The organism is Wolbachia endosymbiont of Ctenocephalides felis wCfeJ (assembly GCF_012277315.1).
Classification (GTDB): Bacteria; Pseudomonadota; Alphaproteobacteria; order Rickettsiales; family Anaplasmataceae; genus Wolbachia.
Genome location: NZ_CP051157.1, coordinates 691,543 through 806,885, shown reverse-complemented (window position 1 = coordinate 806,885; position 115,343 = coordinate 691,543). Strand labels below are relative to the sequence as shown.

Genomic DNA, 115,343 nt, shown 5'->3' with positions numbered 1-115,343 from the left:
AAAGTGTAAAAATATCTATGGAAGATGACCTTTACTCTCCTCTCCTTATGGGAGCCCAATGGTTGAAGAACAAGAAATAAATTTAAAAAATTTGCAAAGCTAAATCATATAACCTGACTTTTTCTTCTATGTCATGCATTATGCCTTTTGCATAACCTGCTTTCCGATTTTGCGTCAAAACTTGCTTGCACTTTTCCAAAGTATTCTGCAGATGTATTTCTTCTAAAATTCCTTACCAAAAATTGGTTACGCAGAAGGTCTTTTATTAAATCTTTCAATAATATTCCTAATTTCTGCAGCTTTTTCGAACTCTAGGTTTTCAGCACACTTTAACATCTGCTCATTCAACCTTTTTAAATCAGCGTTACTAATATTGACATCCTCCTCAGTCACTACTTTATCTTGTAAAGCATTTGATACAGGCTTTATTATAGTTTTCGGTGTAATGTTATGCAGCGTATTATATTCTTGTTGTTTCTTTCTTCTTCTTTCAGTTTCTTTCAACGCACGGTCCAAAGAACCGGTCATTTTATCCGCATATAAAATTACCCTACCCTCAGCATTACGTGCAGCACGACCTATCGTCTGAATGAGTGAAGTCTCCGATCGTAAAAATCCTTCCTTATCAGCGTCTAAAATTGCAACCAATCCACACTCTGGAATATCAAGACCCTCTCTCAGTAAGTTAACGCCAACTAACACATCAATTTCCTTTGACCTTAACTTACATATAATGTCAATTCTCTCAAGCGCGCCAATGTCTGAATGCAAATAACTTACTTTTATATTTGACTCACTCATATGCTCAGCTAGCTTTTCAGCCATTTTTTTTGTCAATGTGGTAATTAGAACACAAAATCCCTTCTTTATTGTCAGTTGCGTTTCATGAATTACATCATCAACCTGATTTTCTGTTGGTTTTATAATACAAATTGGGTCTATCAACCCTGTTGGGCGAATAACTTGTTCTATAAATACGTTACTGGTTTTTTCCAACTCATACTTTCCGGGAGTGGCAGAAATGAAAATAGTTTGTGGCCGCACTGCTTCCCACTCTTCAAATTTTAATGGACGGTTATCAAAAGCAGAAGGTAACCTGAAACCGTAATCAATCAATTTTTTTTTACGTGCCTCATTACCGCTATACATTGCACCAATCTGAGGAACAGTGACATGGCTTTCATCGACAAATAAAATTACATCCTTAGGTAAATACTCAAACAAAGTAGGTGGTGGATCTCCGGCTTCCATTTCGTAGAGATAACGCGAATAATTTTCAATGCCTTTACACATCCCTGTTGCTAACATCATTTCAATATCAAAGTTGGTACGCTGCTCAAGGCGTTTTGCCTCAACAATCTTGTTCTGTGAATAGTAATAATCCAAACGTTCATGCAATTCCTTTTTGATTTGTTGTACTGTTTGTAGCAGAGTCTCACGTGATGTAATGTGGTAGCTGTTTGGAAAAATGGTAATTTTATCTATGCGCTTGATAACATTGCCGGTCATGGCATTAATCTCAGAAATTCCTTCTATCTCATCGCCAAACAGCGATAGACGCCAAGCTTTGTTTTCATAATAGGCAGGAAATATATCAATAATATCGCCACGTACTCTGAAATATCCCCGCTCAAATTTGATATCAGAGCGTTTGTATTGGAGATCAGCTAAATTACTTAGGAAATCATTAATACGAATTTTATCTCCAACGTTTAAGGATATAGTCACATTAATGTAGCTTTCGGGTGAACCAAGACCATATATACAAGAAACACTGGCAACTACAATTGTATCCCTGCGCTCCAAAAGGGAGCAGACAGCAGAATAACGCAGCATATCAATTCTTTCGTTGATTAAAGAGTCTTTTTCAATATAAGTATCAGTTTGTGGTGAGTACGCTTCAGGCTGGTAATAATCATAATAAGAAATGAAGTATCCGACAGCATTATAGGGAAAAAATCCTCTCATCTCCTCATAAAGCTGTGCTGCTAGAGTTTTATTATGTGCCATAATTAATGCTGGTCTGTTCGTTCTTGCAATAACATTTGCCATAGTGAAAGTTTTTCCAGAGCCAGTAACTCCAAGTAAAACCTGATCTCTTTTGTTGCTATTTAGTCCTGCAACTAAACTCTCAATCGCCTGTGGCTGATCTCCAGATGGTTTAAAATGTGTGACAATTTGAAACTCCATAGTTCTTACACTTTCATAATATATTTATTATTGTATAATATATTCATTAGCGTAAATAAGATATGAAAATGAGTGTCAAAGAAAATCTATTTTTTATCTTTGTAAAGCCTGCTCCAAACTTTGTTATTAGTGAATACAAAAAACACTGTTAAAATGATAAAGTATGTCACTACTTTTAACCCAAGTTTATGCCTACGCTCTAGTTCTGGCTCTGCTGCCCATTGTAAAAAATTTACCACATCATATGCCATGTTTTCAACTGTAGCTTGCCTTACACCGTCATATTCCACCATTCCTTCAGAAAGTGGAGGCGCCATAGCTAACCTACCTGTTGGAAAGTACGAATTAAAATATAAGTCATTCTCATCATGCTCGCCATTTTGATAGCCAGTAAGAAGTGAATATACATAATTTGCACCATCGTGCCTTGCTTTGATAATTAATGACAAGTCTGGTGGAACTGCGCCATTATTACTTGCTGAAGCTGCTTCTTTTGTGTCAAAAGGTGCAATAAAATAATCTGAAGGTATTCCGGGTCTATCGAACATTTCACCCAGGTCGTTTGGACCATCTTTAACTTGATAAGAGGCTGCGATCTGTTTTACATCTTCTTCAGAAAAACCGATATCTTGCAAGTTACGAAATGCCACCCTATTCATTGAATGGCAAGCAGCACAAACTTCCTTATACACTTTATAGCCACGCTGAATTGATTCTCTATCGAAAGATCCAGTAATTCCATTAAAACTCCAGTCTATTTTCTTATTTGGCAATGGTTTGAATTCTTCCGCATGCACATAACTTGCAAGAAACAATGTGCAAAACACAGTCAATATATTTTTTATCAGCATCACTTCATCTCCGACACAGAATCACTTATGGTTTTTGGCGGTTCTTCTGGCTTCTCATACTTACTAAGTAGTGGCAAAATTATTACAAAGTATGCAAAGTAATAAAGAGTGGAGAGCCTACTTAGAGTAACGTAAGGTTCTTTAACTTCCTGTCCCCCAAGCCAAGCAAGAAATGCAAAATTTGCTGCAAAGACCCAAAAAAATTTCTTAAATAATGGACGATAAGCACCACTTTTAGTTTTTGATTGATCGAGCCAAGGCAATAAAAACCATACTAAAATAGATCCAAACATGGTCAGTACACCAATAAGTTTATTTGGAATTGAGCGCAACATTGCATAAAAAGGTAAAAAATACCACTCTGGTACTATATGTACTGGAGTTACCATAGAATCAGCCTCTATGTAATTATCCGGATGCCCAAGATAGTTAGGAGCATAGAAAACAAACACAAATAAAACTATAAAAAACAAACCAAAAGTTATGCAATCCTTGACTATATAATAAGGATAGAGAGGAATAGTATCTTTGTCCGATTTCACTTCTACTCCACTTGGGTTACCAGAACCAAATCTATGTAGAGCAATGACATGTAACATAGCTAAGGCAATAATAACAAAAGGCAGAAGATAATGCAGAGCAAAAAAACGATTGAGTGTTGGATTATCAACGGAGAAACCACCCCATAACCATATAACTATTTTATTGCCGATTAAAGGTATAGCTGAGAATAAGTTAGTTATGACCGTTGCGCCCCAAAAACTCATTTGCCCCCAGGGAAGAACATATCCCATAAAGGCAGTTGCCATCATTGCAAAAAATATAAATATGCCGATGAACCACACCATCTCTCGCGGTCTTTTATAAGAACCATAATACAATCCACGCATAATATGAACATAAACCACCATAAAGAAGAGCGAAGCTCCAACAGCGTGGGTATATCGTATTAGCCATCCATAATTTACGTCACGCATTATACGCTCTACGCTATTAAAAGCATGATCAACATGTGGAGTGTAGTGCATAGCAAGAAAGATGCCCGTTATTATCTGTAAGATTAGCGCTATACCAGCCAAAGAACCAAAATTCCAAGCATAATTTAAGTTTTTTGGCACTTGATAAGAAGCAGTATGCCTTAGAAAAGAAAATATAGGCAACCTATACTCTATCCAACCCAATATGCCTTTTTCTTCTGTTACTTTTTTATCATCTTGCATAAGCTTTCTCTACCTTTAACTTGCCTATTGTAGCAGCTGATCCTCTATAAACAATAAAAACTTCAATAAGATTGAATCTCAGAAATTTCTTGACAACCCCCAAAAGTCCACTTATAATAGGGTTGAAGCTATTATTTATCTTCAGTCTGTGCAGATTAAATGAGAAAAAAACTTAGCATATTTGGCGTCTCATGTTTAATTTTTCGCACTATGTGCACTGTATGTCTTTTTAAAACTTCTGTTTTTTTACCTATACAAGCTCAAACGCGCTTATAAGTCGTTTAAGACATCAAAAACGCCAATATCATAAGATAGATAGTGAATAACTAGCTACTCGGGGTTTCTTTTGCTTTTTTTCTGCTTAGTGAGTTTCTTAAACGTTTATGGCTAAGGTTAAGCTGCATTAAAAAGCAGCTAAGTCGCACTTATTAAACGTTTAGGATAAAAAAACGCCAACATTTCGACACAAAAGTAAATAACTAGCCACCACGGGGCTTCTTTTGCTTTTTTTCTCATTTAGTAAATTTATTAACATTTATAGCTAGTGTAATTTATGAACTGGATAGGAAGGTGTAATTCTGTCCATCCTTTATCACGCAACCTCACCAAGAACGTTTTTAGCATAAGATTAGCTACTTTCTATGATCACCGAATCAGTTTGCTTGTGAACAAGCAAATTTTCCTGGATCCCAGTGTCGGGGCACTGGGATGACAAGAAGAGGAGCTACTTGGACGACAGAAAAGAAAGTACTTGGATGACAAGAAAAGGCTACTTGGATAACAGGAGGCTAATATGGAAAACATAAACTTTCTCAAATTCATTGAGCTGTGCTTTAAAACAGTGATGCCGGGATGTGAGTATAATCATTATCGGTACATAAAAGTCATAGCAGACAGGCTGGAAGCGGCAAGTGCCAGTGAAGTGAGGCGCATAATATTCAATATGCCGCCGCGCTCGATGAAATCCATGTGTGTGAGCGTTGCATGGCCCGCATGGATACTGGGCAATCAGCCAACCGCGAGAATAATAGTTGCAAGCTATTCTCAGCGGCTTAGTGAAAAACACTCGCTCGACACAAGGTGTATAATGCAGTCTGGTTGGTATAGAGAGCTATTTCCAGAAGTAGAACTATCCCAAGAACAAAACACCAAATACAAATTCCAAACAGTGCAGAGAGGATACAGAATTGCAACATCTGTTGGTGGAACATTAACCGGAGAAGGTGGTGATTTCATTATTGCGGATGATCCACTGAGCTCCACTCAAGCTTTGAGTGAAACGCTTAGAAAGCGTGCTACAAACTGGTTCGACCAGACTTTAGTAAGCAGGCTCAACAATAGAAAAAAAGGAGTAATCGTTCTTGTGATGCACAGACTCCACCTGGAAGATTTGACCGGCCACCTTCTTTCCAAACCGAAAATCATATGGCACCATATTCGTTTACCAATGATATCTGAAAATAAGGAGGTTATCTATTCAGTTAAAAAGACAGCACCTACTTTTTTTGTTCCGGTTATCCAAGTAACTAAAAATGGACACACCAGCAATAAACGCTGGATTCCAGGGTCAGCTACTTACATAACACCACCTGCAAGGATATATTCAAGAGAAGAAGGTCAGTTGCTATACCCCCTAGATGGAGGAAAAGAAGAAGTTGAGATGATAAAGGTTGAACTTGGGAGTTACGCTTTTGCTGCGCAATATCAACAAAACCCTCTACCGCTTTCAAGTGGTATAATCAAACGAGAGTGGCTGAAGCGCTATAGAAATTTTCCTGATGATCTCTCACACGTAACCCAAAGTTGGGACACTGCAGTTTCAATGAGCAACGCTAGCAACTTCAGCGTCTGCACCACCTGGGCAAAAGTGGGCAATAAGTTTTATTTACTCGATGTATATCGTGCAAAACTCGAGTACCCAAAACTTAAAGAGCAAGTTTTGTCCTTAGCAGCAAGATGGGCGCCACACGCAATTTTAATCGAAGCAAAAACAAGTGGTCAGCAATTAGTACAAGAACTAAAAGCAAGCAGTGATTTACCCGTTATTGAAATAATACCACACGATGACAAACTCGCCAGATTCCACCAGATTGTTCCGATTATAGAGTCTGGAAAAGTTTTTTTGCCACACCAAGCAGTATGGCTCAGTGATTTTGAGTGCGAGATTTTAATGTTTCCAGAAACCCGCTACGACGACCAAGTCGACAGCACCGTGCAATATCTGCAGTGGATGAGAGAAAGCACCTCTCGGGTCGCAGCTATACGCGCTTTGTGATTTAAGACCAGGCAGGGTTCATTCCAGCGCGTAGTGCTGGTCCACTTTCTGACGGTGTCACCCAAGTAGCGGACACTGGAATCCACAACTCTGTCATTCCGGCGCGTGATGCTGATTCACTTTCTGAAGGTGTCATTCCAGCGCGTGACACTGGAATCCAGTAAAAAAAAGAAAGGATCCCAGTGTTAGCTACTAAGCCTTATTTTCATTTTACGCAAAATCGAAAATAAGAGATTGCTTATGTTCATCGAAGGGTGTCATTCCAGCGCGTGACGCTGGAATCCAGTGAAAAAAAAGAATGGATCCCAGTGTCGGAGCACTGGGATGGCAAAAAAAGGGCTACTAGGATGACATCCACAACCCTGTCATTCCAGCGCGTGACGTTGGTTTACTTTCTGAAGGTGTCATTCCAGCGCGTGACGCTGAAATCCAGGAAAAAAGAGTGGATCCCAGTGTCCGCTACTCGGATGACAAGAAGAGGGCACTGGGATGACATTATTAGGCTACTCGAGTGACATCATTATACTACTTGGATGACACCATCATAGAGCAGAATAACACCACTTTTACTTTAACATTTGCACACCAGCTATATTCCTTAACAGATAAATTATTCAAGCCTGAATAATTTTTACTTAGATTCAACAAAACAGGATTTGAAATTCTGTGTGATGCTATTGATTAGAGCTAAATATGCGTCTTTTCCAGGTTCTATGTCTGACCCAATCGGATCAAGAATTACCATTTTTGCGTCATTAGAAAGAGCTTTGGGTTTTATACTATCTTCTAATGAAGAAGAAATTATACATCTAATGTTTTCTTCCTTCATCATCTTTTTTAGTTTCATTAAACTCCTCATACCTATATAAGCATCTTCTTCTATAGATAGAATGGCGCTTGGGTGACTTAAGCCAAAATATCTTTCAAAATATTGATAGGCATCGTGAGTAACTATGTATTTCTGACTTTTAAAATCATTCAGTTCCTTTGCGATTTTCTCTACTTCCTGATCTATCCTTTCTACGGCTTTCTTCGCATTGTAATTGTACCGAGAGGCATTCTCCTTATCTATATTAGATAGTGTTGCACTTATAGAGAATATCATACTCCTTGCGTTTTTTGGACTAAGCCAAATGTGCAAGTCTTTTTCGCCTTGAGTGTGAATGATTTGTCTGGAAAATGAATGTGGTCGAGCAGGAAGTAGATCGACTGTTTTTGACAACTGTATAAGTTCTTTATTGTTTTTAGCAAAGATTTTAACAAATGTTTCTAGGTTATCATCAACGTAAAATATGACATCACTCAACTCTAGACTACTTGCATCAGAGGGTTTTAATATATAATCGTGCGCAGATGTTGTATAGTCTAACAAATTTGGCTCTAAGATTCCATCTGCAACAGAGGCTACAAGTGAGTGTATAGGCTTTATTGTAGTTACAACTTTTAAATTGGATGAGAAGGCAGTACTGTGGTATAGTGTAAACAGAAATGATAGAAAAGAAATCAGTAAATGTCTCATGAAAATGTTGAGAAAGAATTAAATTTTGCCAAAGAGTTAAATAATGTCAATAGCAGTGTCCTAAAAATAGAAAACCTTGCTCTAACATATGACAATAAGAAAGTCCTTGATAGTATTAATATATCAATAGAAAAAGGAGATGTAGTTACTATACTTGGTCCAAATGGTGGAGGTAAAACCTCTCTAGTGAAGGTAGTTGCTGGTATAAATCAGAACTATACCGGTAGTATCATATTTTCTGACGATATAAAAATTAGCTATATGCCACAAAATTTTAGCATTAGTAACTTAATGCCGATAACAGTTGAATATTTTCTTTCAAATAGCTTCTCAAAAAAATTTAAGAAAAATCAATCGATTATTACAAAAGTGGTAGAATTAGTTGGTATTAGCAACATTTTGAAGAATCAGGTGTTGGAAATTTCTGCGGGGCAGACACAATTATTGCTGCTTGCACGTTGTTTAATCGCAGAACCTGACTTGATTATCCTGGACGAACCAGTGAGCGCAATGGACATTAATGCCCGAGCTAAATTTTATGACATTATAGGTGAAATAGCCAAAAAAAGATCGATTTCGATTCTTATGACATCTCATGATTTAAGCTCCGTAGTACCGTGTTCAGATTACATAATTTGCATAAATCATACTATATACTGCCAAGGTAAGCCTGACGAGATCATGAAGAACAAGACTTTAAGCGAGATATTTAGCAGTTGCATAGCAAGATGATTCAAAATATTCTGCGTCTTCTGTATATAACTGCAGTGCTCACTCGTTACAGCATATCACCTCATTTACTTGCTCCATCGAGGAAGTCAATAAATAAAATACGGGGCTATAAAATAAAGTGTGCTCTTGAAAAGTTAGGTCCAGTGTTTATTAAATTTGGGCAGTCCATCTCATCACGCACTGACATTTTAAATGAGGATATAACAAATAACTTACTGCTTATATGTGATAGACTGCCATCTTTTTCATACAAGATAGTAGTTAGAACCATAGAAAGCGAATTTAATTGCAAACTAAACGACATTTTTTCAAGCTTTTCTGAAGAGCCAATAGCAGCAGCATCAATTTCTCAAGTTCATAAAGCAGTTACAACAGAAGGTAAAGAAGTTGCCGTAAAGGTTCTAAGACCAAACATTGAGAAAACATTTTCAAAAGATATAAAAATGCTTTTTTGGCTTGCAGGGATTGTAGAAAAATTTAGCGAGCAATCAAAGAGATTAAAACCGATTGAATTAGTTAAAACCTTTGCTGAAATTTGTCGATTAGAGCTGGATCTACGTTTTGAAGCTGCTCATTCTTCGGAACTGAGGGAAAATACAAAAAATGATAGAGGTTTTTATGTACCTGAAGTGGATTGGAGCAGGACTTCAAAGAAGGTTTTAACATTAGAGTGGATAGATGCAACACCTATATACGAAGTCGAGAAACTGAATAACCATAAGCAAATAGCTATCAATCTTATCGAGTCATTTTGCAATCAAGTATACAGGGATTGTTTCTTTCATGCGGATATGCACCCTGGAAATCTAATGATCGATAGTAACAACAATATTATCGCCCTCGACTGTGGAATTATGGGCCGAATAGACCGTGAGACGTGCTACTATGTAATAGAAATACTGAAAGGCTTTTTAAATCGGAATTATGACTATGTTGCAAAAGTGCACTTTAGAGCCGGTTATGTTTCACCACGGCATAAAAATTTTGTTGCAGCATGCAGAGCAATAGGCGAGCCAATCATAGGGCAGCCTATACAAAAAATTTCTTTTGCTAGTTTGCTTGCCCAATTATTCAAAATAACTGGTGATTTTGATATGAAAGTTCAGACACAATTGTTACTGCTGCAAAAAACTATGATTTTGCTAGAGGGAACATGCAGAAAAATCTACCCAGAAATCAATATGTGGAAAGTAGTTGAAGCATGGACGAAGAATCAACACAAAAATAAGATGAGTTATAGGGAAAAAATAAAAAGTTCTTACCCTATAAAAACAATTCAAGAAATACTTAGCTTTGTAGAAAAACTAAACCTAATAGCCGACCAAAAACTAGAAAACATCAGAATTAGGTCAAATGGAAAAATTTATTTTTTATTGTGGTCTATAATTGCAATGCTAATCACTAAGCTTTTAATTTGTTAAAGCACACAAATACCAAATAAAAATGTGTCAAAATTTGACAATGTGCAGCTAAATGATTTTAGCACCTATATTCTGTGCATTGTTTTGACCTAACTTTTCCTCTTGCACACGTCCAACAAAAGTACTGGAAGGCGTTCCATTACCGTCGTGTTTAATAGAGTCTATATACTCTACACCACTAATCAATTTTGAATGCTGTTTAATAAACTTTTCGACATCACTGCTAAGTAGATTCGCTCTAAATTTTTGTTGTAATACTTCGATTGAAAAGTATGCTTCGTTTACATTCTGATGCAACTGATTAGTAAGGATGCATAGGGTACCTAACGACGATACATTACCTTTATCCCACTCTGGACCTTTCGAGCGTTCTTTAACTTCACAAATAAGTTGCCTTAATTCCCCTAATTTTCTGCGAATATCTTTTGATTCATCGTAACGACTATCTATCTCCTGATTAATTCTTATTAAATTTTCCACCCATGCAATTTGAGATTTTAAGTCGCCTGCAAGACAGACATTTTCGTTTATTACATATTTTGCCCTCTTTACTTTTTTCTCAAGATTTGCTAGTTCAATATTTAATTCCCTAAGCTTTTTTCTGATAGCCACAAGATCCTTGCTTGGATCACTTGCAGTACTACTTTCGGTACTGGGAGAGCACTCTTTATTCTCTACCTTTGGTACTGGTGTAATCTCTTCTTTATTCAGCACTTTTTCATGCTCTGAATTTTGCTGCAGCCCTAAGAACTTCTTCACAGCCTCCCCCAAGGACTGGTGTTTAATGTATAATTCCTTATTTTGTTCTATTAACTTCAAATTCTGTTCTACTAACTTTAAAAATCCTTCTGATGATGAATTCAATCTGTTGTCATTAACAGCAAATTCCACTATTTTAGTTATGCCATTACTGTCTATGTGCATAACCATTTTACAGTTACAACACTTTCCATTCCCGTCTTTTGCAGGCCATATACTTGTCATTTTATAATTTGCACCTTCTACAAAATCATAATTTCTTGCTTGACCTTCTCGATAAACTTCTACCTCACGTTTTGTATTGCAATATATACTTAGCTGTTGAATATTTTTATCATGCTTTAAAATATCACTAGTTCTTATTGGCTCAGCTCCGTGGTAATTAATAAAATTCGCGTGTAAAATACTACTACCATTCTTAGTTTCACAGTACGCTTGGGTACGTACTTCTTTATCTTTAAAATACTGATCTATAACTTTTTTCCCTAGCCGTATTGTTTCCATGTACTGATCCATATCTTTTTTGAATCTACTACTAAAAGGATCACTTTCTTCATTTATTGCCTCTATACGCTTCTGTTTAAAATTTTCATTGGTCGTCAAATCATACAAATCCCACTCATCAAATTCACCTACTATAGTAGCAAAGTGTTTTTTCTCCTTCACAAGTGCTAAAAAATATACTTTATTCCCTAGATCCAGTAGCTTAAATTCTTTCACAAACTCAAATAATTGAGAACACAATCCTTTATTACTGGTAGAATCAAATTTACCATCGAAACTTTTGATGCAGTTGTTTAAATTCTTTAACTTCTGTTGTAAGCTCTTATTTTCTATAATTAAGCGGAGAAACTGTACAATAGTAGAGTTCTCTTTAGGAAGGTCTCTTTCTGTTAGTTCAACGATATGTTTCTCAAGACCTGCGAGGAGTTGTATATAGCTTTCAATAGAATTCGAGCTAATCTTTGATAAAAAGCACATTCTGTTCGCAACCTTTTTTGCTATTTCCCAAACCGATTTTCTAGAACCATCAGGCTGATTGCTTAGTTTTGTCACTCCCACTGTGTTAGGTTGTTCTACTCCATTTAGTAACATGATATACCTCCTTCAAAAAACATATACTTTTAAAGCTCTACTTTCTCTAACGTTTAACTTTGATGTAAGAATAACCACAAGCGTTAAACTTGGGTTTTTGTCCCCTGTTATATATTGAATTTACTCTCACCATATGTTTGTAATGTAAAGCTATTTTACGTAATAAACTCATATTTAGAACTATGCAAGTGTTTTTTTCGCTAAATAAGCGTTTTTTACTAAATGGCAGTTTTATTATTGAAAGACAAATAGAAGAATTCTTCCGAATTTTCACTTTCTTACCGGCTCATAATGGTAAAATTAGCAGCGTACACGTGGATAAGAAAAATACCAAATCAGGGCTTCAATCCTAACTCTGATAGAGTGATAGTGAATTAGATTCAATTAACAATCCTATATGACGTTACTTAGGTAAAACTATAACCTTGATATTATTAGCTCTGATTCGAGCTCTGGATCGCCTTTAATACGATTACTATAAAGTTTAATAACTTCGATATTTTCTATTTTTGAAAATGGCTTATCTTGAGTAAATTCCTTAATCGATTCCTGATCTTGGTAACTGCATATTTTGCAAACTTTTCTTAACACTATACGTTTTTGTAGACCAGAGTCACAAAGTGAATCGGCAATGGGAACTTTATTATCTACAGGTATAAGTGTCTCCAATGGATCATTGCTACCTATAGAAAATTCCTTTTGTTCGCCTATCTTGTCAATATCTTCACCAAAGCTGCCATCATTCGCTAAGCGCTTGACCAGTGTATCACTTAGAGAGTGTGAATAATCAGGTGCTATTATACTGATTGGAAGTGAAGGCCTTCTATTATTATTTCTGCATGTACTAATAAAAGGATAGGTATCAAAGGTTTTGTCTTTAGGAAGCTTTTCCGATAGACCGTTACTATCTTGATACTTAGATTCCAAAGAACGATATCCCTCATCCTCAATATCATAACCCGATGTACTAGGGCTTTTATTACTGCCACTAGAATTTGAACGAATAAAAGTAGGTGGTGTTAGACGACCACCTACACAATCCCACTCACTTCCACTATCTACTGCAGAGCCAAATTGCTCATTTGTGTTGTCCGAGACTGTAACCTGGGAAAACCTGGTTTGGTGGCCTGGGAAGCTCTGAACTATCAGGGGATTTAAGGGATGAGCTTGGTAAATCTCCATTACACTCTGCATTAGATACTCCACCCGGTGACCGCACAGGCGACATTGCCTGAAAAGGAAGCTCAGGGTCAATCGACAATTCATGGTCTTTGTTGATTACAGAGTTTTCGATGATTTTGGTCATTACACACTGAGAAATATGTGAATTAGAAAAGTTTATAGCATATACCCCTTCTGCACCTAGTAATAATTCTGCCTGAGTACTGTTATAAAGATCATTAAGTACAGCACCGTCAAATGCATAATTTATTTTAAAAGCTTCTTCATTTGTTAATAACTTAGGCTTTCCACTATCTAACACAATAGGTATAAGAACTGAAGCATCCTTTCTACCTAAAGGCGAAGCACACATAAAGTGTTCTATTTCTACTCCTGTTGATTGATAGATAGACCTTATTATAAGATTCTTAAATAACCTTACCTTGGAATTATTGTTACTGTTAACCTCCAGATGCATGCCTAAAAGCAATGTAATATATCGTGTTACACTATCAATAAAACGAACATCGTCAACAGCATTCCTTATATACACATCATTACCTTTAACCTTTAAAAGTTCCTTGGGAACATTTTCATATCTTTTTTTCAGCCTTGATAAAAACTCACCTTCAAATTGCTTACGTAATTTTGTATTAGGAAACTTAGCATGGCATAAATACCTTTCCTTATCAAATGGCATGGTTTTGCTGCTAACCTGCATATCTTCCAGTACATCCTTTTTCAGTGAGGAAGCTAAGTGGGATTTCAAATTAAAAATTACACCCTCATCTATGGGTGATACAAACTCAATCCTCCCTTGCTCACCCATAGACCACTTCCCCTTACTCATATCAAATGGAAAAGACTTAACATCAAAAATTAGATTAGCTGTATTTAATACTACTTCATCTGTATCCTCTTCTTGAATACCATAGAACTCACTTACTATTTTCCTCTTTATATCACTCAGATATCTTGTACACTGATAATGATCCATATCTTTATCAAACGAGACTACGATATAGTCTTTTCCGTTCCTACTTTGCACTGTAAAATTAGTTTCAACTGTATTACGAGCATAATTATGTACATTGAAAGCTCTAATTAATGCTTTTACTGTTTCTTTTGTATTAGACATACCACCTCCTATACTTTTACTTTAAATAACTATTTTTTAACTTCGCCTCATAGAGCTGCCAGATTGCTCGGACTGATTTCTCTTCTCCCGTACGTCTTTTAGTGCCTCACTATGATTATCAATCCTTGCTCCTTTAACTTTTAACAATGCCCCACCACCTGGGTTTGTATTTTCACGCTTCCACTGTTCAGCTTGTTCCCTAAAACCTTTGCCACCATTACTACTATACATACTGCCTCCTAGTAAAAATATTATGCAATTAGTGTACTCAAAATGAATTTCAGTGCAAACACTTTTTTATATTTTTTTCAAAAATTTTTATTCACCATCATTTATACTTCTAGATCTCAGCGCCATGTGCTGGAATGACATTGTCCATTATCATATTCAATAAAGACCTAGCCTCCTTTCTCTATCATTTTAATCTAGTCACTCGGCCCTTTTCCTACTGATTGACCCTCTACATATTTATCAACTTTTATGTTAGTCACTCCTGATAAAACTTTTCCTTCAACATTCTTGACGGAACTTTGCTTAGGTCCATTCTCAAGATCACGAGAAAAGCCAGATGTAAAATCATATTCACAGTCAGCAACAGAGCTGTGAGCAGGCAGTCCTGAACCTTTTCCATATGTAACATTATTATCTTCATTCTTCACTTCTGTCCAATCACCTCTGCATTTATAAATATCATCATCTCGCACCTCTGGCTTCTTCTCTTTAGGCTGCTCTGCAGGTTTCGGTTCTGCTTGTTTATTCTCTTGTTTTACTTCACTTTGCTTTGGTGCCTCACGATTCTCTATCTTCATATCATCTTTGAAGATAGGAGGCAATCCTTTCCTCAGAAAATCTGGTAAAAGATCGCGCTCTGCTGGAGTCAAAGAAATTGGCCTTGCAACTCCAGATGAACGATCAAGTATGGAAGCAGGAACGATAATCTTAGGCATTTCTTTTTCAGTTACTTCTATCTTAGCTTCTACTTTTCCATAGGCCTCTTTAGTTGTTTCTTTTTCTTTTGATGGGATTTTTTCTTCTTTTTTATCTTCATCCACTTCTATTTCTACTGAAGCTTTGAGTTCAACTGACAACAGCTCTGAGAGCATGACAATAACCCAACCAACTGCGAACATTTGCAAACGCAACTTCAAATTTTCAAGAGTCTGCAATCTTTCCAATATTGCTGCTTCCTCTTCTTCAGATAGATCACCGCTTTTTATTTTTTCCCACAATTCCTTTATTTCTTTTTCCACTCTCTCTTTAAAACTCAAATCCTTCGCGAGAATTTTTCTAATTAGTTCTATCGCTTTATCCCTAATAAGCTTCATGATTGCAGCAATTAGGTTTTGTTTCTTTTCCTCCATAGCCATGACATAAGCCTGTGAATCGGCATCGAACCCAATCTCACTATCCATAAAGTTAAAAAACTTAAAAAGTTTCATAAGGAAATCAACTACGCTATCTGTAAAGTATCCTTGGTCCTCTTCTTCCTCTTCCTCAGGATAAAACTCTGAATCAAATGCTCTACTACTATGACTCCGCCTAAAGTTTAGATCTACATCTGATAATAAACTTTCAACACATCTGTACGCTTCGTTTTCTATCTCCTCACGCTTTTTATTCGCATGGTTCTTAATTTCTTCTGCGGCTTCCTTGAGCTTCCTAATTTTTTCTTGCTTTTCAAATTCCTCTGCTGCAAGCTTCGCTTTATTGATTGAGCTATCGTTTAAATTATTATTATCGTTAGTAAACTCATCTGTCATATTTGCTCCTCAAATTATTAAATCGCATAATTAATTTTATAGTACAAAACATTGAAGAATTATTAATCCTAAAGTTATCAACAAAATATTCTAAACTTTTATAGTATAACATATATTTTATATCTTTTCAATAATGCTTTTATTATTTTTTTCAAATTTTAGATTTTCCATATACTTTTACTTCTGCTCCCTAAAACTGATTGGCTAATAAAAAAGTCTTTCTTCATTTACCACTATAAAAGCTTTTACCATGAGGCTTATTATAGCGATCGATATTTTATTGTGCAATATATAATTCTTTAATTTCTTTGAAATTTTTAGCCACATTTAGGATGTTAGAGTGTATTCAATTGGCTTACCACCACTTATCAGGACCAAAATCCCGAATTCTTGGAATGCTGATGTTGATTTCCCTCACCCACTGCAGGTATTGCACGGTACTGTCGACTTGATCATCATGGCGAGCTTCTGGAAACATTAAAATTTCACACTCAAAATCATTGAGCCATACTGCTTGCTGCGGCAAAAAAACCCTCCCAGACTCTATAATTGGAACAATCTGGTGGAATCGAGTGAGCTTATCACCGTGTGGCATTATCTCAATAATTGGTAAATCACTACTTACCTTGAGTTCTTGCACCAGTTGCTGACCACTTGCTTTTGTTTCAATCAAAATTGCATGCGGCGCCCATCTTGCTGCTAAGAGCAGAACTTGCTCCTTAAGCTTTGGGTACTCAAGCTTTGCGCGATATACATCAAGTAAATAAAACTGATTGCTTACTCTCGTCCAAGTGGTACAGACACTAAAGTTGCTGGTATTATTTGTTGAAACTGCAGTGTCCCAACTTTGGGTTATATGCAAGAGATCATCAGGAAAGTTTCTATAGTGCTTCAGCCACTCTGTTTTAATTATACCACTTGAAAGCGGTATAGGATTTTGCTGATATTGAGCCGCAAAGGCATAACTTCCAAGTTCAGCTTTTATCATTTCAACTTCTTCTTTTCCTTCATCTAGAGGATATAGCAACTGACCTTCTTCTCTTGAGTATAAAGGTGGTGTCATTCCAGCACATGATACTGGAGCCCAGTCTTTATTATGTAACTGTTTGGTGTATTCATTTGTGGCTAAATTTTCTGGACCACAGTCTCTGAGCACTGGGGCAACTGGAGGTATTGAAATGACATCAGTATAATTATGCATTGAATAAATAATCTCATTATTTTCAGAAATCATCGGTAAACATACATGATGCCATATGTTTTTTGGCTTAGAGAGAAGGTGCTCAGTTAAATCCTCCTGATGTAGCCTATGCATTACAAGGACGATTACTCCTTTTTTTCTATCATTGAGCCTTGTTACTAACGTTTGATCGAACCAATTTGTGGCACGCTTTCTAAGCGTCGCGCTCAAAGCTTGAGCAGGACTTAGCGGATCATCCACGATGATGAAATCACCACCTTCGCCAGTTAACGTTCCTCCAACAGACGTTGCGATTCTGTATCCTCTCTGCACTGTTTGAAACTTATATTTAGTATTTTGCTCTTTAGATAGTTCTACCTCCGGAAATAACTCTTGATACCAATCCGATTGCATTATACACCTGGTATCAAGCGAGTGTTTTTCGCTGAGCAATTGAGAATAACTCGCAACTATTATTCTTGCAGTTGGCTGATTTCCCAGTATCCATGCGGGCCATGCGACACTGATGCACATAGACTTCATCGAACGTGGAGGCATATTGAATATTATTCGCCTCACTTTGCCAGCGATTGCTGCTTCCAGGCTGTCTGCTATAACTTTTATATACTGATAATCATTATATGTACATCCTGGCACTACCGTTTGAAAGCACAGTTCAATGAATTTTAGGAAGCTAACTTTATTCATGACCTTTGTATATATTTTAATGAGTAAGATATAGATCTTGATCTGTTTGTGAAGAAGCTGGAGTGCTACAGCAGCGTGTTCATGACGCTGCTGTCTTGTAGATTTAGTAAATGACTTACTTTTTTAACTTTACTGAAGTAAAAAACTGATTTCCATTGCGGTAAATAAGCAACATTATTGCTCTTTCACTACCTTTCTCTTTTGCTAAATTTATTTGATTTTGAAAACTTTCAACGTTTTCTACATCAACCCCATTCATCTGCATAATAATATCTCCTTTTTTAAGGTCACGTAATGTAGGATTCCTATGAATATCTACATTAGTAATTATTATGCCCTTTGTAGGAGCATCACTTTTGCCTTCCTTTGACTCTTTTGGCAGATCTGAAATGGTTAAGCCAGCTATATAATCAGATGTCGACGCATTTTCTTCTTGATTGTTGTCTTGGTTATCACTTGCAGACTCTCCAATAACAACCTTAATGTTAACTTCTTTGCCTTTTCTCAATAACTTAATTGGCACTTTCCTTTCAGGCTCAGTTCTTGAAACCATATAAGGTAATTGTGTCATTCTCTCAACTTTTTTGCCGTCAAATTCTAGTAATATATCACCTACTTTAATTCCTCCTTTTTCTGCGGGACTATCTTTTACTATATTTGCAACTAACGCACCTTTTGTCTCTTTTAAACCCAAGGATTCTGCAAATTCTTTTGTGATAGGCTGAACTTGTACACCAAGCCAACCATGTTTTATCTTTTTGCCACTTTTTAATATGTCAATAATTGATGTAGCTAAGTTAGAGGGTATAGCAAAGCCTATACCTACGTTGCCGCCAGACTCAGATGGAGAATAAATAGCGGTATTAATACCTATAACCTTTCCTTTTAAATCAAACAATGGCCCTCCTGAGTTGCCTCTATTGATTGCAGCATCAGTTTGAATAAACTCATTCGTGGTACCAATGCTAATATCTCTAGACCTTGCGGATATAATTCCTGTGCTGACAGAACTACCTAGACCAAATGGATTACCTATTGCCATAACCATATCACCAACCCTTGCTTTGTCAGAATCACCAAACGTCACAAAAGAGAGATCTTTGTCAGCCTTGATCTTAAGCACAGCAAGATCAGTTTTTGCGTCATAGCCCAAGACTTCTGCTTTGAAATAAGTGTTATCATTCATAGTGACTGTAATATCTTGAGCATTTTTAATAACGTGATAATTAGTTACGATAGTTCCACTTTTGTCTATAATAAATCCAGACCCAAGGAGCACCACCTCTCTGTTAATATTAGGACTCCTATCCATAAAAAACTGGTCAAATTGCTCAAAGAATTCTCTAAAACCATCAAAAAAATCATTTCTTGGTATAGAAGGAACTCTAACTCTGTTACTATTTTCCTGCTTGATAATCTGTTCGCTTGAAATATTTACAACTGCAGGAATAAGTTCTTCTACTAGATCAGCAAGTCCTTGATTACAATTGCATACAGAAACATTGGTGTCTGCAGCTTTTTTTGTACCCCAATCGAACATATCGGCATACAAAGAAAATGAGATCAAGAAACATACAAATATAGATAAAATCTTACTTCTCATAAATTATTTCCATCCCTTGTTCAAAATATCTAAGAAACTATTATTTGGTGAAAGTATAAATTTAGTGTTATTTCCAGCGAATGATTTATTGTAAGCGCTCATAGAGCGGTAAAAATTAAAAAACTCTTCATCAACCTTAAACGCCTCATTATAAATTCTGGTTGCTTCAGCATAACCACGCCCCCTTATTTCATGGGCTTCTTTTATTGCACTAGCAATAATTTCCCTCTTTTGTTTATCAGCTTTTGATTTAACTTCCTGCCCAGCTTGCTCACCTTCTGCTCTGATTTCTTTTGCTTCTTTCGCCCTTTCAGTTTGCATACGAAGGAATATTGCAGAACTATTTTCTTCTGGTAAATCTGCTCTCTTAATTCTTACATCTATTATTTCTATACCAAATTTTCTAGCTTCAGAATAAACTCCGCGCTGGATTAATTGCATAACTTCTGATCTCTTTTCATTTAACAAACTAATTAATGAAAATTTTACTATGTTTTCCCTTATGTGAGCTTCTATGATTGGATATAGCCTTCTGACTAAACCTGATTCGCTTCTCACAGCTTGGTAAAAAGTGATAGGATCCACTATTTTATATTTTGCATAGGCATCTACTATGATCCGTTTTTGGTCTGCAGTTATCACTTCTCTTGGAGTTTTATCAGGGCTTAAATCTAAAACTCTCTTATCAAGAAATTCTACGTTATTTATAAATGGCAGCTTAAAATATAAACCGCTTTCCTTAATATCTCTTACCACTTTACCCAATTGTATAACTATTGCTTGCTGCGTTTCTTGCACCACAAACATTGAATTGGATAAAGCGATCAACAGAATGACGAATACAGAAATAAAAGAAATTTTAATATTACTGCGCATAACTATTTTCCCAAATTTGCAAGAGGTAAATAAGAAAACATACCTTTCAGATCATCGGTTACAACAAATTTATCTACTTTACTGAAAATGTTTTCCATAGTTTCAAGATAGAGACGATTTTTAACCAAAGAAGGATTTCGCTTATACTCTTCATAGAGAGACAAAAAGCGATTTGCATTACCTTTTGCTTCATTTATTATTTCATTCTCGTATGCTTCTGCATCCAGTTTTATCTTTATTGCTTCACCTTTTGCTCGCGGTATAATATCATTACTATAAGCATACGCCTCGTTTATAGTACGCTCCTTATCCGCACGAGCACTTTGCACATCTCTAAATGAGCTAATTACTTTTTCTGGCGGGTCAATTTTTTTCATTTGGACAGATAAAATTTCTATGCCCATTTGGTATCCATCAAGAATCTGTTGCAATAAAGTTCTAGTGTCTATAGGAATTTCTTGTCTGCCTTGACCAAGTGCAAAAGAGATCGTATTTTTACCTATTATCTCTCTCATAGCACTCTCTGCAGCATTTTTAACACTAAAACCAGGTGTATAATCTCGCACTTTGAATAAATAATCCTTAGCATCTCTAACGCGCCACTGGACCTCAAAGTTGACGTTGACTATGTTCTCATCTCCGGTAAGCATCACACCTTCACCGCGGTCTGTGTCTCGTCCATAAGAGTTGCTGACTCCTATTTCTTCACGATTTACTTCCTTGACATTCACTTTAAAGACCTTGCCAATAGGGTAAGGGAAGTGATAGCGCAAGCCAGGTGTTTCTGTGTTAGAATATTTGCCAAAAGTAAGTTCTATGCCTTCTTCACTTGGATGAACAATATAGAAGCCAGTGCAAGCATAGAAGAACAAAATAACAAAAATAATTAAATAAGGCTTTTTGCCGCTGTTTCTTGTTAGGACATTAAAAAAGTACCTTATCTCGGATATAATTTTACTTAAAATATCTTCATTATTAGGAGTTTTATTCCTTATAGGTTTCTTACCCAGATTCCAAGGATTATTCTCATCAAACATAATGATTGATTCCATAACTAATACGCTAATACTACTTCTTTAGTAGGAAAATGCAAGACTATTTTATTTACGAATTAATTATCAGATTGGAGAACATGATCATACACTTCCTTTTCTCTATGCGATATTGTTGATTCTACAGAACTTTTTGGCTTTATTTTAAATTCGTTGTTGTTATTTTTGAGGTGCACCACGTCTTCATGATGGTTGTTATAGTAATAAAATGATAAAACTATTGTTGTTAAAACTGTAATAACAAAAAGTATAAATGTTTTTCTTGTGTACCTCATAAATACTTTAGCTCAAAGAGCCCTCACCTCTATTTTTCATGCTATCAATAAAGTATGTCAAGCATAACTATTCGCAAATAAATGAACCTGACAGTCACGTTAACACTAATTTAAGAATTTAGGGTGTACAATATTAATATATTTAATTAATAGTGAGGTTTAAAATGTCAAAGAATCAAGCAAATGAATTTACTAATGACAATAATCAAGGTCCTGTTGTAGCTCAAACTGCACATTCTTCTTTAGAGGATTCGTTAAAACAAGAAATACGATCATTAAAGAAAGAAGTGAAGTCATTAAAAGCGCAAAGCCGATGGAACAGTGGTATTATCGGGCTGTGAGTAATTGGCTTGATAGGTTACGCTATTGCAACTAACTGGTCAGCTTTTGCAGCTGCAGGAACAGCTACAGCCGCTGTATTGCCAGTAATTGGAATTGCAGTTGCAACAATAGTAGCAGCTACTGTTTTAGTTGGTGCTTCTTACTTAGCATGGAGACATAGGGCAGAAATAAAAGCAGGCTTCAAATATGCTGCAGAAAAAACAGTTGAAGGGGCAAGGTATACTGCTGGCAAAATTAAAGCTGGTACTATGCCGCTAAGGACTCGGTAAAAGAAGCTGCAAGTTCTCTGAAACAGGCAGCAAGAGAAGGAACTAGTTCTGCGTTGGAAAAAATAGGGGAAGGCGTTCAAAATTTGGGAAGGAAGATAAGTGATAGAGGTGCAAGCATATCTGATTTAGAGAGAATTCCGTATCCGAAACAAGAATCGCAAGGTGTTGTTTTATTAGGAAAGCGGGAACTTGATCCTGATCTCATTGATAGTAATAAAGATTTTCAGAAGGATTCTTCGCAATCTAACAGCTTATCAAGAAGCAGTTCAATGAGTTCACTGAATTCTAACAGTACTAATGGTAGCACAGCAGTATTGCCCAATCCTAAGGAGCATAAGGCAGTGAAAGTGCCTACTTCACTTTTGAACAAAATACCATCATGGTTTAAGGGTGACAAGAAATCAGGACAAACTGAAGTTAAGTATCAAGTTTTTCCTGAAGGCAGAAGCGCAGAAAATAGCACTTTTTATATTGATAATCCAATTTATAGTGCTGGTACAACTGCAACAGCAGCTTCTGGTGAGCAGTCTACTTTACCTGAAAGTGCTGATAAGACTGCAACAGTAGGAAAACAACCTTCTGGTAAGCAGCCTATTCAGGCGCCTGAAAATTCAGCTCGCAGTGATTCCCCTGATAGTGGAAGAGGTTTATCTGGTTCTTCTACACCAACCAGAAGTTCTTCCCTAGAAGACATAACTAAAGCTCATGCAAATTTGAAGAAAACAGGTCTTCGGAACAAACTGATGGAACAATCGCCTTCTTCACAAGTAGTAGATGTTAATAAGGACGTTGAACAGCAGAATAACCAACCACATGTGAAATAGTAAGAGAACAACTCCTGCTTTTTCCCAAAGGACGCTACTCGTTGAGTAACGTCCTTTTTTGTTTTTTTGACTAAACGTTTAGCCATAAGGCATTTCAGCATCATACGTTGAAATAACAGAATTTTAAAAGAAGCCCTTTCTATTTTCTCTTGATGAATAAATTTAAGTAAAGTATAGTAGCAATGCGTTTATGTAGATTATAAGTGAATAATTTAGTTTTAGTTTATACAACTTTTTCAAATGCCAAGGAGGCTAAGACGGTTTCTGAAGAATTGTTAAACGAGAAGTTAATTGTATGCGTGAACATATTTCCCGAGGTAAATTCTCTATATCTATGGGAAGGTAAAATTAACAATAGTTGTGAAGCAATAGCAATCATGAAGAGTAGAAGTAATCAAATTGATAAGATTGTGGAAAAAATCGAGGCAATGCATTCCTATGATCAGCCAGCTATTGTAATAATACCTATAGAAAAGACAAATAAATCTTTTACTAATTGGGTTAATAATGTTATTGATGTAAGCAGTATTGGGGTGTAGCCAAGTGGTAAGGCAGCGGTTTTTGATACCGCCATGCGAAGGTTCGAATCCTTCCACCCCAGCCACATTGAAGAGGGTGTAAAGTGATATCACTTTTCTACAGATTAAGGTTATTAAGTTATATACTGGGCAACTTAAAGGACATAGTTGTCAAGCTATTCCTCCTTATAATATATCTTTATGCCTCCAGCATTACGCTTATGTTTCTAAGCAATGGCTTTTGGTACGCTGTAGAATTTGGCTCTTTTAAAAATGCATTTTACCATTTGTTTCAATACTGTAAGTGGTATTATGACAACAGAGATGACTTGGGTTACGGGATTTTTTTTAGAATATTAGTAGCTTTTCTTGTTCCACACTTTCTTTATAAATTATTTCTCAGCACAGGATGGAAATCTTTTTTAAAGAAAAAGATAATACAGCTACTTAGGTTCATTATCAAAGGCAAAAGGAGCAGTAAATTAAATTATAGTAGTAAAGCAAATGGTAGTAGTTATAGCCATAGCAATGGTTATAGCAGTGAAAGTCACTATGATTATAAAGATGCTCAAGAAAAACGAGAGAAGGTAATGATGATAAAGCAGCTATTAGTACAAGATATAGAGGAAACTATAGATAAAAGACTAAACGATATCTTTTTTGGTGGAAGGAGCAAACCTCATTAAGTATATACATAGACTTTACCTGTTTTTTAGTTACGCTTTTTAGGATTAGCTGTATTTTGTTTTTTACATATGTCAGGTCGTAGCTAGCCAATATACACGTGTATATGTAACCTCGACCAAAGTCTGATAAGCCAAGAAATAGCTTTGTATTTTGCTACCAAGCTTTTTTTAAGTATCAGGTACTATTTCAGCGCTCCTTTTTTATCGTCTCATTTTCTTGATATTCTCGATATACATCTGCATGTCACGTGCTGGAGTGATAACTTACTAATTACTTCCTAAAGGCACTATTTTTCATACCATTCATTTATAAGTTTACTAACATCAGAATCTATAAAATCCCTTAGTGGTTGCCTGACTTTTATTTCGGCATTTTTGGGAATGCACCTATCTTTACATATTGCGTAATTTATATGGAAGGTAAGGTCAATGTATCCCTGATCCGACAGCACACTCATCTTGAAGGGAAATAATACCATATCCTTATATACGTTACTGACAAATATCACTCTCCCTACTTTATCTGTATGTTCTTTTGGAGTAGGCCAGTGAATATATATGTTTAGTTTGTTACCCTTGCAATCGAAAGAAGTGGGAAGACCGAAATCTCCAGGATCCTTATAGTATATATGCCACCCCGGCTTTATTGTAACCCTTATTGCACCTTCAAGAGTAAGGTTTGCTTCATTTACCTTACCAACAAGCAGATCAAATTTTGCAACTTCTTCGTCAGCATACAGTTGAGTATAAGTAAAAAGCAAAAATAATATTGAATATATATATTTTTTCATAAAGACAACCCTACCCTTCAGTATACGAAGGGAACAATTTAGATTTTACCTATTATAATAAACAACATTATATAAATTATTTATTAATATAATGCATGCTAATATAGGCATAACAACTCTAGAGTTTGCTAATTTTTGTGCTACCTTCCTGTCATTAGATAGCCAAGATATAAAGGGGATAAGCTACCATAGAAAATAAAACGACAGCACCTCTTTTATACAAAACCATTACAAATATTATCTTTGGAAAAGCAAAAATGAGATTTTTCAGAACTTGATGGGTGCCGTGGAGCAAGTTGCTCCACGGGGCTCTACTTACCTAGAATCCATTCATTCCACCCATGCCGCCTGCACCCATAGGAGATGAAGCGTTTTCATCCTTATTTGGTACATCAACTATCATAGATTCAGTAGTAATCAGTACGCTTGCAACAGATATCGCTGTTTCAAAAGCAATACGAACCACCTTCGCCGGGTCAATAACACCTGCAGTAAATGCGTTAGCATAATTCATAGCCTCAACGTTGTATATAAGCTCTTTATCATTCTGTTTAATCAAATGATCAATTATAACAGCAGACTCAAGACCAGCATTTTTGACTAATCTCTTGATAGGAGCACTGAGAACTTTCTTAATAATATTTATACCTATCTGTTCTTCATCACTCCCACCTTTCAGCTTATCAAGAACAAATGAAGTGTAAAGAAGTGCAACTCCACCACCTGGAACTATACCTTCTTCGATTGCAGCTCTTGTCGCATGCAATGCATCCTCAACCCTATCTCTACGTTCCTTTACTTCCACTTCAGTTGCTCCACCAACTTTTAGTACAGCAACACCACCTGACAACTTTGCTAAACGCTCCCTTAGCTTTTCTTTATCATAAGAAGTTGAAGTTTCAATTTGCGATTTTATCTGCTCAATTCTGGATTTTACTCTGTCAGAATTGCTGTTCTCGCTGACAACTGTAGTATTATCCTTAGTGATTTTAACATTTTTAGCAACACCAAGATCTTCAAGAGTCAGATCTTCCATCTTGATTCCAAGCTCGTCTTTTATGACATACTTAGCACCGGTTAAAGCTGCTATATCTTCAAGCATCTCTTTTCTTCTATCGCCAAAACCTGGAGCTTTGACTGCAGCAACTTTTAGACCACCACGCAATTTGTTGATAACTAAAGTACTTAATGCTTCACCTTCAATATCCTCCGCAATAATGAGTAAAGGTCTACCAGACTTAACAACAGCTTCAAGAACAGGAAGTAGAGGTTGGATAATATTAAGTTTTTTTTCGGTAATTAAGATATATGGATCATCAAGCTCCACAATCATTTTTTCATTGTTTGTAATAAAGTACGGAGAAAGATAGCCACGGTCAAACTGCATACCGGTAGTAAGCTCAACTTCCAATTCTTTTGAGCCCTTACTTTCTTCAACAGTGATCACACCTTCTTTTCCAACCTTTTTAACGGCATCAGCAATGCTACTGCCAATATCTCTATCACCATTTGCAGAAATGATAGCAACTTGCGCTACTTCATCTATTTTCTCCAAAGAAATTGTGCGGGACATCGATGCAATTTCCTTTAATACTACATCTTTTGCCTTCTGCATTCCGTTTTTGATACCAACACGATCGTTTCCGGCAGCAATTGATTTTGAAGCCTCCAATATCATGTTACTAGTTAGTATTGAGCACGTTGTTGTACCATCACCAACTTTATCGTTACATTGAGAACAGCTTTGAGCAAAGATGCTTGTTATTGCAGCATTTAATGGTTTTTCAGGCTTGATACCCTTCATTACCTTATAACCGTCTTTTGTAATTTCTGGTGCTCCATAGGGCTTATTAATCCCTACTGTTTTTCCTCTAGGCCCTGCAGTTACTGCTACTGTTGAGTCTACTACTGCTGCAACTTCACGAAAAGCTTCTTGCAACCGCTCGCCTGACACTACTATATTAGTCATTTTTATCACCTCTTGTTAATAAAAAATTCAGAAAACTATAATAAAATTATTTACAATGCACTATATTGTGTTTTGTTTAATTTAGTAAAAATAAAGGCCGCTACTTAACGACAGCAAGTATATCAGACTCTTTCATTACGATAAATTTTTCATCACCGTGCTCTATTTCCGTACCAGCCCATTGACGATAAAAGACTTTATCACCAGCTTTTACAGTCAAAGCCATGCGCCCACCACTTGAATTGCGTGAACCCTCACCAGTTGCTACCACTTCACCTTTAGTAGGCTTCTTTTCAGCACTTGATGGAAGTACAATTCCACCTTGCTTTTCTTCACTGATAGGTTTAATTAGAACACTATCATCCAATACACTTAAATTTATACTTGACATTTGTCTTTCCTCATCAACAAATTAACCTATAACTTTATATATGTACTTGTAAGCTCGATTTCAAGGGCTGAAACTTTTAAAATATAAGAAGACGAAACGTACCTAATATTATATAGTAAAATTTAGGTTTATTAACAGAAATTGCATGAGTTATATACCATTGCAAAGCCGTGGTGTAATAGTTTTATACGGACCAGACACGAGAGATTTTCTTCAGGGTATTATAACAAACGACATTAATAAATTAGATAGCCAAAAGGCTATTTACTCTTTATTGCTTAGCCCCCAGGGAAAGTATCTATACGACTTTTTCCTTATCAAACATGGTAAACATATCCTATTGGAATGTGAAAACACGTACTTACAGCAAATAATTGAGAAACTAGATTTGCTTAAAACTTACCTGAGAGTAAAGATTAAAGATGTTAGTGCACTCTATAAGGTTGGAGTTTTGTTTAATACAGAGCATCCCTCTGTCATCGAAGTAGCGGACACTGGAATCCAGCCAGCGTCACATACTGGAATAACACCAAGTCTACCGAATTCCAGCGTCACGCGCTGGAATGACATCGCTTTTCAAGATCCAAGGCACAAGTCTTTGGGAATGAGGGTCATACATAAAGATGAAATAAAGGAGCCAGTTGGAGATTTTGCTCAGTATGAGAAAGTGAGAATCCAAAATCTAGTCCCAGATGGAGCAAAAGACATGGTACAAAATTCGTCGTTTCCGCTGCAATATTTAATCGATAAGGTCAACGGAATAAGCTTCAATAAGGGATGTTATATAGGCCAGGAAGTTGTAAATCGAATGAGCAGACAAGAAACGTTTAGAAGAAAACTCTACCTTGTTGAGGGAAATAGCGTACTTCCAACCATTGGCACTAAAGTAATGAATGAAAACAATGAGGAAGTAGGAGAACTGCGCTCTAGTGTAGACAATATCGGACTTGCATTGCTTAATACTGGAAAAAGCCACTCAAGTTTATATGCTGATGGAGTTAAAATATCTGCATGTTAAGACATTGAGATCTATAGTTAAAGTCTTAAGGTAGTATACAACCTGACCAAAAAACAGAATTAAAAACCACTTGACAACCCCATAAATCCACTTATTATACAATTGAAGCTATTTATTTAGCTTCAATCTGTGCAGATTAAACGATGAAAGTATCACGGTTGGCGTCTTATGTTTAATTTTTTGCACTATGTGCACCTCATGTCTTTATTAATTTCACCTAGACTTCTAGGTTTTTCCCTATACAAGCTGAAACGCGCTTATAAGTCGTTCAAGACAGTATAGTACGCCAATTTGCAGGATTAGAGAGTGAGCAACTTCTACCACGGGATTTCTTTTGTCTTTTTCTCTGCTTAGTAAATTTCTTAACGTTTAAGTCAAGGTTAGTTGCAGTTTAAAAGCAGCTAGATTGCAGCGTTTAAGGCTAAAAAGATGCCAATGTTTTTGAGCAGATATTGACCAGGGTTTCTTTTGCCTTTTTTCTTGCTTGGTAAATTTCTTAACACCTACAGCTAAAGCAACTCAGGAGCACGTAGCATTGCAAGAAACGCCAGTTTAAATCAACTTTTTTTACTTGAGTTAGATCATGCAAGAAGTTCATCTACAGTAAGTAAAAATTAAATGTTAAGTTTTACACTTTTATCATGTAGCATTAGTGTTGAGGTAATATCATGGGTACAGCCAAAATTAGTAAATATCTATTTAATAGAAATAATAGAGCAAAAAAACAGTATGACGAACTGGTAGTTGAAAAAAATCTCTATACTATTTTAGGATTTAAAAGTGGAGAAGATTTTGAACATAAGACGAATAAATTTGTTAGTAAAAAAATTTGGCAATTATTCATTGATTGTTTTGCAAAAGAAATAGATTATGTCGGAACCAAGCAGGTTGTAGAAAACATTGTTTGTGACATTGCAAAGAGTGGTCGTGGCAATGCTTTCACCAAAACTAAGCATCTAATATTGAATGAAAAACAAGACAGTGAAAAGAGAAGGAAAGCAATAAAAGAAGCTATCGGCATTTTGAGGAAAGTCAGCCCGGAAAAAGCCTTTCATGAACTCTCAGCGATAAAAAAACAAGCTGAAGATTTTTTAAAAAATGCACAAGAAACCCAAGAGGAGGATCAAAAGAAAAGAGCAGAGCTAAAAAAGAAGTTCGTTGATAATACACAATCAACAAACATACTACCAACAACGGAAACAATTGGGAATTTCCGAAGAAGTCAAGAGGAACTTCTGCGTCAGTTTGGACTAGCTGGTCCTCAACTTTTTGTAGAAATCCTGAGATATATAAAAACACTAGAGAAATTGTCTGAAGTAAAAAAAGAAGAATTAATTAAGGACTTTTTATTAAGCCATATTAGTTCGTTCGATAAAACATGCCCAAAATCACACGGCAAAAGAGAAGATGCTATAGCAATACTGTCAAATAATGAGTTAAGAAGTGTTTATGATAAAGGTGTAGAAGAAGGAGTGCTATATCCAATAGCATCTTATAAAGAGTGCAAAAACCTGTTCGATAAAATGAACCAGGCGAAGGACGAATATGTAATTAAAAGAGAAGAGCTGGAAGTAAATCTAAGGGAAACAGGTAAGTCAATAGCCAGTATAATTAGTGAGATAATAAAACATAGGGAAGGAATTTTTAACTGTAAAGATTTGCAAAATTCTTATATACAGGAAAAGAAAGAACACCCATTTAGAGGTAGTGCATGTCAGAAAATGATTGATATATATCAAGAAAGAATTGCTGGATATCAGGAGAAAATTTGTCAGAATTTGACTCAAATAAGAGAAATACTCCAAGGCATACCGCAAGACATAAGAGGCGCGTATGATTTGAAAAATTTTGAGGAATTAATGGATAATATACATGAAGCAAAACAGGTTGATGAAAATTTTGATTCAGCTTTATCAAATATACAGAACAAATTAAATACTCCATTGGAAAAAATGAAAAATCCTTCAACAGAGCTAAAAGAAACCTCACATATTAATGGTAAAACTGAGGTAACACGGTTATAATTTATTTGACACTGAAGGCTGATGTAGTTATTCTAAGCCTAGTATACTGATACATGCCCATAGGGTGTCGTGCTACTTGGATAGTAGGAAAAAAGTAATCCTTTTTCAGTGAATTCAAATTACACACTCACATACGATTAAAAAGACTGGATTTTTAGAGTAATGAAAACTATCAGCACCTTAATTCAAGAGGGATTAAAACTATTGTCATCACATAAAGTCGAATCACCATACTTAGACTGTGAAATCATTATGCAGCATGTTTTTGGCATGGACAGATCATCCATAATTATGAGACACGCTGACCAGGTACCAATAGAGAAAGAACGGCTATTTTGGAAATTGACAAAAAAAAGAGTGGCAAGATATCCAATATCACAAATAGTGGGCAGTCGTGAATTCTGGAGTAAAAATTTCATAGTTAATCAGCATGTTTTAGATCCAAGACCGGACAGTGAAACACTAATCTCAACAGTGTTAAAATATTACCCCAATAAAAAGCAGAAACTAAAAATTGCGGATTTTGGCACGGGCACAGGTTGCTTACTGATATCTGTGCTTGGTGAATATGAATATGCAGTTGGTGTTGGTTTTGAGAAGAGTTTAAAAGCATATAAAGTTGCCTGCCAAAACGTAGAAAAACATAATCTACTTGACAGAGCTAGAATACTTCCAATCTCATGGACAGAGTGCATAGGCCCATTTGATCTTATAATCAGCAATCCTCCATATATCAAAAGAAGTAAGTTAAAAGACCTGCAGGCTGAAGTGCAAAAAGAACCGAGAATGGCCCTTGATGGTGGTATTGATGGCTTAAGCTGTTATTTGAGTATCTTTCCAATATTGAAGAGGTGCCTTAAAGAAAATGGGTTTGCGATATTAGAAATAGGTGAAGATCAAAACGATATTGATAAAATAATCTCCTCATATGGATTATCTTTTCAGGAATACATATACGATTTGGCAGGAATGAAAAGATGCATTGTTATGAAGCAGTATTATGGCTAGCTGTCTGGTACAGATAAATCTTGCGTCCATCAGTCATCAATATTGTACACATTCTTTTCTTTTTCTAATCTCTCCTGCTCTTCAATACAGTATATAGCAAGCGGATTGGCTTTAAGTCTTTCGACTCCTATTTCTTCTCCTGTTCCTTCACAATAGCCATAGATACCCAATTTTATTTTTTCTAATGCTTCCTTAATCTTTTCCTTTCTTTCTTTCCTGCGCTTAATCAATTTTTCGCTTCCACTATCTTCATCAGAATAGTATGAACTATCTTCTAATTCTCGTCTCTCCAGCTCGGCAAGCATTGATTGCAACTTTAAACTAAAGTACTCTAGCTGCTTCACGTTCATATATTCTTCGTTTTCTGAAGGAGTGTAATCTTCTGGTAATTTTATTTCTGGGAACTCTTCCATAACTGCATTAAATAATAAAACCTATATAATTCATGAGTAAGAAATTATACTATCTCAAAGTAAACACTATAATTTATAATAAACATTTAAAAGCCTAGTATGATCGGCTCAATAAAAAAATTAGTAATAAGTAATAATAACTTTACCTATATAATATGCACTTTTATCGTAATGTTAAGCTTATCTTCATTTACGCTTGGAAATAATAGTGAACAAGAAGTTATGTTAACATTAATATGGATATGTACTACATTTGTTCTACAAATCTCCACAAATAATTTATTTGCTTCTGATTATCGTGATGGAATATTAGAGCAAATCTTCATACAACCACTTTCCTCTAGGTTTATAATTGCTTATGAAATTTTTGTCCACTGGTTATTGTTTGGGTTACCGATTTCAGTAATTTCCTCCATATTTAGCTTCGTAGTTCTTGGTAACAATATTGAATACTCAATCGCAGTTGGCTTATCTTTGTTACTTAATACGTTAATAGTAATTAATATTTCAGCTACTGGAAATGCATTAATGATTGGTCGAAATAACTTAGCATCATGCATATCACAAGTGCTTGTTCTGCCGATTATAATGCCAACCTTTGTGTACTTTAAATTACTAGTTCAGTTCAAAAGTTTATCTTTGAATACTCATGCATTGCTTATGACTGCTTTGATTTTTGCTGTTCTGATAGTTAATAGTACTATAGCTGCCCATATGGCACTGAAATTTGCTGTAGAGCAGGATTAGCAAGTTTTGCCATTACTCTGCAGAAGATCTGCTACCGATAAAGTCCAAACTTACTAAATACATTTCCGTAGATTCAGATCTACTTGATTTTGGCTTAAAATATTTTACTGTTTTGAATATTTTTTTTAACTCATTGCAAAAATCCTTATCAGACTCTCCTTGAAAGATTTTTACTACAAACTTACCACCATCATTTAGGAAATGCTTTGCAGTGTCCAATGCTGCTTCACATAGAAGCATAATTCTGATATGGTCCAACGATTTTACACCACAAGACTCTGGCGCCATATCAGATAAAATTATGTCAAACTTTTGGTCTTGAAATCTTTCCTTTAAAATTTCAAGCCCATTTATAATATCGCATTGTATATGCTCTACCCCATTAATCGCGTTTATTGGCTTTATATCAATGGCAACTACACTTGCTCCTTTTTTGGATGCAACTTGTGACCACCCACCAGGGTAAGCGCCAAGATCAATGATTTTTTGCCCTCTCTGAAGTAGTTTAAATTTATTATCTATTTCTATCAACTTATACGCCGAGCGCGACCTGTAGCCGTCCTTATTAGTTTTTTGTACATATTTATCATTTAAATGACGATGTAACCACCTGGTTGAAGATAATTTTCGGCCTTTAGCTGTTTTTACTCTAGTTTTTATTGTTAATACCTATAAAAATCACTTACTATTGATTATATCTTTTAGTTCTTTCTCAACTGCTTCTTTCACTAGTGTATGCAAGTACTTATTCAACCACTCCGACAACTGAGGTTTTAAAAGAGAGGTAACTAATTCTTCAACAGTAAGACTTACCTTTTTTTGCTGCTTGTACTGTAATTCGTTCTGCATCTTTTCAAGCAGTTCTTTGATTTCTTTCATATTTTCTTTTAAAACTAAATGATCGTTATTTTGCGCTTGTGAATCACTGTTATCCGCTTTGTTATTACTAGTTGGGGTATTGTATTGCAGACGAACACCTTTTTCTTCCTCCTCTAAATAGTTGTCATCACTGCTGACTCTGTTATCATCGAAGACCATTTCCTCGCCATGGTCATCATCGCTGATATCTTGTTTTTCATTATCCTCCCCTCCACTATCTTCTTCTAAGTCTTCCAAATATTTCTCTTCAAGGTACAACACGTCGTCATCTTCTTTCTCATCTGCTTTCACTTTGTCATCATTTGCATTTTTGCCAGATATAGCTTTTTTTATGTCTTCCAGAATATCTTTTACAGACTGGTTGTTTTGTTCATCATTCATAACGCTAATACCATTAAACTTAGAAATTTATACTGTTTATCGTAAAAAGCAACTCATAAACACTGGTTATATAATTACTTTTCGCTTCAACTAAATCTGAACGTGCCTTAAATAATGCATCCTCAGTGTCCAAAAGTTCAGTTGTGCTCTTTAAATTTAAGTTGACTTCCTGCTCAACTCCTTCTAAAGCTAGAGCTGCTGCTTTTTCAGCTTCTTGACTTGCTTTAATGATGGCTTTTGCTGTTAACACATTATTCCAAGCGTTCACAACCTCTTTTTCTATATTTTTCACTGCTTCATAATAATCATAAGTAGATTTTTTTGCATCCATTTTAGCTTTACTGATACCAAAAGCATTGATTCCGTTTTTAAAAATTGGAATGTCAAAAATAAAAATAATATGGGTATTATCTAAAAGCGTGTTTAAACTAACGTTTTCACCTAAACTTTTGCTTGCCCTGAGATTCAAAGAAGGCAGCCACTTGGAAGCTTCAGAGATTATTGCCATATTATCTGCTCTTTTTTGATAAACTGCTGCTTTTAGAGACAAATTGCTGGTTTTTGCCAACTGTAAACATTCGTTTAATTCTGGCACGGCAGGTAATTTATCATTAACTTCAGAGAGTTCATCAGGGTCTTCACCAATTAAGTGAAAATAAGCGATATTTGCCAATTTTAATTTGCCCTCAGCATCAACCCTTTCTGACACTGAAGATGAAAATTTTGCTTTTGCCAGTAAAACTTCAGCGTTGGTTACCTCTCCAAGGGAAAGACGTTTTTTCATTGCTGATAAGTGCTCCAAGGAGACACGTTCTTTGTGCTCCCTCAATTTTAATATTTCTGTCCTCCTAAGAACATTAACATATACTTTTACGGCATTGAGCGCAATCTCTTGTTTCGATTGTTGAAACCGCATTTTTTCTGCCTTGAGAAGATGACTTGATTGGTTGAATGTAGCAAAAGTACCACCTCCATCCAGTAGCCTTTGATTTAATATTAGGTCCTTTTTAAGTCCAACACCTGCATTACCCCTAAAACTAAACCTTTCATTAAATTCATACCGCAAATTGATATCCGGCAAAAACCCAGCTAATCCAAAAGATTTTAAGCGTTTTTCTGCACTTTTATATTGGTAGAATTGAGATTTTAGTTTTGAACTATTTTTTATGGCTTTATTTATAGCTTCTTCAAGATCGATTGCATAGCAACTTATAGTGCTAAAAATAACCGCAAGCGTAATAATCAACCGAAACATTCTACTCCTATGTATATTGGGTTGTGCAGCTAAATCATTAGCACAAATTGCTTTGATAATCAATAGCTAATATTGTTGACACTATTTAGAAACTGAGTGTATCATAAGTTACTGTTGTGTAATTAAAATGATGAAAACTTTTTTTTTAAAAGAAAAACAAATCAATAAAAAGTGGTTTGTTATAGATGCAGAAGGATTAGTGGTAGGAAGGCTTGCAGCGTTTGTAGCAACATTACTACGTGGAAAACATAAACCTGAATATACACCGCATATGGATTGTGGTGATAATGTAATTATTATCAACGCAGAGAAGGTGTGTTTTACTGGAAAGAAACTTAAAGAGAAAATTTATTATAAGCATACAGGCTACCCTGGTGGTTTAAAAAAAACTACTCCAGACAATATTCTGAATGGCAAATTTCCTGAGCGTGTAATAGAAATGGCAGTAAAAAGGATGCTTGATGATGGCCCTATGGCACGCAAACGTTTTGGAAATTTATATGTCTATTCTGGTCCAGAGCATAAGCATCAGGGACAGCAACCTGAAAAGATAAATTTTTCTTCTTTGAATCGTAAAAATAAAAAATAATGGAGTGAAGATGGAAGGTTATATAATAGATCAATCGGAGAAAGTAGTTAAGCCGATAATTGATTCACTAGGTCGCTTATATGCTACAGGACGAAGAAAGGAATCCGTAGCAAGAGTATGGATAAAACCGGGAAGTGGAAAATTTAGCGTTAATCAGAAAGACGAGCTACTCTCTTATTTTAAGAGAGAGTCAGTATGCCAAACAGTAAAAATGCCATTTATTGTAACATCCATGCTAGATAAGTATGATATATTCGCGACTGTAAAAGGTGGAGGGTTATCTGGTCAAGCAGGTGCTTTAGCTCATGGGATAAGCAGGGCTTTAAGTAAAATAAGCCAGGACTTACATTCCATATTACGTAAAAAGGGCTTCTTAACGCGAGATTCGCGTGTTGTTGAACGTAAAAAGTATGGTCAACACAAAGCTCGTAAAAAATGCCAATTTTCCAAAAGGTAGTTGTTTTTTGGTGGTGATTTTTGTAAGTATTATACAAATATTAAAAAAAATGTATGATATATCCTATTTTCGCGATAAATTTAGTTGACTATCAGTACGAACTGAATATGCTGTTTGAGTAATTTTTTCAATATTTAAGGTAATTTATGAGTAAAGAAGATATAGTAAAACAATTAAAAGAAGATTGTTCTATTCAGAGCATAGATATAACCAAGTCTGATTTGGGCAAGATTCATGATGCATTTATGAAAATAATAAAAGGTGAGCTAAATAGCAGAGGTGAAATACGTCTGCACGGAGTAGGCACACTATCTACTGCTATAAGCCAGGAGAAGCAGTGCCGCAACCCTCAAAATGGTGAGATTATGACTGTGCCTAAAAAGACAAGAGTGAGATTTAAAGCGAGTCAAACTCTTTTAAGTATTTTAAATGAGAAGGAAAAAGCAGTAGCTAGCTAGATACTGTCATTTTCATCGTTTTTACTACGCTGTGCAAGCCGTAAAATATAGCCTCGCTAACTAAAGAGTGACCTATATTAAGAGCTGAAATGTGAGGTATTTCTTTTATCCTTTTAGCATGTGTGCAAGTTATGCCATGTCCTGCGTGGCATTCCATTTTTAGCTTATTTATATATTCTGCAGCATTAGTAATTAATTTAAATTTTTCTTCTGATGGATTATCGCAGTAGCCCCCTGTATGAATTTCTATTATGTCAGGTTTTCGCTTTAACTTCTCAAGATGTTTTAGCTGATCGATATTCGGGTTGATAAACAGTGAGACCTTTATACCAACGTCGTACATTTCTTCTATTATATTAGCAAGTGTGTTGCACATGTTAGTTATATCTAGGCCACCTTCTGTTGTTAATTCTTCTCTTTTTTCTGGTACTATACAAATCGAGTAGGGTTTTACCTTTTTTGCTATTTCAAGCATCTCTTCCGTAGCTGCAATTTCAAGGTTCAGCTCAGTCTTGATGTTTTTTTTCAGGTTAAACACGTCTTCATCTCTAATATGTCTTCTATCCTCTCGCAAGTGTACAGTGATGAAATCTGCTCCAGCGTCAATAGCTATTTCTGCCGCTTTTAATGGATCTGGATAAGAAGTTTTGCGTGCATTACGGAGGGTTGCAACATGGTCAATGTTAACGCCTAGCTTCATAAGCTACCTCAAAAATTATTTATAGATTATATATTCTATTAAATTTTTTGCATAGTTATTATTTGACTAGCCAACTGTGCAAACATAGGCTTATGGGAACTAAAGTAACCAATTGGCATAAAATTCACTTAACAACCCCAGCCATCCCCATTATTAGACGTACACAACAATGTCACAAAAATAATATCATAGAATTCAATAGGATCATTCCTAGAGAATTACTCATCTACAAAAGACTAAATTGTGCAAATGCTGTTTTAACTGGATGCAAAAGATAGGACTTAATTCAACAAGTAATACCAATTCTCACTAGTAACAGAACAAATGAAAAAGAGTTCTTTTGCCTACAAATGGAAGTTCTGAGTGAGTTTGCTACGTATTTTATTTACTTTTCCAATAACAAATATTGGTATAAGTTATAATAATTTCTATAAATCACACAGCTTCTGAATTATTGGGATTAAATCTTTACCGTAACACTCTGTAAACACACACTAATATTAAAGCACACTATTTGATATTTTAATGCTGCTTCTAAAAAAGAATTTTTTATATCATAAATTTTTTGCTCCAGTACCTTAATTCTCTATAAATTTGTGATTGCTAGCTTTTACTCCTGCATTACTATTAAGTGCAGTAAAAATTAATGAAGTTAATAGTAAACATATAGCCAAAATAAAAATGGTTAAATCATAAGAAGTATGTCCAATGAGTGGATTATTACGTTTTGTTATTTTTAATAGAACAACTGTAAATGCAACACCAAAACTCATTGACAGTTGCTGAATGGCACTGCCTATACTTGTTCCCTTACTAACTAATTCCTCTTTTAAATCACTATAAGTAAGAATATTTAAACAACTATATTGAATAGATGTAAAAAACCCATGTAAGAAAACCAAAGAGCTAATTATAAAATAATTAGTATTATCTATAAGCAAGATTAATCCGATAATACTTACACCTAGCAAAGCAGTATTTAAAATTAAAGAACTTCTAAAACCTATTTTTCTTAAAATTTCTTTTACAAAAAATTTAGCAACTACCATAGCTGCAGCATAGGATATAATACAAAAACCAGATGTTATAGGTGAAAAACCATTATTAATTTGTAATAAAATAGGTATCAAAAAGGGAATGCCACCAATTCCAAGCCTAGAAAAAAAACTTCCTGTAATAGTAATTGTAAAGGTTCTTGATTCAAATAATTTTTTACCAATAAATGGTTCAGCTACTTTTTTCTCAAAGTAAAAATATAAAACCATTAAAACAAAAGCTATACTAACTAAAAACATTCCGTGCAATAGATCCAAAAATGATTCAGTGAATGCTTCAATTGTAAAAATAGTTATAGATAAAGCTGAACCGAAAAGAATAAACCCAATAATATCAAATTTTCTTACATTGCTTTCTTTAGAATTATCGGCATAACAAAAAACTAAATATAATAAGATGAAACAAAAAGGAATATTAACAAAAAATATCCATCTCCAAGACAACCAAGTTACGATAATTCCACCTATAGTCGGTCCTAATGCTGGCCCTAAAAGTGATGGAATAGTGGAATAATTAGTAACACTAATTAACTGGGATGGTGGATAGGATTTAATCAATATCAACCTACATACTGGCATCATTAAAGCTCCTCCTGCACCCTGTATTATTCTTGATATTACTAATTGTTTTAACGAAAGTGAGATACCACACAAAAACGAACCTAAACCAAATACAGCCACACCAAATATTAATACTTTTTTTGTACCATATTTATCTGATAACCATCCACTGATTGGAATTAAAATTCCTAGACTTACAAGATAACTTGTTAGAGCAACTTTAAGATTTAAAGGATATTGATTTAAGTTTCTAGCTATTACAGGAATAGCACTATTTAAAATAGTAACATCTAAAGTTTCCATAAATAATGCAAATGCAACTATCCAAGGAACTATTCTTTTATATACAGAATATTCTAAATTTTGTTCTGTCGACATATTGTTTCTATAAGACTACTTAACTTTTGTGCAACTATACTCATTTCTCTAATTGCTAAACTAATAGGATTTATGACTAAATGTCCTAACTCAGCAAAATATTGCATGAATATTCTCGGTTTAGTATCATTTTAGATAACTGCTTTTAATTTATTTTATCATTAATAGCAGATAATGCTATTACCGGAACATTATAGTTAACCCGATTATGAATCAATAAAACAAATGAGGGTTTATAAATTTTGTTGGCGCTCTCGTAGTGAATTACAAAATGCCTTTGATGTAAGCAAAATAAACTATGTATTTTATTTAATAAATTGACTATGCTAAAAGCATGCAAAAACGTCATGTAACAGTTTGTCTTATACTACTTGTTATAGTTGGCACATTATTCTTAGTGCGCCCAATGATTTTTCCATGTTTGATGTCTATAATTGTTGCATACTTATTTAATCCACTGGTAGTAAATTTTGAAAAGCATAAAATACCGCGCCTATACTCTGTAATTTTTATAATACTTGCGCTGCTGATGGTTTTTGTATTGGCTATTACATTTATTTTACCTGTAATATATGTTCAAATTACTTCGATATTGAATTTTTTAGTCAGTAAAGCACCTTCATTAAACCTTAAGATTATTCCATCTGTACTGGAGTTTTTTAATATAAAAACAGGAGATGGTTTGTTTGACCACTTATCTAAAAACCTAGCAGAAAACTACAGCGATTACATATCTTATTTCATAAATGCTTTTGATATTACTGGTGACTTTATAATTCAGGTGCTGAGCTCGAGCTTTAGCTTAATTCATACAGTATCATTAGTGGTAATCACTCCAGTAATATTTTTCTACGTATTGCGTGATTGGCCTCTGATTATAGCAAAAGTTAGTGAGTTAATTCCTGTTCCATATAGAGAAAAGGTTACAGATTATTTTTCAAAAGTAGATTTCGTCGTATCTAATTATCTAAAAGGGCAGGTAAATGTATGCGTTGTTATGATGATCTTTTACTCTGTAGGCCTTGGTATAATTGGATTGAAACATTCTGTTGCTATCGGAATTTTATCAGGAATGTTAACGTTTATACCTTATATAGGACCATTAATATATACTACCATTGGGTTTTTAAGCGCTATTGCTCAATTTAGCGGGTGGTTTGAAAGCGCTGCTGTTTTACTATTGTTTGGTGCTGGGCAGTTAATAGATGCAAACATACTGGTTCCTTTGTTAATAGGAAAGAAGGTTCATATACATCCGGCTGTAATTATTCTTGGAATGGCTACATGTGCTTCATATTTTGGATTAACAGGTGTACTGCTTTTTATTCCAATAATAGCAGTTTTTAATGTATCAGTAAGATATGCAGTCGATGCATATCTTCAGAGTGAGTTTTATAAGAGGGGCTAGTAAGTTTTTTTGTATAACTAGTTATGAAGGGTAGACCACAAAGTACCTCGCGAAGAACAGGTAATTTTTAACATAAAAATCACTGTCAGGGATGCAAACGTGCAGTTGAACTTATTTAACAATAATCAGATTGATTATTGTCAGCAAAATTTTATTGTTTTAGATGAAAATAAGCATGTATACAACTCAGTAATTGGTGATCCGTTTTGGAAATGTTTGATTCTTTTTGGACCCAAAGGTTCTGGTAAAACTCATCTTACTCACATTTGGCAATCGGTAAACAACGCTATTTTTATCAATGTGAACAATTTTGTAAGTGAGATGAGATATAGCGACGCTTTTATTCTAGAAGACATACAAAATATTCAAGACGAAGCAATGTTATTACATTGTTACAACTACATGAGAGAAAATGACAAGAGATTGCTAATTACTTCTTCAACTTCACCAAAAAGGCTTAATTTTAGGTTAAAAGATTTAAGTTCTCGCATATTATCAACTACCAACGTAAAGATCCCACCTGCAAGTGAAGAATTATTACGAATTATGTTGATAAAACGATTTTCAGATAAACAGTTACGGGTTAATTTAAGAGTGATTGATTATATCTTGGCAAGAATAGAACGTTCTTTTTGCAGTGTTAATAAAATTATAGAGAAAATAGATAATGAATCTATGGGATCGAATATCACCATTCCTTTTATCAACACTTTGTTAAGAAAAGATACCACGTGATTCCCTCTTTTACAAAAGCGATTGTGTAGATGTTAAGAATTTCTTAACATCTGTGATACTAATACATGAGTTACCTCTTGGTTGTGTTAGTTCTATAGAAAACCATTATATTATAATAGATATAATTAGATACGACTAAGAAGTAGGATATTATAGTAGTTTGTAGAGGACTTTCTGTGAATTTAATGTTATAATTTAACCATGGTAAAAGTAAGGTCAAATCTAAAGAAAAAATTAAGACGAAAATTTATTGTACTTATTATAATATTGGTAAGTATTTTATTTATCTCATATTTTTTCATAAGAAGCACAAGTAATATTCCCAACCAAACTGTAGTCAAAGAAATAAATATAGGAGTTAATAATGAAAAGTAATCAGTTACAGAACAAAAAAGAAAACCTTTATATAACATATTATATAGATACCTTGGTGTCAGAAAGGTCTGCTACGCAAAATACTTTAGAAAGTTACCGTTCGGATTTATATCAACTTGAAGATTTTTTATTGAAAAGTGGTGTTACTTTAGTTAGTGCGAGCAAAACTAATATTAAAGATTATGTGAAATTTTTAAATGCACAAAAGAAATATAAAAGTAGTTCTGTATCAAGAAAAATATCTGCTGTGAAAAATTTTTATAAGTGCCTCTTTAATGATGGAATAATAGATTTCAATCCTGCTCCATCTAATGATGATGAATTAAAAAATCCAAAAGTTTCTCGTCCTCTACCAAAATATTTGAGTGCTGAAGAAATGCTTTTGTTAATAGAGACAGTCAGAAAATTAGCAAGCGAATCAAACAAAGAAATAAACAATAGAAGACTATGCGCCATTTTAGACATCCTTTACTCTTCTGGTATGCGTATTTCTGAACTGATTAATATGAAGTTATGTGAGGTGTTGCATTTAGTAAACAGTAATGACAAAGGATGTTATATAATCATAAGGGGAAAAAGTGGTAAAGAAAGGCAAATCCTTTTTAATGAGCAAGCACTACAAAGTCTTAAAAATTATTTATCAGTTCGTGGCAACCTAATTCCTGAAGGGAAAGAGTCCGATTGGTTATTCCCAGGTAATAGGCCTGATAAGCCAATCACAAGGCAAAGAATTGGTCAATTAATTAAGGAATTGGCAAGAAAATGTAATATCGATGAAGGCAAAATCTCTCCACATGTAATTAGACATTCTTTTGCTACTCATCTACTAGATAGTGGAGCAAGTATTGTCCTGATACAGAGAGTTCTTGGTCATACTAACCTTTCTACGACGCAAATATATACTCACATTGCTAATAAGAAATTGAAGGACAAATTAGTTGATTCGCACCCTATTACTCAAGTAATCAATAGTTAAACTTATTGTTTTTAATTTGTAACAGAGTTAAACTCAAATAAATTCATCTGAGTTTGTGGTTTAGGTTTGTTATTTAATTTCTTTTTTATATTGTGGGAAGTACTTTATACCTTAGTTACTCTTCCTATACTCTTCTTTCCCGCACATATAGTAACTATTTTCCTTGCCTCCTCAGTAAAGGTTGTATTACTTATGCTTCGTTTATTATGCGGTGTTGAATATGAAATTAGAGGAACGGAAAACATTCCAAAGCAACCCTTTATAATAGCCTCTAAACACCAATCTCCTTTTGAAACATTTATTTTTGTACTTTTATTTAGAAATGCAGTTTTTATTTTAAAACGTGAACTGAAGTGGATTCCATTTATTGGTTTGCACCTCATGGCACTTAGGATGATTTTTATTAACCGCTTGGATGGTGTTAGCTCTATACGCTATATTGTTAAGCTAGCTAAGATACGTATAAAAGAAAACAGGAATATAATCATATTTCCTGAAGGTACTAGAACAGTCGCAGGACAAAAAACGAAATACCAACCAGGTGTTGCTGCTTTATATAGCGTATTATCTGTTCCTGTATTACCAGTTGCTTTAAATACAGGTTTATTTTGGCCAAAGAGCATGCTTTCCATGAGGAAAAATTCTGGAAAGGCAATAATAGAAATACTACCTCCAATATATCCTGGGTTGAGCAAGGATGAATTCTTAAAGAATTTAGAGAAAACTATCGAAGAAAAAAGTAGTAAATTAGCAATGGAAAAAACTGGTATTGCAAATGAGTGAAAAAATTCTATAATGGGGAAATGGTACAGTGTTTTAGGTATTGATGTATGGCAAATCATAAGAGTGCTAAAAAAATGATAAAGGTAATAGCAAAACGAACTTTGATAAATAAAATGCGCAAAAGTAAAACTCGCACTGCTATTAGGAAATTGGTTGATATGATTAAGTCTGGTGATAAAGAAAATGTTGTTCTAGCATTTCGAAATGCCGAATCTAATTTACACAAGTGTGTAAGTAAAGGTGTTATTCACAAAAATACTGCTGCACGAAAAATAAGTCGCTTAAATGCACAAGTAAAAGCATTGATGACTGCTTAGATGGTTAGTCTAAAGTTAACAGGGCTTTTCCAAGTTTGTATGCTTTGTATGAATTTAAGTAGCTTACATGATTGATAACAAAGCGTTACTAGAATTAAGTGATGGATTAAAGGTTGAGCTACCCATATTAAATGGAACAATGGGTCCTGATGTGTTAAATATTAAGGACTTGTACAAAGAGACAGGGTTATTTACTTATGATCCTGGGTTTGTTTCCACAGCTTCATGGTCTTCTGCAATCACATTTATTGATGGAGATGAGGGAATCCTTAAGTATAGGGGACATGACATAGCTGATTTAGCGGAGGGTAATAATTTTAATGATGTAATTTATCTATTACTCTATGGTGAATTGCCTAATTCAGAGCAACAAAGAAACTTTTTTTTCAAAATAGGGGAATTATCCAAAGTATCGGAACAGGTTGTAAACGTAATTAAAGCATTTCCAAAAACTGCTCATCCTATGTCAATTTTGATTGCATGCTTCGCAAGCTTGTCGGCATTATACCATGAGAAACATGGCAATAATATCAATAGTGAAGATCTGAATTTTGGGATTTCTGCAATAGCACAAGTTCCTGCAATTATTGCAATGATATATAGACATGTAAACAATCAGGAATTCACACGTACTGACAATAAATTGAGCTATAGTGAAAATTTCTTAAGGATGATGTTTGGCAATGCTTTTGATAGCAATAAGAGCACTCTTTTCGCAAGAGCTTTGGATAAAATATTTACTCTTCATGCTGACCATGAGCAAAATGCTTCTACAACAGCCGTCAGATTAGTAGGGTCAGCCGGTTCTAACTTGTTAGCAAGCTTATCTGCAGGAGTTGCTACACTCTGGGGACCAGCACACGGTGGAGCTAACGAGGCAGTTATAAATATGTTAAATGAGATAAAACAAAGTGGAGATGTAGATAAATTCATTGAAAAAGCTAAGGATGATAAAGATCCTTTTAAATTGATGGGATTTGGACATCGTGTTTACAAAAATTATGATCCACGTGCACGCATATTGAAAGACATCTGTGATAAAGTTTTAGATAAACTAGAACAGAGCAATGAGCTGCTAAAGATTGCAAAAAAACTTGAAAAAATAGCTTTAAAGGATGAATATTTCATTGTACGTAAGTTATATCCAAACGTTGATTTTTACTCAGGCATAATAATGAACGCCATTGGCATTCCTTCGAATATGTTTACACCTATTTTTGCACTTGCAAGAACTACCGGCTGGGTTGCTCAGTGGTATGAAATGATGAACGATAAAGAAACTAAAATTTGTAGGCCAAGACAACTCTATATTGGTAAATGAATTTTCACTTCTAGTCTTTAATGTAAATTATTTTCAGTTTATGGTAACTTCTAAAATAAACGATAGATATCTGTTGCAGTATATATAAACTACTTGTATCTTTCACCACGTAAGACATTAGAGCTCAAGACTAAGATACTAAAATTTTCACACTAGACCTTATATAAAAATAGACAAATTTTTTTTCTAATTTATAGAAAAAATTACTTCCATTTTTTTAAACTTGATTATAATTAGAGATATTTTTAGAGCTCAAAATTTACCTTTTTCTGCAGGCTTTTCATCAAAGAAAATTCAGTAAAAAGTGTGTTTATACCAGCAAAGGGCTTGTAGGTGCACATACATCCCTGCACTTTTTCTGAATTCTTTGTTTAAAGGAGGACATTACGTCCAGCACTATTAGCTAAGCTTTTCATAGGCTTAAGCGTTAATACATATAAAAAAACCAAAAGGCACCTATGGTTTTTAACATTAGATAACAAACTTTACGCACTAACACAGGATTCTTTTGCCTTTTTCCATTTAGCAAATTTCTGTGTGCTTCTACTAATGCATTCCTACATTATCTACTGCTTTTAAATATACCATCGGTAAACATATAAAGTAAGAATTTTTTCTGGAAAGGTAAGCTTATTAATAGGAATTGCAATCTTAAATGATACAACCTACAACTTTTAGTTAGTAACACCACAACGGATGTTCATCATTCGTTTTAGAAATTACTACAGTGTACAACCTAAACAGAAAATCTATAGCCCATTTAAATATTTCTTGATCTCGGTTGCAATCTTATCGGATTGACTTTCATCCGAATTTAGATCGGCTGCAAAGTGTGTAATGTATTTTCCTCCAGGGCCAATAAGATATATTATTGAAGAGTGATTAATTTCCTCTTCTCCACCGACTTTGCTTGCATATACTTTATAATTTGCAATTACTTCATCAATTTTCTCTCTTTCACCAGTTAACATTTGTATTCTATGGTCAAATTGCTGCTGAAATTCTTTGAGTTTTTCCGTGCTATCGCGTTCAGGATCAACCGTTATGAAAAATGTTTGTAGCCTCTCACTGGTTTTTTCATCTAGCTTTGCAAGTGTTTCTGAAATTATACCAAGATTCATAGGACAAATCTTTTTGCATGAAGAAAACCCAAAGAAAATCATCATATACTTATCTTTAAAATCATTACTGTGTATGATCTGATTATCTTGGTTAGTCAGAACAAAATCTCCTCCTATTTTAACCTCCGCATTGTGAACTACTGCTGGAGCAAATATGCCTTTTTTACTAAAATAACAATACCCAAGAAAAATTGCTGCTAATGTTATTATTACACTAGACAATAACCTTACAAACTTCAGCATTTTAGAGAGCACCTAGTAAAATTAAATTTTATCTTCATTTGTTAACCCATTCAATCAATTTCTTCCAAAGTGGATTATTAATTTTATCCAGGAGTTTTCTATGCTCATTAACCTCTTCATTGCTTGGTGAGTGTCCCCTACAGGCTAAGTTACGTACTTTGTACTGAATAAATGCGGAGTTATTATCCTGTTCACACTGATTATCAAACAGGAAAGTTTGTAATCCTCCTGTGAGCTCAACATAAACTTTTGCAAGTAACTGCGCATCAACTAGCGCTCCGTGCAGTTCTCTACCCTCTAGCGATATATCAAAACGCTTACATAATGCACTTAAAGATGCAGGCGACCCCGCAAACTTTTTTCTCGCAAGTGGTAATGTGTCCAACACTCTGTCTGAAGAGATTAACCCAGCACCCAATTTGCCCAATTCCATATTAAGAAACTTAACATCAAATTCAGCATTATGAATTATCAAAATATCGTTAGATATAAAGTCAAGAAATTCAAGAGCAACGTCTGAAAATAATGGTTTATCTTCTAAAAATTCTTCACTAATGCCGTGAATCTTAAATGAGTGATAAGGTATACCCCTTTCTGGATTGAGGTACCGATGAAACACTTTGCCTGTTGGAATGCGGTTAATCAATTCCACACACCCTATTTCAATAATCCGGTGACCAGATCCGACATCGAGACCAGTAGTTTCAGTATCAAGTGCTATTTCGCGTAATTTATTTTCCATATTAAACAGAGCTATTCATATTTTACGCTCATTTTGCCATCATCTACCTTTTTATAGTTTATAGAAGTAAGCAACCAGCTTGGATTTGATGAGGTAATATTTTTTTTGAATTGCCACATGTCCTCAACTTTATTGATTGTGGATGTGCTGCCTGATATAATATCTCCCTTATCGTTTTTAACAAAGTTAATTTGCTCTGAAAGGAAATATACTGCAATAAACACTACATTTTTCACTAGTTTTATTTCTAAAATCTTTTGTGAAACAATAGAAACAATTATAGATTCATGTACCTCCTTACGGTGCCTTATTTTCTCTACAAAGTTGTTATACAAGTCTTTATCCAAGAGAGGTTTTAACTGTGACAGATTTCCTTGGTTAAAGTACTTTATTATTAACTCGAAAGCTATACTTGAGCCTTCCATGAAATGGGAAATGGAGAAATCTTTATTTTTTTGTAATATTTGCTCGTAAGTAGCTTTTATTGAATTTTTGTCGTTGCCATCGATGTAATCCTCAATGTTTTCTACTACATCTTCATTGCTTTGGCTTGTATCAAGTACACTGGTCAGTTTTCTTAAATTTAGGTTCGGTGATCTTCCTAAAGAATTGTATAACCGTGAGAAAACGAATGCCGCCAATAAAGCGTATATCACAAGCTCTATCATAGTAACTCAACTCCTTAGCATATAAAGTATCTGAACATTATTAATTATTAATGAAAATGGCCTATCCTATACCAATCTATAATTTAGGTTTGCTATTCATTTATAAGTAGTTATATTGTAAAAGAAAGTGTTAAATACTTCAACTTAATTATGGAGACGTACCAAATGTCACAGCAAAAAATGAAAATCCATGGTCAATATGTTAAAGACCTATCGTTCGAAAATCCGAATTCACCATTTCTTTCTTCAAAAGAAGCTCCCAGTATTAATGTAATGGTTAATATTAACTCAGTAAAACTGGAAGGAACCGAAGATAAAGAAGACAATGATGAAGGAAAATCTTTCCATGAAATTACTTTGCATATAGAAGCCAAAGCAACGGTAAAAGATGAGAACATAAAAGATGGCATTGCTTTCATTTGCGAAACGAAATATTGTGGTATTTTTTCAATAGAAAACTCTGCAGAGCTAAATGCAGAAGAGATAAGGCAGGCTTTATTTATTGGTGGACCTACTTTTCTTTTCCCTTTTGCAAGAGAAATAATTGCAAGAGTTACAAGCAGTGGTGGTTTTCCTCCGCTCATGCTGGATCCTATAGATTTTGAAGCTATGTATAAGCAACAAAGTCATCAAGAAAAAAGTACTGTTAGCAATGAAAATTTCAACTGATACAGTGCTATTATCCAGAGCGTGAAGTGGCTTTATCACATAGCAAATTGAAAGATTTTGGTACTTTGAACAGCCAAAGTTTAGCATTTCAGTCATATTGTAACTTAGCGCTTGAGTTTATAAAATAATTGACAATGTTAATTTTCTAATTTATAAGTAGATTTTTGAGATAATTACCGAAGGAGGTATAGAGTTTGATTGAAGTATCGGTTCATTATGGTGATGTAGATAGAGCTTTTCCAGTATTGAAAAAAACAATTCAAAAAGAAGGAAGAGGGGTAAAAATGAAAAAGCAGTACCATGAAAAGAAATCAGAAAAAAGGGCTAAAAAGAAAGCTGAAGCTAAAAAAAAGAAGCGCCAGCAAGAGAGTAGAAGACAGCGTTATGGTTGGTAATTTTTAATATTGGTTGTTTTATGAATATTCACGAATATCAAGCAAAAGAGATTTTACACAAATTCAATGTTCCAGTACCAAGAGGTTTTGTTACTACATCTGCAGAAGGAGTAGAAACTCAAATAAATCAACTGAAGTCTGATGTATTTGTGGTTAAAGCTCAGATTCATGCAGGCGGAAGAGGCAAAGCTGGTGGTGTAAAGCTGGCAAAGTCAACTGAAGAAGCTCAGCAACTTGCAAAGAATATGCTAGGTATGACTTTAGTAACTCACCAAACAGGACCAAGTGGGCAGCAAGTAAGAAGAGTATACATTGAAGAGGGTTCAAATATTAAGAAAGAGTATTATTTAAGTTTAGTAGTTGATCCCAAGCTCAGCAGGCCAACATTCATATTTTCTTCAGAAGGTGGAATGGATATTGAGGAAGTTGCAAAAAATTTTCCTGCAAAAATTGTAAAGCTCAGTGTTGATCCTGATGCTGGTTTTACCAGTTTTGATAGCAGCAAGTTAAGCAACAGTTTTAATTTGAGCCCAGAACAAATAGAAAAAATAGTAAATGTTGCAAAGAATATATATGATGCATTTATTGCAACGGATGCAAGTCAAATTGAGATTAACCCACTGGTTGAAACAAATTCTGGAGATTTTATTGCGCTTGATGCTAAAATTAATTTTGACGACAACGCTCTATACCGTCATCCGGAAATTGTAGAACTCCGCGATTATGACGAAGAAGTAAAGGAAGAAATAGAAGCCTCAAAGCATGGGCTCAGTTATATAAAAATGGATGGTAGCATTGGTTGCATGGTAAACGGTGCGGGTCTTGCTATGGCAACAATGGATATAATAAAATACTACGGAGCAGAACCTGCTAACTTTTTGGATGTTGGCGGTGGAGCAAGTAAAGAGACTGTTACTGAAGCGTTTAAGATTATATTGTCTGATCGTAACGTAAAGGGGATTTTAGTTAACATATTTGGTGGTATAATGCGCTGCGATATCATTGCAAGTGGTATCGTTGAGGCTGCAAAAGAAATGAGTATAAAAGTCCCTTTAGTAGTTAGGTTATCAGGTACTAATTTTGAGGAAGGAAAGAGAATCTTAGAAGAGTCAGGATTAAATATTATTGCTGCAGATGAACTTGATGAAGCTGCACAGAAAATAGTAAAAGAGGTAAAATAAAGCATGTCCATTTTAGTAAGCAAAGATACAAGATTAATATGCCAGGGTCTTACTGGCGCGCAGGGTACATTCCACTCAGAGCAAGCAATTAGCTACGGAACAAAAATGGTTGGTGGTGTAACTCCTGGCAAGGGCGGAAGCTCTCACCTTAATTTACCGGTCTTTAATACTGTAGCAGAAGCTAAAGAAAAAACTGATGCGAATGCCACGGTGATATATGTACCTGCTAAGTTTGCTGCTGATGCAATACTCGAAGCAATAGACGCAAAAATAGAGTTGATAGTTTGTATTACAGAGGGCATTCCTATACTTGATATGGTGAAAGTTAAACGTGCACTCATAGGTTCAAAAAGTCGATTAATTGGTCCAAACTGTCCGGGAGTTATCACACCTGAAGAATGTAAAATAGGAATTATGCCAGGGCATATTCACAAGCGCGGACATATAGGAATTATGTCACGTTCTGGAACTTTGACTTATGAAGCAGTAGCACAAACAACTGCTGTTGGCCTTGGTCAATCAACGTGCATAGGAATTGGAGGAGATCCCGTTCATGGCATGACGTTTGTTGACTGTATGGAACTGTTTTTAAAAGATGATGATACTCATGGTATTGTAGTCATTGGTGAAATAGGTGGAAACGAAGAAGAGGATGTATCACATTTTGTGAAGACAGAAAAAACTAAAAAACCAATTGTGGGATTTGTAGCTGGTCAAACAGCACCTCCAGGAAGACGTATGGGACATGCCGGAGCGATCATTTCTTCCAGCGGTGGCAGTGCTGGTGCAAAACTAGAAGTTATGCAGAGCGCCGGAATTGTAATTGCTGAAACCCCTGCGGTAATTGGTAAAAAAGTATTGGAAGTAATGCATCAGTGCCTGGCCTAGAGTTATAAAAATCCTACCTCACCAGTCATAAATATATTATCCGACCACTCGATTAACAACTTACCTCCTGGCAAGTTCACCAAAGCTTGTTGGGTAGCCAAATACTTACGAAGTACGGACGCAACAAATGCTGCGCAAGCTGCGCTACCACATGAAGCAGTAATACCTGTACCTCTTTCCCAAACTCTTAAAGCTATTTCTCTAGATTTTTCAATTTGTGCAATGCTAACATTCACTCTCTTGGGAAACAATATGTGATTTTCCAATCTTGGTCCTAAGTTTTGCAACGGTATCTCGCTTATGTTATCAACAAAAAAGACTATGTGAGGATTGCCAATATTTACTGCAACTGGATCTTTTAGCATTCCAACCTCTATAGGTAAGCAAAGAGTGTTACATTCAATGGATAGAGGAATTTCATGCCATCTAAACAGTGGTTTGCCCATATTGACCTTTATGGACCTATCATCCATCTTGAAGCACTCTAAAATGCGCTCGTTTATTAACTCGATAGTTGCATACTCAGTGCTTTTTTCTGACATTATCAAATATCCAACGCAACGTGCTGCATTTCCGCACATTTCAGCTTGGCTACCGTTAGCATTGTAGATGTGCATGAAACAGTCCGCAACATCAGACCTTGTCATAATTATCACCTGATCGCAGCCGTTTTGATCAGCAATTTGTCTATAGTTCCAGTCTAAATCGTTTGTTAAACGTGAGTCTATGATAACAAAGTTGTTACCAGTGCCATGCATTTTTCTCAGGGCTTCGGCCATTCGTCATAAAAAAATATTTCTTCTATTGGCCTTCTTTTCTTTTCCTTAACTTCAGCACCCTCTTCTTCGTAACCAACTGCTACCACTGACATTACATTAAAATCATCAGGTATGTTGAATTTTTCTATTATTTTATCCTTATCAAATCCACCCATTTGATGTGCCATTAAGTTCATAGATGCAGCCTGCAACATAAGCGCATAATTTGCTGCGCCAGTATCATGCTTAGCCCAGAAATTTTTTCCTTTATCCAGCTTTCGAAAATTTTTAGCACTTAATGATATAATTAGAACTTGTGCATTTTTTGCCCATTTTTGGTTAGACTCATCAAGACAACTCAGTAATCTTTCCCATGAACTTTGGTTATTTTGCTTGTTACATATAACATACCTCCAAGGTTCGTCACCAAAACATGAAGGAGAAAACCTTGCTGCTTCTATCAGCATATTGATTTCTGCCTGATTTATTACTTTATTCGGATCGTATAAACGCCCGCTATGTCTTGCTTTCATTAATGCCAATAGATCTTGTTTATTTATCATTTTTATTTAGGTATATAAATTAATTTATTGTAGCACAGTAAATTTAAATTGCGAAATTCCATAAATATAATACTATAAATATATTTTATTTTGGAGTGGTATGTTTACAGCACGATCTATCAACAAGTCAACATTAGTTGAAATTCTCTCTTGCGTCTTACTCTTGTTTCTAACGGCTCAAATAAGTATACCGCTGCAGCCTGTGCCTATTACACTACAAAGTTTGGGAGTGATGCTTATTGGGCTTAAATTTAACCGCGGGACAGCATTTTACTCTGTGCTTACATATTTATTACTTGGTGCAGCAGGACTCCCCATTTTTGCGGATTTTCTTGGTGGCTATAACGTTTTTATCAGGCCAGTAGGTGGATATTTAATCGGCTTTTTAGCTGCTGTGATAGTGATGGGCAAAGTAAATGAATCGTTAAGCTCTAAGTGTGTATCACTTATGCGCAATTCTTTAAGTTGCTTGGCTGGTACAGCTACGATTTTTATATGTGGTGTCAGTTGGCTTGCTATCCATGTGGGTTTGAAACAGGCAATAGTAGCTGGTGTTCTACCATTTATTCTACCTGGTTTGGTGAAGATTTTCCTACTCGTAGCGGCTTTACAATACTTGAAAAAATGATAAGGTTCCGCCCTCATCATTTCATGTGCACTCTCGCTTTTCGGGGGTATGGGTATTCTCAGAGCTTTATAAAAAACTATAGAAAGGTAGTAAGTAAAGTAATTACTGATCCCAATACTCAAATTAAGGTAGTTGGTGATCTTGATAGTATCTGCAGCGCTTGCCCAAATCAGACCAGGCAAGGTGAATGTACCACACAAGCTAAGGTTTTAGAGCTAGATAGAAGGCATATGGTAGTTTTAGGGATAAAAATCGGAGAGACTTTGACCTGGAACGAAGCGATAGAAAGAATTAGAGAGAAAATGTCTTTAGAGAAATTTGACTACGCATGTGAGAAATGCAACTGGAAGCCATATGGAATGTGCAAAAATGCCCTTCTGGATTGCCATCTCGACATAATGCGTTAGTGAAGATATAAAGAAGGGTATCATCCAAGTAGTCGACACTAGTTCCTTGTGTCATCTAAGTTAGCCTTCTCTTTTCATCCTAGTGCCCTCTTCTTGTCATCCCAGTGCCCCGACACTGGGATCCAGCCTTTCCATAATCATCAAAACGTTGTGTTTTAAATTAAGATTAGCTACTTTCTATATTCACAAAATTAGTTTGCTTATTTACAAGCAAACTCTCCTGGATTCCAGCGTCACGCGCTGGAATGACAGAAAAGCGGGACTATTGCTTTTTCACTTAGTACATGTTGTCTAAAATCACCTAAGTTTACACCTATAGTATCTCTTCTGTTGGTGAGTAGTATGGCATATTTCCCTCAATTTCTTTGATTTTATCCATTATTTCCTTTGTTTCCGCACCTATACTATCTATAGTTGCTGATAGTGGATTTATTACGCCATTTTCAATACTAGAACTTATACTGTTGTTGTATTCGTTGATGTTGTTTATTAAACTATCATAAAAAGCTTTAAATCTAACAACATTTACCATCGTCCTTTCATCGATCTCTGCAGTGTTGACATCACCGGTGATATCAATTTCTCTATTCGCTTTTTTATCAAAAAATAGCGGAGTGATTGTCGGTTTTGTAAACACAGGTTTGACAAATGTAGGTTTTTGAAGTTGTTGCGTTTCTTTAGTCATACGACCTCCTATGGAAAATTAAAAAGTAAAAATTTCAATTATACAAGTATTGACGAATCATAAGGATATGTATCACCATCTTCTGCTGTGAAATTTTGATTATGTGCAAAGTATGGCATGTCCTCCTTGATTTGCTTGAGCATCTCAATAACCTCTTTGTTTTGTTTGAACTGATCTTCAAGCTTCTCCTCCAATATTCTAACAATAGAATCAAGTTGACCTTTATTACCCGATTGATCAGCCACAGATATAACCTTCTCATAAGGCAGTTTATGAATAATATCCTTTAGATCTTTTGGACTTAGCTCATTCAAAAGTTTTGCAAATTGTTCATCAGACATATTGCGAGCAAGAATCTGAAGTTTCTCAGGATCAATTAGGGAATCAATTATAACTTTAATTCTGCTAGGGTCAGTTAAATCTTGAGCTATTGCTACGAGCTGCCTATCATCCAGCTTATTAACCAAATCTTTTAGTTGATCTTCTTGCAGGCTACTTACCAGAGCTCTTAGCTGATCAACTCCCAATTCTTTAGAAAGTATTGTCAGGTGGTGCTCAGCCAAGTCTTTCACAATCACTGTAAACTGCTCAGGATCTAAATTTGTAATAAATGCTTTAAACTGATCCATCTTTAAGTGAGGCAAAAGATTTTTTACCTGATCCGGTTCCAATCCTCTCACTAAACTTCCAAGTTGATCTTCATTTAAAGTAGGAACGATAATTTTCAGTTTTGTCTCATTTAATTCTTGAGCAAGAGTTTCTAGCTGGTGATTGGTTAAATGATCAACTAAAGCTTGAAGCTGGTCATCAGTTAAATACTTTGCTATAGCTTGTAATTGTTTATCATTAATACTATTAGTAAGAGTTTTTAGCTGTTCATCTGAGAGACCTTTAACGAGGAATTTAATAAATGCATTTGATGACAATATATAATCTGATATATTAGATAGTATATTATTTATTATTTCTTCTGCTTCTTCTCTGCTGCAATGTGCCATGCTTTTTTGCAGCACTTCATTATCTGGTGAGTCGATAATATTTCCTTCTCTGTCCGAAAAATAGTATTTACCGCTCTCATCTCGTGTTATGTATTGGTACTTTGCAGGTTGCACAAGAAGAAAAGATGGCCAGTACAATTGATGCGGACTGTGAGTCTCTCTAGCAGCAAAACGTTGTGATGCTATATTTACTAGTTCGCCATTAAGATATACAAAAGAGTTCTCATTATTTACATGATCTACCACACATCTATATCCTTTCCAATATTCAATGCAATTCGTATCATGTTTATTCAATTCTTCTTTCCATTTACAGTTATAAGATTGAGCTTTCAGATCCCCTTCCCTTTCTTCAATACAGTTTACTATATCTGATGCAACAGAATGCTGCCCAACATTAGTACAAAATTTTACTGGTAATTTTAACACTTCACCACTTTTACCATACAATGGTATAAAAGCAGCTTCAGTAATTCTCGGTTTATCAATAGGGTCACCATATTCGATATCGGGGAGCTCACGTATTACATTACCGCTTTTATTGCCTTTGTATATTTCTAAGGCTGTTTCTAACTGTTTCCCTGGCACTATCTTAAAAACGTGTTTGTTTTCACTCATAAAAATCTCACAATAAATTTACAATTATCAATATTATAATGTGTATTGGTTAATTTATTACTAAACTAGTATATACTATAATTAGAATGGTAGATATTGTTCGCGTTGCAATAAGAATTATTTATTTGAGAAAAAACGGATGAACAAGTTGAATGGTAAAGCGCCTACAAGTTCTAAACTATTAATTTCTGCGATAAAGCTTACTTTGATGTGAAATTACTTGCGTAAGATTTTGGTATTCTCTTAATCTCTTTTGGCATTTCAATTATATATTTAACGTTGCACTTTTTTGCATAGGATACTGCTTTTTCAAGGGTATCAAACTTTAACACAATTTGCTTTCTGGGATTTTTCGAACCGACCCACCCCATCAGAGGTTCAATGTAATAAGAATCAGGCTCAGTTTTTAGGTACCAAAAGTGTGTATTACCCAAACCAGATTGTGTTGCAGTTTTTGTTGGTTTGTAGATCTTAAAAACCATTTGATTATCAGTGCCCATAGCTTTCAACTGAAATATATATCTAAATAAACCATTACACAATTCCTTTTTTCTTTAATAAAAATATTCAATATAGCTTTTACAAATCCATGAATCAGTGTTAAATAAAGGTATAAACACAAAAAGAAAAGAAATGATTGAACTTAAAGGTCCAGAAATTTGTGCAAGTGGCAATAAGAAAAATTTAATCGTTTGTTTACATGGTTGGGGATCAAGCGGTGATAACTTTGTTCATCTTGCTAAAGTTATGAGCAAATCTTTGCCTGACTCATGTTTTGTCGCACCCAATGCTCCGTTTGAAAGAGAAATAGGTGATGGCTACCAATGGTTTAGTTTAGAAGATCGCAGTGAAGAAGCACTATATAACGGAGTAAAAAATGCTACGTCAATAGTAAACCATTTTATTGATATGAAATTGAAAGAGCTTGGCCTAAAAGATATAGAACTTTCTTTAGTTGGGTTTTCCCAAGGAGCAATGCTTGCAATACACACAGCTCTTACTCGCTCTCAACCTTGCGCATCGGTTGTTGCATATTCTGGCAGGTTTCTTTCACCTGCAAAAGTTGCAACACAGATCAAATCAAAACCTAATGTATGTGTTATCCACGGCAATGCTGATGATGTGGTACCTTTTTCTTCTCTTGACTTGGCAGTCAAAGCCCTAAAGGAAAACGGAGTAAATGTTGAGGGACACCCAATTCACGGGTTAGGACACATTATCAATGAAGAGGGAATAAAATTAGGTGTAGAGTTTATCAAGAAAAATTTCAAAAACTAACTTCCATGCACTTGTTTTGCTTTGGTTATGGATATGTAGCTAAATTTCTATCTAAAAAGTTACTGAGTTTAGGTTGGAAAGTTAGCGGTACTTCAAGAAATCAAGACGTACAAAACATCAATCTCTTCCATTACAACAAAGTGGGCAAAGATACGTTTCAAGATGTAACACATGTACTCGTTTCCATTCCGCCAGATGGTGATGATGTGCTAGAGAGATACGGTTACTACTTTCAAAATATCAAGTGGCTTGGTTATTTGTCCGCAACTAGTGTTTATGGTGACCATGCTGGTAATTGGGTCACAGAAGAATCCGAAACAAAGCCTATAGAAAGTAGAGGAAAAAGCCGCCTCAGATCCGAGCAGAAATGGCTAAACAGTAAATTACCTATACATATTTTTCGTTTAGCTGGAATATATGGTCCTGGTAGAAACGTATTAATTGACTTGCAACTCAATAAGGCAAGAAATGTACACAAAGCAGGGCATTTATTTTCTCGCATCCACGTTGAGGATATAGCGAATATCCTATTTTCTTCCATGCAAAATATAAAGCCCGGTGAAATATACAATTGTGCAGACGATTTACCTGCTACACAATCTGAAGTGGTAGCATACGCAGCCAAGCTTCTAAATGTTGATGTTCCCAAGCCAGTAGAAATTTCTTCCTTACCAGATTATGCACAGAGTTTCTATTTAGGATCAAAAAAAGTAAGTAATGTAAAAATTAAAAGAGACCTTGGTATCTCTCTAATTTACCCCAGCTACAAAGTGGGACTAGAGATGTTGAAGGACTGAAATCACAGACAATGGAAAAAACTAGATTCCAGTGTCCGCTACTTTAATGACAGAGTTATCGATGTCACCCCTGTAGCCTCTACGATGCATCAAAGTAGTCTAATGATGTCATCCGAGTAGCCACCTATAATGTCATCCAAGTAGCTGATACTGGGATCCACTCTTTTTTCCTGGATTCCAGCGTCACGCGCTGGAATGACACCATTTGATGAAAATAAGAGACCTCTTATTTTCGATTCTATATAAAAATGAAAATAAGGCTTATCTATTTGCGTGGATCAATATAAGAGACCTCTTATTTTCGATTTTGCGTAAAAATGAAAATAAGGCTGGATTCCAGCATCACGCGCCGGAATGACAGAGTTGTGGGTTCTAGCGTTACACGTTGTAATGACAGGATTGTGGATGCCATCCCTGTAGTCTCTACGATGTCATCCTAGTACCCTCTTCTTGTCATCCCAGTGCCTCGACACTGGGATCCACTCTTTTTTTCCTAGATTCCAGCGTCAAGCGCTGGAATGACAGAGTTTAAGAAATTTACCAAATGAAGAAAAAAGCAAAAGAAACCCCGAGGTAGCTAGTTATTTACTTTTGTGTCGAAATGTTGGCGTTTTTTTATCCTAAACGTTTAATAAGTGCGACTTAGCTGCTTTTTAATGCAGCTTAACCTTAGCCATAAACGTTTAAGAAACTCACTAAGCAGAAAAAAAGCAAAAGAAACCCCGAGTAGCTAGTTATTCACTATCTATCTTATGATATTGGCGTTTTTGATGTCTTAAACGACTTATAAGCGCGTTTCAGCTTGTATAGGTAAAAAACCAGAAGTTTTAAAAAGACGTAAGGTGCACATAGTGCAAAAAATTAAACATGAGACGCCAAATATGCTAAGTTTTTTTCTCATTTAATCTGCACAGACTGAAGATAAATAAATAGCTTCAGCCACATGATAAGCAGACTTTTTGAAACTGTCAAGTGGTTTTTTCAATACGTTGCTGAAAATTTGTTACGCAAGAAGTCTCTTGCATTTGTAGCATACTGCGTTAATATTTACATGTTAATCCAAAAGATATTGATGAATAGTATTGTAATTGTTGGTCTACAGTGGGGAGACGAAGGAAAAGGTAAAATAGTAGATTATCTTTCTGAAAATGCAGACGTAGTCGTGAGATTTCAGGGAGGAAATAACGCAGGACATACTATAGTAATAGATGATGAGGTTTATAAATTAAATTTGCTGCCTTCTGCTGTTTTAAGGGCAGGTAAAATATCTATCATAGGCAACGGTGTTGCTCTTGATTCACATGCTCTAATCTCAGAAATAGAGTCATTGAAAACTAGGGGAATAGATGTCAATCCGAGCAATTTGATGGTATCTGAAAGCTGCCCATTAATACTTAGCATACATAAGGACAAGGAAAAATTCTTTGAAGATTTGAACGGGAATCACAAAATTGGCACGACAAACAAAGGAATAGGGCCATGTTATGAAGATAAAGTTGGAAGAAGAGCCATACGCCTTTGTGACTTAGAAAATACAGATGAGCTCAACAATAGAGTGGATACTCTTCTGAGTTACCACAATGCTATCAGACAGGGCCTAGGCTATCAGGTTGCAAAGAAAGAAGAATTGTTAAAGGAAGTTGCAGAGATTGCAAAAAAAATTCTTCCGTATAAGAAGCCAGTATGGCAGGTATTAAATAACTTTGTGAGAGAGGAAAGAAAAATAATATTTGAAGGCGCCCAAGGCACATTTCTAGATATTGACCACGGAACATACCCTTTCGTTACCTCAAGCAACACCGTAGGATCACAAGCAATGACAGGCTCAGGATTTTCTTCTAGTGCTCACGTTATCGGTGTAGCAAAAGCCTATACAACAAGAGTAGGCAATGGTCCATTTCCTACTGAGCAAGAAAATGAAGTAGGAGATAGCTTGTTCGCTATCGGCAAGGAACTTGGAACAGTGAGCAACAGAAGAAGGCGCTGTGGTTGGTTTGATGCAGTTTTAGTGCGCCAGGCAGTGCAACTCTCTGGAGTTTTAAGTGTTGTACTCACTAAACTAGATATCCTTGATTCTTTTGATATGGTGAAGATATGCACTGGTTATCGATATAATGGAGAAGTGTATGATTATTTACCCGCATCACATTCGATACAAAAGGAATTAGAGCCGATATATGAAGAATTCTTTGGCTGGAAGGAAAACACTCAGGGTAAGAAATCAGTCGGGGAACTACCTGTAAATTTGATAAAATATGTGAAGAAGATCGAGGAATTAATAGGTGTACCAATTCATCTAATTTCAACCAGCCCCAAGAGGGAAGACGTTATTGAGCTTTAAGCTTCCTGAAAGTACTCTTGTATCTTAATTAGCTATTATTCAGTAAAAAAACGCTTATTTAGTGATAAAAAACACTTGCGCGATTTTAAATACCAACTTATTATGCAAAGCAGCTTTGCATAGTGATGTATGGTGAAGGTAAATTCAGTGTGTAGCAGAAAGCAAGAAAGTTGAGATCAAGTTTAACGCTCACAGTCACTTTCAGCATTTCATTGTCAGAGTTTATGTAGAGAAAGCTTTTAGCAGCTTGGCTGTTTTTAAAAGGAACATGTTAATTAGAGTAGTATAAGCATAGAGGAGGTATAGCATGACAACTAAACTTATAGAAAATGGAGAGAATATTGTACGTGCAATTCAATACGTGTGGAATTTGTACAACTATCTTTCACATTCACAAGGGAGTAATGATATAAATAGTATCAAGGAATTTAAAGACAAGAGGATTAAAGATTTTGCGCTGTCTAAACTTATTGGTCTAAAGGACTCTATCGATAAAATGGAGAAAGAAAATTCTAACATTAAAAACCTTACTATAACGAAGGTTATCTTATCGTTTGCAGAAAAATCATGTGAAGACCTGAAGAAATTGAAAGAATGCTCCGAGCGTTATGACGTTATACCTAATACTACTGGGTATGAAGAGTTTTATTCTCAATTAAGTAAGGTAGTAACAGATTATAAACTACGAATTCTTGCAGACAAGATACGCTTCTTAATACTTTTGAAAAGAAAAAACGACTTTGCTACCGTGAAAGGAGGTTATGAGGATAAGTGGTGTTTTTATGATATGATGAATGACGAAGATTTTAAACAAAGATGTATAAGTGCAGCAGAGGAGGAAGACAAATCTTTCAGTGAGAGCTTTAAGAAAAGCATGGGTGGTTACATAAAATTAGTAGAGGAAGGAAGAGAAATTGCAAGTAAATACTTTGGAAAAGCAAGTTTTCAAGCTTACTGTGAAGAAACTGGCAATGCTGATAAAACCTTAAACATTAATCTTATTAACTATAGTGATAGTGAGCCAATTAAGATTAGCGATATTTTACAGCAGGAGGAAAGTATTGATAAGTTGAATATTTATTGCAATAAGAGGCATGACATATGTGCTCATCGGAAAGATCAAAAAAGATATTATGAGTTTAAAGAAGGTGCATGGTATCAAATGATAAGTGAGTGGCCTATAAAAGATAAGTCCGGAAGGGGAATTTCAAGGTGTACCATGGTTATGAATGTAGGTAGTGATGGAATAGCTGAAATAGTCGAATTCATAGGTAAAGGATCTAATGGTGAAAATCATATATTATCGCTAGAGCAGGATATGGAGTTAATAAAACAAAATAAGGAATTATACATTCAGGATGTTCTCTTATGCAACGCAGTCGAGGAGTTCTTAAGAATGCAGCGTAGTAGAGATAATTCTTCACCTGGTGCTGTACCTCAAAATACTGATAGTAATGGGGTATCGGAAGTGTGTGGAGAACAGCTTCGACCGAGCCATGTAGTTAATGTTGGTGGTACTGCTAATAGTGGGATATCGGAAGTGTGTGGAGAACAGCTTCAACCGAGCCATGTAGTTAATGTTGGTGGTACTGCTAATAGCAAGGTGTCAGGAGTGCATAAAGAACAGTCTAATCTTGGCGAGAACAATGAGAATATGGGTCATGATACGGGAAATCAGCCCAGACATAGGATACATCTGGTATTTGAAATACCACCAACAGATCAAAAACCGTTGTCTGTAGAGATTGGGAACAACTCAAAAATCGAAAAAAATTTAGGTGCAGACAATATCAAAATTAAAGTGCTTATTGAGTGCGCAAAAGGTCTTGAGGGTGTTGTCGTCGAAGGTGATAGTCATAGTTTTCCAATCCCTACTACGCCTACTACGTCAAATAAAGATCATTCACTTGGGTCCTAGTTATGAAATATATCTTGAGCTAGTTATACCAAATTCTGTTATTAGGAAGGCAAATGTGGTATGTTGTAAATTTGCTTAACTCTTTAACTATAGGCAAAAAAAGTTCTTTTTCATTTGTTCCATTTTCAATGAAACTTGGTATTAGAGCTCATATCAAGCTTTTCATCTTGTATTGAGGATCAGATGCAACACCGTATACTCTATTTGGTGGGGAAATTTTGTTTTCTATGCCAAAAGAGATACCTTCGATTATTGCTGCAAGCACTTTTTCAAGGTTGCAATCTGCTCCAGGGACTCGATGCTCTAAGCGACATTTACCGTTACAATTTATAATCCTGATTGCAGCAGTTCTGTTGTTTACACCCCAACTAACTGTAGTTGGAGTGTGAATATCTGGGTATTGAAACCTAAGATATGAATCATCGTTTGGAGCAAAGAATAACATATGTTTTTTCATCATGGCACATAATCCACCAATGCTATGAATCAAGTAATCGCTGTATTTTTGTTCACTGCAATAAAATAAATTGTTGTGATTTAAATCCATTAGGTTCACATGTACATTTAGTGCACTGCCAGCTCTATTTAAATGGGGCTTTGCTTTGAAAGAGACACTCCCACCAAGTTTTTGTGCTATTTCAGTAATTAATCTTTTTACTAACTCAAAATGCTTAATTAAATTACTAGGGTTAATGTAACAATTACTTTTTATCTCATATTGATGTATGGAACTCTCTTTTTCGCAGGAAAATCCAAGTGAAGCTATTCTGTTTTTAATATTACTGAGAAATAAATGCTCTTTTTTTATTGCTTCGATATAAAATTCTAGCTCAATACCAAATTTAGCGTAACAACTTAAATTGCTTAATATTATCATAGATTTGCTTCAGTAAATTTATATTAAATTAGCTATGTTTATACGGACACTTTACTTTTTTGCCAATAAATTTAACATCTTATTTATACATAATATATTATTATCTTTTTGGTGCACTTATAATCCTTGAGACAAGCGAGGTTTTATTTGTTGAAAGAAAAATGATCAATTTTAGTGCTTTTATACCCTTTACAACTCATCAAAAATCACCATAATTTTTAGTGTGTATAAAGTAGTGTTAGCTTTTCACTTTACAGCAAGCTGTTGATTATCTTATGTTTTCTAATTATTGCTTTTTTTCTTGGTGTGGTGTATGAGCTTAATTAACCCTAAGGTTTCTGCTATGTTTTTTGACCAGATTGTTACAGTAACGGATTACAATATTGCTTGGGAAAAAATCCAAAGTTGTCTTTATAATCTTTATGGAGAGGCAACATATAACAGTTGGCTGAGTTCACTTAGATTTGTCAGTAGTAGCAATGGAGAAATTTTGTTGTCTGTGCCGACAAGATTTATAAAAGAGTGGATTACAGTTCATTACATGGAAAAGATACTATCGTTATGGCAAAATGAGGATAAAAGTATACGTTCTATCGATATTCAGGTGACCGAGGAAAAGAGTTCAAATCCTAATATTATAACAAAGAACAAGGAGGAAAGTAATCATAGTCTTGGTTCACCGCTGGATTCAAGGTTCACCTTTGATAATTTTGTAGTGGGAAAACCAAATGAGCTGGCATTTACGGCTGCAAAGCGTGTGGCAGAGTCTATAGATCCAATACCAGGCAGTAATCCTCTGTTTCTATATGGCGGAGTGGGGCTGGGTAAAACACATCTAATGCATGCTATAGCTTGGCACATAGTCAATTCTCCCTCAGCAAAAAGAAAGGTGGCCTATTTGTCAGCAGAAAAATTCATGTACCAATATATTACAGCGCTACGAAGTAAAGATATTATGTTATTTAAAGAACAATTTAGGTCGGTGGATGTATTGATGGTAGATGATGTGCAATTTATCAGTGGTAAAGATAGTACACAAGAAGAATTTTTCCATACCTTTAATGCATTAATAGACCAAAATAAGCAGTTGGTTATATCAGCCGATAGATCTCCTAGTGACCTCGATGGAGTAGAGGAAAGAATAAAGTCACGACTTGGTTGGGGATTGGTAGCAGATATTAATGAAACAACTTTTGAGTTAAGACTTGGTATACTGCAGGCCAAGGTGGAACAAATGAATATGTATGTTCCAGATGATGTCTTGGAATTTTTAGCAAGGAACATAAAATCCAATATAAGAGAGTTAGAAGGAGCACTAAATAAGGTTGCCCATACCTCATTGATCGGGAGGAGTATGACGGTAGAATCAGCCAGTGAAACTCTAGCAGATCTTCTAAGATCAAATCATAAACCAATTACAATAGCAGAAATACAAAAGAAAATAGCCGAGTTTTTTAATATAAAGGTTGCAGATATGCATTCCAATAGAAGACTCCGTGGTCTTGTCAGACCAAGACAAATAGCTATGTATTTTGCTAAGAAATTTACGCAAAAAAGTCTTCCAGATATTGGAAGAAGCTTTGGCGGTAGAGATCATGCTACCGTTATACATGCAGTAAAACAAATAGAAAATTTTATAAAAACCGACTCAAGTTTTGCTGATGAAATTAACCAGTTAAAAAAAATGTTTAAGTAGAGTTTTTTAAAATTAGGTTATATATAGACTTTAATACTATACATTGGAACAATTAGTATAAAGCTATATTAGTATAAAGTCGTAGCTCTAATATACCTTAAGCTTAAAGTCTTCCGTTAATTTCGTGGAATACATTTCCTTATTGTCTTGGTTATAGAAAGTAAATTCGTGATCGTCTAAATTTAATATTGCAAAACCAAAACCAAAAAAGTTTCTAACTTCGTGTGCTAAGTAATGTTTGTCATTTGGGTAACTAAATCCTACATTTTGGTAAATCGGTTCCTGGTCTTGAGCGTGTAGTAATGCACCACCATTTCCAACTATGACCTGGTCTGGAACGTTGTCCATTAATAATATCTGAGCTATATGAATGTGGCCAGAAACTATAGTAGTGACATTGCTCGGAAATTTATCTCCAAAAGCTTCAATTTGTGTAAGATTGCCGTGGCTTTTTAGTGTCAGAAATTCTTTTTTTGGAGATCTCCACAGCGGTTTGTGAGTTAAAAACCACGTAGGTTTATCAGAACTCTCTTGAATTAATTTATCAAATTGTCTTTCAAAAGTATCAGTTATGCTTTGATTTATAAAAATATCTTCACCAGACGAAGAGTCGAAAATGAAGAATCTAATTGGTCCAGCATCTAAAGACCAGCTAGGAACGCAATCTACACATTTTTCAGATGAAAGTGGGTATGGATCTAGGTACCTAAACCATCCTTCATAGGCTCTGTTACAGTCTTCATGATTTCCTCTAACAAAAAGGAAAGAAGATTGCGATAAGATATCCTTTGCAGGATCAAACCAGTCAGCGTACCAAGCTTCTTTATTATGTCCATAAATATCACCGCACTTGTTTGTATTTCTACATTTTGTTTTCCTATAGTGATAATCGCCAATATGGATAGTTAGGTCTGGTTTATGTAGAGCAATAGAATCTAAATTTTTTTTTAAAGGCCAACTATCTACCGAATTACATTCCTGCTGAAATAAAGCATTTATTCTGCAGCCCGTGTCACCAATAAAAGCAATTTTGCTAATCTTCTCTGGTAGTATGGGAACCTGTATATTATCAATACTAACGTTTTTAGCACTCGTTTCTATTGCCAGTTCACAAACTGTTTCGGTATGGTTACCGGTATTAATTGAGCTACGATTTAGCATTTCTACTCCTTCACCATCAACATAAGCAATGGGACACATATCATTTTTTGTAATTGCACGTACGCTTAATTTGTTTTCTGGAATGACTTGAGACCACGCGTACAGTATCTGTGCATGGATAGAATGAAAACTGGTTATAAGAAATAAAACTGAAAAAATAAAAACATTAGCTATATTCATTTGTATAAAAACCTAAGTTAAAAATTAGTAATGTGATTATCTTAAGTAATTAAAGTTTATAATCACAAAATTTGTCATTTAATTATACAGGCAGTTCTTAAATTATCCTAGTATCAGATTGACACTTTGGATGAAAAATTCTAAAATGATTAAGTAATTTAAAATAATTATATAAAAACTAGAATAAAGCGCGGTCGTGGTGGAATTGGTAGACACGCAGCGTTGAGGTCGCTGTGGCTTATGAGCCTTGGAAGTTCAAGTCTTCTCGGCCGCACCAATTTTCTTGTTGTTGTTTATATAGGTAAAATGTTTATAGGAAATCAAATTAGAAATAAAGTAGAAAGAGCCATCAACGAAATCAGGCGTGGCCTGCCAATTATGATATATGATGGCAGTGATTATCTATTGTTTGCTGCTGCTGATGCTTTAGAAAAAGATCTATTTGGTCAGTATAAGTTTATATCAGATAGTTTATATGTTACTTTAACCTCGAGTAAAGTGCAGTATACATTAAAGGATGGAGAAAGTGGTAGCAAACGCTTACCGGTGAACAGCTTTGATGAGCTGCTCTATTTAGTAAACTGTTCGACGGAAGACCACATAAAAGAGTTACAATGTTCAAAGATAATAGATGGATATGCCACTACCTTACTTAAGTTTTCAGAATTATTGCCATACGCATTAGTGGTTGATATGACTTTTAAAGATAAGAATGAAATGCAAGATTGGTGTGAGAAAAATGACATTATTTCGCTGGACACATCATTCATAAATCATTTTCAACAAGATGATGGTGTGTATGAAGTGTGTAAAACATCTCTATTTTTGAAGCAAACTCAAAAAGTTAGTATAATATCTTACAGAACCTACAGTGGTGGAAAAGAACATTATGCGATTATTATTGGCAATCCAAACAAAGACGGTGAACCACTGGTGAGAATTCATTCTTCATGCTATACAGGCGACTTGTTAGACAGCTTATCGTGTGATTGTAGAAGCCAGTTGCATCAAGCGATTCAAATAATGGCTGACTCTAGTGGTGGCATTATATTGTACCTTATGCAGGATGGAAGAGGCATTGGTTTAACTAATAAGCTAAGGGCATATGATATGCAGAGAAAACATAACCTTGACACTGTGGATGCAAATAGAATATTGGGTTTTGAAGATGACGAAAGAAGCTTTGCTGTTGCAGCTAAAATACTCAAGAAGTTGGATATCAAAAAAATCCAATTACTTACAAATAACGATAGAAAGTTATCAGAGTTGAGAAACAGTGGTATAGAGGTGACAAGGTGTCTACCACTCATTATGGAGCGTAATAAGTATAATAATTCATATATGGAGACAAAATTTGGCAAGTTAGGCCATAGATTAAGAGTTTTTTAGTTTTTTTATTGTAACTACTTTGTTAATTTACTGGACTCGTTAATGTATGTTAAAATTTTAAGAATACTAAGATGCTAAAATTTTTTAAACAAAAGAAAGATAGTAAGTCGTTGGATAAAGATGTAAATTGGAATTCGAATCGCTATAGCATGGTTATTGCTCAGAGAAATACTCTACTTTTATTTACATTAATATTGTTAGTAGCAATTTCTATAAGCATATTAGCTATATTTAAAATTAGCACTAGTAGTACTATTGAACCGTTCGTTATAGAGATTGAGAAAAAGTCAGGGATAGTGCAATGGGTTGATCCTGTTACGGTAAAACAATATTCCGCGGATGAAGTGCTGAACAATCATTTTATTGCAGAGTATATAAAATCAAGAGAGGTTTTTGATCCATATAACTATAATTATAATTACTACACAAAAGTGAGGTTATTTTCCTCAAGCGATGTATATAATGAATTTAGAAATGATATAAAACTGCAGAATATGGATGACCTTTTATATTCAGATTTTGTTAAAAATGAGTTTAAGGTTCGTTCAATTCAGAAATTGAGTGATGGTACTGTTCAGGTAAGGTTTACCGTCGAATCTACACGAAAAGATGGAAGTTTTGTAAGAAAAAACAAAATAGTCATCATGTCATATAGGTATGCATCACTTAAGATGGACGATCAGCAAAGATATGTTAACCCATTGGGGTTTCAGGTTACTTCTTATAGGGTAGATGATGAGTATGTATAGAACATTATTAGTTTTAGCTTTACTGATAAGTGGTAGTTTAAGTGCATCGGTTAACTACAGTAAGCCTATTTCTATAGATAGTAGAATAAAGACTTTTGTATATAGTCCGAATGAAGTTTTTACGGTTATTTTTAGTCAAGGTTATTATTCTTATATTGAATTTGCAGAGGGGGAAAAAGTTAAAAATATTGCTGTTGGTGATGCGTCAAGTTGGAAAATTAGCCCTTATGACAATAAGTTACTTATCATGCCATTTGAGGTTAGTAGCCGCACTAACATGATTATTACAACCACAAAAAAAAGAAACTACATTTTTGATTTAATCTCAAGACCGAACTATGATAAATACCCAAATACTGATGCTGAGAAAATAAGTCATGATTATTCTGCTGAAAAAGATATATCTTATGTAGTGCGTTTTTATTATCCTCAGGAGGAAGATGAATTTGATGTTGATTTGGATGAGATATCAACGCCTACTCAAATGCAATATGTTGTAGATAAGCCAGAAGAAGTAATACAAGAAAATGATACAAAGTACAACTATACATATATCGAAGAAGGCGCTAATGCTGATATAATACCAATAGAGTTGTTTGATGATGGCTATTTAACTTATTTTAAATTTAAAGATGGTAACAAAATACCTCAGATTTTTGCAGAGGAGAATAAGACTAAATTGCCTTGTAAAAGGCTGTTGTTTGATGGTTATGTTATAATAAAAGGAGTGCACAAAAAGCTATTCATGCGTTATGAAAATGACGAGGTTGAAATTATAAATAGGTTACTTTAGCTGCGGTATATGCAATATGAATAAGGAAAAGCGTAACAATTCGGGGACTGAGTCAGAAATAGAAAGCAAAGTAGTAACGGTTGGCTCTAATCAAAGTCATAGAGCATTAATGGTTATTATTTTAGTGCTTTTAGTTGGTGGAATATATTATCTATATTTTAGTCCTTCTTCTGATGAAGAGGATGTAGAAATTGTTAAAAAAGAAGAAACGAAGCAAAATGTTCAAGAGTTGAAAGAAAAGTTGGAAAAAGTTCCAGATGATGTGGTAGTTCATGAAAGGATGATAACTGATTTGCCATCTTTACCTCCTCTTTCTACGCCGAAAGTTATACCGGAAGTAAAGCAGACTAAAAAGGAAGAAGCAGTAAAAAAGGAGGAAGAAAAACCAAAAGAAACTCCTGTATCAAATATACCTGTTTTACCAAAACAAAACTTACCTTATAGCAATGTCACTAATAATTTACCTACTTCCTTGCCTGGAATAGGTAGTGGTGGTTACCCTAGAGATAGGCGTGGTGCGCAAATGTTAGCGATTTCTGGTGGTGTTGAAGAGAACAAAGCTGCCGATACCATTTTATCCAACACTTCAGTGCAACCGAGTATAGCCACCAAAGTGGGAAAACTCGGATTGATGATTACCCAAGGTAAAATTATCGATGCTGTTCTTGAAACTGCAATAAATTCTGATCTACAAGGAACGCTACGTGCTGTGGTGAGTAGTAATGTTTATGCAGAAACTGGTGATACAGTTTTAATACCCAGAGGTTCGAGATTGATAGGCAAGTATTCATTCGATTCAAATGTGGCAAGGGCCCGCATAAATATAATTTGGAATAGAATCATTCTTCCTCATGGAATAGATATTGCTATTTCATCACCTGGTACAGATGAGCTTGGTAGAGCAGGAGTAGCTGGTATAATTGATAACAAAATAGCAAGTGCATTATTTTCTTCAATATTGCTTGCAGGTGTTTCAGTGGGTTCTGCTGTTATAGCGCAAAAGGCTTCCAATCTTATTGACGTGTTTACCATCATGGACGCAGTGAGATCCATTACTGCAACTGAAATAGATATCTCTCCTCTTAAGGATATTATTGGCAAGAGAGATGCAAAGAATGCAGAAAATGATAAGTGGAAACTTGGGCTTGGAGCTATTAGGAAAATTAAAAATGCACCTGATGAACAGAGTTTAGTTAGGACATTTCGGCAAGAAGTAAAGGATCTACGTTTGAATGCAATTGACGATGATGGGGTTGATAAGATTACTTTAGAAGATATAAAGCTATTATTAAAGCAACGAGGAGGCAAGTCTGTTTATGAGGAAGCAATTGGTAAATCAATCGAAGATTTTTCTAAAGACATGAGAGACATAGTTAACAGATATACAGACAAAAAACCAACTGCTTACGTTGATCAAGGCACTGCGTTGAAAGTATTTGTTAACCAAGATATAGTATTTCCTCCACAGGCAATATTAAATCGATAGAATGAACTATGCTGCACTTGATACATATTTAGAACCACTACAAGGCATATTTCAAGAAGAAGGCGTCAATGAGATATCGATAAATAGTCCTAAAGAAGTATGGATTGAAAATCGCGGCGAAATAAGATGTGAAAAGTTAGAAGTATTTGATCTTAACCATTTGAAATCTCTTGGCAGATTAATTGCTCAAGCTACAGAACAAAAACTGAGCGAAGAAGCACCACTGCTTTCAGCCACATTGCCAAATGGTTATCGTATACAGATAGTGTTTCCTCCAGCATGCGAGCCTGATAAGGTGGTTATGTCGATTCGTAAACCTTCTACTATGCAATTAGCATTGGATGATTATGAAAAAATGGGGGCTTTTTCTGAAACTGCTATAGAGGTGGCTGATAATCCAGTAGACCGTCACCTGGATTTACTATTGAAGCAAAAGAAGATAAAGGAGTTTTTAGAATACGCTGTAATAAACAAGAAAAATATCATAATTAGTGGCGGAACTTCTACTGGTAAAACCACTTTTACTAATGCTACTTTACGTGCTATTCCAGCTGAAGAAAGAATCATTACTGTTGAAGATGCAAGGGAAATTGTTTTGAATGATCATCCCAATAAAGTGCATCTGATTGCTTCTAAAGGAGGGCAAGGCAGGGCAAAAGTGACCACTCAAGATTTGATAGAAGCGTGCTTACGTTTAAGACCAGATAGAATAATAGTTGGTGAGCTACGTGGAGCAGAAGCTTTTAGTTTCCTTAGAGCAATAAACACTGGTCATCCAGGTTCAATATCAACTCTTCATGCGGATAGTCCAGCGATGGCTCTTGAACAAATAAAGTTGATGGTTATGCAGGCAAACCTTGGTATTCCTCCAGATCAGATCATACCATACATTAGGAATGTGATTGATATTGTCATTCAACTAAAAAGAACTAGCGGAGGAAAAAGAAGCATTTCTGAAATATTATTTACTAGATCTTCAAATGAAAATGCTTAAATTTATACACAAAGGAGATAAGTAGTTTATGAGTTATAGTGGAAATCACCTACGCAATATTTTGATAGGGGGAGTTGTAGTTTTCAGTGTACTGGAGTTTTGTTTCTATTTATCTGGTATATTGTTTTTTCTGTTTGTTGATGGTCCAGATGGTGTAGACTTTAAAGCAATTAATCCTAGCTTAACTCCTTTTCCTCAAGCTCTCTGGCCAACAATCTTTGAGCATATAAAATATTGTTGGCATCACCCGGAATTATATAATACTGAGCTCAAGATTAAGTTAATTGTATCTTCTGCACTCCCTATCGTTGTTTTAATGGTTATTTTGTGGAATTTAAGGGAGAGGATAATTGAGTGGCGACCATTTAAAAAGAAAGAATCGCTTCATGGAGATTCGAAATGGGCATCAGAAAAGGACATACGGAAAGCAGGGCTAAGAAGTAAAAGAGGGTTATTGCTTGGTAAGGATAAAAGGGGCTACTTTATTGCTGATGGGTTTCAACATGCATTGCTGTTTGCCCCTACAGGCTCTGGTAAAGGTGTTGGTTTTGTAATTCCTAATTTATTGTTTTGGACTGATTCGGTAATTGTGCATGACATCAAGTTAGAAAACTATGAAATAACGAGTGGTTGGCGGAAACAGCAAGGGCAAAAAGTATATGTATGGAATCCAGCGCAACCAGATGGAATCAGCCACTGTTATAATCCGTTAGAGTGGATTAGCGAAAAGCCTGGGCAGATGGTTGACGATGTACAGAAAATAGCCAACTTAATCATGCCTGAACAAGACTTTTGGCAAAATGAAGCAAGAAGCTTATTTGTTGGAGTGGTGTTATACTTACTTGCTGCACCAGAAAAGGTGAAGTCTTTTGGTGAAGTTGTACGTACGATGCGTAGTGATGACGTAGTTTATAACCTTGCCGTTGTTTTGGATACGATGGGTAAAACACTACATCCTGTGGCATATATGAACATTGCAGCCTTCTTGCAAAAAGCTGACAAAGAAAGATCAGGTGTTGTTTCAACTATGAACTCGTCGCTTGAATTGTGGGCAAATCCATTGATTGATACTGCAACTGCGACGAGTGATTTTAATATTTTAGATTTTAAAAAGAAGAGAGTTACAGTTTATGTTGGTTTAACTCCAGATAACTTGAATAGGTTAAGGCCTTTAATGCAAGTTTTCTACCAACAAGCAACTGAGTTTTTGTGTAGAAAATTGCCTTCGGACGATGAGCCATATGGTGTATTGTTTTTAATGGATGAGTTCCCAACACTTGGAAAAATGGAGCAATTCCAAACGGGCATTGCATATTTTCGCGGTTATAGAGTGAGATTATTCTTAATCGTTCAAGATACTGAACAACTCAAAGGAATATATGAAGAAGCAGGAATGAACTCCCTTTTATCAAACTCAACTTATAGAATAACTTTTGCAGCTAATAACATTGAGACGGCTAATTTAATATCGCAGCTTATAGGAAACAAAACTGTACAACAAGAGTCGTTAAACAAACCTAGATTTTTAGATTTGAATCCCGCTTCAAGATCATTGCATATTTCTGAAACACAGAGGGCATTGCTGTTGCCTCAAGAGATTATCATGTTGCCGCGTGATGAGCAGATAATTTTAATAGAATCAACTTACCCGATTAAATCAAAAAAGATTTTGTACTACAATGATAACACTTTTACAAGAAGACTGCTTAAGCCAACTTTTGTGCCTACACAAAAACCATATGATCCAAACGAAGTTTTTTCTGCTGCTGACCAGGATGAGGTTAAGGATGAGATTCATAACGAGGAGAATAATGCTATTGAAGGGTCTAGCACTGCTGATTATCCGGTTGAAGCTCAGGCTAAAGATACAGTGTACGATGGGTCAGAGAACAGCGATAAGTTTGAAGACGAAGGTATCGATGATGTTGATGAAAAGTTTGAAGATGATGGATTTGATGACGAGGAGGAGGATGAACTTGAAGGTGATGATGGATTTAAAGACGACGAGGAAAAGGGCAAATTTGAGGGTAATGATGGACTTAAAGATCAAGATGATGATGGATTTACAGATGACGAGGATGATGAATTTGATGATAAGGAGGATGAACTTGAAGATATTGATGACGAACTAAAGGATAAAAAAGAGTAAAAGTTTAAGATGTAAATATCGTTCCAACATATTTTTTGTCCATAAAAATAAAACTACTTGACAACCTTTGCCGGTCTATTTATCATATAATTGAAGCTATTCATTTAGCTTCAATCTGTGCAGATTAAACGACGAAAGTATTACGGTTGGCGTCTTATGTTTAATTTTTTGCACTATGTGCACTTCATGTCTTTATTAATTTTACCTAGACTTCTAGGTTTTTCCTTATACAAGCTGAAACGCGCTTATAAGTCGTTCAAGACAGTATAGTACACCAATTTGCAGGATTAGAAAGTGAGCAACTTCTACCACGGGATTTCTTTTGTCTTTTTTTCTGCTTGGTAAATTTCTTAACGTTTAAGTCAAGATTAGTTGTAGTGTAAAAGCAGCTAAATTGCAGCGTTTAAGGCTAAAAAGATGCCAATGTTTTTGAGCAGATATTGACCGGGGTTTTTTTTGTCTTTTTTTTATTTGGTAAATTTCTTAAGTATTTATAGCTAAAGCAACTCAAGAGAGATGTTACTCCAACACTGTGCCTTTTTTAGCTCAGGAACAAGTTGTATTAAACTTTTCACATTAAGCCATTTTTAATTAATTAGTATTAAATTAGCTATTTTAAGTAGGGGAGTAGTAAAATGAGTAATAAAAAAACATTAGCAATTGCAGCATTTGCTTTGCTGCTGTCACAACAGTCTTTTGCATGTGACACAGAAGGATTTTACTTTGGTAGTGGATATTACGGCCAGTTTTTTAATAGCATGAGTTCACTGAAAGTAGAAACTAAAGACATCACTCATGCATCTATAAAGGATGGGACTAATCCTGAAGCGAAAGGTCAGCTTTTAGATAAATATAAATCAAATTATAATCCTCTTTTTGCTCCAAATGTAGCGTTTGGCTATGAAGGAAAATTTGGTGACAATAGCTATAGAGCTGAATTAGAAGGGATATACTCTTCTGTAAAAGTAGATGGTATTGGTTTAGGAGGTAATAAAGCCGATATAACATACCAAAAAAAATTTAAGACAGGGACCGAGGGAAGCGAGCAAGACAAAACTTATGGATATGGTATAAAAGTCGACAACGACAAAATTGAAAACATATCTGTGATGGCCAATGCTTATTACTATTGGAAAAACGATGATTTCTCTTTTTCACCTTATGTTGGAGCTGGAGTAGGTGCAACGAGAATGAAGATGTTCGGACAAACATCAATAAGACCTGCATATCAATTGAGAGCTGGTCTTGATTATTCCATTAATGAAAATGTAAATATGCATATTGGGTATAGACATTTTGGTGTGATCGGTGGCAACTTAAAACTTGATACAAATGCGTTGAATGAACAAGAGAGTAATGAGATTAAAGTATTTAACAAAGGTCATAAACCAGTATCAGGTCATGAAAAAGATAGCATAGAAATAAGCAGAGGATTATTTGCCACACATGGTATGGAAGCTGGTCTTACTTTCCATTTTGCTAGTAAAGCCTAGAACCTTTTAAAAGGCAATAGGCTTATCTCAAGCGCTTTTTTGTTACCTGAGCGGTTATCGTTCCAGCGTCCATCCAGCCCATGGCGCTGGATCTAGCCTATGGCCAAGCCGTAGGCTAACAGAAATAAGCTCGTTAGTCACATCAACTCTCACAAAAATAGGCTTAGGTGTTTTTAATTTTTGTTTGTATACTAAAGTTAAAACACTTACCTTCAGCATGTAGATGAATACAGTAAAGTTTGTTTTATTACTGCCAACAATATTACTTATACTAATCGCTGGCGTTTACTTATCGGTTAAACTAAAGTGGCTACAAATATTTAGGTTGCCATATGCCCTTTCGCTGATTGGGGCCAAAAGAGGGGAAAATAAATTTTCTTCTATAGCTGCTTTGTTTACAATCTTAGGGGGAAATTTGGGAGTAGGTAATATTTCCGGAACTGCTGTTGCTCTCAAAACCGGGGGACCAGGCTCTATTTTATGGATGGCAATAATTATTGTTATCACTTCTGTGATAAAGTATGTCACCTGTTATCTGAGTATAAAAAACAGAAAAAAAAGAAATGGGCGGTTTATAGGTGGCCCTGTAGCCTATGTGGCTGATGCGTTTGGCTCTAAAAAAGCTACGATTGCGTTTCTAGTCATCATGATGATGGCTTCAATAACCGTTGGTAACCTTGTTCAAGTAAATTCTCTATCAATACCACTTGATATGGTGGATGTGCCTGTGGTTACTGGTGGAATCATAATGGCAATAATATTTTTTGCTGTTGCAGCTCTCAGCTTAAAAAAAATTAAAATTTTTATATCGGCTATGATACCGATAATGACAGTAAGCTACCTTACGCTTTGTGGTATTATACTATTTAAGTTTAGTGAAAATATCCTTCCTTCTCTCAAGCTAATAACAGGCAGCTTTTTTACAACTGGCAGCTTTAACTTTGGTTTATCTCTAGGTTTAATTGTGGAGATGTTGACTATTATTCAAGTAGGAACCTTGCGGGGTATTTTTGCAACAGATATAGGGCTTGGCCTTGAAGGCATTGTACACTCTTCAATTGTTCCTAAGAAAAATAACAATAAATTTATCATTGAACAGAGCCTGATTACAATAATATCACCTTTTATAGTTGCATTCATAGTGTTCATTACAACAATGGTACTGCTCATCACAGATTCCTGGGTCACTGATTTAGAGAGTACCAACATGTGCATTTTTGCCTTTAGAAAAGCTATGAACTGGCCTTATGTTGACTATTTGATTATGGCAATAATGTTTTGTTTTGCTTTCACTACCATTTTTACTTGGTTTTTTTGCTCAAAACAGACAATATGCTATGTATCTCAAAACGATAAATACACTAAAATATGGATTGCAATTTTTACTGCGATTATTCCGCTTGGTGCGATAAGTAAAGTTCAATTGCTGTGGGACATCGCCGATATTTCGATCGCTGCTTTGTTGTTTATCAATATATTTGCTATACTCAAGCTAACTTCTAAAAATCCGGAAGTATTTACTATGAGCAGCAGATATTTAAAATTGAAGACACCAGCTAAACTGTCATCTGATTAATACAGTTTTCTTTATACAAAATTAATTAATTCCCATAATAATTATACTAGCTAAGGTTAAAAGTTAGAGGGTTATTAGTGAGGAGAATATGAACATTCAAAATGCACAATTAAACAACAGTAACAATTTCGTTCAAAATTCTTTGTCTTTACTTAATGAGATAAAAGAAGATGAAAATCTTTCACCTCTATTTAATAGAATGAAAAAAGAAGATGAAAAAATTTACGATGCAATAGTTGGGTTCAACATAGTCAAGTCTTTGATAGAATATGGTGCCAGTTGGAATAAAAGTGTCAATTGGAAAAAAGATGAAGTTTACGAAGTCTTGCAAAATAAGCTTGATCAGATAGAGAAAGCTTCAAATAAGCTTAAAGATAAAACTAAACAAAAGCTTCAAAGTGAAGTTCAAAAGGAACTAGAGGGTTATATTGATGGTGGTGTTCACAATGTTGCAATACACGGTAACTACGCAAGTATTACTCTGAAAGATACCAAAAAGGAATTTAAAATAAGCGAATTTTTAAACAGTGATTTTTGTCAGAAGAATGGAATTTCAGGATTTTCAACATTGCATGATGATGGAAAGAGCGGAATGCATGGTTTTGTTCATAATAACATAAGACACTATGTTGTAACTGATGGCTCATATGAGATGACTCTGAATTGGTATGTAAACGGGGAAAAGTGTACTATTAAAATTAAGATTGATAAAGAGGGTGTAGAATTTATTGAGGGTAATATTACCCAAGATCAAAAAGATCAGTTAAAGGCAAACAGAGATGTAAAAATAGGTGGTTTATTTTTGGATGAAATACAATTCAGACAACAGAAAGAAAAAGAGAATGAAGTGCAATATAGTAAAGACAATAATAATCGATCATTTGAAACTGCAAGAGATGTTAGTGTTCAAGATACCAAGAATTTAGAAGTTGGTTCTAGGGCCACTATGTCACAGTCTGATAATAAAAACGATTTGGGTTACGAAAGTCAAGAAGAGAGTGCTCAGAATGAAGAAACTCCTACACTATCTGGAGGTGGTTCATTTAAAAAAGGTATTAAGCATGAGCAACCATCTAATAGTCAGCAGAAAGGTGGACATCAGCCAACTACCTTATCAAGTAGAAATAACTATGGATTTCCATCTTCTGATTCTTCAGATTTTACCAAATCCGTAATCCACAATCAGAATAATAGGCAAAGAGATAAACAGTATGATAATCCTACATTCACTACATTGGGATATTCTGCATCTGAAAGCCAAAGACCAGATAAAGGTGTTGAGTCGAATGATAGTAAAATTAGAGAAGAAAACAACCAGCCACTTTCTGCTTTAACAAGCAATAGTATAAGTGACTCTGGCTATTCATCTCCAATGAGTGATCAAAGTCAATCTCAACTAGATCCTAAAGATTTGGCCAGTAACCTTGAGGAAGAGAAGTTAAATCAGCAAAAGAAAAACAAAGAGCATAGAGAAAATAGTAAGGGTCATGATAGTGAAACTCATATTGTGTCAAGTCAGCTAGTTGATAAAGAGTCAAAAAACACTCAATTTGCCAGCCCAGCCGACCAAGCAATGGATGAGCTAAAAGAAGTACTGAAAAAACCAGATAAAGGGCTAAAAGAGCCAAAACAACAAGTTACTGAAAGAAATATTTATAAAGGTTCATTTTCAGAAAATATCTTACAGGAAATAAAAGAAGATAAACCAATATACAAGTGGCTAAAAGACAAGATTGAGAACAAAGAAGATAATCAAAATCTGAATGCTTTAGAGAAAAAATTATCTCAAAAAAGTAATACCGCTAAGGATTCATTCTCAGAAAGTATTTTGGAAAAAATAAAAGAAGATAAACCAGTATATAAGTGGCTAAAAGACAAGATTGAAGGTAAAGAAAATAATCAAAATCTAAATGCTCTAGACAAAAGATTATCTCAAAAAAGTGGTCAAGGTAATATCATAGAGAAAAGAAATGATGATGACAGCAAGCATCTATCTCCAACTAGTACTGGTGGAGATACACATGTTAGTGCTACTCAATTACAAAAAGATTCCCGTAGAAGTGGTAAAGAACCTGAAGAAGAAGAGAGAAATTTTCAAAAAACAAAAGAAGCATTAGAAAAATGGAAGAAAAAAAGATTAAATAAATATGGAAAAATTAACGAGAATATTAAAAAGGCTAGTTTTGATACACAAGAAAAAACTCAACCTCATCATACAAATGACCTAACTCCATTTGAGGAGCTTACACAAAGACTAAGTCAAAAGAGCTATGGGTTAAAACAAATCAACCCTAAAGCACGTCACGTTAGTCCACAAACTAGAAAACATCTAATAGAAGCTGGGTTGCTGAAAGATGATTCAACAAACGTAAAAAAAGTAACGGAGCAAGAAAATACTGACACTAATCCGGCTACAGATAAAAATAGAGAGCTACACAAATTGCTAGAAAAAGATGCAGCACAACTGAAAGTTGGGGTAATAGAAGAAGAAAAGGAGGATACTCCAACAGAATATATTAGTAGTCATGATCGCAATAGAATCGCATTAAGCAACAAAAACAAATTGCTTTGGACTAAACATGTTAAACAACAACAGGAAAAAGATAAGGATAAAGGTGTGTCAATATAAATTGAGGTTAAAATGATTACTCAGCAAACAATAAGTTTCGTGTAACGGTAATCCTATTACGGAAGAGTAAGAACCACGCAAAAATAATACGAACATTCCAGCAAAACCTTGTATATTGCACCCTCCTGCCTTATTTTTCCACTCTTCTGATGCTAGATAATATTTAATTTCCTGTTCACTGAGACGTTTAAATTTCACTATTGTAACTACAGTTTTAATATGTTGTTTAGATCGATCGGGAGTTAGTAGACACACACTGGTGTAGACTCTATGCCTTCTTCCTGATAATAAGCGAATGCATTTTTCTGCTTGCTCAACGTTTTCAGCTTTAAGCAATATTCTCCTACCACAAGCAACAACCGTATCGACGCCAAGCACAAAATAATTTGGATTTGAACTTTGTATTTTCTCAGCTTTACTTTTTGCCATGCGAATTGAATAGTCTTTTGGGAGCTCCTTCTTTAAAGGAGTCTCATCAATCTCTGCGGGCAAAATCAAGCCAGGTTTGATATTTATTTGTTTTAATAAAGCTAAACGCCTTTCTGATGATGAAGCAAGAATAAGATTATTTAGAGATCGTTCTTTCACTTGTACCTTTAAGCCTTCTAATTATCCGACCTTTTTTCGCATTCCTATCATAAATACTCATCTCAACTAGAACTCTATCTCCAATAATAATGCGTATTTTACTTCTTCTTACTCTCCCTGATACATGACAGATGATCTCGTGCTCATTATCTAATTTCACTCTAAATTCTGCTGCAGGTAGTAAAGCAGTTACTGCCCCTTCTACCTCAATAATTGCTTTTGATTTTTCGTCGTTTACCATTTGTTATATTATAACTTAATAATCTTTGTCAGTCTATCACAGATCTTAAAGAAGATAAAAGACCTTTTCTTGTCATTCAGGTTTCTTATCGCTTCTAAGTTGCCCAATATCTTTAATCTAGCCTAACTGTTTCTTTTGCTTTATCTAATAATCCATTAATGAAACCAATTTCGCTCGGTTTATCAAGTAGATCGGATGCAATATTAGTATATTCATTAATAATAACTGGAGCTGGTGTATCACAATTGGCTAACTCACATATCGCAACACGCAAAATAGACAAGCTTATAAGATTCAGCCGCGAAAGAGACCAAGTTGGATGCAAATAACGCTCTATTATCTTATCGTACTCCTCACTGTTTTTCATCACCTTACATGACAGTTTCTCTAAGAATTGGTAATCAAATTCCTCACATTCAAATATATCTGCTAACTTGTTTACGTAGTCCCTAAGCTCACAATTTTCCAGCTCAAAAACGCTTTTGTCGTAACCTATAAAAATATTTGAGTAAGCAACTTGCACAATAAGAAACCTTGCTGTGCTTCTTCTTATACGCCATCCCTTATCTGTAGGTTCCTCCTCCATCAGCTTAATTTTTTGTATAAATCTATCATGTGCAAAACGGCTGAAGCTGCGTGGCCACCGATGTTCTTTCTGTTCTTATCAGCCCTTACTAAAGCCTTATCTTTGCTGTCAGCAGTAATTACGCCCATACCAAGAGGTACTGCATAACGCATAACAACTTCATTTAAGCCTTCGATTACTCCTTTACAAACATATTGATAATGGTCAGTTTCACCACGAATTACGCACCCAAGAGCCAAATAACCATCATAATTAACGATTTCACTTTTGGCTGCAAAAAGAATTGCAGCGGGTATTTCAAATGCACCAGGGACCTCAACTATATCATAACTGGTACTATGATCTTTTAGTTTATCAGTTGCACCTGTAAGCAAAAGGTTTGCTATTTCAGTGTAATAAACCGAGTTAACTATTAGTATTTTCGACATTTATCCCTCCTTTTCTTGTTAAAAATAATTTTATTAAGGATTGTTGAATTAAAGTTATGATGTTACTAAATATCCAATATATTACCAGGCCTGCAGGAAAAGAGGAAAAAATAAAGGTAGAAATGTAAGGTAAAAACCTCATGACGTTTACTTGAATGTCATCTTTATTGGTCTGATCTTTCTCGCTTAGCTTTTGCTGAATTATCATAGTAATGCCAAAAATTATAGGCAAAATGCCTATGGAAACGGGAAAGCTATAATTAAACAATCCAAATAATGTAAAAATGTTCGTTGGATCAGGAGCTGAGAGGTCCTTAATCCATAAATAAAAAGGAGCGTGCCTCATTTCTATAGTAACAAATAACACTTTATATAAAGCAAAAAACACCGGTATTTGCACTACCATAGGAAGAATGCTCGACATTGGGTTTACGTTATTTTTTTTGTATAATGCAATCACCTCTTTATGTTGCTTTACACTATCATTTTTATATAATTCCTTTATACGAGTTACCTCAGGCTGCAGACTTTTCATCTTGAACATTGAAATATATGACCTGTTAGATAAAGGAAGCATCAAAAGTTTGATTGCTAAGGTTAGCAATAATATTGCTAAGCCAAAATTCTTTAGGATGAAGTTAAAATATTCAAGCAACAAGAATACTGGCTTGGTTATAAAGTAAAGAACGCCAAAATCTACAGCTTTATCAAATAAGGGTATACCTAGAGTACTTTTATAAGAATCCAGCAAATTCAATTTTTTTGCTCCAGCGAAAAAATAATTCACATTGGAAGTGCTTGCACCAGGAAGTATGCTTTTGTAAGGTTTGACAAAGTCCACTTGAAATTTATCAATATCATTAACACTTGTGTGCTTGATGCTAACATTTATTTTATCGGATTTTTCAGGTATGATAGCTGTAAGCCAGTATTTGTCAGCAAAACCAAACCAATTTTTTTCACTTGTACTTGCTTTTATTAAATGTTTCTTAGCGATATCTTTATATTTCCACTCCTCCAATTTATTATCAAATGCACCCAGTACTCCCTCATGAGATATCCAATAAGACTCTTTAATATTATCACGTTTACGGTTAATTTTACCATAAGGAACCAACACTACGGTATCTTTCGTGTTGTTTTCAACAATTTGCTCAATCTTAAACATGTAGTTATCGTCAAAGCTAATTTTCATCTTGAATACAATGCCGTTTTCATTATCCCAAAACAAATTGACAGCTTTTCGATTAGTCAGTTCAGTCTTATCTGCTTGCCAGACTGTTTTAGCATCTGGAATTTTAATTTTGCCACTTGGATCAAGCCAACCAAATTCTGCAAAATATACATCTTTTGATTCTACGGGTGATAGTAATACTACTTGTGGGGAAGAAGGATTCGGCTCTAAGTGGTAATTAGTTAAAATTAGGTCATCAAATCTGGCACCTCTTAAAGAAATCGACCCTTTTACCATATTATTGGTTAAATTAATCCTTTGTTCTCGAGTAGAATTAATAATTTCGGAACGATTTTGGTGTATTATAGGAGCAAGATCGTTAAAAGATTCTATGTGTTCAATATTTTCAATTGATGGATGATCTTGGTTTGTATTAAAAAAATTATCGTAAATAACGCGCCAAGATACCATAATTAACACGGAAAGGACAGCTGCCAAAATTAGATTTCTTGCTTCTGACATAAAACTTAAGCTAAATTCACCTCCTTAAAGTGTATATTAAATATTGCACTAAAACAATAAAATTTACTTATTTTTAATAATGACTTTTAACGCTAATCTTTAAAATTTATTTTAATAGCTTCAAATTTTAACAATATGAACGCAGTAAAAAACTTATTTATTTGGCTACTGATAATAGTCATTACTGCAATGTTTATTGATTCACAAGGAGATAAACTAAGAAACAGGTTTCTTAGTACTTTTTTACCATATAAAGGGAGGGTTCAAAACAGTGGAAGCATTGAGTTCACAAAATCATATGACGGACACTTCTACATTCAGGCTCAAGTTAATGGCCATGATATAACGTTTTTGCTTGACACTGGTGCAACCGATATTGTCCTATCGCAAAAGGACGCACTATATGCTGGTCTGAACTTGAAAAATATTCAAGATTTTAAAATATATGAAACTGCAAAAGGCCAAATAAAAGCTGGTGTTGTTCAAATACCTCAAGTAAAAATAGGAAACTTTTTGATCAATGATGTGCAGGCGAGCGTGAACACTTATTCTATGTCCCATTCATTACTTGGAATGAGTTTTCTGAGATATTTCCATTTTACTATAAGAGATAATAAGTTGATATTATACCGTGAATCGGCTTATTAAAGCCCTGCAGGTCAATATAGGAGCAGAGATAAATATTGCAGAACAAGTGCCTATTGCAATACCAAAAAAGATAATCAAGCTGAAATCTCTGACTGCACCCGTACAAATTAATGTCAAAGGAAGAGCAGCAAGTAGGGTTGTACCCGAGGTCAGAACAGTGCGAAACAATGTAGCATTAATACTTGCATCTACCACTTCGCCCATCTGTCTGTTTTCACCACTTTTTTGATATTCTCGAATCCGGTCGTATATAACTACTGAGTTATTGATTGAATACCCAATTACAGTGAGGAGAGCTGCAACTGATGAGATATTAAACTCAATGTCAGTCAAGCTAATAAAACCAATGGTTAAAATCACATCATGGACTAGTGCTATTATTCCACCAAAGCCACATTGCCAATTGAATCTAAACCAAACGTAAAAAAATATTCCAAAGATTGCAATTAACATCGATAATATTCCTTCAAATATTTGCGTTGAGCCTATTTGTGGACCAACATAGTCTATCTTACGATAGCTTATCGAACCACCCAGTTTTTCTTCTAGTATGCTTTTTATCTTTTTAATTTTATCCTCATCTCCTTCCTCTTTAAAACGCATGACTAAATTGTCACCTGCTTTTGAACTCTGCACTGTAAAGCCATTTTCTTTCAATACATCAAGAGCAGCACGATCTTCGCTTGAAGATTTTATTTCCATCAAAATTCCCCCTGTAAAGTCTATGCCTAAATCCACTCCACGTAACACAACAGTGAGTATCGAAAAAATGATCAGAATAATACTAATGAGTGCAGTCAACTTTCTATATTTACTAAATTTGATATCGAGATTGTCTGGAATAAGTCTAACTGCCATGTTCTTTGCTTAAACTTAAATTTTATATACTTTTCAAAAGATTCACTAGCTTATTTTGTAATAGGAGTCATGCAATTTCATCAGTTGATAAACCGGTTATTTGGCAGATAACATCGATAGAAATACCTAACCTGAGTAGATTCCGTGCAACTTCAACTTTAACTCTTTTTATAACCTTCTTTTTGCCAGCCCGCATGCCTTCACATAAAAAACATACTGACAAATCCAATGTATCCAAGAATTCTTGATCATTAATCTCGTTACATTCTCCCATCAAACTTAATATTCCTGCCTCACTATCCTTGTTTTCACTTTTTCTTGGTTCAGGCTGCAGAGCTATAACACGAACTGTTAACTCCTCCGCTAAAGCACATAATATTTTGTCTGGAACATTGTCCCCTTTTTCATACCTTTGTATCTGCTGTTGTGATACCCCGACCTTACTTGCTAAATCTGCCTGAGTATATCCTCGCTTTTCCCTCCAGTATTTTATCCTTTGTCCTATTGTGCAATCTACAGAATCAGTACGAATTTCTCCTTTTGTATTATTATATTCGTTAGTAGATAAGCCTGTTGCTTGAGAGATAATATCAACAGAAACTTCTGCTTTAGATAGACTCTTTGCCAATTCTACTTTGGTTGCTTTTATAGTACTTTCTGCGTCAACCCGGATAGACCTGGCCAGTAAATAAGATGCATCTTGTAACCTATGATTTTTAATTTCTTTATACCTTCTTACAAGATTTTGCAACGCTTTTGTCCTATCTTTATCCAAACAACTATGTTCGCCTTTAGGAAGTAGATCTTTAACATCAATTGATAATTTTTTTGTTATGGCACAGAGTTCGTGTGGATAAATGTCATCTACCCCTTGTTCGTATCTTAGTATTTGCTGTTTTGGCACTCCAATTTTTTTTGCTAAATCCTCCAGAGTATACCTTCGCTCTAACCTCCAGTACTTTATCTTTTGCCCTATTTTGTAATTTATAGAGTCAGTGTGCATTTGCTCGTGTCCTTGTTTTTGCTGTTTTGGCACTCCAATTTTTTTTGCTAAATCCTCCTGAGTAAATCCTCGCATCAACCTTGCCTTTTTTATTCTTTGTCCTATTTCATAATATATAGGGTCGATATACTTTTTGTCATCATTATCACTGGAGTCGTTCATACTACTTTCCTTATAACTTATAGAATCAGTATGCCTTTTGTCATCACTATCATTGGAGTTGCTCATATTACTTTTTTATATAAACAAACATATGCTTTACCATAAGGTTTTATAATAGTCTATTATTTTTTATAACTTTTTTTTATATATTCATAAGATAGCTATCTATGGTAATAACTATATGAAATTTTTGTTGCAGGCTTTATGAAATTTAATATAGCACTTCCTAAGGTGCAGTAGTGCTAGCTGCAACCCACAGCTAGACAACCTTTGTTTGTCTACCAAAAGGCAAAGCAGCAAGGAGCGAACCAAAAGCGATGAGGAAGGATCCAAGCCAGATTACAGGCACTCCAGGTTTATAGTGCACTTTAGTGGCGATCTTGCTCTTACTCTTGTCAATCTCGCCAATTACAACATAAATATCAGAAAATAAATTGTGATAAATATTGCTCTCAACGTTCTTTTGACCTTCCACAAGATAAAATCTGTATTCAGGGGCCACTTCTCCTATTACCTTGTTATTCAACAAATTCCTGATATCCATTGTTCCTCTCACTGCATGGAAATTTTTCTCTTTTATAAATTCAATATTTCGCAAAGTAACTCTGAATTTATTGACCGTTATGCTATCCCCTATTTTTAGGTAATTCTCCTTTTTTTCCTGCCAACCAACGGAATAGGCTATACCAAGCACCAAAATTGCCACTCCAGCATGAGCCAGCATCATTGCATAGTAAGACTTGGAAACTCTTTTTGCGAGTAAAATTGATTCACTAAATGCTGCCTTAAATAAGCGAATTCTTTTACTGTACGCTTCTAAAACAAAGACTAATAGTGCTATAGAGATGGCAATTGATAGAACAATCATTAGCTCCATGTGAAGGACAAACGGCAAAATAGCTGCAGCGCTACAAAATGAGAATCTATATTCACGGAATATTGGCAACAGGCTATTCCCCTGCCAACGGCAGTATTGTCCAATTATCGTAAGGACTAGAATAGCCAGTGCAATGGGGTTGAACAAGGAATTATAATACGGTGCTCCAACTGAAATAAGTTCGCCGGTTAAATATTCAAGCACTGTAGGGTATAAAGTGCCAACGAACACGACGAAAAAAGCAGTGATGAATAATAAATTGTTTATCAACATCATTGTAAAACGTGAGAAGAATTTTCTGCCCTCTGTCACCTGAGTGGCTTGATTGCCTGCTTCTTTTTTTCTGGATTCCAGTGTCAAGCACTGGAATGACACTAAAGATGGACGATTTCTTCTTGTAAATACTACAAATATTACTAAGCTACCGATCGTAATTATACCAAGTAGAGCTAATATGTACAGTCCATACTTCGGATCATCAGCGAATATGTGCACTGAAGCAAGTATTCCAGAGCGGACTAAAAATGTTCCAGTTACACTCAATATAAAAGTTGTAAGCGTGAGCAAAATGGCAAAGTTTCTTAAAACATTGAAATTTCGTACCACAAGTAGCAGATGTGTCAGCGCCACTGCAACTAACCATGGCATTAAAGAAACGTTTTCCACCGGATCCCAAAACCAAAATCCACCCCAACCAAGTTCACGATATGCCCACCAACTACCAAGGCTGATGCCCAAAGTAAGCAGCGACCAAGAAACAAGCATCCAAGGTCTAACAGCTTTAGCCCAAACATTTCCCTCAGCGTTTGCAATGAGTCCAGCTATAGAGAGCGAAAAAGGAACACTAAATCCGAGGTACCCCAAATACAATATCGGCGGATGAATAGCAAGACCTATGTCTTGCAATATTGGGTTAAAACCTAGACCATCTGTCTCAATGCTTGGCATTTTAGTAAAAGGATTAGACTCAAATAAAGTGAACAACAAAAAACAAAAGCAAATCAAGCCTTGAGTGATCACGGATACCTTCTTCAATTTACTGTTATTATCAATAAAAATGCTCATCAGAAACAAGTAAAAGGCAAGCACTAAGGTCCAGAGCAACATAGACCCTTCTTTATTTCCCCAAACACCACAGATTTTATAAATCAAAGGCTTTGTCGTATGAGAGTGGTAATATACGTTTGCAAGTGAGAAATCGTCTGTAACGTGACAGTAAACCAAAACAGCCATTGACGCTGATACGCAGGAAAATATAGTAGTGGTGATAAACCGATAAGAATTGAACGGTAGAAATAAATATGTCAAAGACAATAAGCAGGCTACAAATAGCGATATATTCCCAAATTCAGACATAAATTATAGTTGTTTATATAAATACTACTAATAACAAGCTGAAAGTTAAAGTTTTAATATAGGAGCAAAATATCTTGATGTTGGTACTATTTCCATATTTTACTGTACTTAGCTTTTTACATAGCAACGTATTAAAAAAACCACTTGACAACCTCCAAAAGTCAGCTTATCATGTGGCTGAAGCTATTATTTATCTTCAGTCTGTGCAGATTAAATGAGAAAAAAACTTAGCATATTTGGCGTCTCATGTTTAATTTTTTGCACTATGTGCACCTTATGTCTTTTTAAAACTTCTGGTTTTTTACCTATACAAGCTCAAACGCGCTTATAAGTCGTTTAAGACATCAAAAACGCCAATATCATAAGATAGATAGTGAATAACTAGCTACTCGGGGTTTCTTTTGCTTTTTTTCTGCTTAGTGAGTTTCTTAAACGTTTATGGCTAAGGTTAAGTTGCATTAAAAAGCAGCTAAGTCGCACTTATTAAACGTTTAGGATAAAAAAACGCCAACATTTCGACACAAAAGTAAATAACTAGCTACCTCGGGGTTTCTTTTGCCTTTTTCTCCATTTAGTAAATTTCTTAAATATTTATAGCTAAAGCAATTGAAAAGTCTGTGAAGGGTGTCATTCCAGCGCGTGACGCTGGAATCTAGGAAAAAAGGATGGATCCCAGTGCCACGTTACAACGTTGAACATTTTTTTTGCATTTCCATAGCCAGTTCTTGAAACAGAAACACTATGTACACATCATCGTGGTCAATTTTAATGCCTCTCACTAAGTATAGAATTATCTTTAGGATGTATGGTCCCAGAGTGTGATGGTTATTATCAATAATTCAGGATACTTTGTCCACTGTAAACATATAAATTCAAAAGGGGTAAGACCATTAAGAGTTTTGAGCCTCTTTGCATAATTGTAAGCCATAAAAAAGTCTTAAAGGTGCCCTTTGAGTTGTTGATGGGACCGATAATAATACTTCTTAACTGTAGCATTTTTCAAAGTCCTATTCATACGCTCAACTTGCCCATTCGTCCAAGGATGACTAATTTTTGTTAGACGATGTTCAATGTCATGTTCTTCACAAACTCTTTTGGTTTAACTTCACCATTAACGTCTGGTAGTCTACTAATGTTATGCCTTTGTAAACAACGATGCAGGCTAGAAGTGCGGAATTGTAGACTGCAAGGCATAAAGGCAATCATCTAATAGTAGGAGCGTATGCTTTCGAAATGCAACGATTATGGCTTCCTCTTCTAAAGTTAAAACAGTTGATCTTGGATACTTTGGACCCATATCAGCGTCTTTAGTAAATGAACGTTTTCTCCATTTAACGATAGTTTTTGGGTTAAGGTTGTAGTGCTTGGAGAGTTTTGCTATGCTCTCTTTACTATTTTGTATTACTCTACGCTGTTGTTCTGGCGCACCCCCATAACTCCTCCTTCGATGGTATCTTTTTCTCATATTTTATCATACCATCACACTCTGGGACCATACACCTAGCCTCACACATACTGCAGTTGCTCAGGATTACGGTTTTTATCAGCATTACCAACTTCCATATTACTAACTGAACTATCTGGCTGTTTACTACTTCCCTCTGGAAAGAAGCGCTCAATTATCTTATCAATCACAAAACCTAAAGGGTACAAAACAACTAAAGATGCTATCGCAGTTATGGCACCTATCGCTGCAGGTGATGTGAAGCCAAGAACAACTAGTCCTATTCCGATTCCAAAGGACACAGCAACATCAGCAATACCATTTATACAATTTTTAACCTTATGCTCAGTGCTATTTCTATATTCTCTCAAAATTCGTCGATGCTCTTCAGATATATCTTCTTCAACAGCAATACCAGAAGCTTCAATGATACCACCTATACAATTCTTTACTTTATGCCCGGCATTATCACTATTCTCTTAAAATTCGTTTATGTTCTATAGCTTCTTCAGATGTTTTGAAATCAGAACAAGCATTAATTATTAAAGATATTAACGGTACAGATAAACCAATGATTCCGCCTACAATGATAGGTGATAAACTAATATAACTCAGAGCCAAACCTACAATAACTCCTATCCCGGCTGTAATTCCTATTGTTATTCCTAGGCCTGCTGCTTGCACTAATATTGCTGTTACTGGACGTGATTTAAAACGTTTTTTTAACTGATCATTTCTTGCTTGAATTGCTTCATTTAATTGTTTTCTTGTATAGCCCATACCTAATTTAAAACTAATAATTATAATGTTAATACTTTTAGTTTATATTGTCAACTTATTTCATCAGACTTCTTTAATTTAAAAGGTTTTCTTTTGAGGAGTATACAAAAGCTGTTAAACTTAAGTATGATTTTGTTCTGGATAGTGTAACCACTAAGAGTGCCTTTTAATCAAAATTTAAGGTATGTTATAAACGTTCTTTGACCTTGGGGTGCTCCTTTTTCCTAAAAACCTTATCTAGGCTCTGTGAACAAAATTTCGTCATGAGAAAATAAGGAAAAATGTAGCAAAAACTGGTAGTTTAACTTAGGCTCTGCTACTTCATATTTTGACTTCCCTTTTTCCACCAAAGATATAGCTTTCTCTCTTAAGTCTACACTGTATCCCATTACTTACCTCATATTTCTTCAATTCCTTATTATACTTTTATCATTTGCTTTCGAAAGTACTATAGTTGGTTTTCTTCCATTTGATACGAGCATATTGGCAAAATTCTCATCAACCATGTAACAAAAATCCTCGACGCAGCAATAAAGTTCTGTAATATCTTTCTTCATGGGTCACCTCATTATTAAAGCGGAAATAACTTGGAGTTTACCCTCTTTCCTGTCTTTTTTCACTTATTTCTAATCCATAGTTGGGGTTTGTACCATTCAGATTACAAAAAGACATACTGGAATGACATCATTAGGTTACTTGGATGATCCTACCTTGAATATATTAGTAGACTATAAAGTAAAGGTAAATATTGCATATTTCTCTCTTTTTAGCCACTTGCTGAAGAGCGTTTACCTTCTGTAGCACTCGATGATGGAGCAACCAATTTGCTTAAAATCTCATCTCTTGGTCCCATAGCATAAATAACACCATCTGACATAAGAACCACTTTATCGACCACAGACAATAACGGTAGTTTGTGAGTTATAACCATAGTGGTGGTATTTTGCTTTCTTGCAACATTGATTGCATTAATTAAGCATGCCTCTCCACTGCTATCTAAGTTAGCATTCGGCTCATCAAGCACCAAAAGTTTTGTGTTTCCATAAAAAGCCCTTGCAAGGCCAAGCAGTTGTTTCTGCCCACCAGAAAGTGTCACGCCAAAACTTCCTATCGTTGTATCATATCCGTTTGGTAAACTTAGTATTAATTCATGTATCCCTGCAATTTTTGCTGCTTTGATCACTTCTTCAGGATTTGGATCTGGTCTCATGCGAGCAATATTAGCTTTAACACTGGTATTAAATAACTCAATATCCTGAGGTAAGTAACCAACATAATTACCAAAATTTTCTCGATTCCAGGTGTACACATCAGCACCGTCCAGTCTTACTACACCAGATATAGGCTTCCATACACCAACTGTTAACTTTGCAATGGTTGATTTACCAGAAGCACTTGCACCAATAACACCAACCACATCTCCTGGTTCTATTACAAACGATATACCCTTTACCGTTGGTTTATTGCTTCCATAAGGAGTAAAAAACACCCGATCAAACTCCAGTCTTCCTTCAGGTTCTGGTAGAGCCATAGTTTGCTCCCTTTTTGGTGACGTTAATATTAGTCTTTGCAGTCTCCCATATGACATTCTGGCCTGATTTAGAAATTTCCAAGTATGAACTGCTGCATCAAATGGAGCCAATACTCTACCCATTAAAATTGAAGCAGCAATGATACTACCGGCAGTCTTATGAGCTGTGATCGCCAGTAATGCACCCGTCCCTATTACCGATATTTGTAGAGTCGAGCGTAAAAACTTAGTAATTCCAGTAATTAGATTAGAACGATTCTGTGCCTTGACTTGCATCATGCGATTCTGATCGTTCCGTTTACACCAATCAGAAACTATAAATTCTGACATACCCATAGCTTCAACCACTTCTGCATTTCTTGTTGCAACATCTATGGCATTTATATTCCGTATAGTTTCTTCGTTGGTTTCTTGCAATATACGTTTAGTGGCAAGCTCATTCCATATTGCCATAGAGATTAATATAATGATTCCAGCAATAGCTATAAACCCTGTAGAGGTATGTATCATAAAGATCACAACAAGGTAAATTAACGACCATGGAGTATCAAATAGTGAAAATATACCATTTCCGGTAATGAAATTTTTTATTACCCCAAGATCTCGTAGTGCTTCACCACTGGAAGTTGAGCTCTGCACTGATGTTAGCCTAATTGATCTTACTATTAGGTCTGGTGTTGCAGTTTTATCGATCCAGTCACCAATTTTCGCCATGGCTAAATATCGACAAGTTTCAAGCATTGCAGAACATGCAAATGCAGATAAGGTAATGATTGTCAGCATAACAAGCGTCGACACGCTTTCGCTTGATATTACCCGATCAAGTACTTGCGAGGTATAAAGTGGCAGGAACAACATTAATAAATTAATTCCTGAGCTAAACCAGAAAATAAACCAAAATGCACTTTTGCACTTTTCCAGACAAGTATATAGTATACTTTGCTTCAGTTCTCTTTTTACTGACGGAGTAATGTCCACAATTTCCCTTTTAATTTGATTATATGCACCATATACAACTTTTATTGCAAAAGTATTAACGCAAGCTGGCTAACTCTAAGTTAATGTAATAAAATATCAATATACATAAACAAAAGAAAAGAGGGTTAATACTTCATTCACCTCCTAATTTAGCAGTGAGAGGTTCTACCAATTCCCACTTTGGCCTTGGCGCAAAATTGAGCGGATCTATGTAGTTTTTCTCCAATCTTTCAATCCCTGCCCATCCAACCATTATTGCATTATCTGTACATAAGTGATTAGGAGGGGACAAGATGTTCAAGTTTATGTGTTTTTTTAATTTTTCTCTCAGAAAATTATTTGCTGCAACTCCACCAGTAATAACAAAATCATTGATCTTGATATTTAAAGATGCAGCCATAGCAACCGCATTTTTGACTCTATCGAGTAGTATATCGCTCACACACTCTTGAAACGAAGCACACACATCACACACATCTTGCTCGCTCATTTTAAGTTCTTGCACTAAGTTTCTTACCGCTGTTTTGATTCCAGAAAACGAAAAATCACACCCAGAACGTTTTACCATTGCTCTTGGAAGTTTAAATCTTGTACCATCACCTTTTTTAGCCAACCTTTCAACTAATGGGCCTCCGGGATAGCTTAAACCTAGCATCTTAGCTACTTTATCAAATGCTTCACCCAACGAATCGTCTAGTGTTTCTCCAAGTTTAATGTATTTACCTACATTCTGTGCAATTAAAAATTGACAGTGACCGCCCGAGATTAACAAAACTAAAAACGGAAATTTGACTTCATATAGTAACCTGATAACTAGCACATGCGCTTCCAAATGATTAACTGCAATAAATGGTTTTTGTGCTGCATGAGCAATTGCTTTGGCCATCATCGTGCCAACTATTAATCCACCTATGAGCCCTGGTCCTGATGTTGCTGCAATTGCATCTAGGTCACAAAAGTTAAGGTTAGACTTTTCTATAGCACCCTTTATTATACCACCCAAATGTTCCATATGAGCACGTGATGCTATTTCAGGGATCACACCACCGCGTTTTTTGTGTTCTGTTTGAGAAAGAATCTTGTGGGCAAGGACTTGCTTATCACTATTCACAATTGCTGCTGCAGTTTCATCGCAGCTTGTTTCAACGGCTAAAATAGTTCTCATCTATATTTAGTTACTGTATTATTAAAACTATACTTTGAAATGCTGTGAAAGTTAATCGTATTTTGCCAAGCTAATCATCATCTCCAAATATGGAGCTAATCTTTCTGCCCCCAGGAGAAAATTTATCAGTCCAACTGCTTTGCACTTTGGTTACGTCTTGAATGGCAGTCTTATTGCTGTATTCCTTTATTTCCTTGTCTAATCTGTTCATTATTTGTGAATCCAGGTAATCCTTTTTCCACTGACCGGTAGCAAGGAACACTTTGTTTAAATCTTGAGTACGAATTAAATACTCTTTATCCTTAGGGTAAACCTCCTGAGCCCAAGCAAATAGTTCAAAATAGCGTGCAAACAATTCCGATGCGCGTGACTTTGCAGTCTGATAAGCTTGTATCTCCTTAAATATAATTTGACCAATAATCTTCTGTACAAGAATATTTGCTTGTTTTAGATTTTGCTCAATATCCTGATAAACTTTATGGAGAAACTCCTGCTCTAAGCTCAAGTTAAGCTCATTTTCAACCATATGTGAAAGTTCATGTACTATAATGTACGGATTTGACCTTCTCAGCACAATAACATACCTATTTGCACCGGAAGACTTAATTGTTTTACACAGTCCTTCTTCCATATCTATTAATCCCTCTCGATATACTTCAAACGAGAGCCTATTTTGCTTTATCAGCGACAAAGTAAGGTTTAATGTGCCTCTAAATTTTTCAAATTGATAAAGATACTTAATATATCGCACTACATCTTCACTGTTTCCTACTTGAGTTGCCCGTTTTATTAAACTCTTGATCAGCATATTCATTTTAAATAGACATTTATACTCAGGTATTGATCTGTTATATAGCTGTATCTACAGTCGGTTATCTTCCTCTCCCACCAGATTCCACAGTAACGCTTTCTACATCTGCACGATCTCGCCTATTCCTACCCATTACTAAAGCAGGACTTATTCCAATTAACACCACAGCAGCTACCAACCCAACTACACCGGCTATACCCATTAGCTTAGAACTTTCAGCCGTATTATCATTTTTAGATTTTTCAATTAGGTAACATGAACTTGCAGACAAAGCAAGAACACATAAACCATAAATTACTTTTTTTATTATGCCATTTCTTACACATCTTAACCTACCATTTCTAGCTTGTTCTGCGGTAGCTGCATTGGTAGTCTGAATATACAAAATATTTTTTGTTCGTCCCAATTCCTCTGATGTTTTTCCTCCTGCATCCCTAATAGCACTTTCTAATTCCTTTAATATTTTGTTCTCTATCCTTGGTCTTTCACTGAGTTTTGATTGATTACCTTGACTGTCGGCAATAATAACACAATCCAAAGCTGTCAATTTCTTACTGTTATGACTGTCAATAATAATATTATCATTAATATGCTTTTTTAATTTATTAATAATCTCTAATGCTTCTTTACCAATACCTTCGCTATCAGCTTCAACAAGAATTAATGAGATTTTTTCAACTAATTCTTTTTTATTCATCTTACCCACTATAATTCCCGACATATATATTATTACATTTTTATAGTCAACCTTTTATTTGTTGAAATCACAATCCCACGCTTTGGTTCACATTTAGCGCCAAACACACACAAAAATAAATTACTCAAAGCGCTAGTGAAAGCGCATCTATAGAAAAGTCAGTTAGATAAAGAAATGCATGCGAATCAAAAAGAACTAAGCAGAGAAAACAAGAAAGCAAAATATCCATACCGGGCTTTACAACTAAACTGGCTAGCTCCAAAAATCAAGGAGAATATTTCAAATAGCGCATAGCCATGTTGTTTAAAGTTAACGGATTTTAGGAAGAAAAGTACTACTTTTGTGGAGTGAGTAGTTGGAGAAGTTTTACTGGTGGATAGGAGAAATGAGTCATACCAACATTTAGGGAGACAGATAATTATAATGCAACAGGTAAAGCTACTGTTAATACAAAATAAATAAACCATAGTTTAAAATTGTACAGTGATAGTGAGCTTTTATAGAGGGGTACAACAATGGGTATAATAGGTAATTTTTTAACTAGACATACTAAAAACAATAATACAAAAGGTGTGAAATTAGCTTTAAGCCTTAATAAGGTAACAAATAATTTCAAAAAACTCTTTTCACTCCCTTTTGGAAATACAGAATCATTTAATACGAATAATAACCAAGTTTTAACCCGTGCTTTAGAATATGCAGTAGATAACCTTGACCACGACACAGTAAAATTACTTATTAACGCTGGCGCAAACGTCAATACAATAGACACCAGTGATATAGTTTATAAATACAAAAGAGCACTTGCTCACGAGAAAGAGGATATATCGGTGCAAGCTAGGAAGTTTCTCAAAGACCATAGAGAAAAATGCTGTTTAGTGCTAGGTGAGTTAGTAATACACGGTGCAATGCCTAAAAATGGCAAGGAAAAAAAAGATATATTAAGGATTTTCAAAGAAGTAGAGGGTTTTAATGAGTTTAAGGAAGTAGCAGAGTTAAAACTTAATGCTAACTCAATTAGTAATCTGCTTAAAAAACCTCCTATAACCTTTCAATATCAGCTAAATTTGCTTTCTAAAGAACCCATTTATACTGAGGTATATGACTCCAAAGTCGGTAACTCGTTGAAGGATTTGGATACATCAGAAGAGCCTATTTATGCTGAGCCATATAAAGAATCTACTGAAAATTTGTCATTGGAAGATAGTGGTTACTCTAGTGTATCAGAAGAACCTATTTACGCTAAAGTAGATTTATCCAAGAAAAGAGCTGAAAGAAAAGCAAAAGATATAAAAGCTAACTCAGAAACTTACCATCACACTCTGGGATCACATAGCCTAGTGAAAGACAAAATAAGTCAGTGGCAAGAGCGAATGAAATCAATTGAACACAGTGAGCTAATTAATCAGCAACGGAGTAGTAATCGAAAAGTCGATACCAAAGCAAATTTGAGTGTAAAAGAAATAAAACAAAAGTACGAAAGCAAGCACTCAGGTTATGATTCTAGCTATGATGCAAAAGTTAAACAGTTGAGAACAAAACCTAAAGTCCCTAACCCTAAGGTAAATTCTGTCAATGTTAAATATGTAATAGAAAAAGGCACTTGCGCTATAAAATAACTGAATATAGACGGTTAAAACAGGCTATTGTGGCAAGTTTTGGTTATATTAATTAATATATGGGACTAGTGCGATTCGAACGCACGGCCTTCGGATTAGGAATCCAACGCTCTATCCTACTGAGCTATAGTCCCATGTATTTGCACAATATCATAGCAAAAAATCTCGTAGTTTTCTAGATCCCCTGCATCACCAATTTATAATAACAAAAAACATTCCTGTATATTTCTTGAGTATAATGTTATTATATTTAATAACATAGTTTAAATTGATGCTAGTTAACAACATTAGTTATTCCTATAACAATCAAGATGACTTTGCTTTAAGCAGTATAAACATCGAAGTAAAACGAGGGAATGTTGCATGCTTATTGGGACATTCAGGTTGCGGCAAGTCAACAATTTTAAAATTAATTGCAGGAATAGAAAACCCAAAATCTGGCACCATCTTTATAAATGATAGGCTAGTTGCAAGCGATGATACATCAATTGCAATAGAACACAGAAATGTTGGATTAATTTTCCAACATTCTGCACTATTTCCCCACAAAACAGTAGTAGAAAACATAACTTTTGCTATTCGTGGCGTTTCCAAAAAAGAAAAGTACCTTACTGCATTGGAAATTTTGAAGCTATTAAACATAGTAAAATATGAATATATGTATCCTAATGCTCTATCAGGAGGGCAGCAACAATTAGTCGCAATAGCAAGAGTCATGGCACAAAATCCTGATGTTGTGTTGCTTGATGAGCCATTTTCTAACTTAGATATACTGCTTAAGTGCCAAACAAGACACCATATATTGTCTCTTTTTAAAAGTAAAAATATTCCTGTGCTAATGGTAACCCACGACCCACAAGAAGCATTGAAAGTTGCAGATTTTATCTATGTAATGAAAAGCGGCAAAATTATTCAATCAGGAGTTTCCAGCGATATATATCGCAGGCCTAAGGATCGCACATTAGCAAAGTTCTTCAATGAGCTCTCTCTTTATAGCTAGGAGAGAAGCTTCCGTTTGACGGCTGTAAGAAAATAATCCAGTTTAAAATTATTATAAAATGGATTGAAAAATTTTGACCTATAATTAAATAAAGGTGATATAATTTATGTGTTACTTGATTTCTGTCAGGTTTAATATCCAAAAGTTAATATTTTAAATGGAGGTGTAAATGAGTTTAGGACCATGGCAATTGTTTCTAGTCTTAATAATAATCTTAGTTCTGTTTGGTGCAGGTAGGTTACCACAAGTTATGGGTGATTTAGGAAAAGGCATTAAAAATCTTAAGCAAGAACTTAAGGATTCAGAGAAACTATCATCTAACGAACCAGATCGTTAGCGTCTTTACACTTTGTGACACGTACTTTAGTGCGTGTCATTTGTTTAAAAACTTGAACTAGCTAAAGAATAGATTGAAATACTACCGCAATTATGTTAGTTAGAAGGAATTATTTTGTTAAAGAATGAATACAAAAAAAAGCGAGAATTTGACTGAAGATAAAAAATTGGCCTCCGATATTTTAAAAGAGGTTGCAGATACTAACAACGCTGATAGTGATAAAGTGACGCTATTTGATATTAAAACAGCTCTACAAGAGCGCGGTTTTGGTATCTTAATAATCATTTTCTCCTTGCCATTGTCGGTACCCATACCAGTTCCACCTGGTTATACAACCATACTTTCTATACCTTTAATTTTATTTTCACTGCAGCTTTTATTTGGTTTCCACTCTCCTTGGATGCCCAATTGGCTAGAAAGAAAATCTTTTCAACGCTCAACACTAGCTCTCGTGGTAGAAAAAACTTCACCCGCATTAAAAAGAATAGAGAAGTTCATGAAACCAAGAATATCTTTCATTTTCTATGGACCTGGTGAGAAAATTTTGGCTTTTATGATGTTGCTTTGTGCAGTGATAATAGCTCTTCCGCTACCTTTTACTCACTTCCTTCCTGCAATCGGCGCAACCTTCATTTCGCTTGGTATTATGGGTAAAGACGGATTTCTTTCCATATTGGGGGTCTTAATCTCATTGTGCGCATTATTGCTTACTTTTGTTGTAATAATCAAAGGGCCGCAGCTTATAACAGGAGCATTCTCTTTCCTAAAAAATTTGCACCTGTTTACAACATCTTAACACAAGATGAATCTCGGGTGTAAACAAATAATGAATGTTGAAATATAGCAATAATTATGCTAGTTAAAAGGAATGGTTTTGTTAAAGGATACCTGTGCAAAAAAGTGAAAAATTGACTGAAAATAAAAAATTAGCATCTGACATTTTAAAAGAAGTTGCAGATACTAATGACGATAAAGTGACATTGTTTGATATTAAAGCAGCTTTACAAGAGCGCGGTTTTGGTATTTTAATAATCATTTTCTCCTTGCCATTGTCGGTACCCATACCAGTTCCACCTGGTTATACAACCATACTTTCTATACCTTTAATTTTATTTTCACTGCAGCTTTTATTTGGTTTCCACTCTCCTTGGATGCCCAATTGGCTAGAAAGAAAATCTTTTCAACGCTCAACACTAGCTCTCGTGGTAGAAAAAACTTCACCTGCATTAAAAAGAATAGAGAAGTTCATGAAACCAAGAATGTTTTTCATTTTCTATGGACCTGGTGAAAAAATTCTAGCTTTTATAATGCTGCTCTGTGCATTATCGATAGCCATTCCGCTGCCCCTAACTAACTTCATTCCTGCAATTGGCACAACTCTCATTTCGCTTGGTATTATGAGTAAAGATGGACTTCTCTCTATATTGGGAGTCTTAGTATCATTGTGTGGGTTATTACTTACTCTTGTTGTAATAGTTAAAGGACCACAGCTCATACTCGGAGCATTTTCCTTTCTAAAAAGTTTTGTATATGGTTAGGCTCTACAACACTCTAACAAAAAAAAAAGAGCTCTTTACGCCTATCAACAAAGCTCATGTAAAAATGTATGTTTGTGGGCCAACGGTATACGATACGGCACACATAGGTAATGCACGCTCTGTTGTTGTTTATGATGTGTTATTTCAACTACTAAAATCTTGTTACGGCAAAGTTACTTATGTGCGCAATATAACTGATATTGACGATAAAATAATCAATGCAGCAAATGAGAAAAATAGCAGCATAGAAAGCATCAGCACATATTACACTCAGGCTTTCCATGAAGATATGAAAAGTATAAATTGTGCAGAACCAACACATGAACCAAAGGCAACGGAAAATATAGACCGCATTATTGAATTAATCCAATATTTGTTGCAATCTGGTCATGCCTATAAATCCAACAGGCATGTATATTTTAGCGTAGAATCTTACCCTGAATATGGTGCTTTATCAGGGAAAAAAATTGATGAACTGGACCATGGTAGTAGAGTTGGAATTGGTGAAAATAAAAAGCATCCTGGAGATTTTGTGTTATGGAAGCCTGCAAACGATATTGACTATAAACTTTCAAGTTACTGGAATAGCCCATGGGGAGAAGGAAGACCAGGATGGCATATAGAATGCTCAGCAATGTCCTACGCTTATCTTGGTCAAGATTTTGACATTCATGGTGGCGGTATAGATTTACAATTTCCTCATCATGAAAATGAAATTGCGCAAAGCAAATCTGCATTTGTAGGATCAACGTTTGCGAAATATTGGGTACATAATGGTTTTCTTACGGTCAATAAAGAGAAAATGAGCAAGTCCCTATTTAATATAGTCAAGGTAAGGGATCTACTTACAAACGGGATAAAGGGGGAAGTAATACGTTACGCACTACTTAAAACTCACTATAGAAAACCTCTTGACTGGACAGAAAATGTTATTTCTGAGTCGCAAGAAACTCTAAACAAGTTTTATCGGTTATTACGTGGTGTTAGTATTGAGAAAAGCGATGCGGAAGTTTCTAAAGATTTCATAGAGGCTTTGAAAAATGACTTAAACATCCCTGAAGCTTTAGCTGTATTGCATGAAATGGCCACAAAAATCAACAAAACGAATAATGAAAATGAAAAACTTAAATTAACTGAAAGTTTTGTAAAGAGTGCAAGATTTATTGGTCTTCTTGAGTTAAGCTATGAAGAGTGGTTTACTACTGGCGTGAATCATCAAGAAATAAAAAGATTAATAGATTTAAGAAGAGCAGCAAAACAAAACAAAGATTATGACACTGCAGATAAAATAAGAGAACAACTAAAACAAATGGGAGTCTCAATTTCTGATAATGAAGATGGTACAACAACCTGGTAAGTTCATATGGAAAATTATTTCCTGTTGTTCACAGATAATCTAGTATCATCACTGATTTTACCTATACACCATAGCTTTGTGTTTTACACTATGTTATGCTTCAGATCATATTATGATCCACTACTTATGTTACTTTTTGGAGTATTAGGATCAAGCATTGGTGGAATAGTTAATTGGCACTTAGGTAGAATAACAATTTCTATCAGGAAATCATATCACAAATTAGAGAAGCAATATATAATATCAAAAGGTTTAAGAAATTTACTGATTTGTGCAGTTGTACTACTTTCATGGATGCCAGCGCTTGGAAGTACAATTCAAGTTTTATCAGGTTATTTCAAATTAAATCTCAGTGTTTTTACTTTATTCACTATCTTATCCAACCTTTTTTACTTGTTATACCTTACCATTACTATTTAATAAGTTGCTATCAAGTAGCTAAGTTGGTTTTTAAAACCTCTTCCTTTGCCTTTTCTAAATATTCCAATATAGTTTCATGCAGCGCAGTCCAATACATTTGTTTTTCCATATTGGGTATAAATTCTTGTTTCCAAGTGTCCTTAAATTCCTGAAACCATTGCTTCTCAAAATCTTGGAAGTCAGATAAAACTTCTGACCTAAACTCGTCAATTAAACTCGAAACTTCTATAGCCTTTTCTGGGCTTAGAGACTTTAAAAACGATATCTCATTCTTCAAGGTATCTAACTTTACAAATACATTAAGCTTAAATGGCATATAAAGTGAAGACCTTATATTATATCTTAGATAAGAATCATAATACAGCTTGATCTTATACATTAACATAGCAAATGCATTAGAAGAAACGTTATTTTCGTATTGCGCAAGAAACGATAACAAACACTTGTAATCTGCTTCGTTCAAAAATGGTGGTTGTAAACTTGACTCAATTTTATCACTCAAGAATTTGAATCTTTTGAAAATACACTTGCCATACTCGCTTAAAAGTTCAGGCAGAATATCTTCCCATTCCAGCTTTAAAAGCAATTCCTTCCTTATTTCTTTTGGTAAATGGCGCATTGAAAATTGACTAATGACCCACGCAAAACTTTCATCAAACTCATCTGAGTAATCAACGCCATTTTCAGGAAAAATTATACTACCTTCTTTATTAATCCCAGGCTCTATCTTATAGAGAAAGTTATTTAATCTTTTCTTTAATTTCAAAATATCTTCACCCTTATCACCCATCTTATATAAAATTTCATTTACTTTTTGTTCTGCATCTTGAGAATTGATTCTATCACCTATATGCAATCCAATGCCATTTTTTTCCAATAATTCCCAATCAAACAGCTTATGTGGATCAGGCTTACGCATCACGTAACCTACAATGGCTGGATTGTACACTATAGTGCCTATCTCGGCATGACCAAATATCATATCTTTTCTGATCTTAAAGCGTTCCATAAGGTACAAAATTAGATCCTTAACAGACCTCATTTGTTCTTCTGAAAAAGGCTCAAGCCCTGTGTTTACAATCTCTATGCCTATAGAATAATCATTCAGTTTTTGCAGCTCTTTAACCATGTCATCTATTTGAACTTTTGCATAACTTATGCCAGCGTGCCATGCTCGTTTTTCGAGTGGAACCATTAGAGTAACGCTGCCATCTCTATCGACGATAAGCTGCACTGATATCCCTGAAGAATTTAATGCGCATTTTGTGCTTTTTAATGTTGGAGATTCGGTATGGTGCACTACCACCATCAACACTTTTTTGTCACCTCTATCATCATAATGTGAATTCGGTGCAGGATCCAAAAACAGTAGATTTTTTAAGGATGGCAGATTTTTTTGCAAATCCTGAAAATCGTCCTCGATGCTATTTAAATGAGATTGCTGCTCAGATATAAGAGGTGCTGGAAAGATAACAAGCAACAAAAGTGCAGAGACAAACAAAATTGATAAACATTTTTTTACTATAAGCTTCATGTAGCTTTAACGTTCCACAAATTGTGGAAACCACCCATAATATAACTAAACTAATATAATACATATAAATCAATATTTGTTTAGTTTTTTTTCAGCCAGTGTGCCTATCAAGATTTGCTACAGCTACAATTAGTACTTTTATCATTACACTTTGGTGTTAAGTCAGGGTAGAACGTAAGTATAGCGTTATTCTTTCTCACAAACACTGATTGATAATTGTCATCTTCCATTTTGTATAGGCACATTCCATCCTTTCCCAGTTCCTTAAATGCTTTAGTTGCAGAAACTAAAATATCATCAGCATGAAGGTTATATGCATACCCATTTGGACACTTAACTTTCACTTCCCCATCTTTACCCAAATATTTCATTCCAAATGTATAAACTGGCGGATCAACCTCTATCTTGTTACACAGAGACTTATCACTCCAAATCGCACCTGCCCATTTATCTTCTTGAGCTTCAACATACCTACCTACAAAATGCATACCACCTAGCCCTAATCTATCTGGTTCACCACAAAAAATATGTCCAAATCCTATAGTCTCTTTTTCAATTCCGCTATTTGTAAACCAGATCTTGGTTAGTTCATCCTTAAACAATTCCAAGTCTGCATTCGGTGTAATCACTTGATGATCGAGCCTATCGTACATTTCTTTCACTACTTCTCGATGTTGCGGGCAATCAAGCAAAATTCTGAAATCTTCTTCATCAGGATATGTTCCCCAATCTCCACAGATTCGCAATACTCCTATATCAAAATCAGTCAACTCTGGAAACGGTGGAATATAGTCTGGACCTGAAGAATCTGTTTTGAAAAACGGCTCAAAGTCAATTTGTGAATTCACATCATTGAAATAATGATCCCTAACATAAAAAACAAATCCAATTACTGGTATTATTAAGCACAAGATTAACTTAGCTGTTTTTGACATAATAACGACATAACTTCATAAAAAAGCTAGGGTACAAGTAACAATTTAAAAAAGCTTTAATCTAATGTCTATGCAGCGCAGCAACTCCCGGCATCTCGTCACCACTGAGCCAACTTAAAAACGCTCCTCCACCGGTTGAAATATATGTAAAATCTTTATCAGTGAGACCTGCAGCATTTACTGCAGATAGGCTATCGCCTCCCCCTATTACACTAGTTAACTTTCCTTCGTGTGTCAAACGACTTACCATTCTCATCACCTCAACTGTACCATTTGCAAAAGCCGAATGTTCAAAAACACCAATAGGTCCATTCCATAGCAGAGTTTTGCTGCTCGCTATTATACTGCTTATTGTGCTTAAAGTTTGAGGCCCAATATCTAAAATTATATCATCATCTAAAATGGATTCGGTTTTTCTCAAAGTGCCAGTGCTGTAATCAGAGTTTACTGCAACCAAAGCATCTTCAGGCACAATTATTTTGCAATTGTTTTTATTTGCTGTGTCAACAACATCATGCAGGAGACCATCAACACCACTCTGAAAGAAAGACTTGCCGATATTCACTCCATTAAACAATAAAAAATTATTAGCAATTGCACCACCAAGGACCAGATAATCAACCTTCTCTGCTAACTTTATCAGCATTTTTATTTTAGTTGATATTTTAGCTCCCCCAACTATTGCAGTAATAGGTTTAGCATCAAATGATACAGCCTTTTCAAGATATCTTAGCTCATCTTGCAAGCAAAATCCTGCATAGGAAGATAAAAGTTCTGTAATGCGTGAAATGGAAGCGTGAGCTCTATGAGAGCAAGAGAATGCATCGTTAACATATACATCCGCTAGAGATGCTAGTTGTTTAGCAAAATTTAAGCTGTTCTGTTCTTCTTCTTTATAAAACCTTAGATTTTCTAGTAATATTATATCCCCTCTATCCATCGCATCTACTGCTCTTTGCACCTTTTCACCAACACAATCATCAACAAATTTCACTTCTTTGCCCAGCAGGTGCGATAAAGTCTCAACTACGTTTTTTAGCGATAGACCTCCGTCTCTGTCTTTTGGACTGCCAAAGTGTGATATAATAATGATTTTCGCACCTGCATTTACCAAGTGTTGAATAGTAGGAAGCGCCCTCAAAATACGAGTGGCATCATGAACCTTTCCATTTTTTATAGGAACATTGAAGTCAACTCTGAGTAAAACAGCTTTGTCTTGAAAATTACAATTTTCTATACTAGGTATATTCATACAAAACTAAAGCTATAAAGCCAATATACAGTAGTTTGACTTAAAGTAAATCGCTTTTTTTCCTGTGAACTCCCTTGGAAGTTGAATATTGAAAATTAACTGGAGAATTGTGGATTACTTTGTGTATGTCATAACAAGCCATAGCGCTCTCGGCAAAACCATTTAGTATCAACTTTAGTTTGCCTAAGTAAGTAGCCATATCTCCAATTGCATATATCCTATCTCTACTGGTTCTAAGTGTAGCCTGGTCAACGACTATGCGACTATGTTCCAATTTTAAATCCCAATTGCTTATTGGCCCCAAATTCATTGACAGACCAAAAAACGGTAGTAAAAAATCAGCAGATATTTCTTTTTCTTCTCCAGAAGCAATGTTTTTCACTATCGCCGCACTCAACTGCCCATCACTTCCCGCTAGTCCATGCAGTTGATATGGCACTATAAGCTCTATCTTTTCATTATTTTCAAGCAATTCTAATTTATTTCTCATTTCAGGAGCACAACGAAATTCCTTTCTTCTATGTACTACATAAATTTTCTTTGCAACTTTAGAAAGTTCTATAGTCCAATCAGCCGCAGAATCCCCCCCTCCCGCAATAACTATAGTTTTATCCTGAAAATCAGAAATTTTATTTACGCTATAAAATACGGATTTATTTTCATATTCTAATATACCACTAAGAGGTGGGCGATTAGGTTCAAACATTCCATTGCCTGCAGCAATGATAACAGCTTTACATTTTATCTCCATGCCTGTGCTTGTTATCACAGTGAAGTTTTGACTGTCATTATCCAAAATTTTCTCCACCCTTTGGCCTAGATGGTAAACAGGTTCAAATGGCGAAGCTTGCTCCATTAACTGTTCAATTAACCTTTGAGCAGTAATGACAGGATAGCCAGGTATATCATATATTGGTTTTTCTGGGTAAAGAGCAACACATTGTCCTCCTGCCCGATTTAAAATATCTATTATATGACATCTCATATCGAGCATTCCCGCTTGAAAAGCGGTAAATATTCCAACAGGCCCAGCACCCACTATTACTATATCAGTTTCCATATTTAGATGGTAATTTACTTAGATATTAGTTAGTTTTGTTAATAAGGTCAATTTATGAAACTGCCAAAAATATAAGTAGCTTAGATCAAACTCTCGCAATAACGTTACAAAAAACAATACAGGATTAGAGAGTAACTACTAAGGAACCCACAGAGTTAAGACAAAATAAATTTTTATATAATTATAATAAGATATTAACTTTAATAGTGAGATAAATGTTAAGAACGATTTACAAAAAAAGTTCTAAATAGAAGTAATTTCCTTTTTGAAACTCTACCATCGAAGTAGTTAAACTACTTCGATTTATATTTTTTTCGGATTCCAGCTCATAATGCTAGAATCCAGCTTTTTTTAAAGCCATAGAAATAAAGTCATAAATTAGATAAAAATTGCTTGACATACTTTATAGCTTTGCTATAATTAACGGCGAAGGTGTTTTAGGATCCAAAAATCTCTCTTCGCTTGCAAGCTTTTCCATTAAACAACGAAGTTCACTAAAAAGTTTAGTGTATCTTCTTCAGTGCATGTAGGTGCACATGCATGCTTATTTCTGTCGTATGCGCGCTGCATTTTTCCTGGATCTTTCTTATAAGAGGTTCATCATGTCTACAATTCTGAAATATGCGTATCATTAGCTTGAGTATAAATAAAAATTAGATGGCGTCTTTGGCTTTTAACATAAAATATAGTTGATTGGCTAAAAAGATAACCATAGAATGAAAGTAAATTAATGGTGTTATTCTAGTTTAAGCATGCAGCTATACAAACATTGTGCTACTATGAAGACGTTATCCCAGTATCAACTACTTGAATTTTTGCTTTAATACTAGCATATTGGCTATGCCATGACTTTTGGATAATTTAATGGTAAAAATTTTTGAGAGAAATGTTATACACAATCACTAGCGTTTTTCCTTAAGTTAACACTATTATCTGAATGGATACCGTAAAATGGCTAAGATTACTACAGGGTTTTTGTGCCTTTTAGCAAATTTCTACAACTGCCTATTGTTTTGTACTCCAGTCTTTTTCAAATATTGCCAGCCCCTGGTTGGTAAGCGGATGATTAAGTAATTGTTTAAGTACCTTTGCTGGCACAGTAATTGAATCGGCACCAAGCCTTGCAGCCTCTATTACATGTGTTGGGCTTCTCACTGATGCAACAAGAATTTTAGTATCAAAGCCGTAATTAGAATATATAGTGCATATATCTTCTACTAGTGATAAGCCATCATAGCCTATATCATCAAGACGACCAACAAAAGGGGAAATAAAACAAGCACCGGCCTTAGCGGCAAGCAGTGCTTGTCCAGGAGAAAAACATAATGTAATGTTAACAGGTATTTTATGCTGTGTCCACAACTTTTTACAAGAAATTAACCCTTCACGTGTAAGAGGCAATTTTACTACAATATTGCCAGCAATTTCTGCCAACCTAAGTCCTTCTTCAATCATATCCTCATGATTATTGGCAACAACTTCCACACTAACAGACCCTTTTACAACAGAGCATATTTCACCTATTAAATCTTCGTATTTATCTTTACGCCCAGATTTTGCTATCAAAGAAGGATTAGTTGTTATGCCATCAATGAACTCTTTTAGTTCATTAATTTCCTTTAAATTAACGCTATCAAGAAAAATTTCCATACTACTCCCCCATTAACAAACAACGTACAATAAAAACTTACTGACTTAGATAATTCAACTGCATGTTTATCCTTTTGCTCTTGCACAATTCCTCATCATGAACTGCACAATCAAAAACCTGCACTTGACTTGTCACAATACTACAACTATTACCTGCAACTTCCAACACACCGTTATCCACTACAACTTTTTCTTCTTTTCGACTACTCATCTTAACAGTAATTACGCCAGGCAATAAATAAATTAAGTAAGGAGAATGATGAGCTAAAACCATAAGCTCACCCTCGAGACCATTTACTGAAAGAGAAATCACTCTATTGAATGAAATTTGATTATCAGGAGAAAAAAATTGCACTTTGAAGGTGTTCATAATCTCTAATTTTTAGCCCCAACTTTAGCTTCAGCCTTTATTAATTCAGCCTTTTCTATTGCTTCATCTATATTTCCTACCATATAAAACGCAGCCTCTGGTAAGTGGTCATACTTGCCTTCAACAATCCCTTTAAAACTGGAAACCGTATCGGAAAGTGAAACAAATTTACCAGGCATACCAGTAAATATTTCTGCAACGTGAAAAGGTTGAGAGAGAAACTTCTGAATTTTACGCGCCCTATCAACAGTAATTTTATCCTCATCAGATAGTTCATCCATACCAAGTATTGCAATAATATCTTGCAGTGATTTATAAGTCTGCAATATACGCTTCACCTCAGAAGCCACCTTATAATGCTCTTCACCAATGATTTCAGCAGACAAAGACTGAGAAGTTGAATCAAGTGGATCAACAGCAGGGTATATCCCCATTTCAGCTATCTGCCTTGATAACACCGTGGTTGCATCAAGGTGAGAGAATGTGGTTGCAGGAGCCGGATCAGTTAAATCATCTGCAGGAACATATATCGCCTGCACAGAAGTAATGGAACCTGAAGTAGTTGAAGCTATTCTCTCTTGCATTGCACCCATATCGGTTGCAAGGGTTGGCTGATAACCAACAGCCGAAGGTATTCTTCCAAGTAAAGCAGAAAGTTCAGAACCAGCTTGCGTAAAACGGAAGATATTATCCACAAAAAATAAAACATCTTGGTTTTCACGATCACGAAAATACTCTGCCATAGTTAAAGCTGTTAAAGCAACCCTAGCTCTAGCCCCGGGAGGCTCATTCATCTGACCATAAACCAAAACAGCTTGAGATTTTTCATGTTCATTTACATTTATTACATTTGAAGTAACCATCTCGTGATAAAGGTCATTACCTTCACGTGTCCTCTCCCCTACCCCAGCAAACACGGAAAATCCTTTGTGGGCTTTTGCAATATTGTTAATTAATTCCATTATTAGAACTGTTTTACCAACACCAGCTCCACCAAATAAACCAATTTTTCCCCCTTTAAGGTAAGGTGCAAGAAGATCTATAACTTTTATTCCCGTAACTAAAACTTCTTCCTGTATTTTCTGTTCGGTAAAACTTGGAGGTGCTCTGTGTATAGATTCTAAATCATACTTTCCTTTCAGTGGACCACACTCATCTATAAGTTCTCCTACAACATTAAAAATTCTTCCTAAAGTTGAACGTCCAACCGGAACTGATATTGGTGCACATGTATCGACAAACTCATCATCTCTTGATACACCATCTGTGCTATCCATAGCAATACAACGGACTATATTGTCGCCTATATGCTGTGAAACTTCTAAAACCAGCTCCTTGCCCTTATATTTTAGTTTGCTTTTTAAAGCATTAAATATTTTAGGTAGTTCACCTTCAAACTTTAAATCAATAACTGCTTGAGTTACCTTAACTGTTCTACCTGTATTCATCTTTTTATTTTTTTATCACCTAACACTATAATTTTACAAAGAAGCTCCCTACAAAACTTCCTAAGAAAATAAATCTTATATCATTAATGGAAATTTTGCAACATTAAAACGTTCCTAATTACGCTTTATTATAAACAATGCAAATGCATTTAACAGCCAAGTAATAATAAATAACACTAAACTGAGAGCATAAGCAGCAAGTGTTTGCACACTACTGAAATCCTGATCCCCAGTAAGTAACGTAGCTATCTGTACAGTAATGGTAGTAACTGAATTGAGAGGATTAAAAGTTAAGTTTGAGTTGATTCCTACAGCCATCAACACAATCATTGTTTCACCTATTACTCTCGAAACTGACAATAAAATTGCACTTAAAATTGTAGGCATTGCATAAGGTATCGTTATGTGCCATATAGTTTCTGCTGGGGTTGCTCCCAATGCCATAAAACCATAACGCAAGCTCTTTGGCACAGACCTGATAGCATCTTCTAATAAAGAAATAATAAAAGGAAGAATCATTATCCCAATCGATAAACCAGCAACCAAGGCACTCTCTGAGTGTATATTTAAACCAAAGAAATTCGCTATTCGTTTCACAGCAGAAGATAAAAATACAACTGAGAAATACCCATAGACAACTGTAGGAATAGCAGATAAAACTTGTAAAGTTGTATTAGCAATATAACGTACTTTCCCACTCGCATATTCACTAATATATATCGCAGAAAACAAACCAAGTGGAACAGCAATGAACATCGCTACAATGGTTATAACTAATGTACCAACCAAAAGCGGGGCTATACCAAAACATCCTACCTTTTCTTTACCAATAGTTACTACATTGTGACTCCACTTTAAACAAAATAAGAACTCTGAAATAGATACTTTTTTAAAAAATTCAACAGACTGAGTAAGAATAGATAGCATTATAAATAAAGTGATAAAAAATGATACGGCAAGAGCCACAAACAATAAAAACTTGATTATCTTATTCCTCTTACTTTTAAAGATAAAAGCAAACATGAGAAAAAGTAATGCTATAGAAATAGGAGTAACAAAATAATTGTTATAGAGCATCAATAACCAAGTCAATGTCCATATACAACTAAGACATAAATAAGCTTTAATCTTATCTACTCGTTGAAGCTTACTAAAGCAGAACAAAAGAATTAGTAGTATAGGTAAAAGGATTATTGTCAATGAATTCATCTACTCACATATTGAATCTTATTTTACGAAAGTACAATTTTAAAGAACATTCAATATATTATAATGCAACCATCATTTGACAATAAAGCAAAATAATTTAAAATGACTAATTATATTTATAAAAATAATGAAGAGAACATTTCAACCTAAAAATTTGATAAGGAAACGCAGGCACGGCTTCCGCTCACGCATGGCAACAAGAGCTGGAAGAAAGATACTTAATAGGCGTCGCTCATTAGGATGCAAAAAATTATGTGCATAGTTAAATTATCGAGCATAAAAAAAAAGATTTTTCATTTGCTTTCAAAAATAAACTAGCACCTGGCAGTATTTTTTATCGTGGGTTCTACATATCATTATATGCCATAAAAGAGAGAGAACCAGAAAGGCATCTCTATACCATTAGAATAGGTCTGGTTGTTAGCAAAAAAACTGGAAAAGCAACAAAAAGAAACAAAATCAAAAGACGATTACGAGCACTTACCAAAGCCAGTATACTCAATATAAGTAACACTGGATACTACTACATAATAATAGCTCACAGAAACATTATGCAAGCAAGCTATAAAAACTTACAAAAAGACCTAACTATTTGCTTAAAAAAAATAAAATAAAAAAAATCTCAATTAAGGTATTTACAACTATATTATTTATGATAACATAAGTAAAATTTTTAAAGATGGTTAATAGGTGTGGTGTTTTATGGTAGAAAGTAGCTTCTATAAATATAAAGAGTCTTACTATCGTACACAGTGGGGATTAGCATTTGAACAAGGTCAGTATTTAGAGCAAAAAAGTCAATATTTACAGCAAAGTGACCACCGTTTAAATCAAGAATTGGCACAAAGCCCTAGATCATTATTATTAAAATCAAGTATAAAAATGTTGCTTGAAGGAATTAGCAACAAAGGAAGAAGTTAAGAAAAAAATTTTTATAAACTTGGCAGCGACCTACTCTCCCTTTTCAAGTACCATCAGCGCTAAAAAGTTTCACTTCCGAGTTCGAGATGAGATCGGGTGTTTCATTTTTGCTATAGCCACCAAGTCAATAAAAATTTTTAATCTCAATTATAATATTTAACACTGCATATACACATACAGAAAGCAAATAAATCAATCAGGCTATTAGTACTAGTTAGCTTCACATGTTACCATGCTTCCACACCTAGCCTATCAACGTGGTAGTCTCCCACGGCCTTAATTGGGAAATCTTTTTGAAGAGGGTTTCTTGCTTATATGCTTTCAGCAATTATCCCATCTATACATAGCTACCCAGCAATGCTATTGGCATAACAGCTGGTACACCAGAGGTATATCCATCTCGGTCCTCTCGTACTAGAGTCAGATCTTCTCAAATTTCCTTCACCCGCGGCAGATAGAAACCGAACTGTCTCACGACGTTCTAAACCCAACTCACGTATCACTTTAATCGGCGAACAGCCGAACCCTTGGGACCTTCTCCAGCCCCAGGATGTGATGAGTCGACATCGAGGTGCCAAACGGTGTCGTCGATATGAACTCTTGAACACCATCAGCCTGTTATCCCCGGCGTACCTTTTATCCGTTGAGCGATGACCCTTCCATACAGAATCACCGGATCACTATGACCGACTTTCGTCTCTGCTTGGCTTGTCAGCCTCGCAGTCAGGCAAGCTTGTGCCATTGTACTATCAAGCTGATTTCCGACCAGCTCTAGCTTACCTTCGCACGCCTCCGTTACTTTTTAGGAGGCGACCGCCCCAGTCAAACTACCCACCATACAATGTCCTAGTTTCAGATAATGAAACATAGTTAGATATCAAAAATGTGAAGGGTGGTATCTCAAGGTTGACTCCATTACAGCTAGCGCCATAACTTCAAAGTCTCCCACCTATCCTGCACATCACATTTTTAATAGCAATGTAAAGCTATAGTAAAGGTGCACGGGGTCTCTTCGTCTAACCGCGGGTACCCCGCATCTGCACGGGGAATTCAATTTCGCTGAATTGATGTTGGAGACAGTGGAGAAATCGTTACGCCATTCGTGCGGGTCGGAACTTACCCGACAAGGAATTTCGCTACCTTAGGACCGTCAGTGTTACGGCCGCCGTTTACTGGGGCTTCAATTTAGAGCTTGCACCCTTCCTATTAACCTTCCAGCACCGGGCAGGCGTCAGACCCTATACTTCCACTTACGTGTTTGCAGAGTCCTGTGTTTTTAGTAAACAGTCGCTACTCCCTATTTTGTGCCACCTACTAATAGTTGCCTAAAAGCAGGTTACCCTTCTTCCGAAGTTACAGGTACAATTTGCCGAGTTCCTTCAACATCATTCTTTCAACACCTTAGTATACTCTACCCATCCACCAGTGTCGGTTTACGGTACGGCCTCATAAATATAAGTGCTATTTCCTGGAGCTTCTTTTAAGCATAGGACAATCCAATAAGTCCTATACAAATACGAAACCCGTCACACTTAAGAGGTTCAGGAATATTAACCTGATTGCCATCGACTACTCCTTTACGGACTTGCCTTAGGAACCGACTAACCCTACGCAGATTAACTTAACGTAGGAACCCTTAGATTTTCGGTGAGAGTGTTTTTCACACTCTTTTACGCTACTTATGTCAGCATTCTCACTTCTGATATCTCCAGCAGTTTTCACAAACCACCTTCACAGACTTACAGAACGCTCCGCTACCGCGCCTATTGACCGAAATCAATAAGCACTCACATCTTCGGTATACAGCTTTAGCCCCGGTACATTTTCAGCGCAGAAAAACTTATTTAGACAAGTGAGCTGTTACGCTTTCTTTAAAGGATGGCTGCTTCCAAGCCAACCTCCTAGCTGTAATGGTTTTTCTACTTCCTTCCCCACTTAGCTGTAATTTTGGGACCTTAGATAGTGATCTGGGCTGTTTCCCTTTTCACCACGGACTTAGCACCCGCAGTGTGTCTGTTGTATAATTCATTATTGGTATTCGGAGTTTAGTTAGATTTGGTAAGACGGTGAATCCCCCTAGTCTATCCAGTGCTCTACCCCCAATAATATACATACAACGCTCTACCTAAATAGATTTCGCGGAGAACCAGCTATTTCCAAGTTTGATTGGCCTTTCACCCCTAATCACAACTCATCCAATAATGTTGCAACATTAACTGGTTCGATCCTCCAGTGTGTTTTACCACACCTTCAATCTGGTCATGACTAGATCACTTGGTTTCGGGTCTAATCCATAAAACTAAAACGCCCTATTAAGACTCGCTTTCGCTACGCCTACACCTAACGGCTTAAGCTTGCTTCATAGATTAACTCGCTGACCCATTATGCAAAAGGTACGCTGTCACTCTAATGTAAACAGCTACAAGATTACTCTTGCAGCAAAAACATAGAGCTCCAACTGTTTGTAAGCACTCGATTTCAGATTCTATTTCACTCCCCTCCCGGGGTTCTTTTCACCTTTCCCTCACGGTACTTGTTCACTATCGGTCGTCAAGGAGTATTTAGGCTTAGAGGATGGTCCCCCCACATTCAAACAGGGTTTCACGTGCCCCGCCCTACTCAAGGATTTAAAAACTTTCTACCTATACAGGACTATCACCTTCTATGGTTACACTTTCCAGAGTATTCTAATTCTTATTCTTAAATCACTAGCCTTTTCCGCTTTCGCTCGTCACTACTAACAGAATCTCGGTTGATTTCTTTTCCTTTGGTTACTTAGATATTTCAGTTCACCAAGTTTGCCTTACATATTGAACTAATATGCAATAACTAGCTAAGCTAGTTGGGTTTCCCCATTCGGAAATCTGCGGATCAAAATTTGTTGACAATTCCCCACAGCTTATCGCAGCCTGCCACGTCCTTCATCGCCTCTTGACGCCAAGGCATCCATCAAGTGCTCTTAATAATTTATTTACTCGACTATATGCAGAATATGCAGAGTTAAATATTATTGAAATTGAATTGAGATTAAATTAATCTCTACCATTAAACTTGTCAAACATCTCAAAACTAAATTAACTTCTTATATGTTATAAATTGATAAGTGATGTGTCAACGCTTTTTTATACAAAATATTTACTTACACTGATGACCATATATACTTAAGTAAATAAAATTTAGATCGGTGTTCAAACAGATCATGTACAATAAAAATCAATGAAAAAAATATTTCATGGTATAAAATGCTTTAAAAACCAGGTCTACTTAAAGATGATAGTAAACATCCAAGGTACTTAAAGTATGAAAGGTAATCTATCCTTTATAAAGGTTA

The 115,343-nt window shown here is 35.3% G+C and carries 113 protein-coding genes, 3 tRNA genes, 2 rRNA genes and 3 pseudogenes (2 of these 121 only partly in view); 58 read left to right on the top strand and 63 right to left on the bottom strand.

Annotated elements, in window-relative coordinates; all coding sequences use genetic code 11:
• Positions 1-80, top strand: the final stretch of a protein-coding gene (locus HF196_RS03935; protein ID WP_168455908.1) for a putative folate metabolism gamma-glutamate ligase. 664 nt of this gene lie to the left of the window's left edge; only the last 80 of its 744 coding nucleotides appear in the window; its start codon lies beyond the left edge, outside the window; its stop codon occupies positions 78-80.
• Positions 81-246: 166 nt separating this feature from the next.
• Here the strand turns inward: HF196_RS03935 and uvrB are convergent, their stop codons facing one another.
• The 3 genes from uvrB to HF196_RS03920 all read right to left on the bottom strand — a co-directional run bounded on the left by uvrB (position 247) and on the right by HF196_RS03920 (position 4,261).
• The gene (gene uvrB, locus HF196_RS03930) at positions 247-2,190 is read right to left on the bottom strand and encodes an excinuclease ABC subunit UvrB (RefSeq protein WP_168455907.1); all 1,944 of its coding nucleotides are present in this window, start codon (positions 2,188-2,190) and stop codon (positions 247-249) included.
• Between the two features lie 86 nt (positions 2,191-2,276).
• Positions 2,277-3,041 carry a cytochrome c1 gene (locus HF196_RS03925; RefSeq protein ID WP_174855513.1) on the bottom strand — a complete coding sequence of 255 codons (765 nt, stop codon included), beginning with the start codon at positions 3,039-3,041 and terminating at the stop codon, positions 2,277-2,279.
• Positions 3,041-4,261 carry a cytochrome b gene (locus HF196_RS03920; protein ID WP_168455905.1) on the bottom strand — a complete coding sequence of 407 codons (1,221 nt, stop codon included), beginning with the start codon at positions 4,259-4,261 and terminating at the stop codon, positions 3,041-3,043. Before HF196_RS03920 ends, HF196_RS03925 begins: the two co-directional genes overlap by 1 nt.
• A 793-nt stretch (positions 4,262-5,054) precedes the next feature.
• On the opposite strand from HF196_RS03920, the gene terL (HF196_RS03915) reads away from it, so the two are divergent.
• Positions 5,055-6,536 (top strand): phage terminase large subunit, encoded by a 1,482-nt coding sequence (gene terL, locus HF196_RS03915; RefSeq protein WP_168455904.1) that lies wholly within the window; start codon positions 5,055-5,057, stop codon positions 6,534-6,536.
• 1 nt (position 6,537) lies between these two features.
• On the opposite strand, the gene HF196_RS03910 is transcribed toward terL (HF196_RS03915), so the two are convergent.
• Complete coding sequence (locus HF196_RS03910) at positions 6,538-6,687, bottom strand: hypothetical protein (protein WP_168455903.1); 150 nt, start codon at positions 6,685-6,687, stop codon at positions 6,538-6,540.
• 103 nt (positions 6,688-6,790) lie between these two features.
• On the opposite strand from HF196_RS03910, the gene HF196_RS03905 reads away from it, so the two are divergent.
• Positions 6,791-7,051: a WPE palindromic element domain-containing protein gene (locus HF196_RS03905; RefSeq protein ID WP_168455902.1), complete on the top strand. Its 261-nt coding sequence runs from the start codon at positions 6,791-6,793 to the stop codon at positions 7,049-7,051.
• 116 nt (positions 7,052-7,167) lie between these two features.
• On the opposite strand, the gene HF196_RS03900 is transcribed toward HF196_RS03905, so the two are convergent.
• Positions 7,168-8,055: a zinc ABC transporter substrate-binding protein gene (locus HF196_RS03900; RefSeq protein WP_168455901.1), complete on the bottom strand. Its 888-nt coding sequence runs from the start codon at positions 8,053-8,055 to the stop codon at positions 7,168-7,170.
• Between HF196_RS03900 and HF196_RS03895 the strand changes: the two genes are divergently transcribed.
• Together HF196_RS03895 and ubiB are read left to right on the top strand one after the other, a co-directional pair.
• Complete coding sequence (locus HF196_RS03895; RefSeq protein ID WP_168455900.1) at positions 8,047-8,787, top strand: metal ABC transporter ATP-binding protein; 741 nt, start codon at positions 8,047-8,049, stop codon at positions 8,785-8,787. The two genes, HF196_RS03900 and HF196_RS03895, sit on opposite strands and share 9 nt — an antisense overlap.
• A complete protein-coding gene (ubiB, locus tag HF196_RS03890; protein ID WP_168455899.1) occupies positions 8,784-10,208 on the top strand; it encodes a 2-polyprenylphenol 6-hydroxylase in 1,425 nt (474 codons plus the stop codon). Before HF196_RS03895 ends, ubiB begins: the two co-directional genes overlap by 4 nt.
• 48 nt (positions 10,209-10,256) lie before the next feature.
• Here ubiB and HF196_RS03885 read toward each other — a convergent pair whose 3' ends face one another.
• From HF196_RS03885 to HF196_RS03840, 10 genes are all read right to left on the bottom strand, one after another.
• Positions 10,257-12,062, bottom strand: coding sequence for a hypothetical protein (locus HF196_RS03885; protein WP_168455898.1), 1,806 nt, complete (start codon positions 12,060-12,062; stop codon positions 10,257-10,259).
• Positions 12,063-12,479: 417 nt separating this feature from the next.
• Positions 12,480-13,244 carry a hypothetical protein gene (locus HF196_RS03880; RefSeq protein WP_168455897.1) on the bottom strand — a complete coding sequence of 255 codons (765 nt, stop codon included), beginning with the start codon at positions 13,242-13,244 and terminating at the stop codon, positions 12,480-12,482.
• The gene (locus HF196_RS03875; RefSeq protein ID WP_168455896.1) at positions 13,141-14,361 is read right to left on the bottom strand and encodes a hypothetical protein; all 1,221 of its coding nucleotides are present in this window, start codon (positions 14,359-14,361) and stop codon (positions 13,141-13,143) included. Before HF196_RS03875 ends, HF196_RS03880 begins: the two co-directional genes overlap by 104 nt.
• 36 nt (positions 14,362-14,397) lie before the next feature.
• Positions 14,398-14,592, bottom strand: coding sequence for a hypothetical protein (locus HF196_RS03870; RefSeq protein WP_168455895.1), 195 nt, complete (start codon positions 14,590-14,592; stop codon positions 14,398-14,400).
• 194 nt (positions 14,593-14,786) lie between these two features.
• Complete coding sequence (locus HF196_RS03865) at positions 14,787-16,121, bottom strand: V-type ATP synthase subunit I domain-containing protein (RefSeq protein ID WP_168455894.1); 1,335 nt, start codon at positions 16,119-16,121, stop codon at positions 14,787-14,789.
• A 355-nt stretch (positions 16,122-16,476) separates the two neighbouring features.
• On the bottom strand, positions 16,477-18,009 hold the full coding sequence (gene terL, locus HF196_RS03860) for a phage terminase large subunit (RefSeq protein ID WP_168455893.1): 1,533 nt from the start codon (positions 18,007-18,009) through the stop codon (positions 16,477-16,479).
• 115 nt (positions 18,010-18,124) lie between these two features.
• On the bottom strand, positions 18,125-19,612 hold the full coding sequence (locus HF196_RS03855) for a DegQ family serine endoprotease (protein ID WP_168455892.1): 1,488 nt from the start codon (positions 19,610-19,612) through the stop codon (positions 18,125-18,127).
• A gap of 3 nt (positions 19,613-19,615) precedes the next feature.
• A complete protein-coding gene (gene hflC / locus HF196_RS03850) occupies positions 19,616-20,488 on the bottom strand; it encodes a protease modulator HflC (RefSeq protein ID WP_168455891.1) in 873 nt (290 codons plus the stop codon).
• 2 nt (positions 20,489-20,490) lie between these two features.
• Positions 20,491-21,525, bottom strand: a complete 1,035-nt coding sequence (hflK, locus tag HF196_RS03845) for an FtsH protease activity modulator HflK (protein ID WP_168456287.1) — start codon at positions 21,523-21,525, stop codon at positions 20,491-20,493.
• A gap of 74 nt (positions 21,526-21,599) precedes the next feature.
• Positions 21,600-21,815: a hypothetical protein gene (locus tag HF196_RS03840; RefSeq protein WP_168455890.1), complete on the bottom strand. Its 216-nt coding sequence runs from the start codon at positions 21,813-21,815 to the stop codon at positions 21,600-21,602.
• Positions 21,816-21,979: 164 nt separating this feature from the next.
• Between HF196_RS03840 and HF196_RS03835 the strand changes: the two genes are divergently transcribed.
• The 6 genes from HF196_RS03835 to HF196_RS03810 all read left to right on the top strand — a co-directional run bounded on the left by HF196_RS03835 (position 21,980) and on the right by HF196_RS03810 (position 24,454).
• A complete protein-coding gene (locus tag HF196_RS03835) occupies positions 21,980-22,156 on the top strand; it encodes a hypothetical protein (RefSeq protein ID WP_168455889.1) in 177 nt (58 codons plus the stop codon).
• Positions 22,157-22,165: 9 nt separating this feature from the next.
• Positions 22,166-22,426 carry a hypothetical protein gene (locus tag HF196_RS03830; protein ID WP_168455888.1) on the top strand — a complete coding sequence of 87 codons (261 nt, stop codon included), beginning with the start codon at positions 22,166-22,168 and terminating at the stop codon, positions 22,424-22,426.
• Between the two features lie 53 nt (positions 22,427-22,479).
• Positions 22,480-23,250, top strand: coding sequence for an actin-bundling T4SS effector WalE1 family protein (locus HF196_RS03825; RefSeq protein WP_168455887.1), 771 nt, complete (start codon positions 22,480-22,482; stop codon positions 23,248-23,250).
• A gap of 203 nt (positions 23,251-23,453) precedes the next feature.
• Positions 23,454-23,789: a divalent-cation tolerance protein CutA gene (gene cutA / locus HF196_RS03820; protein WP_168455886.1), complete on the top strand. Its 336-nt coding sequence runs from the start codon at positions 23,454-23,456 to the stop codon at positions 23,787-23,789.
• Positions 23,780-23,854, top strand: a tRNA-Gln gene (locus HF196_RS03815). Before cutA ends, HF196_RS03815 begins: the two co-directional genes overlap by 10 nt.
• Before the next feature lie 135 nt (positions 23,855-23,989).
• Positions 23,990-24,454 carry a hypothetical protein gene (locus tag HF196_RS03810; protein WP_246198525.1) on the top strand — a complete coding sequence of 155 codons (465 nt, stop codon included), beginning with the start codon at positions 23,990-23,992 and terminating at the stop codon, positions 24,452-24,454.
• 287 nt (positions 24,455-24,741) lie between these two features.
• On the opposite strand, the gene HF196_RS03805 is transcribed toward HF196_RS03810, so the two are convergent.
• The 3 genes from HF196_RS03805 to HF196_RS03795 all read right to left on the bottom strand — a co-directional run bounded on the left by HF196_RS03805 (position 24,742) and on the right by HF196_RS03795 (position 27,596).
• Positions 24,742-25,245 carry a protein-disulfide reductase DsbD domain-containing protein gene (locus HF196_RS03805; protein WP_168455884.1) on the bottom strand — a complete coding sequence of 168 codons (504 nt, stop codon included), beginning with the start codon at positions 25,243-25,245 and terminating at the stop codon, positions 24,742-24,744.
• 319 nt (positions 25,246-25,564) lie between these two features.
• Entirely contained in the window at positions 25,565-27,214 is a 1,650-nt protein-coding gene (gene groL, locus HF196_RS03800; protein WP_168455883.1) for a chaperonin GroEL, read from the bottom strand.
• A gap of 100 nt (positions 27,215-27,314) precedes the next feature.
• Positions 27,315-27,596: a co-chaperone GroES gene (locus tag HF196_RS03795; protein ID WP_174855524.1), complete on the bottom strand. Its 282-nt coding sequence runs from the start codon at positions 27,594-27,596 to the stop codon at positions 27,315-27,317.
• Positions 27,597-27,750: 154 nt separating this feature from the next.
• Between HF196_RS03795 and ygfZ the strand changes: the two genes are divergently transcribed.
• From ygfZ to prmC, 3 genes are all read left to right on the top strand, one after another.
• Complete coding sequence (ygfZ, locus tag HF196_RS03790) at positions 27,751-28,623, top strand: CAF17-like 4Fe-4S cluster assembly/insertion protein YgfZ (RefSeq protein ID WP_168455881.1); 873 nt, start codon at positions 27,751-27,753, stop codon at positions 28,621-28,623.
• Between the two features lie 668 nt (positions 28,624-29,291).
• Complete coding sequence (locus tag HF196_RS03785) at positions 29,292-30,647, top strand: hypothetical protein (RefSeq protein ID WP_168455880.1); 1,356 nt, start codon at positions 29,292-29,294, stop codon at positions 30,645-30,647.
• A gap of 162 nt (positions 30,648-30,809) precedes the next feature.
• Positions 30,810-31,655, top strand: a complete 846-nt coding sequence (gene prmC / locus HF196_RS03780) for a peptide chain release factor N(5)-glutamine methyltransferase (RefSeq protein ID WP_168455879.1) — start codon at positions 30,810-30,812, stop codon at positions 31,653-31,655.
• A 29-nt stretch (positions 31,656-31,684) separates the two neighbouring features.
• Here the strand turns inward: prmC and HF196_RS03775 are convergent, their stop codons facing one another.
• Complete coding sequence (locus HF196_RS03775) at positions 31,685-32,068, bottom strand: TraR/DksA family transcriptional regulator (protein WP_168455878.1); 384 nt, start codon at positions 32,066-32,068, stop codon at positions 31,685-31,687.
• Positions 32,069-32,167: 99 nt separating this feature from the next.
• Here HF196_RS03775 and HF196_RS03770 point away from each other — a divergent pair, with 99 nt between their 5' ends.
• Positions 32,168-32,815: a heme exporter protein CcmB gene (locus tag HF196_RS03770; RefSeq protein ID WP_168455877.1), complete on the top strand. Its 648-nt coding sequence runs from the start codon at positions 32,168-32,170 to the stop codon at positions 32,813-32,815.
• A 12-nt stretch (positions 32,816-32,827) separates the two neighbouring features.
• On the opposite strand, the gene HF196_RS03765 is transcribed toward HF196_RS03770, so the two are convergent.
• Genes HF196_RS03765 through HF196_RS03755 form a run of 3 tightly spaced genes read right to left on the bottom strand, consistent with a single transcriptional unit; the run spans position 32,828 to position 35,330 of the window.
• Positions 32,828-33,475 (bottom strand): RlmE family RNA methyltransferase, encoded by a 648-nt coding sequence (locus tag HF196_RS03765; protein ID WP_168456286.1) that lies wholly within the window; start codon positions 33,473-33,475, stop codon positions 32,828-32,830.
• 18 nt (positions 33,476-33,493) lie between these two features.
• Positions 33,494-34,075 (bottom strand): DUF2497 domain-containing protein, encoded by a 582-nt coding sequence (locus tag HF196_RS03760; protein WP_168455876.1) that lies wholly within the window; start codon positions 34,073-34,075, stop codon positions 33,494-33,496.
• A 19-nt stretch (positions 34,076-34,094) separates the two neighbouring features.
• Positions 34,095-35,330 carry a TolC family protein gene (locus tag HF196_RS03755; protein ID WP_168455875.1) on the bottom strand — a complete coding sequence of 412 codons (1,236 nt, stop codon included), beginning with the start codon at positions 35,328-35,330 and terminating at the stop codon, positions 34,095-34,097.
• A gap of 130 nt (positions 35,331-35,460) precedes the next feature.
• Between HF196_RS03755 and rplM the strand changes: the two genes are divergently transcribed.
• From rplM to HF196_RS03740, 3 genes are all read left to right on the top strand, one after another.
• On the top strand, positions 35,461-35,919 hold the full coding sequence (gene rplM / locus HF196_RS03750) for a 50S ribosomal protein L13 (protein ID WP_168456285.1): 459 nt from the start codon (positions 35,461-35,463) through the stop codon (positions 35,917-35,919).
• A gap of 10 nt (positions 35,920-35,929) precedes the next feature.
• Positions 35,930-36,376: a 30S ribosomal protein S9 gene (gene rpsI / locus HF196_RS03745; protein ID WP_168455874.1), complete on the top strand. Its 447-nt coding sequence runs from the start codon at positions 35,930-35,932 to the stop codon at positions 36,374-36,376.
• Between the two features lie 146 nt (positions 36,377-36,522).
• Positions 36,523-36,834, top strand: a complete 312-nt coding sequence (locus HF196_RS03740; protein ID WP_168455873.1) for an HU family DNA-binding protein — start codon at positions 36,523-36,525, stop codon at positions 36,832-36,834.
• On the opposite strand, the gene HF196_RS03735 is transcribed toward HF196_RS03740, so the two are convergent.
• Together HF196_RS03735 and HF196_RS03730 are read right to left on the bottom strand one after the other, a co-directional pair.
• Positions 36,827-37,534, bottom strand: coding sequence for a pyridoxine 5'-phosphate synthase (locus HF196_RS03735; RefSeq protein WP_168455872.1), 708 nt, complete (start codon positions 37,532-37,534; stop codon positions 36,827-36,829). The genes HF196_RS03740 and HF196_RS03735 overlap by 8 nt on opposite strands.
• A 578-nt stretch (positions 37,535-38,112) precedes the next feature.
• Positions 38,113-39,528 (bottom strand): MFS transporter, encoded by a 1,416-nt coding sequence (locus HF196_RS03730; protein ID WP_168455871.1) that lies wholly within the window; start codon positions 39,526-39,528, stop codon positions 38,113-38,115.
• A 334-nt stretch (positions 39,529-39,862) separates the two neighbouring features.
• Here HF196_RS03730 and HF196_RS03725 point away from each other — a divergent pair, with 334 nt between their 5' ends.
• From HF196_RS03725 to HF196_RS03700, 6 genes are all read left to right on the top strand, one after another.
• Positions 39,863-40,936 carry an AI-2E family transporter gene (locus HF196_RS03725; RefSeq protein WP_168455870.1) on the top strand — a complete coding sequence of 358 codons (1,074 nt, stop codon included), beginning with the start codon at positions 39,863-39,865 and terminating at the stop codon, positions 40,934-40,936.
• Positions 40,937-41,035: 99 nt separating this feature from the next.
• A complete protein-coding gene (locus HF196_RS03720) occupies positions 41,036-41,671 on the top strand; it encodes a DnaA ATPase domain-containing protein (RefSeq protein WP_168455869.1) in 636 nt (211 codons plus the stop codon).
• A gap of 364 nt (positions 41,672-42,035) precedes the next feature.
• The gene (locus HF196_RS03715; RefSeq protein WP_168455868.1) at positions 42,036-43,022 is read left to right on the top strand and encodes a tyrosine-type recombinase/integrase; all 987 of its coding nucleotides are present in this window, start codon (positions 42,036-42,038) and stop codon (positions 43,020-43,022) included.
• Positions 43,023-43,214: 192 nt separating this feature from the next.
• Positions 43,215-43,805, top strand: coding sequence for a lysophospholipid acyltransferase family protein (locus HF196_RS03710; RefSeq protein ID WP_174855512.1), 591 nt, complete (start codon positions 43,215-43,217; stop codon positions 43,803-43,805).
• Between the two features lie 47 nt (positions 43,806-43,852).
• Complete coding sequence (gene rpsT / locus HF196_RS03705; protein ID WP_168455866.1) at positions 43,853-44,122, top strand: 30S ribosomal protein S20; 270 nt, start codon at positions 43,853-43,855, stop codon at positions 44,120-44,122.
• A gap of 70 nt (positions 44,123-44,192) precedes the next feature.
• A complete protein-coding gene (locus HF196_RS03700) occupies positions 44,193-45,443 on the top strand; it encodes a citrate synthase (protein WP_168456284.1) in 1,251 nt (416 codons plus the stop codon).
• Between the two features lie 749 nt (positions 45,444-46,192).
• Here the strand turns inward: HF196_RS03700 and HF196_RS03695 are convergent.
• The 3 genes from HF196_RS03695 to HF196_RS03685 are packed head-to-tail and all read right to left on the bottom strand — an operon-like array spanning position 46,193 to position 48,217.
• On the bottom strand, positions 46,193-46,807 hold the full coding sequence (locus tag HF196_RS03695) for an SCO family protein (RefSeq protein ID WP_168455865.1): 615 nt from the start codon (positions 46,805-46,807) through the stop codon (positions 46,193-46,195).
• A gap of 34 nt (positions 46,808-46,841) precedes the next feature.
• Positions 46,842-47,549: a DNA polymerase III subunit epsilon gene (gene dnaQ / locus HF196_RS03690; RefSeq protein WP_168455864.1), complete on the bottom strand. Its 708-nt coding sequence runs from the start codon at positions 47,547-47,549 to the stop codon at positions 46,842-46,844.
• Between the two features lie 11 nt (positions 47,550-47,560).
• Positions 47,561-48,217 (bottom strand): Tim44/TimA family putative adaptor protein, encoded by a 657-nt coding sequence (locus tag HF196_RS03685; protein ID WP_168455863.1) that lies wholly within the window; start codon positions 48,215-48,217, stop codon positions 47,561-47,563.
• Positions 48,218-48,382: 165 nt separating this feature from the next.
• On the opposite strand from HF196_RS03685, the gene secB reads away from it, so the two are divergent.
• From secB to sucD, 4 genes are all read left to right on the top strand, one after another.
• Complete coding sequence (gene secB, locus HF196_RS03680) at positions 48,383-48,886, top strand: protein-export chaperone SecB (protein WP_168455862.1); 504 nt, start codon at positions 48,383-48,385, stop codon at positions 48,884-48,886.
• 194 nt (positions 48,887-49,080) lie between these two features.
• A complete protein-coding gene (gene rpsU / locus HF196_RS03675) occupies positions 49,081-49,281 on the top strand; it encodes a 30S ribosomal protein S21 (protein WP_168455861.1) in 201 nt (66 codons plus the stop codon).
• 20 nt (positions 49,282-49,301) lie between these two features.
• Positions 49,302-50,462, top strand: coding sequence for an ADP-forming succinate--CoA ligase subunit beta (gene sucC, locus HF196_RS03670; protein WP_168455860.1), 1,161 nt, complete (start codon positions 49,302-49,304; stop codon positions 50,460-50,462).
• Between the two features lie 3 nt (positions 50,463-50,465).
• Positions 50,466-51,350 (top strand): succinate--CoA ligase subunit alpha, encoded by an 885-nt coding sequence (gene sucD / locus HF196_RS03665; RefSeq protein WP_168455859.1) that lies wholly within the window; start codon positions 50,466-50,468, stop codon positions 51,348-51,350.
• Between the two features lie 2 nt (positions 51,351-51,352).
• Here sucD and dapF read toward each other — a convergent pair whose 3' ends face one another.
• Positions 51,353-52,129, bottom strand: a complete 777-nt coding sequence (gene dapF / locus HF196_RS03660; RefSeq protein WP_168455858.1) for a diaminopimelate epimerase — start codon at positions 52,127-52,129, stop codon at positions 51,353-51,355.
• Entirely contained in the window at positions 52,114-52,671 is a 558-nt protein-coding gene (locus tag HF196_RS03655; RefSeq protein WP_168455857.1) for a nitroreductase family protein, read from the bottom strand. Before HF196_RS03655 ends, dapF begins: the two co-directional genes overlap by 16 nt.
• Positions 52,672-52,771: 100 nt before the next feature.
• Here HF196_RS03655 and HF196_RS03650 point away from each other — a divergent pair, with 100 nt between their 5' ends.
• Positions 52,772-53,299 carry a biotin transporter BioY gene (locus tag HF196_RS03650; protein WP_168455856.1) on the top strand — a complete coding sequence of 176 codons (528 nt, stop codon included), beginning with the start codon at positions 52,772-52,774 and terminating at the stop codon, positions 53,297-53,299.
• Positions 53,296-53,706: a DUF1284 domain-containing protein gene (locus HF196_RS03645; RefSeq protein ID WP_168455855.1), complete on the top strand. Its 411-nt coding sequence runs from the start codon at positions 53,296-53,298 to the stop codon at positions 53,704-53,706. Before HF196_RS03650 ends, HF196_RS03645 begins: the two co-directional genes overlap by 4 nt.
• A 313-nt stretch (positions 53,707-54,019) precedes the next feature.
• On the opposite strand, the gene HF196_RS03640 is transcribed toward HF196_RS03645, so the two are convergent.
• The 3 genes from HF196_RS03640 to HF196_RS03630 form a co-directional block, all read right to left on the bottom strand.
• On the bottom strand, positions 54,020-54,391 hold the full coding sequence (locus HF196_RS03640) for a DUF3387 domain-containing protein (RefSeq protein WP_168455854.1): 372 nt from the start codon (positions 54,389-54,391) through the stop codon (positions 54,020-54,022).
• Between the two features lie 38 nt (positions 54,392-54,429).
• Positions 54,430-56,007 (bottom strand): magnesium transporter MgtE N-terminal domain-containing protein, encoded by a 1,578-nt coding sequence (locus HF196_RS03635; RefSeq protein WP_168455853.1) that lies wholly within the window; start codon positions 56,005-56,007, stop codon positions 54,430-54,432.
• Positions 56,008-56,207: 200 nt separating this feature from the next.
• A complete protein-coding gene (locus HF196_RS03630) occupies positions 56,208-56,507 on the bottom strand; it encodes an NADH dehydrogenase ubiquinone Fe-S protein 4 (protein WP_168455852.1) in 300 nt (99 codons plus the stop codon).
• Positions 56,508-56,640: 133 nt separating this feature from the next.
• Here HF196_RS03630 and HF196_RS03625 point away from each other — a divergent pair, with 133 nt between their 5' ends.
• The 5 genes from HF196_RS03625 to HF196_RS03600 all read left to right on the top strand — a co-directional run bounded on the left by HF196_RS03625 (position 56,641) and on the right by HF196_RS03600 (position 62,341).
• Positions 56,641-57,285 (top strand): alpha/beta hydrolase, encoded by a 645-nt coding sequence (locus tag HF196_RS03625; protein ID WP_168455851.1) that lies wholly within the window; start codon positions 56,641-56,643, stop codon positions 57,283-57,285.
• A gap of 5 nt (positions 57,286-57,290) precedes the next feature.
• On the top strand, positions 57,291-58,082 hold the full coding sequence (locus tag HF196_RS03620; RefSeq protein ID WP_168455850.1) for an SDR family oxidoreductase: 792 nt from the start codon (positions 57,291-57,293) through the stop codon (positions 58,080-58,082).
• 208 nt (positions 58,083-58,290) lie between these two features.
• On the top strand, positions 58,291-58,440 hold the full coding sequence (locus tag HF196_RS03610; protein WP_168455849.1) for a hypothetical protein: 150 nt from the start codon (positions 58,291-58,293) through the stop codon (positions 58,438-58,440).
• A 714-nt stretch (positions 58,441-59,154) separates the two neighbouring features.
• Complete coding sequence (locus tag HF196_RS03605; protein ID WP_168455848.1) at positions 59,155-60,423, top strand: adenylosuccinate synthase; 1,269 nt, start codon at positions 59,155-59,157, stop codon at positions 60,421-60,423.
• 307 nt (positions 60,424-60,730) lie between these two features.
• Complete coding sequence (locus HF196_RS03600) at positions 60,731-62,341, top strand: hypothetical protein (RefSeq protein WP_168455847.1); 1,611 nt, start codon at positions 60,731-60,733, stop codon at positions 62,339-62,341.
• Positions 62,342-62,489: 148 nt separating this feature from the next.
• Here the strand turns inward: HF196_RS03600 and HF196_RS03595 are convergent, their stop codons facing one another.
• A complete protein-coding gene (locus tag HF196_RS03595) occupies positions 62,490-63,218 on the bottom strand; it encodes a type I glutamate--ammonia ligase (RefSeq protein WP_168455846.1) in 729 nt (242 codons plus the stop codon).
• A gap of 313 nt (positions 63,219-63,531) precedes the next feature.
• Between HF196_RS03595 and dnaA the strand changes: the two genes are divergently transcribed.
• Entirely contained in the window at positions 63,532-64,914 is a 1,383-nt protein-coding gene (dnaA, locus tag HF196_RS03590; protein ID WP_168455845.1) for a chromosomal replication initiator protein DnaA, read from the top strand.
• 87 nt (positions 64,915-65,001) lie between these two features.
• Here the strand turns inward: dnaA and HF196_RS03585 are convergent, their stop codons facing one another.
• On the bottom strand, positions 65,002-66,255 hold the full coding sequence (locus HF196_RS03585) for a metallophosphoesterase family protein (RefSeq protein WP_168455844.1): 1,254 nt from the start codon (positions 66,253-66,255) through the stop codon (positions 65,002-65,004).
• Positions 66,256-66,445: 190 nt separating this feature from the next.
• Between HF196_RS03585 and HF196_RS03580 the strand changes: the two genes are divergently transcribed.
• The 8 genes from HF196_RS03580 to HF196_RS03545 all read left to right on the top strand — a co-directional run bounded on the left by HF196_RS03580 (position 66,446) and on the right by HF196_RS03545 (position 75,308).
• Positions 66,446-66,532: transfer RNA gene (locus HF196_RS03580), tRNA-Leu, on the top strand.
• A gap of 29 nt (positions 66,533-66,561) precedes the next feature.
• A complete protein-coding gene (locus HF196_RS03575; protein ID WP_168456282.1) occupies positions 66,562-67,644 on the top strand; it encodes a GTP cyclohydrolase II in 1,083 nt (360 codons plus the stop codon).
• A 71-nt stretch (positions 67,645-67,715) separates the two neighbouring features.
• Positions 67,716-68,393 (top strand): VirB8 family type IV secretion system protein, encoded by a 678-nt coding sequence (locus HF196_RS03570; RefSeq protein WP_168455843.1) that lies wholly within the window; start codon positions 67,716-67,718, stop codon positions 68,391-68,393.
• Positions 68,380-69,186, top strand: a complete 807-nt coding sequence (gene virB9, locus HF196_RS03565; RefSeq protein ID WP_246198625.1) for a P-type conjugative transfer protein VirB9 — start codon at positions 68,380-68,382, stop codon at positions 69,184-69,186. Before HF196_RS03570 ends, virB9 begins: the two co-directional genes overlap by 14 nt.
• 16 nt (positions 69,187-69,202) lie before the next feature.
• Complete coding sequence (locus tag HF196_RS03560; protein WP_168455841.1) at positions 69,203-70,672, top strand: TraB/TrbI/VirB10 family type IV secretion system protein; 1,470 nt, start codon at positions 69,203-69,205, stop codon at positions 70,670-70,672.
• A gap of 1 nt (position 70,673) precedes the next feature.
• Positions 70,674-71,666, top strand: a complete 993-nt coding sequence (virB11, locus tag HF196_RS03555) for a P-type DNA transfer ATPase VirB11 (RefSeq protein WP_168455840.1) — start codon at positions 70,674-70,676, stop codon at positions 71,664-71,666.
• 28 nt (positions 71,667-71,694) lie between these two features.
• Entirely contained in the window at positions 71,695-73,815 is a 2,121-nt protein-coding gene (locus HF196_RS03550) for a type IV secretory system conjugative DNA transfer family protein (RefSeq protein WP_168455839.1), read from the top strand.
• A 635-nt stretch (positions 73,816-74,450) separates the two neighbouring features.
• Entirely contained in the window at positions 74,451-75,308 is an 858-nt protein-coding gene (locus tag HF196_RS03545) for a P44/Msp2 family outer membrane protein (protein ID WP_168455838.1), read from the top strand.
• Between the two features lie 54 nt (positions 75,309-75,362).
• Here HF196_RS03545 and HF196_RS03540 read toward each other — a convergent pair whose 3' ends face one another.
• The gene (locus HF196_RS03540) at positions 75,363-75,527 is read right to left on the bottom strand and encodes a hypothetical protein (protein ID WP_168455837.1); all 165 of its coding nucleotides are present in this window, start codon (positions 75,525-75,527) and stop codon (positions 75,363-75,365) included.
• Between the two features lie 4 nt (positions 75,528-75,531).
• Here HF196_RS03540 and HF196_RS03535 point away from each other — a divergent pair, with 4 nt between their 5' ends.
• Complete coding sequence (locus HF196_RS03535) at positions 75,532-76,884, top strand: alanine:cation symporter family protein (RefSeq protein WP_168455836.1); 1,353 nt, start codon at positions 75,532-75,534, stop codon at positions 76,882-76,884.
• A gap of 88 nt (positions 76,885-76,972) precedes the next feature.
• A complete protein-coding gene (locus tag HF196_RS03530; protein ID WP_168455835.1) occupies positions 76,973-79,513 on the top strand; it encodes a hypothetical protein in 2,541 nt (846 codons plus the stop codon).
• Here the strand turns inward: HF196_RS03530 and HF196_RS03525 are convergent.
• From HF196_RS03525 to yidC, 5 genes are all read right to left on the bottom strand, one after another.
• A complete protein-coding gene (locus HF196_RS03525; RefSeq protein WP_168455834.1) occupies positions 79,505-80,101 on the bottom strand; it encodes a Maf family nucleotide pyrophosphatase in 597 nt (198 codons plus the stop codon). The two genes, HF196_RS03530 and HF196_RS03525, sit on opposite strands and share 9 nt — an antisense overlap.
• Positions 80,079-80,342, bottom strand: a complete 264-nt coding sequence (gene infA / locus HF196_RS03520; RefSeq protein ID WP_168455833.1) for a translation initiation factor IF-1 — start codon at positions 80,340-80,342, stop codon at positions 80,079-80,081. The genes HF196_RS03525 and infA overlap by 23 nt, the downstream gene beginning before the upstream one ends.
• A 112-nt stretch (positions 80,343-80,454) precedes the next feature.
• A complete protein-coding gene (gene nusB / locus HF196_RS03515) occupies positions 80,455-80,928 on the bottom strand; it encodes a transcription antitermination factor NusB (RefSeq protein ID WP_168455832.1) in 474 nt (157 codons plus the stop codon).
• Entirely contained in the window at positions 80,928-81,356 is a 429-nt protein-coding gene (locus tag HF196_RS03510; RefSeq protein WP_168455831.1) for a 6,7-dimethyl-8-ribityllumazine synthase, read from the bottom strand. Before HF196_RS03510 ends, nusB begins: the two co-directional genes overlap by 1 nt.
• The gene (yidC, locus tag HF196_RS03505) at positions 81,334-83,052 is read right to left on the bottom strand and encodes a membrane protein insertase YidC (protein ID WP_168455830.1); all 1,719 of its coding nucleotides are present in this window, start codon (positions 83,050-83,052) and stop codon (positions 81,334-81,336) included. The genes HF196_RS03510 and yidC overlap by 23 nt, the downstream gene beginning before the upstream one ends.
• A 135-nt stretch (positions 83,053-83,187) precedes the next feature.
• Here yidC and HF196_RS03500 point away from each other — a divergent pair, with 135 nt between their 5' ends.
• Positions 83,188-83,700, top strand: a complete 513-nt coding sequence (locus tag HF196_RS03500; protein ID WP_168455829.1) for a TIGR02281 family clan AA aspartic protease — start codon at positions 83,188-83,190, stop codon at positions 83,698-83,700.
• Here the strand turns inward: HF196_RS03500 and secF are convergent.
• From secF to HF196_RS03440, 12 genes and pseudogenes are all read right to left on the bottom strand, one after another.
• Positions 83,677-84,558: a protein translocase subunit SecF gene (secF, locus tag HF196_RS03495; RefSeq protein WP_168455828.1), complete on the bottom strand. Its 882-nt coding sequence runs from the start codon at positions 84,556-84,558 to the stop codon at positions 83,677-83,679. The two genes, HF196_RS03500 and secF, sit on opposite strands and share 24 nt — an antisense overlap.
• 67 nt (positions 84,559-84,625) lie before the next feature.
• Positions 84,626-85,789, bottom strand: a complete 1,164-nt coding sequence (gene wmk / locus HF196_RS03490) for a WO male-killing family protein Wmk (protein ID WP_168455827.1) — start codon at positions 85,787-85,789, stop codon at positions 84,626-84,628.
• 193 nt (positions 85,790-85,982) lie between these two features.
• Complete coding sequence (locus HF196_RS03485) at positions 85,983-87,956, bottom strand: heme lyase CcmF/NrfE family subunit (RefSeq protein WP_168455826.1); 1,974 nt, start codon at positions 87,954-87,956, stop codon at positions 85,983-85,985.
• 829 nt (positions 87,957-88,785) lie between these two features.
• Positions 88,786-89,421 (bottom strand): annotated as a pseudogene (locus tag HF196_RS03480) (integrase core domain-containing protein); the annotation flags it as partial.
• Positions 89,422-89,462: 41 nt separating this feature from the next.
• Positions 89,463-89,771 (bottom strand): hypothetical protein, encoded by a 309-nt coding sequence (locus HF196_RS03475; RefSeq protein WP_168455825.1) that lies wholly within the window; start codon positions 89,769-89,771, stop codon positions 89,463-89,465.
• Positions 89,772-89,871: 100 nt separating this feature from the next.
• Positions 89,872-90,180, bottom strand: coding sequence for a hypothetical protein (locus tag HF196_RS03470; protein ID WP_168455824.1), 309 nt, complete (start codon positions 90,178-90,180; stop codon positions 89,872-89,874).
• A 233-nt stretch (positions 90,181-90,413) separates the two neighbouring features.
• A complete protein-coding gene (locus HF196_RS03465; RefSeq protein WP_168455823.1) occupies positions 90,414-90,569 on the bottom strand; it encodes a hypothetical protein in 156 nt (51 codons plus the stop codon).
• A 57-nt stretch (positions 90,570-90,626) separates the two neighbouring features.
• Positions 90,627-90,737 (bottom strand): annotated as a pseudogene (locus HF196_RS03460) (IS982 family transposase); the annotation flags it as partial.
• A gap of 209 nt (positions 90,738-90,946) precedes the next feature.
• A complete protein-coding gene (locus HF196_RS03455) occupies positions 90,947-92,689 on the bottom strand; it encodes a type I secretion system permease/ATPase (RefSeq protein ID WP_168455822.1) in 1,743 nt (580 codons plus the stop codon).
• Positions 92,690-92,822: 133 nt separating this feature from the next.
• Positions 92,823-93,854, bottom strand: coding sequence for a tRNA (adenosine(37)-N6)-threonylcarbamoyltransferase complex transferase subunit TsaD (gene tsaD / locus HF196_RS03450; protein WP_168455821.1), 1,032 nt, complete (start codon positions 93,852-93,854; stop codon positions 92,823-92,825).
• 70 nt (positions 93,855-93,924) lie between these two features.
• The gene (locus HF196_RS03445; RefSeq protein WP_168455820.1) at positions 93,925-94,662 is read right to left on the bottom strand and encodes a WD_0702 family putative metalloprotease; all 738 of its coding nucleotides are present in this window, start codon (positions 94,660-94,662) and stop codon (positions 93,925-93,927) included.
• Positions 94,663-94,726: 64 nt separating this feature from the next.
• Positions 94,727-95,386, bottom strand: a complete 660-nt coding sequence (locus HF196_RS03440; RefSeq protein ID WP_168455819.1) for a hypothetical protein — start codon at positions 95,384-95,386, stop codon at positions 94,727-94,729.
• A 491-nt stretch (positions 95,387-95,877) separates the two neighbouring features.
• Between HF196_RS03440 and HF196_RS03430 the strand changes: the two genes are divergently transcribed.
• Positions 95,878-96,981 carry a hypothetical protein gene (locus HF196_RS03430; protein ID WP_246198524.1) on the top strand — a complete coding sequence of 368 codons (1,104 nt, stop codon included), beginning with the start codon at positions 95,878-95,880 and terminating at the stop codon, positions 96,979-96,981.
• Positions 96,982-97,041: 60 nt separating this feature from the next.
• On the opposite strand, the gene HF196_RS03425 is transcribed toward HF196_RS03430, so the two are convergent.
• Positions 97,042-97,115 (bottom strand) — tRNA-Arg (locus HF196_RS03425).
• Between the two features lie 137 nt (positions 97,116-97,252).
• Here HF196_RS03425 and HF196_RS03420 point away from each other — a divergent pair.
• The 6 genes and pseudogenes from HF196_RS03420 (at position 97,253) to HF196_RS06090 (ending at position 101,633) form a co-directional block, all read left to right on the top strand.
• A pseudogene (locus HF196_RS03420) lies at positions 97,253-98,058 on the top strand (ABC transporter ATP-binding protein).
• Between the two features lie 92 nt (positions 98,059-98,150).
• Positions 98,151-98,318: a twin-arginine translocase TatA gene (tatA, locus tag HF196_RS03415; protein WP_006013840.1), complete on the top strand. Its 168-nt coding sequence runs from the start codon at positions 98,151-98,153 to the stop codon at positions 98,316-98,318.
• Between the two features lie 124 nt (positions 98,319-98,442).
• On the top strand, positions 98,443-99,114 hold the full coding sequence (locus HF196_RS03410) for an exopolysaccharide biosynthesis protein (RefSeq protein ID WP_168455817.1): 672 nt from the start codon (positions 98,443-98,445) through the stop codon (positions 99,112-99,114).
• Positions 99,115-99,208: 94 nt separating this feature from the next.
• Positions 99,209-99,856: an exopolysaccharide biosynthesis protein gene (locus HF196_RS03405; protein ID WP_168455816.1), complete on the top strand. Its 648-nt coding sequence runs from the start codon at positions 99,209-99,211 to the stop codon at positions 99,854-99,856.
• Complete coding sequence (gene cysS, locus HF196_RS03400) at positions 99,849-101,213, top strand: cysteine--tRNA ligase (RefSeq protein ID WP_168455815.1); 1,365 nt, start codon at positions 99,849-99,851, stop codon at positions 101,211-101,213. Before HF196_RS03405 ends, cysS begins: the two co-directional genes overlap by 8 nt.
• A 6-nt stretch (positions 101,214-101,219) precedes the next feature.
• Complete coding sequence (locus tag HF196_RS06090) at positions 101,220-101,633, top strand: YqaA family protein (RefSeq protein ID WP_168455814.1); 414 nt, start codon at positions 101,220-101,222, stop codon at positions 101,631-101,633.
• Positions 101,634-101,643: 10 nt separating this feature from the next.
• Here the strand turns inward: HF196_RS06090 and HF196_RS03390 are convergent, their stop codons facing one another.
• The 8 genes from HF196_RS03390 to pstC all read right to left on the bottom strand — a co-directional run bounded on the left by HF196_RS03390 (position 101,644) and on the right by pstC (position 111,091).
• On the bottom strand, positions 101,644-103,167 hold the full coding sequence (locus tag HF196_RS03390; RefSeq protein WP_168455813.1) for an N-acetylmuramoyl-L-alanine amidase: 1,524 nt from the start codon (positions 103,165-103,167) through the stop codon (positions 101,644-101,646).
• A gap of 107 nt (positions 103,168-103,274) precedes the next feature.
• The gene (locus tag HF196_RS03385; protein WP_168455812.1) at positions 103,275-104,102 is read right to left on the bottom strand and encodes an EndoU domain-containing protein; all 828 of its coding nucleotides are present in this window, start codon (positions 104,100-104,102) and stop codon (positions 103,275-103,277) included.
• 61 nt (positions 104,103-104,163) lie between these two features.
• Positions 104,164-105,354: a phosphoglycerate kinase gene (locus HF196_RS03380; protein ID WP_168455811.1), complete on the bottom strand. Its 1,191-nt coding sequence runs from the start codon at positions 105,352-105,354 to the stop codon at positions 104,164-104,166.
• A 40-nt stretch (positions 105,355-105,394) separates the two neighbouring features.
• Positions 105,395-106,414, bottom strand: a complete 1,020-nt coding sequence (locus HF196_RS03375; RefSeq protein ID WP_168455810.1) for an NAD(P)/FAD-dependent oxidoreductase — start codon at positions 106,412-106,414, stop codon at positions 105,395-105,397.
• 1,005 nt (positions 106,415-107,419) lie between these two features.
• Positions 107,420-108,064: a fructose-6-phosphate aldolase gene (gene fsa / locus HF196_RS03370; protein ID WP_168455809.1), complete on the bottom strand. Its 645-nt coding sequence runs from the start codon at positions 108,062-108,064 to the stop codon at positions 107,420-107,422.
• 37 nt (positions 108,065-108,101) lie between these two features.
• The gene (locus HF196_RS03365) at positions 108,102-108,434 is read right to left on the bottom strand and encodes a F0F1 ATP synthase subunit delta/epsilon (RefSeq protein WP_168455808.1); all 333 of its coding nucleotides are present in this window, start codon (positions 108,432-108,434) and stop codon (positions 108,102-108,104) included.
• Between the two features lie 5 nt (positions 108,435-108,439).
• Positions 108,440-109,882: a F0F1 ATP synthase subunit beta gene (gene atpD, locus HF196_RS03360; RefSeq protein ID WP_168455807.1), complete on the bottom strand. Its 1,443-nt coding sequence runs from the start codon at positions 109,880-109,882 to the stop codon at positions 108,440-108,442.
• Between the two features lie 114 nt (positions 109,883-109,996).
• Entirely contained in the window at positions 109,997-111,091 is a 1,095-nt protein-coding gene (gene pstC / locus HF196_RS03355) for a phosphate ABC transporter permease subunit PstC (protein WP_168455806.1), read from the bottom strand.
• Between the two features lie 127 nt (positions 111,092-111,218).
• Between pstC and rpmH the strand changes: the two genes are divergently transcribed.
• From rpmH to HF196_RS03340, 3 genes are all read left to right on the top strand, one after another.
• Positions 111,219-111,353 (top strand): 50S ribosomal protein L34, encoded by a 135-nt coding sequence (gene rpmH, locus HF196_RS03350; protein ID WP_011256888.1) that lies wholly within the window; start codon positions 111,219-111,221, stop codon positions 111,351-111,353.
• 4 nt (positions 111,354-111,357) lie between these two features.
• Positions 111,358-111,705 carry a ribonuclease P protein component gene (rnpA, locus tag HF196_RS03345; protein WP_369799948.1) on the top strand — a complete coding sequence of 116 codons (348 nt, stop codon included), beginning with the start codon at positions 111,358-111,360 and terminating at the stop codon, positions 111,703-111,705.
• A gap of 88 nt (positions 111,706-111,793) precedes the next feature.
• Positions 111,794-112,012, top strand: a complete 219-nt coding sequence (locus HF196_RS03340) for a hypothetical protein (protein ID WP_168455262.1) — start codon at positions 111,794-111,796, stop codon at positions 112,010-112,012.
• Positions 112,013-112,029: 17 nt separating this feature from the next.
• Here the strand turns inward: HF196_RS03340 and rrf are convergent.
• Positions 112,030-112,136: ribosomal RNA gene (gene rrf, locus HF196_RS03335) — 5S ribosomal RNA — on the bottom strand.
• A 59-nt stretch (positions 112,137-112,195) separates the two neighbouring features.
• A 23S ribosomal RNA gene (locus tag HF196_RS03330) occupies positions 112,196-114,985 on the bottom strand.
• Between the two features lie 327 nt (positions 114,986-115,312).
• Here HF196_RS03330 and HF196_RS03325 point away from each other — a divergent pair.
• A protein-coding gene (locus HF196_RS03325; protein ID WP_168455805.1) for a methyltransferase crosses the window boundary here: on the top strand, positions 115,313-115,343 show its 5' portion. It continues 1,079 nt past the right edge of the window; only the first 31 of its 1,110 coding nucleotides appear in the window; it begins with the start codon at positions 115,313-115,315; the stop codon falls past the right edge of the window.

Coding starts and splice junctions, on each gene's coding strand:
- uvrB (WP_168455907.1), bottom strand. CDS start 2,190: ATGGAGTTTCAAATTGTCACACATTTTAAACCATCTGGAGATCAGCCA.
- HF196_RS03925 (WP_174855513.1), bottom strand. CDS start 3,041: ATGCTGATAAAAAATATATTGACTGTGTTTTGCACATTGTTTCTTGCA.
- HF196_RS03920 (WP_168455905.1), bottom strand. CDS start 4,261: ATGCAAGATGATAAAAAAGTAACAGAAGAAAAAGGCATATTGGGTTGG.
- terL (WP_168455904.1), top strand. CDS start 5,055: ATGGAAAACATAAACTTTCTCAAATTCATTGAGCTGTGCTTTAAAACA.
- HF196_RS03895 (WP_168455900.1), top strand. CDS start 8,047: ATGTCTCATGAAAATGTTGAGAAAGAATTAAATTTTGCCAAAGAGTTA.
- HF196_RS03900 (WP_168455901.1), bottom strand. CDS start 8,055: ATGAGACATTTACTGATTTCTTTTCTATCATTTCTGTTTACACTATAC.
- ubiB (WP_168455899.1), top strand. CDS start 8,784: ATGATTCAAAATATTCTGCGTCTTCTGTATATAACTGCAGTGCTCACT.
- HF196_RS03885 (WP_168455898.1), bottom strand. CDS start 12,062: ATGTTACTAAATGGAGTAGAACAACCTAACACAGTGGGAGTGACAAAA.
- HF196_RS03880 (WP_168455897.1), bottom strand. CDS start 13,244: ATGGAGATTTACCAAGCTCATCCCTTAAATCCCCTGATAGTTCAGAGC.
- HF196_RS03875 (WP_168455896.1), bottom strand. CDS start 14,361: ATGTCTAATACAAAAGAAACAGTAAAAGCATTAATTAGAGCTTTCAAT.
- HF196_RS03870 (WP_168455895.1), bottom strand. CDS start 14,592: ATGTATAGTAGTAATGGTGGCAAAGGTTTTAGGGAACAAGCTGAACAG.
- HF196_RS03865 (WP_168455894.1), bottom strand. CDS start 16,121: ATGACAGATGAGTTTACTAACGATAATAATAATTTAAACGATAGCTCA.
- terL (WP_168455893.1), bottom strand. CDS start 18,009: ATGAATAAAGTTAGCTTCCTAAAATTCATTGAACTGTGCTTTCAAACG.
- HF196_RS03855 (WP_168455892.1), bottom strand. CDS start 19,612: ATGAGAAGTAAGATTTTATCTATATTTGTATGTTTCTTGATCTCATTT.
- hflC (WP_168455891.1), bottom strand. CDS start 20,488: ATGCGCAGTAATATTAAAATTTCTTTTATTTCTGTATTCGTCATTCTG.
- hflK (WP_168456287.1), bottom strand. CDS start 21,525: ATGTTTGATGAGAATAATCCTTGGAATCTGGGTAAGAAACCTATAAGG.
- HF196_RS03840 (WP_168455890.1), bottom strand. CDS start 21,815: ATGAGGTACACAAGAAAAACATTTATACTTTTTGTTATTACAGTTTTA.
- HF196_RS03835 (WP_168455889.1), top strand. CDS start 21,980: ATGTCAAAGAATCAAGCAAATGAATTTACTAATGACAATAATCAAGGT.
- HF196_RS03810 (WP_246198525.1), top strand. CDS start 23,990: ATGTTTCTAAGCAATGGCTTTTGGTACGCTGTAGAATTTGGCTCTTTT.
- HF196_RS03805 (WP_168455884.1), bottom strand. CDS start 25,245: ATGAAAAAATATATATATTCAATATTATTTTTGCTTTTTACTTATACT.
- groL (WP_168455883.1), bottom strand. CDS start 27,214: ATGACTAATATAGTAGTGTCAGGCGAGCGGTTGCAAGAAGCTTTTCGT.
- ygfZ (WP_168455881.1), top strand. CDS start 27,751: ATGAGTTATATACCATTGCAAAGCCGTGGTGTAATAGTTTTATACGGA.
- HF196_RS03785 (WP_168455880.1), top strand. CDS start 29,292: ATGGGTACAGCCAAAATTAGTAAATATCTATTTAATAGAAATAATAGA.
- prmC (WP_168455879.1), top strand. CDS start 30,810: ATGAAAACTATCAGCACCTTAATTCAAGAGGGATTAAAACTATTGTCA.
- HF196_RS03775 (WP_168455878.1), bottom strand. CDS start 32,068: ATGGAAGAGTTCCCAGAAATAAAATTACCAGAAGATTACACTCCTTCA.
- HF196_RS03770 (WP_168455877.1), top strand. CDS start 32,168: ATGATCGGCTCAATAAAAAAATTAGTAATAAGTAATAATAACTTTACC.
- HF196_RS03760 (WP_168455876.1), bottom strand. CDS start 34,075: ATGAATGATGAACAAAACAACCAGTCTGTAAAAGATATTCTGGAAGAC.
- HF196_RS03755 (WP_168455875.1), bottom strand. CDS start 35,330: ATGTTTCGGTTGATTATTACGCTTGCGGTTATTTTTAGCACTATAAGT.
- rplM (WP_168456285.1), top strand. CDS start 35,461: ATGAAAACTTTTTTTTTAAAAGAAAAACAAATCAATAAAAAGTGGTTT.
- rpsI (WP_168455874.1), top strand. CDS start 35,930: ATGGAAGGTTATATAATAGATCAATCGGAGAAAGTAGTTAAGCCGATA.
- HF196_RS03740 (WP_168455873.1), top strand. CDS start 36,523: ATGAGTAAAGAAGATATAGTAAAACAATTAAAAGAAGATTGTTCTATT.
- HF196_RS03735 (WP_168455872.1), bottom strand. CDS start 37,534: ATGAAGCTAGGCGTTAACATTGACCATGTTGCAACCCTCCGTAATGCA.
- HF196_RS03730 (WP_168455871.1), bottom strand. CDS start 39,528: ATGTCGACAGAACAAAATTTAGAATATTCTGTATATAAAAGAATAGTT.
- HF196_RS03725 (WP_168455870.1), top strand. CDS start 39,863: ATGCAAAAACGTCATGTAACAGTTTGTCTTATACTACTTGTTATAGTT.
- HF196_RS03715 (WP_168455868.1), top strand. CDS start 42,036: ATGAAAAGTAATCAGTTACAGAACAAAAAAGAAAACCTTTATATAACA.
- HF196_RS03710 (WP_174855512.1), top strand. CDS start 43,215: ATGCTTCGTTTATTATGCGGTGTTGAATATGAAATTAGAGGAACGGAA.
- rpsT (WP_168455866.1), top strand. CDS start 43,853: ATGGCAAATCATAAGAGTGCTAAAAAAATGATAAAGGTAATAGCAAAA.
- HF196_RS03695 (WP_168455865.1), bottom strand. CDS start 46,807: ATGCTGAAGTTTGTAAGGTTATTGTCTAGTGTAATAATAACATTAGCA.
- dnaQ (WP_168455864.1), bottom strand. CDS start 47,549: ATGGAAAATAAATTACGCGAAATAGCACTTGATACTGAAACTACTGGT.
- HF196_RS03685 (WP_168455863.1), bottom strand. CDS start 48,217: ATGATAGAGCTTGTGATATACGCTTTATTGGCGGCATTCGTTTTCTCA.
- secB (WP_168455862.1), top strand. CDS start 48,383: ATGTCACAGCAAAAAATGAAAATCCATGGTCAATATGTTAAAGACCTA.
- sucC (WP_168455860.1), top strand. CDS start 49,302: ATGAATATTCACGAATATCAAGCAAAAGAGATTTTACACAAATTCAAT.
- sucD (WP_168455859.1), top strand. CDS start 50,466: ATGTCCATTTTAGTAAGCAAAGATACAAGATTAATATGCCAGGGTCTT.
- dapF (WP_168455858.1), bottom strand. CDS start 52,129: ATGGCCGAAGCCCTGAGAAAAATGCATGGCACTGGTAACAACTTTGTT.
- HF196_RS03655 (WP_168455857.1), bottom strand. CDS start 52,671: ATGATAAATAAACAAGATCTATTGGCATTAATGAAAGCAAGACATAGC.
- HF196_RS03650 (WP_168455856.1), top strand. CDS start 52,772: ATGTTTACAGCACGATCTATCAACAAGTCAACATTAGTTGAAATTCTC.
- HF196_RS03645 (WP_168455855.1), top strand. CDS start 53,296: ATGATAAGGTTCCGCCCTCATCATTTCATGTGCACTCTCGCTTTTCGG.
- HF196_RS03640 (WP_168455854.1), bottom strand. CDS start 54,391: ATGACTAAAGAAACGCAACAACTTCAAAAACCTACATTTGTCAAACCT.
- HF196_RS03635 (WP_168455853.1), bottom strand. CDS start 56,007: ATGAGTGAAAACAAACACGTTTTTAAGATAGTGCCAGGGAAACAGTTA.
- HF196_RS03630 (WP_168455852.1), bottom strand. CDS start 56,507: ATGGGCACTGATAATCAAATGGTTTTTAAGATCTACAAACCAACAAAA.
- HF196_RS03625 (WP_168455851.1), top strand. CDS start 56,641: ATGATTGAACTTAAAGGTCCAGAAATTTGTGCAAGTGGCAATAAGAAA.
- HF196_RS03620 (WP_168455850.1), top strand. CDS start 57,291: ATGCACTTGTTTTGCTTTGGTTATGGATATGTAGCTAAATTTCTATCT.
- HF196_RS03610 (WP_168455849.1), top strand. CDS start 58,291: ATGAAAATAAGAGACCTCTTATTTTCGATTCTATATAAAAATGAAAAT.
- HF196_RS03605 (WP_168455848.1), top strand. CDS start 59,155: ATGAATAGTATTGTAATTGTTGGTCTACAGTGGGGAGACGAAGGAAAA.
- HF196_RS03600 (WP_168455847.1), top strand. CDS start 60,731: ATGACAACTAAACTTATAGAAAATGGAGAGAATATTGTACGTGCAATT.
- HF196_RS03595 (WP_168455846.1), bottom strand. CDS start 63,218: ATGATAATATTAAGCAATTTAAGTTGTTACGCTAAATTTGGTATTGAG.
- dnaA (WP_168455845.1), top strand. CDS start 63,532: ATGAGCTTAATTAACCCTAAGGTTTCTGCTATGTTTTTTGACCAGATT.
- HF196_RS03585 (WP_168455844.1), bottom strand. CDS start 66,255: ATGAATATAGCTAATGTTTTTATTTTTTCAGTTTTATTTCTTATAACC.
- HF196_RS03575 (WP_168456282.1), top strand. CDS start 66,562: ATGTTTATAGGAAATCAAATTAGAAATAAAGTAGAAAGAGCCATCAAC.
- HF196_RS03570 (WP_168455843.1), top strand. CDS start 67,716: ATGCTAAAATTTTTTAAACAAAAGAAAGATAGTAAGTCGTTGGATAAA.
- virB9 (WP_246198625.1), top strand. CDS start 68,380: ATGAGTATGTATAGAACATTATTAGTTTTAGCTTTACTGATAAGTGGT.
- HF196_RS03560 (WP_168455841.1), top strand. CDS start 69,203: ATGAATAAGGAAAAGCGTAACAATTCGGGGACTGAGTCAGAAATAGAA.
- virB11 (WP_168455840.1), top strand. CDS start 70,674: ATGAACTATGCTGCACTTGATACATATTTAGAACCACTACAAGGCATA.
- HF196_RS03550 (WP_168455839.1), top strand. CDS start 71,695: ATGAGTTATAGTGGAAATCACCTACGCAATATTTTGATAGGGGGAGTT.
- HF196_RS03545 (WP_168455838.1), top strand. CDS start 74,451: ATGAGTAATAAAAAAACATTAGCAATTGCAGCATTTGCTTTGCTGCTG.
- HF196_RS03540 (WP_168455837.1), bottom strand. CDS start 75,527: ATGCTGAAGGTAAGTGTTTTAACTTTAGTATACAAACAAAAATTAAAA.
- HF196_RS03535 (WP_168455836.1), top strand. CDS start 75,532: ATGAATACAGTAAAGTTTGTTTTATTACTGCCAACAATATTACTTATA.
- HF196_RS03530 (WP_168455835.1), top strand. CDS start 76,973: ATGAACATTCAAAATGCACAATTAAACAACAGTAACAATTTCGTTCAA.
- infA (WP_168455833.1), bottom strand. CDS start 80,342: ATGGTAAACGACGAAAAATCAAAAGCAATTATTGAGGTAGAAGGGGCA.
- nusB (WP_168455832.1), bottom strand. CDS start 80,928: ATGGAGGAGGAACCTACAGATAAGGGATGGCGTATAAGAAGAAGCACA.
- HF196_RS03510 (WP_168455831.1), bottom strand. CDS start 81,356: ATGTCGAAAATACTAATAGTTAACTCGGTTTATTACACTGAAATAGCA.
- yidC (WP_168455830.1), bottom strand. CDS start 83,052: ATGTCAGAAGCAAGAAATCTAATTTTGGCAGCTGTCCTTTCCGTGTTA.
- HF196_RS03500 (WP_168455829.1), top strand. CDS start 83,188: ATGAACGCAGTAAAAAACTTATTTATTTGGCTACTGATAATAGTCATT.
- secF (WP_168455828.1), bottom strand. CDS start 84,558: ATGGCAGTTAGACTTATTCCAGACAATCTCGATATCAAATTTAGTAAA.
- wmk (WP_168455827.1), bottom strand. CDS start 85,789: ATGAGCAACTCCAATGATAGTGATGACAAAAGGCATACTGATTCTATA.
- HF196_RS03485 (WP_168455826.1), bottom strand. CDS start 87,956: ATGTCTGAATTTGGGAATATATCGCTATTTGTAGCCTGCTTATTGTCT.
- HF196_RS03470 (WP_168455824.1), bottom strand. CDS start 90,180: ATGGGCTATACAAGAAAACAATTAAATGAAGCAATTCAAGCAAGAAAT.
- HF196_RS03465 (WP_168455823.1), bottom strand. CDS start 90,569: ATGGGATACAGTGTAGACTTAAGAGAGAAAGCTATATCTTTGGTGGAA.
- tsaD (WP_168455821.1), bottom strand. CDS start 93,854: ATGAGAACTATTTTAGCCGTTGAAACAAGCTGCGATGAAACTGCAGCA.
- HF196_RS03445 (WP_168455820.1), bottom strand. CDS start 94,662: ATGCTGATCAAGAGTTTAATAAAACGGGCAACTCAAGTAGGAAACAGT.
- HF196_RS03440 (WP_168455819.1), bottom strand. CDS start 95,386: ATGTCGGGAATTATAGTGGGTAAGATGAATAAAAAAGAATTAGTTGAA.
- HF196_RS03430 (WP_246198524.1), top strand. CDS start 95,878: ATGGGTATAATAGGTAATTTTTTAACTAGACATACTAAAAACAATAAT.
- tatA (WP_006013840.1), top strand. CDS start 98,151: ATGAGTTTAGGACCATGGCAATTGTTTCTAGTCTTAATAATAATCTTA.
- HF196_RS03410 (WP_168455817.1), top strand. CDS start 98,443: ATGAATACAAAAAAAAGCGAGAATTTGACTGAAGATAAAAAATTGGCC.
- cysS (WP_168455815.1), top strand. CDS start 99,849: ATGGTTAGGCTCTACAACACTCTAACAAAAAAAAAAGAGCTCTTTACG.
- HF196_RS06090 (WP_168455814.1), top strand. CDS start 101,220: ATGGAAAATTATTTCCTGTTGTTCACAGATAATCTAGTATCATCACTG.
- HF196_RS03390 (WP_168455813.1), bottom strand. CDS start 103,167: ATGAAGCTTATAGTAAAAAAATGTTTATCAATTTTGTTTGTCTCTGCA.
- HF196_RS03385 (WP_168455812.1), bottom strand. CDS start 104,102: ATGTCAAAAACAGCTAAGTTAATCTTGTGCTTAATAATACCAGTAATT.
- HF196_RS03380 (WP_168455811.1), bottom strand. CDS start 105,354: ATGAATATACCTAGTATAGAAAATTGTAATTTTCAAGACAAAGCTGTT.
- HF196_RS03375 (WP_168455810.1), bottom strand. CDS start 106,414: ATGGAAACTGATATAGTAATAGTGGGTGCTGGGCCTGTTGGAATATTT.
- fsa (WP_168455809.1), bottom strand. CDS start 108,064: ATGGAAATTTTTCTTGATAGCGTTAATTTAAAGGAAATTAATGAACTA.
- HF196_RS03365 (WP_168455808.1), bottom strand. CDS start 108,434: ATGAACACCTTCAAAGTGCAATTTTTTTCTCCTGATAATCAAATTTCA.
- atpD (WP_168455807.1), bottom strand. CDS start 109,882: ATGAATACAGGTAGAACAGTTAAGGTAACTCAAGCAGTTATTGATTTA.
- pstC (WP_168455806.1), bottom strand. CDS start 111,091: ATGAATTCATTGACAATAATCCTTTTACCTATACTACTAATTCTTTTG.
- rpmH (WP_011256888.1), top strand. CDS start 111,219: ATGAAGAGAACATTTCAACCTAAAAATTTGATAAGGAAACGCAGGCAC.
- HF196_RS03340 (WP_168455262.1), top strand. CDS start 111,794: ATGGTAGAAAGTAGCTTCTATAAATATAAAGAGTCTTACTATCGTACA.